A 114,498-nucleotide genomic window follows, 5' to 3' on the forward strand; every position below is an offset into this window, starting at 1 on the left:
ATCGTCCCCCAAGGGGAAACTTCGCTGCCTTGCAGCGTGCATCAAATATAGTCTTGAATTCTACCTGATTGAGACTACTAAAAACTAAAAACTTTTTGATAAAAAAAGACGAGCATTAAAAAGCTCGCCTTGTAAATAACCTGATGTAATTTTATTTAGCCTGGTTCTTCCTCATATTCAGGAGCTTTTTCTTTTTTGGGAATATTTATTGCTGGAGGATTATAGGGTTCAGGTTTGATATCATCATCCCAAACATCTTCATTTGTTACTTCTTCATATTCGTATTCCTTAACTGGTGGCGCATCATACACTGGTGCATCATAAATTTCAGGTTCTGCATCTTCCCAATTATTTTCTTCATATTCTTCTTCATAGGGAATTGCTTGTGCCTGCTGTCTAATTGGCTGTTGAGCAACACGATTTTCTTGCCATTCGTCTTCATCCCATCTTTCTTCCATTACGGGTTCTCTAGAATCTACAGGTGTAGAAATCGGTGTACGAATTGGAGTTCCTGTACCTAGCTGGTTTTCCGCATTGATAGTTTGAGGATAATAGTCTTCGCGATCTTTTTCCCAAGGAGGACGACCAATACCCAAACGCTCCAAAAGACCGACTGAAATTTGTTCAATCCGTTCTTCTGAGCCTTCAAAAACAATTAAGCGATTAGGACCACTGCTAACCACCTCTTCGATAGATAGTTCGTAGGTACTAATAAACTGTTCGGGGATCTGCGGTAGTCCCAGTGAAGCAATCACAATCGAGTTTACTGCTCCATTTTCTGCATCAAACTGAAAATCTCTAACCTTACCTAGAGGTTCGCCAGCTTCAGTAATCACTTCGCAACTAATTAGCTTACTGTAAGCCTCAATATCTATATCTTCTATTGCACTTTCATCGTCGACCAAAATCACGTCTCCAGTCTGACGAATACTGTCAAGGTACATATACTTTGGTATTCCAGAAACCGAAAGTAAATTATCTCGCAGTCCTAAAGCCACTATTTCTCTGCGATCTATATCGACCAAAACCTCTTTTACCACTCCTAATCGTTTACCGCTATTACGGGCGATAACCTGAGTGTTGATAAATTCAGAGCGCAGATGTATGTTTTCGGTTGTCATTTTATTGTTTGGTTAATGTAAGCTATTGCTTGCACTTGCTATCTATATAGTAATTTTTTTAAATCGAGACAGTGTAAGTATTTATTTTAAGATAACGTCACAAAAGTCACTAGACTAAAATATTCTATAGGTATCTAAAGACTATTTTAGCTAATCGTGATGCGTTTGCCTCATTGGAGCATGAATAATACCTTTTGGCAAGACGGTTTAGACGTGATTGGCGGTAGAACAGATAGGAATACATTTAAAATTAAGAATTAAACTTTAGATTCAAATTGCCGTGTGTATTACCCTCAAACTGAGCTAAAACGGGTATGTATAAAAAAACCCAAGCAGTTTTTATCTATTTGAGGTGTTAATCTCCAGATATAAAATGGATATTTTAAGATTGTGCCGTAGCTATTGGCGACCTAACAACCCAACAAAATCAAGCTATCTACAAGTTATTAACAGGATTAAATTTTCGCCAAACCAGTGCAGTGCTAAATTTAGATAATAAGGCGATCGCCTTATTATCTCCCTCGATCCTAGATCGGGATATTATTGTCCGAGATCCCAATCCTCCATTTGACAAATTACCTAGACTGCCTCAGCAAGAAAGCGACAAAGCATCAAAGCATCATTAAATCCTAGTTGGTCAGATGATAATAACAATAGTGGGTTTGATACTAATGTTCATAGCCAAGGTACGCCTTCAGTTACTCAGTGTAATTCGACAATATCTTCAATAAAATAATTTCTTTACCAAAAATTGCGATCGCGGAGCTAGCCGTAGGCATCGCTTTATTAATAATTCGCAGAATTTAAATAATAAATCTCAATTAAAATTACATTCTTTCCAAGACATTGATACCCAACAATGACAATCCTAATTTAATCGTACGTGCTGTTAAATTAGCCAAGATTAGGCGAGATGTGCGCTGGGGTTCATCTGCTTGAAGAACAGGACATTGATCGTAAAATTGATTAAACTTTTGACTTAGTTCAAACAAATACAAGCAAATACGGTTGGGTAATAAATCTTTTTCTACATCTTTAAGAACTTCTTCAAACTGTAAAATATGTTTGGCTAAAGTTAATTCGCTGGCTTCTGCTAATGTAATCTTGGCATCAGATAATTTTTTTAAATCAACATTGCCTTTGCGACTAATTCCCTGTACTCTTACGTAAGCGTAAAGTAAATATGGTGCAGTATTTCCCTTAAGATCTAGCATTTTATCGTAGCTAAATCTATAGTCAGAGGTGCGATTTTGGCTCAAATCTGCATATTTAACTGCACTGATGCCGATGACTTCAGCAGACTCGTTGATAAATTCTGGGGTTTCGGTTCGTTTTTCGGCGATAAACCTTGCTTTTAAATCAGCGCGCACTCTTTCAATTGCTTCGTTTAGTAAATCTTTGAGCTTAATAGCTTCCCCTGAACGAGTTTTCAGCTTCTTACCATCTTCGCCTAAAATCAGACCAAATTCTGCATGAACAAAGTTATGCCCATCTGTAATCCATCCTGCACGTTTGCCTACCTGAAAAATTTGGGCGAAATGATTATTTTGTTCTGAACCAACGGGATAAATGACTCGTTGTGCCTTGTCTTCTCTAACTCGATGACGAATAGCTGCTAAATCTGTAGTAGCATAATTGTAGCCACCATCTGACTTTTTAACAATCAAAGGCAAAGGATTCCCCTCGCGATTGGTAAAACCTTCTAAGAAAACGCACATCGCACCTTCGCTTGCTTCTAAAAGACCGAGTCGATCTAGTTCTTGCAAAGTTTGGGAGAGAAAAGGATTATAGAAAGATTCTCCTCGTTCGATAATAGAAGACAGTCCCATTAAATCGTAGATCTGACGATAAGAACGACTAGACAATTCACAAACAATTTTCCAGGCTTTAATTGTTTTTTCATCTCCTGCCTGTAATTCCACAACTGCTTGGCGAGAAGCATCCCGAAAGGTTTCGTCTTCGTCAAATCTTTTCTTTGCCTGACGATAAAAAGTAGACAACTCTCCCAAATTCATTTCTTGCTCAGATGCTAATGCTTCAGGATAAGCTTCTCTTAGATAAGCAATCAACATTCCAAAAGGTGTACCCCAATCGCCTATATGACTTATACGTAGAACATCATGACCAATAAATTCTAAAATCCTACTCAGACATTCACCAATAATCGCCGATCGCAAATGTCCCACGTGCATTTCTTTGGCAACATTAGGACTGGGGTAATCAACTATGACTCGTTGAGGATTTTGAGTCGGTTCAATACCTAATCTTTTGTCGGCCTGGATTTTACGTAGCAATTCCCCAATGTAATTAGATTTTAGCGTAAAGTTGATAAAACCTGATCCTGCGATTATGGGAGTTTCGCACATATCTGCTAGCTGAAGCCGATCGATGAGCGATTGGGCGATCGCTCTAGGATTTTGCTTGAGAGGTTTAGCTAAGGATAGAGCAACGTTAGACTGATAGTCACCAAACTTAGGATTATTTGTCGGCGCAATCAAAGGATCTGTATCTGCCAATTCTGCACCAAAGGCAGCAACCAGAGCTTGGCTAACAGAATCTTGAAGCTGTTTTAGTATAGAAGTCATGATAATAGCTGGAAACCTTAAATTTGATGTGTATAAATGTCTGTATGTAGCTCTAAGCCTTAAGCTCCTGGCTCTAAGCTTTCTTTTGTAAATTATTAAATCAACTAACAGAAAAAATACTTAAAGTAGATGAGCCGTTATTATCCAGAATAATTAATTTATCATCAATCTAGCTAGTAGAATGTCGATCTTCCATAATTATCAGTAACTGTGTTTACTACTCCCTACTTTCTATCTCCCTAATTATTTTGTGTAGACATCAAGATTGAACCCTGATGGGCTTGAGGAGCAGATACATCTTCAACAGTTATAGCAACTATCTTAATTGTTTTGGGTTCAAGATAGGGTTGTGGAACAGCAATTTCCTGAGCAAAATAGCCTGAATCGTTGACTTGAAATACCGCAGTTAAAATAGCTCCTTTCTCATCTGTGGTATAGGGAACATCTTTACCTACCACTGTCCATAGAGCATAAGCTTTTTCTGGAGGTAAAGGCGGTAAATTATTAACGTTGAGGGTAGCATTTAGCCGATCTGGGGAGACAACTAACTTAGCTGTTGATTTTTTAGCTGCATCTTCGCTCTTTAATAAATAGGTAAGTTGATCGCTCTGTGTATCTGTCTGCGTATCTGTTGTTTGTGCGGTTTGAATAGATTCCCATAAACGATAGTTAGCAATACCTAATGTCGTAATTGCAGCTATGGCGATCACACCTAAAATTTTGTTCCAGGGTAATTTAGACTTTGAAGTTACAGTACTTTCTGAGTTGCTAGCGGTCGAAAGTGCTGCTTGTGTATTTGCTGTCTGAGAACTAGCTGCTATTAAAATACGATCGCGAAGGGTCGCCGTCGGCGTTACTTCTGGAGGAGCGTAAGCCAAATCTAAAGCTTCTTGCATAGCTGTAACCTGCTCTATTAAATCAGGATTTTCGGTTAGCATTTCTTTAAATAGTAAAGCTTCGGCAGGACTTAAGTTGCCTAATACATAGCCCGAAACTAATAATTGTTCGCATTCTGGAGGTAGTGTTGACATGATGTTATGACTGCCTCCTAGGATTTGTCAGAGCCAGACGTAATTTAAGTAAGCCACGACGGGTTCTCGACTTCACCGTTCCTAATGCAGTACTTAGTCTCGTAGCAATTTCTGACTGGCTTAATCCTTGATAGTACGCCATTCTTAATACTTCTCTTTCTTCGGTTGATAGCTGTTCTAAAGCCTTTAAGACTTCTTGCGATCGCTCTAGTTGAGCAACCTCTTCCATGGGACTTCCAGACAACAATTGCTCATTTTGATTTGCTGCTTGATGGCGAAGTTTTTGTTGTCTTCTAGTGCGGGTTCTGAGGCGATCTAAGGCACGCGATCGCGTTAAGATTCTTAAGTATGTGCGTAAACTCCCTCGCTGAGGATCGTAAGCAGAATTCTTAGTCAGACTTAGAAAAACATCTTGAGTCAAGTCTTCTGCTTCGGCTGTATTAGCTAGTAAATGCAACGCTATCCCATAAACCAAGGTGGCATGGCGATCGTACAAAGTAGCTAGAGCATCGGTTTCTCCATTTTGCAGCCGCAAAAACAAGTCTGCATCAGTCTGATTGGGATTCTCATCCTCAAAATAATGACTGGAGGGTTCAGGAGACATATGTAACGATTAAGAAATATGGCATTGTTACATAATATCTTTTCTTGGCGTTGCACAGTTAAAATATGATAAATGCTATTAACTATGCAGTGTCCTAAATGCGAATCAAAGAAAACAGTCAAAAATGGTCGGCGCAAAAGTAAGCACCCTCGACACTTCCTTCAAGTCGGTGAAAGCCAAGGCGCGTTTTGGGGTGAATATTCACACACGGCGCGTTTGGCGAGACAGCCTTGCAGGAACGGCGGCTTATGAAACTTCATACTCAACAGGCGAGTGGAATAGCGCTTGGGTCTGTTGCGCGGCTTCCCCGCGTTGAAGAACTGAACAAAGACAGCTTGGGTTTCCCAAGCATTTCCTCGCCTCAAAACGCGCCTTGGCTTTCCCTCCGCAGACGAACGAAGGACTTGTACGCACGTACTTGTACGCACGTACTGTCGAGGGCGGCTCAGAGTATTCTGTCCCAACAGGCGAGTGGAACAAGCGGTCAGACCCCCTTCGGGTTCGTGCCTTTGCTCAAGTCGGGGAACCCTTTCAGCATTTGCTCATGGGGGAAACCCCCAAGACCGCAATGCTTCACCGCGTCGCCGTCACAAAGGCTTTAGCCGCATGTAGTCAGACCCCGCCTCGGCGTAAGACGCAAGGGAATGCTGACTTAGCAAGGGAACGCTGACCAAGACAGCCCCCGTTTAGGGGGCGTTTCCTCGCCTCAAAAACTGCCGTTTGCAACGCAAGTGTCTCACCAACGCAACTGCTTCACCGCAACGGTTTGGTCTCGCCAAACGCGCCGTACAAAGAGGAGACACGGACTCGGATGCAAGCTCCGAGTAGTAAGTGCCGTCGACTGTCGAGGGCGAGTTTAAGACTCCGACCTCGACAGTCGTCACGGGGCGATCGCCCCATCGTCTGCGAAGCAGACTTGTGAAGCTTCGCTTCAGGTATTAAGTAGAGTTCAAGACTCTATTTAATTGGTACTAGCAAGCGTGGTACCCAGCGCACCAGACTAATTACTTATTTATTATCCTTTATTTTGACTGTACGGGGCTTGAATTCGATACCAATATCGTAACTTCTTTTGAATTTGGAAAACTTAGATTGCCCTGAAAAGAAACGACGAAAAGCATTATCTTGATGTCTAATTGATTGCTGTAAAACATCTGAGCTTACATCAGCATACCAAGCTTTAGTTTGTCGCCAAGACGTTGCCAAAGAAGAATGTATTTCAACTGCTGAACGACGAGGGTTAAAAGGTTTGTTTTTTTTGCCTCGCCTTTTACTGGGGTTATCTTCTTTATACAGAAAGAAGGTGATCGATGCAGTTATGTTGAAGCGATTAGAAGAAATATTTGCTGATACCTGCAAGAAGTGGGGCTGTGAATTAAAAGAATTTAACGGGGAAAATAATCATTGTCATCTATTGATAGCAATCAATCCCAAAGCTCAGATAAGTGCTTTTGCTAATAATCTCAAAACAGTCTCATCTCGGCGTATCAGGAAAGAATTTTCCACTAGATGCGGTCAGTTCTATCACCAGCCTGTATTTTGGAAGATAGGCTACTTTGTTTCCTCTATTGGCGGTGCTAATCTAGAGACAGTAAAAAAGTATATCCAACAACAAGATTCCCCTACTCAAAGAGTCGATCGTTCGCGATTCCCCTACACCTAAGCCCTACATCCTTATCGGCGGCTTTTTTAAGGCGGCTTTTCTGTGACCAAGGACTTGTCCGCAGGTAGCTTCCCACCCAACCTCGACAGTTCTTACGAAAGTTGCTCGCCCTCGACAGTACATGCGGCTTAAGCCTTTATAAGCCCCGAACCGAACCCGCGCAACGGACTCAGATGCGGACGAAGCGTCCTTTCTCACCGCTTTCCGATTTAAAGTTTTCTAAAATAGCTCGATAATTTGAGCGATTCTTTCGATGGAGATCGCCTGTCTTTCTTTGATATTCCGAAGTGCTTCAGTTTGCTCTGGAGTCATTACTTTCTTAATACTCCTTCTACAATTGCAGATTCAATTCCACTTCTAGACTGATGTTTATACATCAGAGCGATAAATTGGTCTGGGGTAAATTCAACGCAAAAACTGACAGATTCAACTGGCTTAATATCTTGAGGGGAGACTACATAAGAGCCATACCCCAGAATTGAAACATTGAAGTTGCATCCAGTTTCAGTTAGCGCGGTAATAGTTCCAAAACTATGATTGGCTAACTTCAATTTTTCTGATACGCCATCAAAGTTAGATAGCTGCAATTTAATTAGCTGCCCTACCTTGAATTGCTCGATCAATTTCTTATTAGACGTAGTAACTTGATGCACAGCTTCTTTAACTAATGCTGCAGAAGGATTATTGCCCTTGGCTAATTCCACAGCCTTTTTCCATGCTTCAGGTTGTTTTTCTGAAGATACTTTAGCTAATTCTCTGGTAACTCTTCCTGATTAAGGTATAGGCAAAACTGATGTATAGTCAGTTGATTGATAGGCGATTGGCAAAAAGTGTCCCCTATGGGGGACACTTCTTGGAACAGTTTCTTTAACGGAGACAAAGGCGTGAGCCGCATGTGCTCCGCAACGAACTGTTCCGCTTTTTTTTGCTTCAATTATGTTGTTAACTACTTCTGCCGAATCAATTAATCGATAAGCTTGCGACTTGCCCATATTCCAACGCTCCTTTAAATACTGATTGAAATTTGAGTATCCCACATCTTTATAAAGTTGGCGATCGCGTATCTTCGCCAAAGCTTCCCCCACTCGGTAAAAAATTTCTAGTCCCTGCTTAACAATGTGTTCGAGTTTATCTAGGTCTTGTTTATCAAAAAGCTTTAAGCTCTAGGCTCTAAGCCTTTTAGTTGACTACCTGCGTAGTAGCTTTAAACTGCACAAAGCAAAGCTTTGAGTCGCGCCTAGCGACGCAAGGCGGCTGTACCAAGCCCTGCGCTTCGTGGGTTTAAGACCCCCTTCAAGCAACCGCTTGGTGGTCTTCAATCAGGCGGGGTTTAATACCTTGTCTGATACAGCCCCAAGAGCGAAGCGCGCTTCGCTCTTGGGGCGTAAGCCCCGTGCTTATAGCTTAAGGCTTAAAGCTTATAGCTGGGGCTTCGCCCCTTTATTAACCCAGATAATTCTTTTGCGTAGGTAGTAAATAAAAATCTCCAGACTCGGCTACAACATCAGGAGTACCATCGACTGCATATTGCGATCGCCATTTAGCTTCCGCGCGCTCGGCGGTAAAGTTAGTATCGTAATTGGAGTTGATATTTTTATAAATACCAACTCCAAAACGATCACTCATAACTAGGTAGTGAGTAGTGGGTAAATTATTTTTCTTTTAGTTTTTTTGTTATTGAAACTAATATTTTTATTATTACTTCTATCTCAGAAAACATCTCGGTAAATTTAGCTCCAGAAGCTAAATTATTTTCAACAATTAATTCAATCCAATGAACGCGCTATGCCGATTGTTTCATTTGCCTCTTTTAAAGCTATTATATATTTTGATAAAAAGTCTTTGTTTGACTGTGCGAATTCTGCCTCGGAACAATTTGCACCTATTGAAGTACCAAAGCGTAAAAACTGTTTTAATAATATTTTACTTGCGTCATTGTAATGTTTTTTATTTAACTCTGTGTAAGCGTTAATTACTCTGTTAGCAAAATTTCTAGTTCTATTTTAAATTGAAATACTATTATTAATCATGAAAAAAATTGAACGTCGTAACTCAATTTTACCAGTGGCAAGTAGTATTTTTTGCTACTTACTTTGTCGGTGTTTCAATCGCTAAATCTGTAGTTGGAATATCAGGTTCACCATCAAAATAATAAAAGTTTTGAAACTTAGTTATACAGGCTAACTTGGTTTTATTGCATCCTGCGAGCGCCGTCAAGTTATCGCCTACGGCAATGTTAAATGGTGCTTGTTCAAACAGGATTATTTGTGAACCGACATAAAAGTCAATATCCAGGTGTACACCATTATTTGCCCCACTGGTAAAATATAAGCGTCCCCGATCCAAGTGTTTATCAGGTAGTCCACCATTAACTGAAAACACGCGCCGATTAACTACGTTAGTTACAGCTAAAAGGTGCGTGAAGTTGGTTAAATCTTTGGTACAGACATCATCACCTAGGTGCGCCCTACAGGTCTTACCAGTAGTTGTGCCGACATTATTCTCTAGTAAAGATAAGTTGCTTTTGACTTTGATTTCGTAACCTAAATTATTGCTCGTAAAATCAGCTAAATATCCCGTGGGTAACTCTATATGCTTGGGGGGATTTAAACTAAAAGAAGAAGGTAAATTTGTATAGTCCACAATAAAACGCCGTACTTGAGCCTTGGCATAGATACCACTTTGTAAGTCAACTTTAGATATCACCGCCACATCTAAAATACCTTTTAAATTCTGACTGTCCAATCTTTCTAACCCCTCACTTACCTGGTCTGCGGTAGAGTCAAAACCTGTAAAACTTTGGTAAGTTACCCCGCCGATCGCGATCATTTGGTCAAAACCCGTAAAGCCAAGCTGCGCTCCATCGGTGCGCGTAATTAACCAGCACCAGCAAAGAGTTAGAGTTTTTTTAGTTATCGCACTGGTTGAGACAGGATCTAGAATTAGCATTTAGAAGCATGAGGTGCGGTCTGGAGCGTGTGTATGAGGTATGAAGTAATGTTTTTCTTCAAACTTCGCGCCTTCAAACTTCGTACTTAAAGAGCGAAGCTCTGTCAAAGATTCTGGCAAATTATTAAAACTTTGCTTAGTCGCTACTAAAAATCTACGCATCTGAGCGACAGTCATTGTCGGTTCAGCCTGTCCTTTTTCCCAGTGCCTAATAGTAGAAACCGCCACCCCTATTCTTCTAGCTAAATTCTCTTGAGACAGTCCTACAGATAGTCTTAATTTTTTAAACGGGATATCAGTTATTTGAACCTTATCTCTAGCAGGGCGCATATTAACTTTAAGTAAACGCTTCAACTAAGTTGGCATTAATTGAGCGATCTTACCTGGGGGAAAACTCGTAACCTATAACCTATAACCTATAACTTAAATAGTTAACTTGACTGCTGTTAAATTAACCACAGGGCTATCGCCCAGAGCGCGCAGATCGTCGTAAGACAACTTCAAAGCTTTGCTTTGTGCGGTTATAGCTTGTAGGTTATAGGTTAATCACTTGGGACATCATCCCAAACCCGCACCCGCTCAAAAGTCGAGATCTCCCCAAGCAGACTGGTTAGCCGATTGATTATTTCCTGCCTAGTTGTCATTGGGATTGGGTACTGGGTAGCTTCAATTCAAAATCAGAGTCGGCAACAGCAAGTTCTTTCCAGTACCCAGGAAAAAATAAGTTAGGTATGATTTTTTTTCCTTTGTTTTGGGCGATCGCTATTTTTATAGTCTCTAAATCGTTATTGTCGATTATGCCCGCCTCTCTAAATGGTTTGAGAGCATTGACCAGTTTAACAGTACTAGCTTTTTTGCTAATCGGAAATTCATCGTCGTCTGGCATTCTTAAGTACCAATACCCACTCACAGGATGCTGTTCTACGGGGCAATAATATCTAGATACGTCATTTGGATCGGGATTAGGTCTTGATAACTGATAAAACAAAGCAGAAATTTGATAACCAAACTCCTCAGACAACACAGGGATATTAATCATCACAAATAGTAATCAATTAAATTTTGGTTGATATTAGATGTAGTTAAATTATCTATGACATCTGAAAATATTAATAACTCCGAATAAGTACCTTGCCATCCACGGTCTGGAAAATATCTGTCTTTACTAATTCGATCTGCCAACAAATTACCTGTTGTGTTAATTGAAAATACAAATGAGTTTTCAGGTATTTTTGTGTTGGCAGCCACATTAGAATTGTTAAGTTTTATAGTTCCATTTGTTATAAAAGGAGAACAATATTGTGTGTTAAAAAATACACCAGAACTTCCAGCATGAAAATCATAGTTTGTGTCACTACCCAATAAATAAGCCAAAACTTGGTTAGCCGTGCTGGAATATTCAAGTTTAAAAAAAAGAGTTCTAATATTACTTATGTCATTAAATTCAAAAGAGTTAGAACCATTGTCATCAAATAATAAAGCAGGTTTATTACTACTTAAATCAAGTTTGGGTTGATACTGAATATTAGGCTGAATAGCATGATTATTATTATCAGATTGGTCATACCATTTGACGACATAACCAGTACTAGCGCCTAAAAAAGCATCAATGCTCTCGCTATCTAAGTATCCGTTCAAAAAGCCAAAATCTTGCTCTAAATTATCGCTCTCACGCCTCAGCCTAAGACAGAAACCAGTATAAGCCGTGCTTAATTTGCGTATAGAGTACGCAATTGAAGCTATGGGAACTTCATCTAAAAGTAATTTAATAGAATCTGCTACGGAATAAACTAAATCATTACCTAAATGTATCTTTTTTATCGTCTCAGAACCTAGACAAAGCTTGTAGTTGTTATTTAGCAAAACCATACGCGCGAAAAACAACTTCCGTTTACTCGTTAATAACGTAGAGCGTAGTAGCACTCTTGGGGGTTATGGCATTATAGTCAGCTTGTGTTAAAACAATCACGTCAGTAACGGTGCTGTTACTAGAGCCAACTTTACCGTTTACGCTCTCAAAAACTATTGGTGTAACCGTCAATTTAGTTCCTTCTAACTTATGCTTGTGTCGCTCAAACTCAATATTAGTCAAATCTATTTGTTCTCCTGCGCCATAAACAACGCCTTGCTTAACAATCGTAAAAGCTGTATTTGCTCTAATTGTGTAAATAGCCATTAAAAGTCTTCTTTGAGAATTAAATTTGTCAACTTGCCATCTTCAATCGGCTGAATACCTTTAATTAAATAGTTCTTGCCTTTGATAATTAAGCGATCGCCCGATCGCAAGTCGTGAACGGAGACGGTTTCTACCAAAAAAGTAATTTGCTTTCCTTCGGACACGCCTTGCCCATTAAATATCGGGTCATAGTTGAGGTCAAGTATGCCCGATAGCTCTATTAGGGACGAGTTAGTACTGACCACAGTAGCCAAGGTACTAAATTCGTTGTCTATGAAGATAGACAAGTCTTCAGATTCAGAGATCCAGCCCATTGTTTATTTTCTTTTTGCCGAAGGTTGGACTGAGGGGTTGGGGGACTAGGGGGCTGGGGGGCAAGGGAGCAACAGGGGCAAGCTCCTCCACTCCTCTGCTCCCCTGCTCCTCCTCTCCACTGCTCTCCATCTCCTGTTGAGCCTGCCACTCGGCAAACTCAGCAGCCACAGCAGATTCGTTTTTCTCAACAGGAGCGTCACTTTTTTCTACCTTTTCGCCGTGCAGGGAAGCCTGTTCCTCGCTTAACAATATTTTCTTACCTTCGGGGATGTCCACGCCACAATGATTTAACGCGCCAGCCTCTCTGTTTATGTACCAGTTTTTCATTTACTTCTCCTTTTTGACGGTGACTGTAGTAATTTTTGGTTGTCGAGACTGATATTGTTCTTCAGTCTCAATTAAATGCTGATATTTAATTGCTTCAAATACATCTAATTCAACGGTTTCACCCATTTGAAATATTTGTCTTGACTTTTTGCCGTTGACAATTTTTTCATGGTGCAATGGCAGCGATCGCACGTAATATTTTGTTTTCATTTTTTGTAGTATTTAAGTATTTATAATGTCGGTTGCCACCACAAAATATTCGCCTCTCGTTAGATTCAAGTCCAGCATTTGCATAGCGCGAATTGAAATAATCGCTTGGTCAAATTGAGAGTAGGGATTAGCCATGAGGTCTAAACCGCTCCAGATACCCAAAAGGACATTACTAAAGTCGCCAAAGAAGGCAGCCGATAAATTGCTGGCTGTACCTTTAACTAAATTATTAGGAATTTGATTTGAGCATCTAGCACGGTAACCAGCAATCATGCCCTCGGCACTGTTGTTGCCCATTTGCCAGATCCAAGTTCCCGCACCCGTATCCTGATTTAGTTTGGTTTGCAGCTTGCCTCTGGTTCTGGCATTAACTACATAGCCAAACGTGCCTTGATTCATGGCGTTGGTCACAGCTAATTCGCTCTGCATAGCAATCACAGCAGCCCAGTCAAGCTCACCGCCGTTTGCTCCCAGGACAATACTGTTTACCTCTGGGTGGGAAATAATTCCCAATGGTTCTTCACCAGTACCAGAGCCAAAGCCGATGGTGCGGTCAATCTCCAAAGCGATCGCGCGCATGATCCGATTGCGAGTTAACTGCTCTAGGTCAATAGAACTTTGGACAGTCATCTCGTAAGTCATCTTAGAAATAACGGCAATCTTTTTAGGCGAGAGAGTAATCTTATCGAAAGTTCCCTCGTCTTCGGTGATGGTTTGTCCTTCACCAATCCAGTAGGCATTTTGATAGGTAGCTTCTCTGGGGATTTCAATGTTGCCTTGCAAATCGCGCAGGTAAGTTACCCCCATCGGTAAAAAAGCCGACATATTATATAGCTGCTCGATAAAGCGATCGCTAAGTAAGTCAGTGCTAATTAAATTACCAGCAGCAACAGGTACACCTGTTTCATAAGGAGCGCGATGAGACAGTCCGTTGCGGAGGTTCCCTCCGTTATAGGAACTGTCGAACCCGTTAGGGTAAGACACTAACTGAGACTGATCTAGGTAAAGCTTGCCCTGTGGGGGCTTGCCTATCCTTTGCTCTAAAGCCCTACTAACCTCAAGCTCTAGCCCACATTTATCGGCAGGAATCAACCCTGCTGCATAACCTACGGCACGGTTAAAGCTGTAGCTTCTGCGTTCGGGGTCGCTCATGCCTAGGGGCTTTACCCCTGTTGCCACGGGTTCTTGTTTTTGGACTGTTACTTCATCTAAATATTTAGACCTAGCAGCTTCGATTGATAAACCTGCACCTATGCTGTGTTTTGCTAGTTCAGGATTACCGTATTTTTGAGCTAGGGCATAAATCCCCTGTACTCGTTCGCGTTCGGTTTTTATTAAGTCGGTTTCGTTTATTTCAATTTCGGGCATACGGGTCGCCTCTTTTATCTCTTGGTCTTCCTTACTTGAACGGGGGAGTGGAGCCGTTTCCTCCCCCCAGTTTTCCCTCGAAGTAGATACAAAGTAACTTCGACCCACCCCCACACTTTGATCGGCTGGCACGGTAACAATAGAAGTCTCAAAAGGAGTCCATTTCTTAACGCGATAGCGATCGTAATCATCTGCCGATTCAATCAAAACTAATTCCTTGATTTCGTAGCCAATTGAGACGTTGCGAATAATCCCAGATTTAATACTTTGGTAAATCTTTTCTGCTAAAGCATGAGTATCAAAGGATATTCTGTTGTAAAGCTTTTCCCCTTCAATCCAGGCGTTTTTGATTACGCCAATATAATCATCTCGATTGTGATTAAACAATACATTTGCTCCATCGTTAAAGCGAGATAGGTCAATAGAATCACTGCTATGCTCTAACTCTTCGTAGCCAAACCAGCGCAGGTAAGGCGTACTGCTGCTTACAGATAGTTCAATGGTTCTTTCTTCTGTTACCTCAGCCTTTTGCAGAGGAATAAATCTAGTTTGGTGCTTATTTATGTGTCTATATAATTTATTAGGCTCTGGATCTATCGGGAAAAAAGCATCTCCTAGATCTTCCATTAATATATTTTTCATAAAGTGCGATCGCGGTTTTAGCTCATCACAATCTAAAGTTCCCGAAAGCCAAAACCTAAGCTTATTTTTAGAGGCTTTTCTCCGTTCTTGCCAAAAACCCAAATAAATTGCATCTTTTCCGCCGAAGAGGCTATAAGCCATACAGGACAAATAATACAAGGCGCATAAGCATTTATGCTTAGTGTTCCCAGTTAGTGTTCCCAGGTTTTTGCTCTTCTGACACTGGGTTTATAGCTATCCCATCAAAATTAACGGCAATACCGTTTTCTTCCAAAATTTCTCGTTCGCGGGCGATGGTTTTAATGCTCTCTTCAAAATCCTCTCCTTGTTCTGCATAAACTTTAGTCAGGCTAGTCATGCCCCCAGCCAAGCTTGCCAAAGTAGCCTGTACTTCTTTGTTGGGGTCAACCCAACTCCAACCGCGACACTGCCACTTGATAGCTGCGTAGCGTTTGGGGCGTAGTTCGTAGTCAGCAAAGTTTAAGACCCCTGAGAGTACTGCCATATCTAGCCAGCCATCAGATTCTGGATTGCCTAATAGGATTTCGCGGTTGAAGTTACATACAAACCAAGCCTGCAAAACCTTATAGCGATCGCGTGCGGTGATTAGAGATAACCTGCTGCTTGAATAGTTAGATTTAGAGTAGTCATTAGATATAGTCTCGTAGCTTGCGCCAATCCCCGCGCCACTGGCTCTTAGCTGTGCTTCGATAAATGCTACTAGGTTAGGATTTGGTCTAGTGGGGTCAAGTAGGTTGAACTGTTCTCCCTGTGCCTGATAGCGGATTATCCCAGGTTCAAATCTTTCATCGGCGGGCAAAGAACTATTGTCACCTTCTGTTGGTTCACCCAATAGGTCAGAATCAGGAGTAGTTACAATACCCATTACGCAGGTAGCCAGCTTGGCTGCAAGCTGCTCTGATTCCTCGTAGTCCCCCACGTTTTTCATCCTGCAAAGAGTGCTATACAGAATCGGCAAGCCTCGAAGCTGGTTAGGGCGATCGCTAAAGTACAGGTGGATAATTTCTGATGCTGGTATACGCTCTAATTCTCTTGAAATTACTCCACCCCGCCCCTGCCATAAATCCCCTGGATGCTCCTTGTAAAACCAATAGGCTACAGGACGCTGCCAACGGTTGACCTCGACTCCCATGACTATCTGATTACCTGCCCAAGATTGGTTGTGGTCTTCGGCACACTGATCGGCTTCAATTATCTCTAAAGTAAAGGGAACGGGGGAATTAGAAAAGCTCTGCTTGACCTTGCGGATAAAAACTTCTCCCGACTCCAAAACCGACCTGAAGGCAAGCTGCTGTATCTCAGGGAAAGTAAGCTGACCTGCGGTATGACACCACATCTTTTCAGATGCCCAGTCATTCCATGCAGATTCAATCAGATCGTTAACGCGATCGTCATTCAACCCCCCTTCGTCCCCCCTAATAGGGGGGATGCCTTCGGCAGGGGGGTTCTGTCTTACCTGTGCCTGAAAACCGATACCCTGATAAACAACGTTATCAACTAGCCTGCCAATTACGCCTCTAGCATAATCATTATTGCGACACAGATCGCGACTGCGACCCCGCAGGGTAGTTAGGTCACGCCAAATATCGGCGTTAGCAGAGTTTTGGGTAGACAGCCAGTCGCCATAGTTACGTCCCCGTCTTGCTCCGTCGTATCTACGTTTACTTTGAGTACGATGTTCGATTGAATGCCTTGGGGGAGTGTTCCATAGTTTCAGAGCGAAGTTGAGCAAACCCATATATAACTACCGTTGATAACTGTAGTTAGAGTTCCCCCAATCCCCCCTTATTAAGGGGGGCTAGGGGGGATTGAGAATAGGATAGTTGAATTGGTTTTTTGTCTTTGGTCTGAATTACCAACAGGTTTTAAAAAACTTGGTCTACAGGTCAACGTAACGGAAAATGGCGAATCAATAATAATTTACAACGGTCACCAACAATATGGGTTAACCGATATCGATCCACCTACAAAAGCCGTCATGATTTGTGCTGCTCTCTCTGGCTCATTCAGAATTGGCTTTTATTTTCCTCCGCGAAGTGGAAAGAATTATCTAAGAGCGGAAACTGACCCCAACATTCCGTCCGCCAATAGAAGATTTGTTTTTAAGTTTAGCTATGCGATTTCTCAAATATTTCTGACGCTCGTAAAGGCTGGCTAAATCGTTATAGCGAACTTTTCGAGTACCGATATAGTATTCGGCTACATTTTTGCTAGATAGTTCGGCGATCGCTTTGGTTAATAGTTCTAGTTCAATCTCATCACTGAATCTAGCCTCAAACCCAGTAGAAGCTCTGGCTAAATCTTGAATAACCATTATTGACCCAGTAGCAATGGTTGTCCTCTCGTTGCCACGAGTTACCATTGCCTGCCAAGAGTAAGTTCCAGGAAGTAAATTAGCACTCTGGGTTGAGGAGATTTGAGTTTGGTAGTTTCCATCATAGGGGCTAGCGACAAGATCTAAGACAGATTCTCCACGTATAGCCCAGGATAATTGCCATTCGGTCGGGGGATACTCTGGTAAGGTACTAATCCATTTTTTGAAGTCGCCAGATACGATTGATTTGGGTGGGTTTAGGAGCATTTTTTAACAACAATAGACACAACCCTTATTTTTTCCCTATCAACTCAGCTATGTATCGATTTTTTTAATTTTTGTTTTCTAACCTCGCCTTCTTTTTCTTGTCCTGCTCCGATTAACGTTCGCGCCCTCTTTTTTTGGTTCGGAGCTTTTGCCATTAACATCTGCGTTATTTTGAGGCGCGGAAATATTCTCAGGCTGTTGAGTCTCTAAATTCTTTTTGATCGTATTCCAGTTTACTCGACTAACTCCGCAAAGGTGAGCAGCAGCTAAAGCGTAAACGGAACAATCTAACGCCTCGTTACGAACTCCTGCTAGTACTTGCCAAACTAGATAAGGTCTGCCATTTTTATGCTTTGTTACCTGCACCTCGCTACAAAATCCCTCGTACCAGTTTGTATCTAAGTTATTGGCAAAGTTTAAATACTTAGCTCCTGGTGTTTCTATTTGCGACCTGCTGTATAGGGTTTCTTTAGCCAAATCCACGCCGATTTTATAGAGCTTGATAGCCGCCTTTATCTTCTCCCCGCGATAGTTCACCTGCTGAAGCGTGGGAATTGACACCAGTGGTTTGTCTCCAGATACACCTTTAATGGCAAACCAATGAGATGCCTTAAACTTACGTACCCAGTGATAGACTTCTTGAGTTAAATATCCAGAGTCAACGCAAGTGGCTCTAACCCTTAATTCGCCACCCAATACGTGAGCATAGTTTTGAGAAGTCAGATGATAAAGCTGTTCCCACACATCGCTAGAGAGCGGATCGCCCATTATTTTCTCATAGCGAACTACATAAGCCTCCTCCCCGCGTCCCCAACCCCAAATGGCAACCTCAAGGCGATCGGCTTGTACATCTACTCCAGCAGTTAGCATCAAGCATCCATTTGGTACAGTACCAGTAGAATAATTTGATTGTAGCCCGCGATCGCGTAACTTCTGCCAGTTTAATCTTTCCCCTGCCACGCGTTCAAAAGGCAGTCCTAGAGTGGCGTTCCAGAATACCTGTAGCTTTTGGTGGTCATCTTTACTGCTCTCGTAATCTAGGCATAAATCAATCCAGCCGTTCCAGGGAGAATAAAAGCGATTGATATGAAAACCAATATGCCTGGGGTCTTTTGCTTTGGCTGTGGCTTGCCATTGCCCACTACGCAACATTTGTGCCTTGTCTTTTTCGGCTATGGGAGCATTACAGCTTTGACAGATATAGTAGACTCCTCCTAAAGGGTCAGCATCACTCGTGTCTTTACCCGCATACTGAAACCTGTCCCAAATCAAATGCTGACGATGCCCACAGTGAGGGCAGGGGACAAAATATCTGCGTTTATCCGATACGTTCCACTCATCCTCAATTCGCGAATTCTCTTTGATACTGGGAGTGCTTACTAGAAATACCAGCCAGTTCCAGAATGTCTCTGTCCGTTGAATCGCTAGCTTAACTGGGTCGCCTTCTTTTCCTGCCGATGCTGGATACTTATCAATCTCATCGCCAAAATAAGCACGGATGCTCATTGATGCCAGGGAGCTAGGAGAATTAGCACCAGCCAAGCGTAGAAATCCTCCTGCAAACATCTTCATCAAAATGGTGGAAGTGGCATTTCTTGACTTTTGAACTACCTTTTTAGCGACTGGCTTAACGTTAACTATCGCACTAGCTAACTTCTCCTTGCTAAACATCTCCGTCATAGCCGTAGTCGGGTGAGTCATCATCATCGAGCAAGGGTCGAGGTCAATCAGATAGCAGATAATCATCAGCAAAATGATTGTCTTGCCTATCTGTGCGCTACACATCAAAGTTACCTTTTGTACGCGGGGTTCACAGACGGCATCTAAGATACCCTCTTGATATGGCGCACGGGTTACACTCCACTTCCCAGGCTCTGCGGATGTTTCGGGCAATTCAAAATTCTCGACCCCCCATTGGGAAATTAACTGTCTTTTAGGTGGAGTAAATTCTGTAAAGGCACGATATAAAAGAGATGTAGCTTTCATCCCTTAAATTTACTCTGTTTATTTACCTGGGCGGTGCGATCGCGATCGCGGATAAATATGTGGCTGTCCAATAATTTGAATGCTATCATTATCGGCGCAAGGCAGAACGTAGCTGAGCGTATCGAGTCTAAGCAATTAATAATAGTGTATGGGTAAATGGCAAAAAAAATTGAGTTAGAAATTGAATCGTTGGGTACTTACTCTCAAAATAAGCCAGTTAGCGTCGAAAAGAACAAAAAAGAATCGCACGATGACTATGAACAGAGAACCTGGATGTACAGAATGCACTGGGACGATGACGACCGCGTTTTTATTCCCCCAATGGCATTTAAGAACTGTATCTCCGAAGCAGCTAAATATCTGAGCATAAAAACTTCAGGTAAAGCCACTTTTACCAAGCATTTTAAAGCTGGTGTCTTGATTGTCGATCCTTCAGTTCTTAAAAATCCGCAAAAAGAACAACCAATTCTCAAAGACTCAGTTAGAGGCGACAGAGTTTTTGTTCCCAGCAACGGCATAGCTGGTGGAGGATCGAGAGTCTGGAAAACTTTTCCCTGTATCGATGCCTGGAAAACCAGTTTAACGGTGCTAATACTAGACGACATTATTACAGAATCAGTCTTTTTAGAACATATTAATCAGGCTGGTCATTTAATCGGTGTCGGTCGCTTTAGACCAATTAACAACGGCTACTATGGCAGGTTTAAGGTCAATAACCACAGTTGGTATGATAGCTTAACTGCTTCTTAGCAAAGCAAAGCCCAGCCTAGCCGAATCCAGCACAGTGAAGCGAAATTTAGCAAAGCGTAGCGAAATTTAGCGAAGCGGAGCGTAGCAGAGTACAGCCAATCAGATCTGAACAAGTCGAAGCAATTATTTCAATCTTTTTTGTCTTAGCATAGCAAAGCAAAACTCAGCCAAGCGTGGCAAAACGTAGCATATCCCATCCCATCAAACTAATTCAAAGCGATGAATCCTCTTAAAGTCCTTCCAGAGACATCTTTGCTGGTCAACAAGTTCAAGCAAACTAAAGCAGGAGAAATATTGACCTACGAAGAGATGAGCAAATGCTTAAACTTTGATATCAAAGATAAAAGGCACATATTTTATTCGGCAGCCAATATAGCCAGAAAAGAGGCAAATATCGAACTTGTTAACATATCTGGAATTGGCTACAAAAGATTGCCCAACAATCAAATTGCCAAAACTACCCAAGAAAAGTACCAAGAAAAACTTAGAAACGACAACCTAAGCTACTGTAGCAAACTCCAAAGCATACAGGTAAAAGATTTAGGCAAGGCAGAATATACTCAATACCTATCTGCTCAAGCTATTTTAGTTGTCAGACAGGCAATCTCTGATGATTTTGTTAATAAAAAAATCGAGGCAGCGATCGCCAACGATCCTAATAAAATACTTAAAAGTGCTACTCAAGCAGTAATTGATAATTTGCCTAGCTTTTATTAGTCTTCTCCCCCCAATTCAACCAACGCCTCATTAATGACTTGTGCAAGCCTTGCCTGTATATCTTCGGGCTTATCCATACCAGACAATTCTAAGGCTAATTTAGCAGGAAGATTTATAAACTTTGCCTTAGTATTAGCGATCGCATTTTTCCACAAGTCCAGCACTTCTCCTGCATCTACCAACTTACCTTCTAGCAGATCGGCTTTCATGTTTTTAATTCTGGCGATCGCCCTACGTTCGGCGACCTCCTCTTTTAGTTTCTGCAACTGTAACTCTGCTTTGGGATTATCCTTTAATCCCATCACCTCATCTTCTAATTGAGCAATACGATGTCTCAGAGCCGAAATTAACCCATATTTGCCCTCATCTCGCTCCAAATACTCTTGGGCTGCCCAATTCTCAATCGTGCGGTAGTGTACGCCTACTGCCTTTGCCACTTCTGCTGCCGACAAATATTGCTCCATGAACACAATATGCCCAAGGTGCGTTTTGAGTAACAAAGGACTTGTCCGCATGTAGCTTCATACTCAATCATTCACCGCACCACCACAACCCCTCTCAAAATTTTTTGCACCTAAAAACGTACCGCGGATTTCCCAACTGCATATGTTTAGGTTCAGTAAGTACCTTTTTAATTAGATCGAATATAGATCGCACTCTTTTAATCAATCTTTCAAACTAGTGTCAGAGGGGAGACTTGAACTCCCGACCCCCGGCTTATGAGTCCGATGCTCTAACCAACTGAGCTACTCTGACTAACGGATTACTAAAATATATAGTAGCAAAAAAAGTCACAAGATAAAAAGTATTTATCTAAAATTTTTGCTTGTGGTAATTTGATTTCTAATTTTTGCTCGTTGAAAGATTCGACAAATTGTCAAAATCATTGCTGTTTATCTATAGATAATTACAGCACTTTTCTCTTTATTTTTGTACAAAAAACTTGTTGTCAAACTTACAATTTTAACAATAGGTGTTACAAGCAAAACGTTGCAGTTATTCTCAGCTATGAGTCTTATTATGATCTTTTATGGTGCGATTACTTTGTGATTTGGTATGGCTCAAATGGAGTAAATACTGGCTGATAGAAATAAGTAAAATTGCCAAAGCAACATAAATTACATCACTCAGTTTGCCGAGTTCGATACTCAGCATTTGCTTAAATAGGCTGACAATTAGAGCAACGACAATTACATTAACTAATTTGCCTTTTAGTTCTTCTAGGCTGGCGCTTTGCAGAATACTAGAATCATCTTGATGCTTGATTTCTATTTCTGAAATAAATAACTCGTAAATACCAAAAGCGAAAATTAACAAAACAATGCCGATGAGATAATAATCTACACCCCCAATGATGTAGGTAACTGTCTTAATCGTCATTTCCGCCTCTGGATGTTGAGGATCTAATGTCAGAGTTAATCCTGCCCAGATATCTACAGTGCCGATCAAGATCAAGCGTAAAGCACTGAGTAAACTAAAAATAACTGGAATTAGAATGAAAAAACGAAAGTTCCAAATCAAGCTTTCAAAAGTTAACTCAAGCTTTCTAAATTTTCCTGTTGTCTTGTTTTTCATTAATGCCCATTATGATTAGCAATCATTAAATTTATACTGAATCTTTAACCCATTGTAGATGTTGAGGTAATAGTTTAGCTAAATCATAGTTTTCTAAGATAGTTTCTCTAGCCTTGATGCGAATGACTGCCATCTGATCGCGATGATCTAAAGCTTCTATAATGCGATCGCTCGTCTGCTCGGGAGAGAAGAAATCAACCAGTAAGCCATTGACCCCATCTTCAATTACTTCGGTTACAGGGGCGGTATCAGAAGCTACAATCAAACAACCCGTAGATAAAGCTTCTAACATCGACCAAGAAAGCACAAAGGGACGGGTAAGATATATATGCGCTGAAGAGGCTTGTAACACCTGAAGATATTCGTTATAAGGTAATAAATCTGTAAAGTGTACTCGCGACTTATCTAAAGAAAATTGCTCTAACATTACCTTTTTATAGGTTTTACCATCAGGTAGGCTTTTGCCATAAGCAACGCGATCTTTGCCCACAATGACAAAGTGACATTGTGGTCGTTTCTTTTGCAGGATGGATATAGTTTCAATTAACTGGGGAAAACCGCGATAAGGCTCCATTCCTCTGGCGACATAAGTAATAATTTCTTTTGCGCCCGTAAGGTCAAGATCAATACGAGGTAAAAATAACTTAGCATTTAATATGGGTTGAAAATATTCTGTATCTATACCGTCGTGATGAACTTTGATTTTGCTGTGAAACTCTGGGGGAAATTGCGATCGCTGCCACTTTGTCGGGGATAAACCGCGATCGCAAGTTGCTAGATCTAGTAATATTGGCGCATTTTTAATTCTGATTCTCGCTTCATCATCAGCGTTAATTGGATCGCTGGGGTCAAAGCTAGCATCTGAGCCATAAGACTTATAAAACCATTCAAAATAGCAAAGCAAAGTCGCTTTTGGGAAAATGTCCTTCATAAATAAAGTGGGTCCCCAGCCAGAATGTCCGTAAACAACATCAGGATAAAAACCCCGATCTTTTAATTTTTGAGCAACACGATATGCTCCTTGAGCTTCTAAGACTGCATTTTCTAATGGTCGGACATAATGATGAGTCTCAGGGTGAGCAGTGCGTGATTTCTCGTAAACTACTTTAGTAACTCCCGCTATCTGACCTTCATGGCGATTTGTGGCGTATACAACCGTATTTCGTGGATCTTGTCCCAAAACTGTAGCTAAATGACGGAATTGAGCAGGAAAATTAGGATGTAAAAATAAAATTTTCATGACTAAACTACTCGGCTGATCTAAAAGCTTTTTAATTCGCCTTAATTCTATCCTTTGTCCAACAGACTGCAATGAATAAGTCCTTATCCTTTGTTATTTACCCTTTAATTTATGACTCTGCGCGATCGCATTTCTAACTTGAATTGATTTCACTATCAAGAAAATTAAGTTTATTATTTAAATAATAAAATTTTCATCTTATTTTCTCTTGATTTTATTATTTAATTTGATTCTAATTTTTACCATAAGTTCTTTGAGTATTTGTTTTCCAGCGACGGCATTACTCAGACAACATCACGAAATGCCAAATGTTTTACGTTATCATGCTCAAGATTCTTTAAAGGATCGCGATGGCAACACATGGCAGGTGATATTATTTCCTGACAGCCTCAAGACTTCTGAAACAAAGTATTATTTACGTTTGGTAGGATTTCCTGGCATCAAATCTTTTAATCATCCTCAGTCTTTAGAAATTATTACCTCTCAAGGAAATGTCCTTACCGCAGCAGATGCTTATCCTCAGTCTGCTCCTGCCCCTAACGTTGGTCAATATGATTTCACTCCCATAATGCTTGATTTGCCATCAAAAGGGAGTTTGAAATTAGCAGTTGTCCTCAAGGAAAATAACGAATTATCTCTAAAAATTCCTAACCAAGTCCTAACTGAATGGCAGCTATTAAGCAAAGAAATTGAAGTTCAATAGTTTAATTATTTCCTCATCGCTTTGAAAATTCCTTTAAAATTCTCCTGTTATTTTAGGGCGGCGATCGGGAATTATAAATTTATCCCCATCGCCAGTTGTTAAGATAGCAATCTAAATTTAATGAATGGAGAAGAGTTATTATTACTTTACAAACAGGGTAATAAAGATTTTAGCCGTGCCGATCTGAGTCAAATACAGATTATGCAGGTGGAATTGATTGATATCGATCTAAGTCGAACGGAATTGGACTGGGCAAACTTCAGTGGTGCTAATCTATCTAGAGGTAATTTCAATCGCGCTAATCTAGCAAATGCTCGCCTGATCAAGGTAAATTTAGCAGGAGCAAGCTTAAACAGTGCTGATTTAACTAATGCCGATCTTAGCTGGGCTAATTTAGAAAATACTTCTTTAATTAGAGCCGATTTAAGCAACGCTAATCTTAGTCAATCTTTTTTTCGGGATGCTAATCTTGCCGATGCAAACTTTAGCAATGCTAATCTCAGCCGAGCTAATCTTGCGGGTGCTAATCTTGCGGGTGCTAATCTTGCGGGTGCAGACCTTACAGGAATAGACTTAAACGGTGCAAATTTGACTCGTGCAGATTTGAGTGAAGCTAATTTAACCAATGCAGATTTAAGTTATGCCAACTTTAATCGAGCCGACTTAAGCGGTAGCAACTTAAGACAGTCAAGTTTACAGCAAGCAATCTTAAAGGGAGCGAATTTAAGCTCAACTAACTTACGTAGTGCCATACTTGCTGGGGCAATATTAAAAGATACTGATGCAAGTAATAGTAGTCTGGCTAGTTTATCTCAATTGAGTTTGGCTACTCTTGAACCAGGCAATAAGACTGATTTAAGTAATGCTAATCTCACTGGAGCTAATTTACAAGGCGTAAATCTGCAAAATGCTAACTTTAGATTTGCCTTATTGTTTAAAACTAATTTAGAAAAAGCCAATTTAGAGAATGCTAGTTTAATCGACGTATATTTACGTGGAGCTAATCTTAGAGGTGCTAACCTAAAAAATAGTGTCCTAAGTGGCATTAATTGGACGGGAACAACTATGCCTGATGGTACGATTCATCCTTAAATCAACGATAGATAGCTACAAGCCTAAAATAGTTTTGGCGATATAAAAGTAAATTAATACTCCTAAGACATCAACGGCAGTAGTAATAAAAGGTGCAGACATCAGGGCTGGATCTAAGCCAAAAGAGCGGAATAGAAAAGGTAAAGCCGAACCCGCAACGGAAGCTAAAAGTGCGATCGCAACAAGGCTAATGCCTACAGACACGGCTACTTCTATACTCCCCTGAAGAAAATAAGCCCAAACCGTTGCCAATGTGCCTAAGATTAAACCTAATAATATTCCCGCAGCCGCCTCGCGAAAAATAACCTTTCCTGCCCCCATGTTTTGAATTTCTTCTGTATTTAAACCACGAATTACTACTGTAGAAGACTGTGCGCCCACGTTTCCTCCCGTCCCCGTTAACAAAGGGATAAAAGCAGCTAAAATAACTACCTGCTTTAAAAGCTCTTCATTATAGCGAATAATTGCCCCAGTAACAGTATTGGTAAGTAAAAGTACAAATAACCAAACTACTCGGCGACGAGCCACTGTAAGTAAATTGGTTTGAAAATAGTTGTCTTTATCAGACTGTACGCCACCTAAGGCATAGATATCTTCTGTGGCTTCCCGTTCAATAATATCAATCACATCATCAACGGTGACAACTCCTACTAACCTTTCCTCGCTGTCAACGACGGGCAACGCCAGAATATCATAGCGTTGAATAGTTCTTGCCACTTCTTCTTGATCTGTATCGGTATGAACAAAAACCACGTCACGAGTCATAATTTCTGCCAAAGTTGTTTCGGGGCTGGCGATCACTAAATCTCTCAAGGAAACAATTCCTGTTAGCTGTCGCGATGTATCGCTTACGTAGAGATAGTAAACCACCTCTGAGGCATTAGATAAGCTGCGAATTCGCTCTAAAGTCTGGCTAACGGTCAAATTCTCTTTTAAAGAGATATATTCGGGGGTCATGATGCGCCCCGCGGTGTCTTCCTCGTAACCGAGTAAAATAGCTGTAGCTTGTCTTTCTCCTGGGCTTAACTGTGACAATAGACGACGGACGATTTTAGCGGGTAGTTCATCAAACATTCTAGCGCGATCGTCAGGAGACATTTTATCTACAATGTCTAAAACTTCTTGGCGTTTGAATTCTTGAATTAGTGCTTGTTGGACATCAGTATTTAGATATTCATAGACTTCGATCGCCTCGGCTTTTGATAGTAGGCGAAAAGCAATTAATTGGCTTGATTCGGGTAAACCTTCAATTGCTTCGGCGATGTCTACTGGCTGTACAGGAATTAAAAGAGATTTTGCTCCTTGCAGGTTGCCACTTTCTAGTAATAATTCTAGTTGCGATCGAACTAACTGTCGTAATTCGTTGTGTTTAACTCCATTTGGTATCATACATTACGTCCAATAATACAAACTTATTATTTTTTGATTTTTACTATTCTTTTAAACCAATAAAATTTAGTTATTCAGTTGTTCAAAGTATTTATAATCAAATCCTCTACATTTTGGTATTTTTTAAGATTGTTTTCCATCTTGAGATGAATCCTTTTATTTTGGCTGTGTTAACCTACTAAAAAGTAGAGATTTCGATTCGGTAAGCCTGTTTATTTTAATTTGTTATAACCTCTCGGCTGCATATAGATTGACAAGCTTTCTGCCGAAATATCTATCCCAAAATAATTTCGTTAATCAGGAGACAATCAATGTCAATCTATGTAGGTAATCTTTCTTATGAGGTCACTAAAGAAGATCTTACGACTGTTTTTGAAGAATATGGTACTGTATCTAGAGTATCTCTTCCTTCGGATCGTGAAACAGGTCGTCCTAGAGGATTTGGATTTGTAGAAATGGGCAGCGAGGACGAAGAAACAAAAGCAATTGAAAGTTTGGATGGTGCAGAATGGATGGGAAGAGAACTGAAGGTTAATAAAGCAAGACCTCGCGAAAATAGCAAAGGTGGTGGGGGTAGTCGTCGTTTTGAAAGCTCTCCTAGTAACTACTAAATTCTAGTTTCAGAAAATCATTGTTTTGAGAAATCATTGTTTTAAGACAATGATTTTCCAAGTCAACAGTATCTGAGTTTAACTGATATGACTCAGAACTGTTGATTTTCTGTTCAAAATTGTTTATTGTCTACGATGTTTTAAATTAAAGCTTTTGCATAAATATTAGGCAAAGCGATCGCCTTATTTAAAAATTCTTGATTTATAGGTTTTATTTACAATTATAAAAGTGAATCCATCAAATTCATTATTTCAATACTAGCTTGAGATATTTCTGAGCTATCATGTTGTAAATCAGCTTCAAGCAATCCTTTTAAAGCAATCAGCTTCATACTGTTTTCAGCTAAGGTATTGGCGATCGCTTTTCCTGCCTTAATGTATCCCACTGCACCCAAATCCATTAAAGCAGAACGTCGTAATTGTAAATCGTTCCCTTCTAAAGCTGCGATTAAAATTGCACCATATCGATCTTCTTTGGTTAACTGATACATCGCTCTTGCAGCAGCATACTTTACCTTGTCCGTTGTATGACCTGTAAACGGCTCAATTAGCGCAATGGCTTCCGTAGCCCCTAATGTTCCTAATGCCTCAATTACTGCTTCGTAAGGCTGCACCAAATGGGGTTTTCCAGCTACTCTAGTAGCTGCTGCTACTCCTCCCCTTAATAGCTTCATCAAACCCCGAATACAACTTTTGTCACCCAACATTTCTAAAGCTTGAGCAGCAGCTTCTCTAACGTAAAAATCAGGAAACTCCAAACAGCGAGTTAATGGCTCGACTGCCCTGCGATCGCCTAATTTTCCTAATGCTCTAGCAGCATTACGGCGCAAAGGGTAGCCTCCGTCTGGAGCGCGATCTTGTTCATCCTCTAATGCCATCAATAAAGTGGCGATCGCTTCTGACTCTTTAATGCGAAATTTTCCTAACCACCATGCAGCATAATAGCGTGCGCCTAAATCTTCTTTTTGCTTCAAGTTGGCGATCGCTTTTTCTACCGTTAACTGCTCTGCCTCATTTCTTTCCTCATCCTTCATCCTTTGTCCTTCATCCTTTAACATGACAATACTCAGAGAAGTAAACAAATACTAGCTATGGTGCTGGCATTCGCATACTCTTCTGAGTAATGCTTTGTTAATCAAGTATCTTGATTTTATATATTACCTATCTTTCTTAGATAGATTGTACGACCCGTAACTAAAAACAACCAGGAGTTATTCTAGCTAAGTGCGTTGATTGCATAGTCTAAGTAGCTGTTGGCTTCAGTAGCTGGATCGCCACTTAAACCGTGATTGCTCTTGATATATTTTAGAGCTTCGATATACCAGCTAGGAGATAGTTCGTAAGCGCGGTTAATTTCATCCAAACCAGCTACCAAATACTCATCCATAGGACCTGTGCCACCAGAAACCAAACAGTAAGTTACCATTCTTAAGTAGTAGCCAATGTCACGAGAACATTTGGCTTTACCAGTAGGAGTAGAAGCGTAGTTAGGTCCTTGAGTGCTAGTAGTGTAAGGAAATTTAGAATACACTGCGTTAGCTGCACCGTCGATTAAACTTTGAGAATTGCTAGTTAAAGCTTTAGCAGCTTCTAGTGAAGCACTAGCTTGGTTAAAACGACCAAAAGCAGTCTGAATTTCAGTGCTGCTCAAGAAACGACCCTGGGAATCAGCAGAGGATACTGCTTCAGTTAGAGGAGTTTTCATGATTGTGATGATTCTCTATAATTTTACTAATTTTTTCTAAACAACCAAAGCTTTGGTTGGGGTTGTTTAAATTGCTCTGCTGAAATTAACCTACTGAGGAAGCAGCGCGATCGAAGTAGCCAGCAATTTCAGAAGTAATTGCGCTACAGTCACCAGGAGTGATGCCGTTAGTGTCTTTAACGATCGCCAAAGCAGCTTCCTTCATTTTTTGAACGCCAACAGCTACAGAAGCACCAGGAGTACCAAGAGCTAGATAAGTTTCACGTAATCCATTAAGACAACGATCTTCTAGAACACTTGCGTCACCAGTGAAGATAGCGTAAGTGATGTAGCGTAAGATAATTTCCATATCGCGCAAGCAAGCTGCGTTGCGACGACTTGTATAAGCATTTCCACCAGGTGCAATTAATTGAGGCTGCTCGGCAAACAAAGCACGAGCTGCATTAGTAACAATAGCGGAAGCACTTCCAGTAATGCGGTTTACAGAGTCCATGCGTTTGTTGCTGGCAGAAACCATGGCGCTGAGAGCGTCTAATTGGCTAGTGGATAGGAATTCACCACGAGCATCAGCTTGAGACACGACTCTAGTAAATGCGTCGAACATTATAATTAATCTCCTACTCGATTTAAATTTGGTTTAGTTGAACTTCAAAAAGAAATTTTAACTTAAAACTACTTTCAGCTACTGACCGAAATCAGCTAGAAAAAAGTTTTTTTATCGCTGAAGGTGCTAAGTTACTATTCTCTACGTGCTTAGTAAAAGTTTCTTAAGCCACTAAATAAAACTTTACACTCTTAATAAAAAATTCTAAGAGAGATAGCTTGACAACGATTGCTCTTTAAGCTCTCGTTCATAAAGCATTTACCCCTCAGGTAACTTTTATACAACGATGACGAACCTTTATTTGTTACATCTTGTTAATTTTCCCTAATTCGGCTACTTATGCTCAATAAAAATTTATACTTATTAAGTTTTGTTCAGCCTTTTACCTTAATTACTGATTTTAGTAATTCAGCATTGAATTTTAAATCTAAAAAAAATGACTTTTTCTTTGATTGTGGTCAGCGTTGCAATATTAAGGACTTTTTGAAAACAACTTTTCTTATACCTTATTATCTTATTTTTCTGTAACTTAAAGCAATTTTCTGTAACTTTTATCAACAATTGCCCAATTGACAACCAAAACTAACTCATAGTCTTTAGCTGGCCAATGACAGTTGGCGATCAAGATCAAAAAGAAAGCCATGAATATATTCTTCTGTCCACTCAGAGCCATATAGACGAGTCAGCATTCCTCTAGCGGGGTCTTTTTCGGCTCGATAGTCAGCATAGCTTTTTTGAGCTTTTAAAATTGCTGCTAGCTTTTGTGGATCGCTTACCTCTTCGGCTTGTTCAACAAAGTTAAGATAAGCATCAAGATAATCACAAAAAGCTTGAAATACTTTAGTTTTGACTACTTCTGTCTCTGTCGGACGAGTCCACAAAAAGGCGGGAGAAAAGTATTGCTGTGCTTCGGCGGGAAAGTCTCCACCCCAAGGTAAATCTTTTTGATAACCCTGGAACATCGGCATGATCGGTTCAGTATATTTAGCCTGATAAGATTTATCTTGACTAAATAAAGGCTGCATATCGATCGCAATTAAATGTCCTCCAGGCAAAGTAACTAAATCTGCACCAAAAAACGGCAAATCATAGTTAAGCTTCGGAAAGATAACAAAATTAAGTACCTGTAAAGAGTTTCCTCCCTGAACATGAGCGGCTCTGATCTGTCTGAGTTTATCAGATTGAAAACCATAGCTGGTCGTTAAGACTGGTTCTTGTTTTTTCCCTTTACCCATCACGCCTTCCTTACTTTCAAAGGCAGAAGGTATAGGATAGGTTTCTAAGTTCAATTTTGCTTGTAAAGTGGCGATCGCCTGCTCGATAAAAGGCTGATATAAAGTCATATTTTTGAAGCTGTTAGCTGTTAGCCATTAGCTTTTAGCTTATTGTTAACTGTATTAAATGTTGATATTTATGAAGCAATCATTTTCTAGGAGATGATATTGCTAAAGGAGAGGCATCTTCAAACAAAAACTCATATAAGAATTTCTCTGACCATTCTGCACCAAAGTAACTGCTAAATAAGCCATGAGCAGGATCGCGCTCGGCACTGTACTGATCGTAGTGCTTTTGAGCTTCGACGATGCGCTGAATGTCTTCTGGGTTAGTCAGAGGTTCAGCATTAGCTAGCATCTGCCAATATAAGTCGAGATATTCTTGAAAAGCAGGAAAGAGTCGATTGACTACGGTTTCTGAGTCGAGTTTAGCAAATAGTAAGTATTTAGAAAAATATTGATTAGCATCATAGAACTTCATTTCTAAATCCTGTGCTAATTCATTGTATTTATCTCGGATCTCGCACATCGGTTCGATGTATTTGTCAATGTAGGCGCGATCGCGAAATAATGGTTGAAAGTCCATTACTACCAATATTTTTTTCTTGCCAAAAGAAAGAAAATCGACTCCCAACAAAGGAATATCATAATGATGAGCAGGGTAAACAACGCTATTGAATACCTGAGCAGTTTCGCCTGCATCTATATAGGAATAGCGGATCTTCCTTAATTGTTCAGATTGATAACACCAACTTTGAATGGTGGCGGGGTTTTTGCCTCTTTCACTGACGTTAGATTCCAATCCTGCGGGAATAGGACGACTACGTAAATCGAAGCGTTTAAAAAGTTCTTCTTCTAAATATTCTTTAAAGGGCGCGAACATATAATTATTGCTATATACAGTATGCCTCGTTACCAGAATAAAAAAGCTTTTGGATGTAAGTCTCTTTTTCTGAGAACAATGCAACAAAGCTTAATGAATATACGAGTTAATCATTTTGTATTTCATATTGAGGCTAACTACACTAGCACTATTCAATCATTTAAAATATCTTCTAGGCCGTATTTTCTATCCAGAGGAAAGCGGTCGTCTTTGATGCTACTTTTAGTTTTTTTGATTGCAGCTTTACGTGATTTATCGTATAAAAAATCTAGGCGTTTCTGAAGATGATTAAGTAAATTAGTTGTTAATTTGTTATTTAACTGTAGACGAAATCCTGTAATTTCTGATTCCCAATGATCTCGCGTCCATTCAGCCTGTTCGTGCCAATAATCGACTAGTAAAAGATGAAACATAATTAGGTATGCAAACTGTTCTACCGATGATTTTTCACCCCTTACCAACGCTTCTAACTCTCCAATTAAGTTATTCACATCCAAATTATCAAAATCTCTTTGGCGCAGTATTTCCGCTTGTTCTAGCAACCATGAATCATATTCTTGCTCAATATCACTTTTTTGTAACATTTTGAGGATATTTATTTTTGAGAAATTTAATAGATATAAATATTTTAATAGCAACCTTGTTTAGATTAGCTTTAGTTCTTTTTGTATCCAAAATCATCAGTTATCAGTGCAAAACTATTTCTGATTGTTATAGGATCGCTAATCGCTTTATTGATAATTTTTAATTCTGTAAAAGCTATCTTAATTGACACTACAACTATAACTATCCATGATAGAAGTTCAAGGTCGAATCAACAACTTAGGTTTGATTGCTTGTTAAATTGTAGAAAGATAATAGCTTCATGAAACAGCCTATAAATATTTCAGGGCTACAAGGAGTATCTGAAACCCTTTTGCTGACGCTTTACATGAGAAATTTGGAGACTAAGCGCAAAAACGGCATCATCAAAGATAAAAAATCTGTCGAGATTGTAGATCGAATCAACTATAATTTTTCGCGTCATGATTCGGATTTTAGTCAAGCTCTGATTGCCATTCGTACCGAAGCTATAGACAAGCTGGTTTATAATTTTATCAATCAATATCCTAATTCTACAGTTGTTAATTTGGGAGCAGGTTTATGTACCAGATTTTTTCGTCTAGATAACGGCTTAGTCCGTTGGATTGATATAGATTTACCCAAAGTCAAGCCAGTTTGGGATAGTTTGATTGGTGCATCAGAGCGATCGCAATATCTTGCCTACTCAATTTTAGACTTTGATTGGCTGGGGAAGATAAAAAAAATATCATCAGACAAGATACTGTTTATTGCCGAAGGAGTGATGATGTTTTTTTCAGAATCAGAAGTTAAGCAATTAATTCTTAATATCAAAGATAATTTTGCTGAATCAGAAATTATTTTTGACTCATTAGGCATATTTCTGGCTCACAATAGCAATCTTAATTCTGGCAAATTGGGCATCAAAGCAGCTTATAAATGGGGAATTAAGGATCTAAAGGAAATAGAAACCTGGAATCATCGAATCAAGTTGGTTAATCAATATTATTATTTAGATCGACACAAACATCGCCTAGGATGGATTGGATTACTGAGCTACCTTCCCATGTTGAGAAGGCAAGTTAAAATAGGTCATTTTCGATTTATTTGCTAGAACATTAATCTAAACAAGGAGATCGTAGAATCGACAATTTTTAAGAGCCTAAAAGTACTTTTTGGTAAGCAAAGCCAATTTTTCTTTAGTTGCAGCAGGTATCTTATCAGGAGGAGTCAAGATGGCATATTTTAAAGCTGAATGAGCCATTGATTCTGGCGGTTTGGCGTTTAACCTTTTGACTGTTTCTTTAATTACTAATTGAGCATTGATAGCATTTTTCTGTAGATTATCAATAATCATTTCCACCGTAACGCTGTCATGATCGTCATGCCAACAGTCGTAATCTGTAACTAAAGCAAGAGTGGCATAGGCAATTTCCGCTTCTCTGGCTAACTTAGCTTCAGTCAAATTGGTCATGCCAATCACAGTTGCCCCCCAACTACGATAAAGATAAGACTCGGCTTTAGTAGAAAATGCGGGACCTTCCATACAAACATAAGTGCCACCACGATGCAGATTTAACTCAGATAAATCTAAAGACTCCACAGCATTAGCCAAGACACTAGCCAGGTTGGGGCAAACAGGATCGCCAAAAGCAATGTGAGCTACCAAACCTTCGCCAAAAAAAGTAGATTCGCGATTCTTGGTGCGATCGATAAACTGATCGGGTATTACCATATCTAAGGGTCTAGCTTCTTCTTTTAAAGAGCCAACGGCAGAAGCAGAAATGATATATTCCACTCCCAGTTGTTTCATGGCATGAATATTGGCACAAAAAGGTAGCTCAGAGGGGAGCAAATGATGACCACGCCCATGCCGAGCTAAGAAAGCTACTGTTGCGCCTTCAATTTCTCCAACTATTAAGACATCAGAGGGATCGCCAAAAGGAGTAGATAATTTTATCTCCTGAACATCTTTCAGAGCGTCCATTTTATACAAACCACTACCGCCAATGATACCAATCTTTGCTTCTACCATAAAAATTAAGCCTGCCGTATTATATTTAGTTGAACTTGATTATTTTAGCGATTTAAGCAAATACCTACTGATATCTCTAACCGCACTAATTGTTGATTTAAAGCGATTGCATTTTAAATCGGTGGGCAAATTCTAGAAATTTAGATAGTACTATTCAATAAAATAATTTTGCCCACTCTACAAAACTGTCCTAATTGTCAACTTCCGTTGCTAATACTAAGGGCATTATTTCTGTAGCAGGAGAAAAGGTAATATTGTTAGTAATGCGATCGCGAATCAATTGAGCAATCATCTGGTTGAGACGATACATTTCTGGACAAGGATTATAGCGATACTTAACGTCGATAATGCGCTGTTTTTTACGTGTGATTATAGAAGAATTTTTCTTCTTCTCCTCTACTTGTTTACTACGGTTACGCAGAAAAATATCGGGTTTCTCACTACTGTTTTTTACATCGGGTAAAGTTTCTAGTACGGGATTTTGCCAATAGCCCTTATAATTTTCACTTTTAGGATTCTTGTACAGCTTGAAACTGTCTATACTCGGAATATACAGGGCATAAAATTCCCCTTCTTTGACCACATGAAAACATCCCCAGTCTTTTTCTTGTCGATTGAGTAAAATATCAAGAGTCAGCCCTAAGGACGGGAGATTATCAAGGTTAGTAGGATAATTGTGATGGCTGTTCATAAACTTCAAAAAGGTTGTAGTATTGCCAATCAAACCAAGATATGGTCAATTGATTAAAGGCATAGTTTTATAAATTTTTTACAGGTATTAGCAAAACACCGTAATCATGGAGCTAAAGAAATTTCTAGATTTAAGTGAGGGAAGATGGTTTAGTCAGCGTACTAATTATCTCTTAGGCGGGGACAAAGCAGACAATAGTAAAGCAGATATTACTATTGAAACCATTTCTGCTGATGATTCACGAGCCGTTGAGCTATGCCAGAAGCATCATTTAGACCCTAATCTCATTATTGGTGGTACGGTGCAAAGCTGGGATAATTCTGTAGACTGGGGTAAAGACAAGCAGGTAGGCTCGGCAACTATAGTTTTAGTTAGTAACCCTGATAGCGATCGCACTGGCAAAATAATTCGCCCCCAGGATGCTAAAGTATGCGGTCATTATGCTTTAGGCGTAGACGAAGCTTTAACCTTAACTATTGAGAATGATCGAATGTACGCCGAAGAGCGTCAATGGTTTGCCAGCGATAACTTTAAAATGCGTACCACAGTTGTCAAATACCACGATGGCAGAAAACAAACCTCTTTCTATTCAGAAATTCGCAAAGCAGCACCAAAAGACAATGAACAGTAGGGGCGAACAACTGTTCTCCCCTACATTAGTAATTAAATCATCTTCTAGACTGTAGTTGACGATAGACATCACGAATATCAACGTTATGATAAGCCAGGGCAACTAGGGTATGATAGAGCAAATCTGCTACTTCAGAAGCGATCGCTTTTGAGTCATCATCTTTACAAGCCATGACTACTTCGGCTGATTCTTCGCCAATTTTCTTGAGAATCTTATTGTCTCCTCCTGCAAGCAAACTACAGGTATAAGAAGTCTCGCTGGGATAAGCTTGGCGATCGCGAATGACTCGGTATACTTCAGTTAGAGTATCGGCTGGAGGAGCTTTTTTATTTTTGCTTTCGTCTACCTGATGAAAACAGCTTCGCTCTCCAGTGTGACAAGCAATATCGCCTATCTGCTCAATAGTAACCAACAGAGCATCACTATCACAGTCGTAGCGTAAAGATTGTACTTTTTGAATATGCCCCGAAGTTGCCCCTTTGTGCCACAATTGTTGACGCGATCGACTCCAATACCAAGCTTCTCCTGTCTCGATGGTTTTTTGTAGTGAATCTTTATTCATCCACGCCATCATCAAAACTGTACCGTCAAGATAATCTTGAGCGATCGCAGGTACTAATCCCTGTTCGTTATAGCAAATTTCATTTAAAGGAATATTGTAATTTTTGATTGTGCTTGAGGACATTATTTATGTGCAAAATTTATATTGTGCAGTTAGAAAAGTATAGAGTATTGGAAAGAACCATACACAAACTATAGATCTTTCCTCAGTCCTTTTTTAATCCTGTTACAATGTTCGTCAAACATACCAGATCATGAATACATCAATACATTACCTATATTAAACATCAGTTGGTTACTGCTGGTACACCAATAGCCGTTGAAGACTTTTATATTGGCGCGATCGCACTACATCATGATTTTACCGTAATCACAAGTAACACCAAGCATTTTGAGAAAATTCAGGAATTAGAAGTTATAAATTGGAAAGTAGGCAATAGACAGAAGTAATTATTTAAAGATTGTCATGCAAAAAAGCACAAATTCTAAATGGATTCTATAAGGACAGCCTTTATTCTAAAATCACCTTGAATCAATCTGTTGCTTCAAATCTAACTAAACTATACATTCTGAGAGGACTAGCTTTTGCTTGGTTTCCTATCCCAACTATTGTTTTATTTTACGAGAGTCACGGACTGGATTTACAACAGGTAGTTTTACTCAAAACCATTTTATCTCTATCAGTTTTGGTGCTAGAAGTGCCATCGGGATACTTAGCTGATGTTTGGGGCAGAAAAGCCTGTCTGGTAGTGGGTAGTGGAGTTTGGGTTGGTAGCTGGTTAATTTATTGTGTTGGCAGTTCTTTTACAGAATTTGCGATCGCCGAAATATTAGCAGGAGTAGCAGGAAGTCTAATTTCGGGGGCGGACACTGCCCTAAGTTTTGATAGCTTATTACAATTAGGCAGAGAAAAATATTATCAAATTTGGGAAGGAAGACTAGTTGCGATCGCTGGCATTAGTGAGGCGGTATGTGGCATTATCGGTGCTGCGATCGCTTCTGTTAATTTAGTCTATCCTTTTTATCTTCAAACTGTTTGTTTAGTTATCTATTTCTGTTTAGCATTAACTTTAGTTGAGCCTGAGTGTCATCAACCCATTGCTAAAAACCAAAAGTTAGGACAGCTTAAAAGCATTATGGTTGATGTATTTAAACGTCCTCGTCTGCGGTGGCTGATTTTGTTGAGCGGTACTTTTTCTAGTGCTAGCTTTTTAATTGTTTGGTTATCTCAAGACTATTTAAAACTATTAAATATTCCAATTCAGGCTTTCGGTTGGGCGTGGGCAATATTTCATCTGGGTATGAGTTTGGCTTCGGTTAATACTCATCACTTTGAACGTATTTTGGGCATCAAAAAAGCTACTTTGAGTTTGGTTTTATTACTAGCTGTTGCTTATGTTGGTTTGGGCAGCATTAAGCAAGTCTGGGGAATAGCTTTTATTATGATTATCTATTTAGTTAGAGGTTTTTCTTCCCCGCTAATTCTCAACGCTATTAACCAGCAAATTTCCTCTTCTGTGCGTGCTACTATTCTTTCAATCAATAGCTTAGTATTTCGCATTGGTTTTGCTGTCGTTGCGCCTATAGTTGGCGCGATCGCATCTCGCTACGATTTATTTACAGGCTTGATTACCGCTGGTTGCTTGTTTTTAATTTCAGGCTTATTTTGTTGGTGGCAATTGGTTCAAAATAAAGCATTTTATCGTTGATAACCAAGAGTAACTAAAAAGTCTTCTACTTTTTTGATAACTTGCTTAAGATCTAACACTGTACTTGTAGTATGACACTGCTGACTCATGGTAAAGGTTGTAGTCAGAAGTATCTATGTTTGCGATCGCATTTTCAGAGCGATCTGAATCTAAAATCGATCCTTAAAAAATATTTTTAAGGATCGATTTTGTTGGTGGCAATTAGTCACAGATTACTCTGTTGTTATACGGCAGAGTAATCTGTGACCATTGGTCAAAAAGTAATTCACATTAAACGTTACGCAGAATAACGAAAAATCAATACTTTCATCAAGCGCGTAGAAGCAGAAAAATAAAATCTACTACCTACTACCTACTTTTCACAGATTAATTAGTGCTTAACATCAGCTATTTAACCAACAGACACCTCAAGATAGCCATTTATAAATTTCGCCCCTGTTACAGAATTACCACGCCAGGCAGGAGGAAGAGTAATATTACGTCGCTGATCTCCAGCCTCAATCGTAATCTCTGGACCATATTGGGTCAGCTTGACATCTTTTTTCTCAAATCCTGGCAAGAATACCTTAATTTTGCGTTCTGCCATGACAACTTCTGTAGGCTTGGGTACGTCAAGCTTCTCATCCATGGCAGGTAATTTGTCAATTATTGCCTGCCAGTTGTCACCATCAAATTTAGGTACAGAAGCAACGCTTAAGGGAGCAAAATCAGCAGATACATCGTCAGCAATAGTTCCCTGGTTAACTATTAATCCTCCTACACCTAAACCAATTTGTTGTGAACTACCCCAAAGATATTTTGCCGTCGCTACTGCTGCGGGGTCGGGAGTGGTAACCAAATAAGCCATTACTTTTCCCTGATTTAAAGCTGCCGTACCGTTTTCTAACATTTGGCTGGCAGGATTATCGGTACTGCTAGTAATGTCGTTGGCTGACCAGGTTGTATTGAGGATGGCACCGGTAACGGGTTGAACAAAAGGAGAGAGGGTTTTGACAATATCTGATTCAGAAAATACGCCTCGAAAACGGCGAACATACCAGCTTAAAATTTCTGGCAGCCCAAACATTCTCAGAGTGTCTATGCCCCCTGTACCGTCGTAAACAATTACGTCATATTTATTACCTTGATAATATTCGCGGATAGCATTAAGAGCCAAGGCTCGATCCATACCAGGCAAAATGCCCAACTCCTGACCATATACCTGTTTAAGAATTGGCGATCGCAAATATTGGGATTCCAGTTGCTTAACCTGCTCCCAGCTATTTTCTAGCAATACAGCCGAATTTAATTGCATTGCAGCAAAGTTAAGGCTAATCTCTTGAGGTTCAGTGGCAGGAGTTGTACCTAGTGCCATTCCCCAAGCAGGACTAGAATCTTGTCCGATTAAAAGAACTTTTTTTCCTTCTGTAGCTAGCTTTTTAGCAGTTGCGATCGCGCTAATAGTGCGACCCGTACCGCCTTTACCTAAAAAGGTGACGATCAAGGACATACGTTAAAAATTTTAGTCTGTTATCTATTTATCTTATTATGACTGACCAACGGTCACAGCAGCGCGAAAAGCCGTTGCGGGGGTTCCCCCCGTTGAGGCTATTGAGTAAGCAGGCTTCGTCCGTTTAGGGCGAAGTAATCTGTGACTATACGGGCTTAATTTCATCCTCAAAAAACCAGGTCGATGAGCGATCGTCAAACTGAACAACTACGCCAACACCACTGCCATCAGTCATTCTATATTCTTTAATAGTACCGACTTTGCCGAGTGTTCCAGCAACGTTTCTGTTTACTCTGTCTCTAATTCTATAAACTTTTACTTTTTGCCCGATTTCCATTGCTGTTTATTTATTCTGAATTTGTAATGAGCCATTTCACAGTTTAAAGCAAAACCAGCCCTCTTTGAAGTTGTACAGCCTCAGTTATTTGTTATAGCAAAGCGATTTCTAAGCAAAAAATAAAATTGATTATCATATTTTTAGCCACTTTTCATTACAATATTGACCAACGGTCACAAATTACGGCAGAGTAAAATCTGTGACCATACGTAATATTTGTAAAAACTACTGTATGTTTACATCCATTCTCAAAAATAAGGGTAGTCAAAACCTATCCTGGTATCGTGAACTGTTAATGGTTTTAATTAAACGTAATCTCAAAAGGAGATATCGTGGCTCTTTTTTGGGTATTTATTGGTCTTTGTTGAATCCTATAGCAATGACAGGTTTGTATGCAGCAATTTTTGGAGCAGCCTTTGCCCAGTATTACGATAATTCTGCCTTAAATTATATCTTGGCAGCTTTTACAGGTTTAGTAGTAATTAATTTTTTCTGTGCATCTACGGCACAGGCTTTACCTAGCGTGGTAGAGAATGGCGGAATGGTCAATAAAATACGTTTGCCTTTATTTGTTTTTCCTTTATCTACTATCGGAGCCAATGTTTTTCAACTGTTGATGGGAGCTTTTCCCCTATTGGCTGTCGTTACTTTTATTCTTTCTCAAAGTTTGATCAACGTTATTGCTTTAACCCTACCAATTACAGGTTTAATTTTGGTTTGTACGGGAATTGGTATGTTGATGAGCGCACTATACGTATTCTTTCGCGATCTATCCTATTTTTATGAGCTATTAACTTTTTTACTGTGGATTAGCTCGCCTATTTTTTATCCCAAGGATATTGTCCCCGAAAATGTAGCCAAATTCTTAGTTTTAAATCCGATTTATCCCATTATTGAGAGTATTCGTCAGATTTCATTATCAGGAGATCTTCCTGACTTAGTGTTAATTTCTCACAGTTTAATTAGCGGTCTAATAGTCTTGACTATTGGCGTGGTGGGATTTTCAATTTGGCGTTCTCAATTTATGGATCTACTATAAAAAATAAACTATATGATGCAAGAATCGATTAGATTAGACGGAGTTTCTTTGTGGCGCAGGACTCAAGAGGAGTTTTCTTACGATCTTAAACGAACTATTCTTTCTTTTTTAGAAGGCAAATATCGTCATCCTGCCAAAAAAATAGTCTTAGATAATATTGACCTAACCATTGCCCGCGGGGAAAAAATTGGTATTATTGGCGCGAATGGTTCTGGTAAATCTACTATTCTCAAGGTAATTTCTGGTATTCTGAACCCTACTACTGGTAAAGTCAGGGTTAAAGGCAAAATTGCGCCTTTAATTGAGCTTGGTGCAGGATTTGACCCCGATTTAGCGGTAATAGATAATATTATTCTCTATGGAGTAATGTTGGGCTACACTCAAGACCAGATGCGAGGCAGGTCTAAGGCGATTTTAGCGTTTGCTGAACTGGAAGATTATGCTATAGCCCCCGTCAAAAGTCTGTCTTCTGGGATGACAGCCCGTTTAGGATTTGCAGTTGCCACTGATGTTAAGCCAGACATATTAATCTTGGACGAAGTGCTTTCTGTAGGCGATGCTAGCTTCAAAGAGAAATCTAGTAAGAAAATGGAAGAGTTTTGGCAGGATCATGTCACCGTATTGTTAGTTTCTCACTCAATGGAAATGATTCGTCAAAACTGCCACAAAGCTATCTGGTTGGAGAAAGGGCGGATTAGAATGATTGGTAGTACCAATGATGTGGTAGATCAATATTTAGGTTGCGTTACTACTCCCCACACAGAGGTTTCTCATCCTATAGCAACTCAATTTAGCAAACACTTAAGATCTATCTAAGCCTGAACTTACTACAATATATTGTAGGTGAAAGTATTTTTTAACTAGATAATGATATTATGGCTGCTGCCGTTTCGATCAAAAACTTACGGAAAAGCTATGGTGATGTCCAGGCGGTAAAGGATATATCTTTTACTGTGCAACCAGGAGAAATATTTGGTTTACTTGGTCCTAATGGTGCAGGAAAAACCACTACCATCCGCTGTTTGTGTACCCTAGCCAAGCCCGATGGCGGAAAAATAGAGGTTGGGGGCATATCGGCGATCGCCTCACCTAAAGCAGCAAGACAAAGATTAGGTTATGTTGCTCAAGAAGTCGCTATTGACAAGGTTTTAACTGGTAGAGAATTGTTAAGGCTACAGGCAGCACTCTACCACTTACCTAAAAAACTGATTGGCGATCGCATTGACCAGCTTTTGACAGTCTTGGGCTTGAGCGAATATGCCGATAAGAAAACAGGCACTTATTCAGGAGGCATTCGTAAACGTCTCGACTTGGCAGCAGGACTTTTGCATCAGCCTGAAGTGTTGGTTTTAGATGAGCCGACAGTAGGCTTAGATATTGAAAGCCGTAGGGTAGTTTGGGAATTTTTACGAGAGTTGCGATCGGCAGGGACAACTGTTTTAATTACTAGTCATTACTTAGAAGAAATCGATGCTTTAGCCGATCGCCTGGCAATCATAGGCAAAGGAGTCGTGATTGCTGAAGGCACACCCTCAGAGTTAAAAAACAAGCTGGGAGGCGATCGCGTTACCTTAAGAATTAGAGAGTTTACTGCCCAAGAAGAAGCAGAAAAAGCAAAGCATATTTTAGAATCTTTGCCTTTCGTCGAAGAAATAATTATCAATACTACCCAGGGTAATTCTTTAAATTTAATTGTTAAATCTGGTCAGAGTTCTTTAAGTAAAATAGAACAATCCTTATCAGAAATAGATTTACCTACCTTTAGTCTGGCACAGTCTCGCCCTAGCCTTGACGATGTATACCTCGCTGCTACTGGTCAAACCATTATGGATGCCGAAGTGTCCGCATCCAGCACCAGGGATCTTAAAAAAGAGAAAAAACAGCAAATGAAATGACTACTGCAATTCCATCATCAGCCAAACCCAAACTTCCTCCTGGTTCAAAAGCTCCTGCGATCGTCGGTATGGTTCAAGCTTTACTCGATCAGTTTGGCACACTAGAAAGATATAACCAAAAATATGGAGAAATATTTTATGGTCCAAAATCTTCTTTAATGCCTCCTTATGTAATTTTTAGTAGTCCTCAAGCAATTGAAAAAGTTTTTACCGCCGATCCTAGTTTATTTGAAATTGGTCAACAGTCCACCGCACCAGTAAGGGTTTTGCTAGGAGATAAATCTTTAGTGTTGCTAGACGGCAGCGAACACAAACAACATCGTAAGTTACTGATGCCACCTTTTCACGGGGAGAGGATGAAAAGCTATGGTCAAACTATGGTTAGTGTGACTAAAGAAGTAATATCTCAATGGCAGGTTGGTCAAACTATTTGTATTCGAGACTATACTCAAGAGATTTCTCTGCAAATTATTTTAAGAACTATTTTTGGTTTAGAAGAAGGACAAAGATACGATCGCCTCAAAGCAATTTTGGTAGATTGGTTAGATACCTTTAACTCGCCACTGCGTTCTTTTTTCTTATTTTTTCCCGCCTTACAAAAAGACTTGGGTAGATTAACTCCCTGGGGTAAGTTTCTCCAACAACAAGGTCAAATTAAACAGATTTTACAAGAAGAATGCGATCTCCGTCGTCAAAATCCCGATACTATGGGCGAAGATATCCTCAGCTTATTGTTAACAGCTAGATATGAAGATGGTCAACCAATGAGTGATGAATCGATCAAAGATGAATTGATGACCATGTTGTTCGCAGGACATGAAACTACTGCAAGTTCTTTGGCTTGGTCATTCTATTGGCTACATCGTTTGCCCCAAGTCGGTCAAAAGTGCCGACAAGAATTAAATTCTCTGGCTAAAAATGCCGAATTTACCAATATTGCTAAACTTCCCTATCTTAGTGCGGTAGTATCAGAAACCCTCAGATTAAATCCCGTGGTGGTATTTGTTGGTCGTCAATTAAAGCAACCCTTTGAATTGATGGGATATCAGCTTGAGGCGGGAACATCTTTGTTTCCTTCTATTTATTTGACTCATCAACGAGAAGATCTTTATCCCGAACCCAAAAAATTTAAACCAGAAAGATTTATTGAAAGACAGTTTTCTGCCTATGAATATTTGCCTTTCGGCGGGGGAAATCGTCGTTGCTTGGGCTATGCTTTTGCCTTATTTGAAATGAAACTAGTTTTAGCGACTATTATGTCCCAGATAAAATTGGAATTGCTCGATAATCGCCCCTTAAAATTTGGTCGTCGCGGTTTTACTTTTACCCCTGAAGGCGGAGTTAAGATGAAGGTAATAAGTATAAGTAATGGGCAATCGTGACAAGTTAGGCTGATTAATTTTAAATTAAATAAGCTCTGAGGGCGATCGCTCTATTTTGATGATGAGTTTGGATAGTGCGATCGCATTTAGCCACATTGCCATAAAAAAGTAACTTGCTTTTTATGCTCAGGGCATTGTAAAAAATATCCAGTGCCAACATCACCCCAAAGATAAGGAATATTATCGTCAGAGGCAAATTCAAAAATCAATCGATCCATAGAATGATCGCAGATGGGACAATTAGGATACTCAGGATCTTGAACCCATCGAGGATATCCTGATAACTTATCTCTTTCAAGGGGCAACATACTTGCTTCATCCATAATATGGTGAACTATTTCGCTTCTTTGAGAACGCAAACTATATTCCTTTTGAAAATCGCTAAGATGGCTGAAATCTTCCAATTCTTCTTGGTTGCCACCAGACAAAAAAGTTTTAAACTGTTCATCGTTTAAAGTAACTCCTGTTGATTCCGCATCTATCCAATCAGGATAATCGGTTGTCTCTTTCCAATTGACAATAATTCTGGCGGGAAATTTTCCGTTACTTTTTTTAACTAAAGAATCATCACTCCAATTATCTTGAAAGTGAGGTAATTCATATTCTGCTGTTTCGCCTTGAGGTTCGATTATTCTTACTAAATGAGATTCCGAAAATGGTTGCCAATCATCACAATCAACGCAATAAAAAAACTGTAAAAGTCCTTTGCCAAATTCACCTTTGATATTATTAGGAACTTGTTCTAAATTTAACTGAAAAAAGAAGCGCATCCAATTATTACAGCAACCACAGCAAGGAAATGATTCATCTGCGTTTAACCAAGGTTTTCCTGCGAATTTTGAGGTTGTTAAATCTCCATCCTGTTTAACCGTAATAGGAAACCAAGCTTTTCTTTGTAGAGGATTTATCTTGGAATTAATCAGTTCTAGGGCAGGATTGCCATGTAAGCTACCATCAGGCATAATTGTCCAATTTAATAGAGCGTTTTTAAGACTACCCCGATCTATTTTTGCGCCAGTGAGATTAGTTTGACTTAGATTAACGCGACCAAATTTTACTCCAGTCAGATTCGCATTGCTTAAATTTGCATTCCGTAAATCTGCTTCGCTGAGATTAGCATTAGTTAAATCTGTACCCTGTAAGTTAGCATCATTTAAGTATGTTCTTCTTAAGTCTGCCTGGGTAAGATTAGCTCTTTCTAAATTAGCTCTTTTTAGAGATACGGGAAACAGAAATTCTGGTAATTGCTGAGACATTTGAGCATACATTTGCTCCTTTGCTTGAGTTGCAGTCTCTGTAGGTAAATTTTTCCAAATTCCAGTCCAACTATTCTCAATACTTGTCATTATCTGAGCATAATCTTTACTTTCCCCTACACAAAAATTAGTTTGGCTCATATCTGCATCACTCAGATTTACACCTTCCAAATTTGATCCAGGAAGATTAGCCTTACTTAAATTTGCATTACTCAAATTGCAGCCAACTAAACTGACCTGACTTAAGCTGGCATCACTCAAATTAATATTAGATAAGTCTTGATTAGCTAATTCTCCTAGGCGAATCTTAATCTGACTAAAGTTCCTTTCCCCTGCAAGATAGCGATTTAAAATTTCTTCTAAAGTAATCATAGTAAATAAATAATATTAATATAGTGTCAGTATGTCTTGATCGCAACAAAAAACGTCTCAATAGACAGTTTGGCGATCATGTAGTCAGAAATCAAACTCGTAGCTTAAAGCGATCGCTTGCCCTGAGAGAATTTGCTCTCGGTATTGAAGCTTTAGAGCGTTTTGTTGGTAATGCAGCTTTGAGGCAGACTCATGAGTGTATATTTGGCGTTTTAGCATTAAAAAGCGAACCAGTCGAGCCGAGATTGTGATTATTATTTTCAAAAAAAATTCTGGATGACATTCAAACCACTACTTTGTGTCGTTTTCCGCCCATGTGTTTTAATCGAGATTGGTTTTGTTATCGCAGAGCAAGTTAACATTATTCATGGGGGTTTCATGCTTAAAACTTTTTTTTCAATACTTTTTAAACTTTTGTCTACTTAGATAAATTTCAGATAAAACGGAAAAATTAAACTTTTTAGTTTATATCAAACACCAATAAATAATCATGAGTCAGTCAATATCTAGTCAAAATATCAAGTCTGCTTTAGCACCAAATCCAGGTATTAGTGGACAAAGCAATCAGCAAAATAGTTCTTTAGCTGATTTTATTCAGGAAACATTAGCTCTTACCAAACGTCTATTTATTCAACTGCAACGTCGTCCTTCGACATTGGTTGCGGGAATTATTCAGCCGTTTATGTGGTTAGTCCTTTTTGGCGCACTGTTTAGCAAAGCTCCTTCTGGATTATTTGGTAGTGACATAAGTTACGCCAAATTTCTCGCACCAGGAGTAATTGTCTTTACTGCCTTTTCTGGAGCATTAAACGCGGGATTACCAATCATGTTCGATCGCGAGTTTGGTTTTCTCAACCGTTTATTGGTTGCGCCCTTGTCCTCCCGCTATTCTATTGTGGCAGCTTCTACCGTTTATATTATTGCCTTGAGCTTTATTCAAACAGCAGTAATTATCTTTGCTAGTGCCATTCTAGGTGCAGGATTGCCAGGAATTGCAGGATTAAGCGCGATCGCCTTAATCGTCTTTCTGATTGTTCTAGGGGTAACAGCTTTGAGCTTGGGTTTAGCTTTTGCTTTACCTGGTCATATTGAACTTTTAGCAGTGATATTTGTAACTAACTTACCGTTGTTGTTTGCTAGTACTGCCCTTGCACCCTTAAGCTTTATGGCTGGGTGGCTACAGGTAATTGCTAGTCTTAATCCCTTGACCTATGCCATTGAGCCTATTCGTTATATTTATGGTCATGGAGAATGGGCAATCAACAGCGTCGTCATGAATACACCCTGGATAGGATTTAGTTTTGGTAGTGTTATTTTGGTATTGTTAGTTTTTGACGCGCTAATTCTTTTATCAATTCAACCTTTGTTACGTCGTCGTTTTGCTTAGAAAAAGATTTTATTTATATAAAGGTGTGATTATGTTTAAACAAAACAAACTAAGTATAGGTCTATGTTTGGGAATTTCCTTGGCTTTAGTAGCTGGATTAAATTCATCTGCCACTGCCCAAACTCAATCTGATTACAATGGCTATCAATCTAACGAGAAAGATGCAACCTATGGCGATGCACCTGGGGGTTTAAACCCTTTAGATTTGATGCACCGCGCTCAACAACTAAATAGACGTAGCTCAGCAGAATTTAACGCCGAATCTCAAGTACAAATTCAGAATTCTGTGTCTAATTATAAGCAGCTTCAGCAGCAAAGAATATTAGAACAACAGAAGTCAAATGCAACACCTACGGATACGGAAGCCCAAGCAGAATCAAGCACAGATGCACAATAATTGCTCTTGCTAGCCTCCGAATAATGCGCCGATCGCTTTGCCCATATTTTCAGGCTGCATAGCTGCTGTAGCTGCGGTTGGTTCATAGCCGCAATGCACCATACAGTCTTGGCATTGAGGATTACCGCTTTTTTTGCCGTAATTACTCCACTGAGTCTGTTCAATTAGCTCTTTATAGCTGGAAAAATGACCTTCATTCAGGAGGTAACAGGGTTTTTGCCAGCCCAAAACGCTGTAGCTAGGACTACCCCAAGGAGTACAGTCAAAGTCTTGGTCGCCCATCAAAAACTCTAGAAACAAAGGATTGTGGTTAAAATTCCATTTCTTTTTGCCAGATTTCCAGGGAGATAAAATTTCTTTGAATAAGGCTTTAGTTTGCTCTCGTTTTAAGAAGTTTTCCTGATCTGGCGCCCACTCGTAGCTATAGCCAGGAGAAACCATTATCCCATCGAGATTTAGAGTATCTAGATAATCAAAAAACTTCTGCATCTCTTGTGGATCGGCACCTTCAAAAACCGTGGTGTTGGTAGTAACTCGAAAACCTTGTTGTTTAGCAGCTTTGATAGCAGCGATCGCTTTGACAAATACTCCCTGGCGATCGACACACTTGTCATGTTGTTCTTCTAACCCATCTAAATGCACGCTGAAAGTCAGGTAAGGCGAAGGTTTAAATTTGCTCAAGCTTTTTTCTAGCAAAATGCCGTTGGTGCAAAGATAAACAAATTTCTTACGTTGGACTAAACCTCTAACGATCTCATCAATTTGAGGGTGCAGTAAAGGCTCTCCTCCAGGAATAGAAACTACTGGCGCACCACATTCTTCTGCCGCAGCAAAACATTGTTCTGGAGTTAGATTTTGCTTCAATATTTCCGTAGGATGCTGAATCTTACCACAGCCTGAGCAAGCCAAATTGCAGCGAAATAAAGGCTCTAGCATTAATACCAAAGGAAAGTGTTTACGTCCCCTTAGACGTTGGGTAACTAAATACTTTCCCACCGTCATTGCCTGTTGTAATTGAATTGCCATTACTTTATCTCCTCAAGAACACCTAAATTTCTTTCTATCTAATGTACCAACTTGCGAGCAAGTTCATACATTAACATCCGAGTTTTAAATAAAATTCTGCCCAAAAACTATCCGCCCCCACAGGTCGATAGCGGTTAACAACAAATGTTGCTATGGCTATTTACCTGTAGGGGCGGTCTAGAGGGTCTCTTAGTCGAAACCTAACTGCTGGAAGGAACTCCAACAATGTCTACCTAGCTGTTTCCGAAGAAACTAAAGATGCGACTGTTTAGAGAACAGCCCCAGCGCGCAGCTGGCTATCATCAACTAGAAGACCCATGTTACTACTGTGTTCTGTCATGGGCATCACCTCCTATATCCCTAAATGGTTATTAATAAATTTCGTATCTCCAATTAATATAGCTAATTTTTATAGTTTCGGCAACGTTGGCTAAATCTTTGCGCCAAAAATTTGTATTCACCCCAATGAAGATGTAAATAAGAAGCGTGTAGCTGCTTGATATTCCAACCTTCTGTAAGCTGAAGACTAGAGTTGTGAAAACCTTTTAACTGCCATTGAGGAGTGGGGGAAACAGCAGTAAGTTGAGAGTGATGAAATTCATGCCCTCTAACGGTTTGTTGAGCGGTAACCAAAGAACTAGTTTGTAACGCCATTGCCCGTCGATAGCCCAAAGTCAATTTTGCTTTCATGGTGACACAACTAGGAATTACGCCTACCATTGACCAAGTTTTTTGATTTAAATCGATTAACTGTTGGCAAAGATACATTAAGCCTCCACACTCAGCATAAGTAGGTATACCAGCTTGAATTATCTGTTTTAACTCTTGTCTTACTGTCTTGTTTTCTGCTAGCTGCTGGGCAAAAATCTCTGGAAATCCACCGCCAAAGTATAATCCCTGAACGTTTCTGGGAATCTGCCGATCTTCTAAAGGACTCCAAAAGATTAATTCTGCACCTAGTTCTTTTAGAAGATCCAAATTGTCTTGGTAATAAAAATTGAAAGCTTTATCTTTAGCGATCGCAATTCTTACAGGACTTGGCGAGGTGGCGAGGTGACGAGGTGGCGAGGTGACGAGGTGGCGAGGTGACGAGGTGAGTAAAGGTAATAGTTTATCCCAGTCTAGAGTTTTGGCTAGTTCTGCTAATTGAGAGAAAACGCTTTTAAGATTAGGTATTTCTGAGGAGGGAATAAGACCTAAATGACGATCGCCAAGGGTAATTTCTTGGTTACGTCTAATAACTCCCAAAATTGGCATCTCAATTGTTTCTAGGGCCGTTTCTAGTAGCTCTAAATGGCGATCGCTTGCCACCTTATTGAGAATTACTCCTGCAATAGTTACTTTTGGATCTAAATTAGCATAGCCCAAAGCGATCGCTGCAATCGAACCAGATAAGCGAGAACAGTCTAAAACCAAAGCTACAGGCAGATTGAGTATTCTGGCAATATGAGCAGTACTGCCATAGTCATTCAAGGAATTAGTATTAGTAACCTCTGGGTTACGGATACCATCAAATAACCCCATCACCCCTTCTATCACTACACAATCAGCATTTTGAGTATTGCGCTTGAAACAATTCTGAACATAATTAGGGGAAGTCAAAACAGGATCTAAGTTACGACAGGGTATCCCCGTAGCCGAGAAGTGAAACATCGGATCTATATAATCTGGTCCTACCTTAAATGACTGAACTCTATTTCCCTGTTGGGTAAGAAAGGCAAGTATGGCAAGGGTTACCGTCGTTTTGCCTACTCCAGAGCGATCGCCAGCAATAATTAAAGCCATGTAGTTTTATCTCGATCCCAAATTCAAATCATTAAAACATGAATTTTCCTAAAGTTTTTGGGAACTATAAAAAAAGTACAACCAGACCATCTACTTTTAATTTTTTTTTAGCTAGCTTCCCTTAACAGTTAATTTTTAGCAAGATTATGAACAACCATCTTCAAAGTCCTCTACAAGTTATCAATGCCAAATCAAAAGAAACTTGGTCTGGTTGTGTTGAAGTAACAGAACCAAAGGATGCTTCTGTTTGTTGGCATATATATCTGCTACAGGGAAAAATTCAATATATAAGTACAAATGTCGAACAGCAAACTCGCTTAAATTATCTGTGGCAAAACTTAAAGCTTGATTCGATATCTCCTGATTTATCGGGAGAAAAAGTTTCCGAGTATTCTTTATTATGCCAGCATTTAATCGATAAACAACTATCAGAAGTAGATATCAAAAAGCTGCTTTTTATGTTCGCTAAAGAGGGATTAATTAATGTTTTAAGTATCGAAAAAACTAGTATCGAATTAAAGCCAGCTAAACGAATCAACAAATCAATTATTAGTTTTGAACTAAAAAAGCTATACTTCCACGAACAGGTAAAAGAGCAGATACAAGCTTGGCAACAGGTAAGAAAATATTTTTATTCTCCTATTAGCAGGCTATATCTAGATCAGAAAAACGCCTTGAGGTTCTACAAAATCTGGAAAGTGCTGTTCACCAAACCTGAATTTGAGATTTTGGCAAACTCTCAAAAACTTTCTTCTTTTGTCAGCTTATTCGTTGCCAAAAGCAATCTATACGAAATAGCAATAAAAGCCAAAGTTGATACTTATTTCTTAGCTAAAAATCTCGAAGAATCTATTGAAGAAAAAATTGTTGATTTGTTACCTTTTGATGAAGCTGCTGCTAACGAAATGCAAAAGCAAAATACTAGCCAACAAGATAGTGTTAATCAATCACCCCCTGCTGATAGTAATGCTGCTCAAACTTTGATTGTCTGTATTGATGATAGTAAAACAGTACAAAGACAGGTAAAAATGACTTTAGAAGCAGCTAATTATCGAGTTATCAGTATCCACGATCCGACTACCGCCTTAAAAGAATTATCTCTTCATCAACCTGCGGTAATTTTTATGGATATCAATATGCCAAATATGAATGGCTATGACTTGTGTAGTCTCTTGAGAAAATCACAAAAATTCAAAGAAATTCCTATAGTTATGTTAACTGGTAGGGACGGAATGATCGATCGAGTTAGGGCTAAGTTAGCTGGAGCTACCGATTATTTAACCAAGCCTTGTGACCCCAACAAATTAATTCAGTTAGCTAAAGTTTTAGAAAAATCCGTTGTGTTTACTACTCAATAAACCGTGTCAAATTTGAAACTTTGTTCCAAAAAAAGCTGGAATATAGTTGTTTTTAATCCACATATATTTTTGTCTCAATCCTGCTATTACTCTTATAAGTGATGATAGTTCAAGCATCATTTTGGGAATTATAGTATTAGCCCAATTACCGATCTTTTACATAACCTGAAAAAACATCATCTAAATATTATGAAAACTATATTAATTGTTGAAGATACCCACGCTGAAAGACAAATGAGTTCTGCTCTATTGTCTCATGCTGGTTTTAATGTTGCTGTTGCCGCGAGTGCCGAAGCAGCTTGGGAATGGCTTAATAATAACCCTAGTCCTAATTTGATTTTGTTGGATATTGTTATGCCAGGAGAAAGTGGTTTAGATCTCTGTCGCAAAATTAGAGAACGTGATGAATGGAAAGAGATTCCTATCTTGTTTTGTAGCTCTAAAGCTGAAGAATTTGATCGCTTTTGGGCAATGCGTCAAGGTGGAAATGAATATATTACCAAACCTTATGTTCCCCAAAATCTGGTTGATAAAGTGAATCAGTTTGCTAGCTAAAGCAAATTAACTTAAAGCAAACTAGTTTTACTTTGTGTACCTGTAGATAGATTTAAATTTACTTTGTGTTAATGAATCAAGAATATTTTAGCGTTCAATTAGCTCCAGAAATAAACTTAGGAATTCCCTTAGCAAATATGGGCGCGGTAATACAGTTAGAAGTAAATAATATCTGCCCAGTTCCAGGGGTAGCTGCTTTTTGGTATGGGGTAGTAAATTTTAAAGGTTCTTTGCTTTGGGTTTTAGATAGCGATCGCTATTTTCATTTAGTTAGTAAGCAAAAGTTGAAAAGAAAGCTAACGGCTGTAGTTCTCAAGTACGATCCAGCCAAAAGCTCAAGACAGATAGCATTAGTAACGCAGCAGCTAATCGGCATTACCACCTTAAAAGCTCAACATGAAGAAATCTCCGAGAACATATCATCTAACCTAAAAAACTGTTGTTCTGCCAGTGCCGTCACAGAAGCTAAAAATACTTATATTTTAAACCCTGCCAATCTATCACAGCAGCTACATCAACAATCAAGTTTAATATCTGCCTAATCACAGTAAAGCTGTAAACGTTGGTCGAACTTTATATTTTAATTACCAGGAAAAATACTATGTCTGATTCGGAATTAAAACCCTTTGAAAACATTAGCGATGATATCGTCGGTAAAATTGTTGAGGCAAACACCTTAGAAAGTAAGGGAGAAATAGAAAAAGCGATCGCGGTTTATCAAGAAATTGTAGTCCTAGATCCTGATGGCAACTACGGTAATGTCGCCAGGGAAGCGTTAGCCAATCTACAAAAATCCCAACCATCTTTGCTAACAAAAGAATTTCAGGTTATTCCAACTGATTCTCAAGGTTGGTTTGGGCAGAATTTGAGTTTAAAACTTAAAGTCCCGTTAATGGTATTCTTCCTGAGTATAATACCAACTATTACTATTGGTTCAACAGCCTATTTCTATGTTAATCAGGTACTGCAAGTAGAAATGTCTGAACAGCAAAAGTCTGCAATTCAAAAAAATTTAGGCTTGACTTTGGGACTAAGTAGTGCTGTCTTGATAGCTTTAGTCGGTCTAGCAGCCTCAGCCCTAGCAACTAAAATCACTAAACCTCTTCTAGAAGCTAGTAATGCCATTGACGAAATAGGAAAAGGAAAGTTTGATGTTCGCATACCTATTACTGGACAAGATGAATTAGCTCATTTAAGTTCTAACATCAACAAAATGGCAGGGCAAATTCAAGATCTGCTCTACACTCAAGAGCGAGAAGCTAAAAATCAGCAGCAACAAAGAGAAACTCTACAGCGAGGGGTAATGAGTCTGCTGATGGACGTAGAGGGAGCGCAAAAAGGAGATTTAACCGTTAGAGCAGCTATAAGTGATGGTGCAGTCGGCTCAATTGCTGATGCCTTTAACTCGACTCTCAAAAAATTACAGGGATTACTGCAAAAAGTCCAAACTGTATCTGCCGATGTCGGTCAATTGTCTTTAGCTGGGGAAGGTTCGGTACGACAGCTTTCAGAATCTGCCTTGATTCAAGCAGCAGAAATCGAGCAGGCGTTAGGCAGTATTGACCAAATTAATCAATCGGTAAAAACTATAGCTGATTATGCTCAAGAGGCTGCTAAAATTGCCCGTAATGGTTCAATTCAAGCCAAAGAAGGGGATTTAGCGATGGATGCAACGGTTTATAGTATTGAAAAAATTCGGACTACCGTTGCTAACACCTCAAAAAAAGTAAAACAGCTTGCAGAATCTTCCCAAGAAATTGCCAAAATTGTGGAAATCATTTCGGGTATTTCCGAGAAAACAAACTTACTGGCTTTTAACGCTTCAGTTGAAGCAGCGCGGGCAGGGGAACATGGAGAAGGATTTAGAATTGTTGCCGAAGAAGTCCGTCGTTTAGCAGATCGAATTACCGAATCAACCAAGGATATTCAACAACTAGTAACGGCAATTCAGCAAGACACCACTTCGGTACTGCAAGGGATGGAAACTAGCACCTCAGAAGTAGTAAATGGTAGTGAACTAGTACGCATGACTAAACTTAACCTTCAAAGTTTAGCAAACACTAGTCAACAAATTGATGAATATTTAAAATCAATTTCTACCAATACTACAAAGCAAACCGATAATTCCAAGCAGGTTAACGAACAAATTAATGGTATTGCTCTAGTTGCAAAAACTAATTCTACTGAAGCCCAAAACGTGGTGAAATCACTGAAAACTTTGGTTCAAGAAGCAGAAACTCTTCAATCATCGGTATCGCAATTTAAACTCTAAGCTTAAAAAGAGCTTCATAGTTTTAAACCAACTTTTTATTACCTAACTAATCTTACCAAGGCGCAGTCTTATTCAACATGAGTTCCCAGTTAGACCCTGAAATTCTCGCTGCTATTACCGCCGAAGCTCGTCAGTGTTTTTTAGATGAAGATGCTCCAGAATATCTTCAGATGCTCGAACAAGGCTTGCAAGATCGTGCCGATCCTAATTTTACTGATTTATTGCGGGCTGCTCACTCCCTAAAAGGGGGAGCGGGTTTAGCTTGTTTGACTAGCCTGCAAAACTTGGCTCATAAACTAGAAGATGTGATGGTGGGCATTCAGGAGAAAAAAATTGACGAACTAGATTTGGCTTGGGCGTTAGTAGAAAAAAGTATTGACGAGGTAGGGTATATTTTAAGTCAGGCTCGCACAGTAGATAATGCGATCGCCAATCCTGAATTAATTACGGCTCTAGAGTCTTTGGTCGGCTTTAGTTCAGATACCCAGGAATATTCAGAATATTCAACTGGAGAAAGTGATGACAATAGTAGCCAAGACGCTCTAGTTTACAGTACCTTAACCGTAGACTTAGAAAATAGCTTTGTGGTTATTGAAGAATTAGAGCTAGATACCCCTGAAGAAGTTATTGAGCCTCTTTTGTCAGGATTTGCTGATGAATGTACCTTTTTGGCAGAAACTCTGGATTTACCCTGGTTAGGGGAAGTTGCTGCACCAATTACCGAGACTTTACAGGGATCTGATGCGGTTGAAGCATTGTTACTAACTAAAGAGATTATTACTCAGCTACGAACTGAGATTGCAGATTACCTTGGCAATATTACTCTTAATCAAAAGTCTGAACCTGAGATAGCAAGTAACTACGAATTTGTCGCTAGTACTCTCAATCAGGATTTAGAAGACTTATGCCAAGGTATTTTAGGCTTAGCTTTAGATACGCCAGAAGAAGTTATTAATGAGGCTTTAACTGGCTTTGGGGATGAATGTACTTTTTTGGGAGAAACTTTGTCCTTGCCTTGGTTAATTGAAGCGGTATCAGAAATCGGCACGCTGATAGCTGAAGCCGATCCCCTAGAAGCTTTATTAACGGTACAGGAATTAGCCGAGCAGATTCGTCAACAGCGAGATTCTTATTTAGATTTGACAAAGGTTGATGAGCAGACATTTATTGACAGCGAAGAAGATGCAGAAGAATTATCTAGCGAAGATGTAGAGCAGGGACTAAATGAAAATGAGGAAATAGATGAAGCAGGGTTTTTTGGCTCTGAAGATGAAGACGAGGAAGCAGTACCAGCTACCATAATGTTTGCCCCTGCTGCGGTGTCGGCTGCTAAAGTAGCAGAAGAATCTAAAAAACCTGCCCCTGCTGCAAATCAGCTAAAAATCCCCTTAGAAAGACTACAGGATATGACTAGCAACGTAGAGGAGTTGATTTTAACCTACTCTCGTTTTGGTCGCCAACAAAAACAGTTAAACCAAGCAAATCGTCGTTTGCGATCGCTTACTCGTCAGTTTGAACCGATTCGAGAGCAAATTCAGAATCTATACGATCGCCTAGCAATTGGTTCTAGTGATGTATCCCCAACCATAGGTAATGCTCAAAAAGTTAATGAAGGCTTCGATTCTTTGGAAATGGATCGCTACACAGATTTACACAGTAGCTTGCAATTGTTCCAAGAATTAATGCTTCAGATCCAAGAAACTCGCACTGACATTGATTTTGTCGAGCGAGAGTTTGCCGAAGATATTGAACAAACTCGGAATAATCTAGATAACTTATATTCTGAAGTTACTGATTCACGACTAGTTCCCTTTGATTTGTTGGCTAAAAGATTCGTTCCCCAAATTATTGGCTTAAGTCAACGATTTGATAAGCTAGTTGACCTAAAAATTGAAGGAAAAAATACTCCTGTCGATCAAATATTACTTGAACAGCTACAAACTCCCTTAACTCATCTGCTCAACAATGCTTTCGATCATGGTATTGAATCAAAATACGAACGTATTACTGCTGGCAAGCCAGAAACGGCAACTATACAGTTAACTTCCAAGCTTCAAAGAAATAGCTTAGTAATCACGATTAAAGATGATGGGGGGGGAATTAGTATTGAAAAAGTCTACAATCGTGCAGTAGAAAGAGGAATTTGTCCTCCCGAAAAATCAATTAAAGACTTTCAGCCAGGAGAAATTTTAAACTGGATTTTTAAACCTGATTTTTCTACCGCAGCCAAAGTTAGTGATATTTCTGGTCGAGGTATGGGGCTAGATATTGTCCTCAACTTAATTCGCAAATTGAAAGGTCAATTACAGGTACAAACTGATGCTGGTTTAGGCACAACTTTTACCATCACCTTGCCTTTAAACCTCAGCCTACAATCTTTGTTACTGGTTCAGCTACAGAATCAAATTATAGCTTTCCCTCACACTAGCGTTTTAGAAATATTGCCCTATCGGGAATTGGATTTTACCAATGAGCGAAAACAACATATTAATTGGCACAATCAGGTTATCACCTTAACTTCTGTTTCTAATCTGTTTCCCTGTCCTAGAGAACCTTTTCAACTGAGTTTAGAGAAAGTTGCGATCGTTTTAGAAACAGCCTTTGAACCTGTGACAATTGTGGTAGATGCTATTGTCAAAGAAGAAAAATTGATTATTAAACCTTTTGATGAAACTATTCCTGTACCAGCTTACATGGCAGGCTGTACTGTATTAGGCTCAGGGGAAGTAATTCCCGTGATTCTGCCTCAAGGTTTGGAACAAAATGCTGTGACCAAAGGTTCACTCAAAGCAAAATCCGTTGCTCAAGCCAACAACACTTCTACCATCTTAATTGCTGAGGATTCTATTGCTACAAGAAAAATGCTGGATAAAATATTAACTGCTGTTGGTTATAAAGTAATTGTTTGCCGTGATGGACAAGAAGCTTTGGAGCAAACAGAACAATATACAGGCAGAATCGATCTGATAGTTTCCGATGTGGAAATGCCTCGACTTAATGGTTTTGAACTATTAGCAAAAGTCCGCGCCCAACCCGCATTTAAAAACACGCCAGTAATTATGGCAACTTCGCGTACAGGCGATCGCCATAAGCAAGAAGCTAAACGATTAGGCGCAACAGACTATTTAGGAAAACCCGTTCAGCCACAAGAATTAATTGATACCGTAGCAGCCTTATTAGCACGAAGATAGTGCCATTTTCGGCTAGGTTAAATCATGGTTTTAGCGATTCTCAACGTAACTATAAATTCTATTTTCTCAATATTGCTAACTCGCTTGGTTAAAGCGATCGCCATTCCTAGTTACTCTAGCCTGTCTAAAATGACTATTTTACTCTGCATATATGGTCTAGTGGCTATTCCTTGGGGCTTAAAAACTAATTTTTTGCGCTGGGATATATGCAAATCTAAGCAATTAATATTCAAAATTACAGCAACTTCGTTGATTGCACCTGCCTTAATTGAAGAGATATTTTTCCGCGTCTCGCTTTTGCCTTATCCTCTAGAGCAAATTCAACCTAATTCTTGGTTTGCATGGTCACTATTAAGTTTATTTTGCTTCATCATTTATCATCCCCTTAATGCTTTTACTTTTTTTCCTCAAGGAAAAGAAACCTTTAGTAATCCAGTTTTTCTTTGTTTAGCAACTGGGTTGGGGATTATCTACACTTTAACGTATTGGCAAAGTGGTTCTCTTTGGCTACCAGTATTTGTGCATTGGTTAGTGGTAGTTATTTGGTTACTTTGCTGGGGCGGGTTAAGTAAACTAAATTTCAAATAGCGATCGCTCTAGAGAAAATTTGAAACTTAGACGATAATCAGACATTATGCTTGGTGTTCTAAATTATATTTCTAATTACCTATGCCAGATTAATTCCATTAGAAAATTATTGTGAATTGATGGTTAATATTTCTGCTACTTTGATATCAATTGTGGGAAAGGCTAAGGGCTTAACAATACCTGTAGTAATTTCTTTTTTACTTGAATAACCATCCTGCTTTGGACTAGTAAATACCCAAAGTTTATTATCAGGTAAATCAACTACCCAATATTCAGGAATGCTATTACGAGCATAAGTAACAGATTTTTCTTCAAGATCCCTTGTCAAAGTAGTATTAGATACTTCGACTAGCCAATAAATATTTTGAGGATCAGGATGGCGATCGCGATAATTATTATCCTCAAACTGAACTATGGCAATATCAGGTTCAGGTTCAGAGTTATCTAGGGTAATTGGATGAGCTTCTCTTACCTTAGCTTTTCCTCGTAATACATCTCTTAAGTAATCAGCTACGGTATCAATCCGAGAGCTATGAATAGGCTTTTCTGGACTCATAGCAATAATTTCCCCTTCCAAAAGTTCGACAGATTTGCCTTCCAAAACTCCAGATTCAATTATTCGGTGATAATCCTCAACTGACCATTTATAAAGTGCTTTCATAACTATATTTTTATAATTTTACCTGCATTTATTTCTACTTTAATAATATCTCCGTCCTTTAATTCAAACTCATTTCGTATCTAATTTATCCTCCTAATTGCCTAATTTCTTAGATTAAAATGTGGTAAAGCGATCGCTTTTAAAATATCGCTTTTAAAATTTAGTCAGTTCGGGTTTTTATAACCAAAAATAAATCTTAAGTAAAATTTTGCTGAATTAGATACCCTAATCTATAAAGGTATACTGCAATTATTCACATAATCCATGTCTCATTTTTATTTTGATGCTGAAGATCAACGCAAGTCTTTTGAGCTTCCAGGGGCGAAACCCCATTACAATCCAGATCGCCCAGGACAGGTAGATCATATATTTCTTGATTTAATTCTCGATATCCCTAATCAAAGTTTCCAAGGGACTTGTACTACTACTATTACTCCTGTACGTCCAGGTATTCAGCAACTGACGATGGATGCAGTAGATTTAACCATTGAATCCGTATTAGTTGATGGTGTTAGTCAAAATTTTGACTATGACGGGGAACAAATTGAAATTCGTCTACAGCAAGCCACTACAACAGAAGCAGTTAAAGTTGCGATCGCCTATTCGGTGGATCATCCTCAACGAGGACTATATTTTATCGCTCCTACAGAATATTATCCTGATAAACCGACTCAGGTTTGGACACAAGGGGAGGATGAAGATTCTCGCTTTTGGTTTCCCTGCTTTGATTATCCTGGGCAATTAGCCACTTCAGAAATTCGAGTCCAAATACCAGCAGGATTTAAGGCAGTTTCTAACGGGGAATTGATTAATACTGAAAAAGCAGATGATGGCGAGATATACCATTGGTCACAGCAGCAGGTACATCCTACTTACCTAATGACTTTGGCGGTAGGAGACTTTGCCGAGATTGCTGATGAATGGAAAGGCAAACCGATTACCTATTATGTAGAGAAAGGAAGAGAAGCAGACGGTAAGCGCAGTATGGGTAAAACACCCCGTATGGTAGAGTTTTTGTCTCAGAAATATGGCTATGACTATCCCTATCCTAAATACGCCCAGGTGTGTGTAGACGACTTTATCTTTGGCGGGATGGAAAATACTTCTACTACCTTATTAACAGATCGTTGTTTGCTAGATGAACGAGCAGCGACTGATAACATGAGGACAGAGAGTTTAGTGCTACACGAGCTAGCTCATCAGTGGTTTGGAGATTTGGTGGTAATTAAACACTGGTCACACGCCTGGATTAAAGAAGGGATGGCTTCTTATGCAGAGGTGTTTTGGACAGAGGAAGAATATGGTAAAGATGATGCTGCTTATTATCTGTTAAATGAAGCCCGTACCTATATCGATGAAGATAGTACTCGTTATCGCCGTCCAATTGTGACGAATGTTTACCGTGAAGCGATCGAGCTTTATGACCGCCATCTTTATGAAAAGGGTGCTTGTGTTTATCACATGATTCGGGCAATTTTAGGGGATGAACTGTTTGATAAGGCAATTCAAACCTTTGTCCAGGATAATGCCCACCAGACAGTAGAGACAGTAGATTTGCTGCGGGCGATCGATAAAGCTACTGGTTATAACCTGATGTTTTTGTTCGATCAGTATGTTTTTCGTGGTGGTCATCCTGATTTTCAGGTAGCTTATGCTTGGGATGGCGATAGCAATCTGGCTAAGTTGACCGTTACTCAAAAACAGGCGCAGAAAGATAGTGAGAGTAAGGAATTATTCGATCTCAAGATTCCCGTTGCTTTTGGCTATGTAGCTGAAAAATCTGATGCTACAGAATTTAAAACTTTTTCGCTTCGTACCTATCAAGCTGAACAAAGCTTTTATTTTCCCTTAGAAAGTAAGCCTGATTTTATTAGCTTTGATGTGGGCAACAATTTCCTCAAAACAGTTACCTTACAGTATCCTGTTGCCCAACTTAAAAAACAGTTAAAATACGATCGCGATCCTATTTCCCGTATTTATGCTGTTGCTGCTTTAGCTAAAAAAGGTGGACTGGAAACAGTTAAAGCCTTAGCTGAATCTTTAACTGGCGATCGCTTTTGGGGAGTACGGGTAGAGGTAGCTAAAAAGCTAGGCAAAATCAAGCTCAATCAGGCTATGGATGCTTTACAGTCTGGCTTGAAAGATGAAGATGCCAGAGTACGTAGGACTATAGTTACTGCCCTGAGTAACTTTAAAAATGCTGCTAGCTATCAAGTTATTGCTGATTCTCTTAATCAAGGTGATCCTAGCTACTATAATGAAGCTGCTGCTGCGCGTAGTTTGGGTGGTATGGTAGGGGGAAATCTCAAGGCGAAACAGCCAGAGGCTATCGCTTTACTCAAGACTATCTTAGAACAGCGTGCGGGTTGGAATGAAGTTGTGCGTGGTGGTGCGATTTCAGGCTTGAGCAGAATGAAAACTTCTGCTGATGCGGTGGATATTATCATGGAATATACTAAGCTAGGTACTCCCCAAGCTCTAAGACTTACCGCCATTCGCTGTTTGGGAGAGATATCTACTGGTCAAACTCCTGAGAAACTGGGAGAGATTTTAGAACAGTTAGAAGCGATCGCAGGGGAATCTTTTTTCTTAACTCAGGTGGCAGTCGTCGGTGCTTTAGGTCAAATGCAAACAGCCCAAGCAATTAATATTCTCAATGGGCTGGCAGAGCAAACTCCTGATGGCAGAGTGCGTCGTCGTGCAGAAGAAGCTGTAAATAAGGTGCAGAAAAACTTGGGTGCGGACAAGGCGGTGAAAGAATTACGTCAAGAGGTTGATAAATTAAAACAAACTAATCAGGATCTTGTTAGTCGTTTGGCTAAATTGGAAGCACAAAGTGATAAAGGTGTTACTGATTTAAAGTATCAAACCGAGAAGTAATCTGTTCGTAGCTATCAGCTCTTAGCTCTTAGCTCTTAGCTTTTTAGTTGATTTGCTGGATCGTGAAAATTATATAATCATACCTCGATCCAGCAACGCCGTGATAAATAACTATTAGCGTCTAAATTCTGCTAAATAACCGAAAAAACCCTGTTAAAAAACAGGGTTTGAACTTAAAATATTGAATATTTAGAAACTATTTACACAATGCCAAGCCAGTGGAAGAACCCTTGTCCAGTAGTTAATTCCACCGCTAATGCTCCCAAAAATCCAATCATAGCTAATCTACCATTCCAAATTTCAGCACTAGGATTAGAACCGAATTGAAACTTGGTAGCGAATTCGCCATACTTGCGGCTGGATTGAACATCATAATGTTCTGTTGGTGTTTTATTTTCCATATTTGCCATGATTTTTAATTCCTTTGTTGAGTTTTGTAACTAGTTATTATTAAGATAAATAAAAAATTTTTGTTTGTTCTCTATCTTTGGTTAGAGATAAAAATAAAAAGTTAAAGATCGAAACAAAGATATATGAGTTTGGTGACTTTAGCAATAATTGGTTAACAACTATTAATGGATAGTTATTTCTGTTGATTGCCAAAGCGATCGCTTTTTAAACCCCGTCCATATTCAAAACTCGTTACTCGTTACTTAAAACAGTTAACTGAAAAACTACAGGTTTCAACAAGTGCGTGGAATAGCGCAACAGCCTTGCAGGAGGGAAACCCTCCGCAGACGAAGGACTTGTCCGCACGTACTGTTGCAAGACAGCTTGTGAAACCCAAGCATTTCCGCACTTCAAACTAGATGAGGTTTATTATCTATCTTCCCTCAAACAAAAACGCGGTGTTGCAAGGAAGGCATTTGTTGGCGTACTTGCTGTAAACGATCAGGATTTATTTCGGCTATAGCTACTCCTGGGGCATTGCCTGCATCAGCTAGGATTACTCCCCAAGGGTCGATAATCATGGCATGACCATGAGTGTAGCGACGTTCGTAATGGTTGCCTGTTTGGGCAGGAGCGATAACATAACAGGTGTTTTCAATCGCTCTTGCCTGTAATAATACTTGCCAGTGATCTTTACCTGTAAAAGCGGTAAAGGCAGCCGGAATAAATAGTACATCTGCTCCCAAATGAGATAGATAACGGTAAAATTCTGGAAAGCGAACATCATAACAGATAGATAAACCCAATTTACCTAATTTTTCAGAGTCATAGATAGGAGGAATTCTCTCGCCAGCCATGACGGTGCTAGATTCTTGATAGGTATTGCCATCAGGGACGTTGACATCAAACAAATGAACTTTTTGATAGTGAACAGCCTGTTGACCATCGGGGGTAACTAAAACCGCTGTATTATAGGCTTTCTCTGGGTTATCTGCTACAGGAACAGGAAAGCCACCACCTAAAATTGTGATTTGAAACCTCTGCGCCATTTTTTTGAGAAACTGCTCGGATTTGTCCGCAATTTCCCTTGCTTGAGCAATTTTGTCTACTTCTTGACCTAAAAAAGCAAAATTTTCTGGCAGACTAACTAATTCTGCGCCTTTGTGAACTGCTAGCTCGATTAATTCTTCTGCCTCGACCAAGTTTTTTCCTAGGTCAGGTTTACTGGTCATTTGAACAGCGGCGGCAAGATATGACTTCATGGAGAAACTTAATTTTTAGATAGTTAATTCTGGGATATGGCTCAAAGATTAAATTTAGGAACCGTATTTAACCCTATTTATAAAGCAAATTCAGTAAATCCTTCTGGAAGCAATTCTTTAATAGTTAAATTTTGCCAACCCTGGCTTCCTAGGAAAATAATCTGAGTCTGTTTTCCAAACTCCCAGATTACTTGGCGACAAGCTCCACAAGGAGAGCAGGGTACATTTTGACTATTAGTTACGGCGATCGCTTTTATCTCGATTGTATAGCCTCCTTCGGCGATCATGGCATTAGCGATCGCATTTCTTTCGGCACACACGCCCAATCCATAGGAAACGTTTTCTATATTGCAACCAGCATATATTTTGCCCGTAGTTGTTAGGAGTGCTGCCCCAACTCGAAACTGCGAATAAGGCGCATAGGCTTTAGTTAGTGCTTGAGTCGCCACTTCGAGCAACTGTTGTTCTGATTCACTTAAAGAAGATTTGTTCATTAAGTAATTTTTTATTTCCCTACAGCAGAAGCAAGGTTTTGTTTAACATCTGGTCTACCATCAGCAACCGCAGCAGCCAGAGAATGAAGCATGGTTTGGGTTGTTTCCCAGTTGACGCAGGCATCAGTAATGCTCTGACCATGAACTAGAGATGAGCGATCTTTAGATATGGACTGACTACCTTCTACTAGATGGCTTTCAATCATGACCCCCACAACTTGAAGTGAGCTAGTTTTAATTTGTTGAACAATATTATCCAAAACCGTAACCTGTTTGGTAAAATCTTTGCTGCTGTTGCCATGACTACAGTCAATCATCAAACGCGAATTCATTGCTTTCTGTTTTAAAGCATTACAGGCTGCCTCAATATCGCTGGCTTCATAGTTGGGTTTTTTGGCACCACCTCTTAAGACTAGGTGTCCATCGGGGTTACCTGTGGTTTTGACTATACTAGCTAGACCATCTTGGTTGATGCCTAAAAAATGGTGAGATATTCTGGCAGTGAGCATGGCGTTAATGGCAGCGGTAAAGCTGCCGTCTGTACCGTTTTTATAGCCGACGGGCATTGATAAGCCAGAAGCCATTTGACGATGAATTTGACTTTCGGTAGTTCTCGCACCAATAGCCGTCCAGCAAATTAAGTCAGCAATATACTGAGGCGTAATCGGATCTAATAGCTCTGTAGCAGCAGGTAAACCTATATCTGCTAAATCGATTAATAGTTTTCTGGCGGCTCGTAAACCTGTATTAATATCGTAGCTGTTATTTAAATCAGGGTCGTTAATTAATCCTTTCCAGCCTACGGTAGTGCGAGGTTTTTCAAAATAAACTCGCATTACAATTTCTAGCCGATCTTGGAGTTGCGATCGCAATTTGACCAACTTCTCGCCATATTCTTTGGCTGCTGCAACATCATGAATAGAACAAGGGCCGACTACAACTAAAATTCTTTGGTCTTTGCCTTCCAATATATTACGAATACTGTTTCGGGTTTGGGTTACTAGCTTGGCAGCTTTTGGTTGTAAAGGTAATTCGCTTTTAACGAAAGCTGGGCTTAACAAAGGTCTGGTTTCAATAACGTGTAGATCGCTGGTAATATTCATATTTTTAAGATTACTGGTTTTTTTAGAACTTCTTGAGGGAATAAACTGATAATTGATTAAATGGTTATCAGTTGGGAGCGATTGGCGAATTGCCCCTAACTATTTTGACATCTTTCTAGTTTCTGATGATTTCGGCTATAGTTTACAGTTTTTTTGGACTAAGTCTTGCTGCAAATCAAGAAACAACAGTTATCCTGTTAAAGATATAAATTAATCATATTTACCTTAAGTTGACTTTCATGGGCATTCATATTGTTACTGGTGTTGCAGGATTTATTGGTTCTCACTTAGCCGAAGCTTTATTGCAAAAAGGTTCAGAAGTGATTGGCATCGATCAGTTTAATGATTACTATGATTGCCAGCTAAAACAGGACAATATAGTTAATCTTAGACAAAATTCTCGTTTTAAGCTAATTAGAGCTAATATTCAAGAGTTAGATTGGCAGCAGCTTTTAAAGCAAGTAGACGTAGTTTACCATCAGGCAGCCCAAGCAGGAGTTAGAGCTAGTTGGGGAGAGGGATTTGGGCAATATACAGCCAGAAACATTAACGCCACTCAGGTAATTTTAGAAGCAGCTAAACAAGCAAAATCATTAAAGAGATTTGTTTATGCTTCTAGCTCGTCAATTTATGGCGATGCAGCAACTATGCCTACTCCTGAGACTCTCTGTCCTCAACCAGTATCTCCCTATGGCATTACCAAGCTAGCAGGAGAACGTCTATGTTGGCTCTATCAAAAGAACTTTGGTGTCCCTGTTACTTCTTTGCGTTACTTTACTGTATACGGACCTCGGCAGCGTCCTGATATGGCTTTTCACAAGTTTTTTAAAGCAGCAATCAACGATCGGACTATTTCTATTTATGGTGATGGACAACAAACCAGAGACTATACCTATGTAAGTGATATTGTGGCAGCTAATCTGGCTGCGGGAGAAATGCCAGAAGCTATAGGGGAAGTGTTTAATATTGGTGGCGGTAGCCGAGTGACTTTGATTGAGCTACTAACTATGATGGAACAAGTTATAGGACAGCCAATTCGTAAAAAATATATTGAGCAAGCAGCAGGGGATGCCCGCCATACCAGTGCTGACATTACCAAAGCTAAAGAAATATTGGTTTACCAGCCTCAAGTTTCGTTGATGGCAGGTTTAACCCAAGAATGGCAATGGATTCAATCTCTGTACCAACCTTCAGATCTCAAATCAGAAAGACTTGCGTCTACAAATAATTAAATCACCAACGCCATCTTTAATTAGACTTCGCAGACAGTGCTGCTGTAGTAGAGAATGTATTGACTATTTGTACTCCTAATGGAGACTTAGTGTTTGAAGCTAATAGCTAGGGCGAAGCTCTTTATATCTCTACTCTAGTTAGAGATTGCGAAAGTGGGAGTTGATAGCTCCAGTTGTTGTAAACCATGTCTCGGCACCCGCCCGATCTTTTATGTAACGTAGAGCGCGTTCTAAATGAGCGAACCGATGTGCTTGTCCCATCAGATAAGGATGCAGCGCAATTCCCATAACGACTGGGCGAGTGGCGCATTCTCGCTGATGCAAATCGAATGCAGACACAATCATCTCGGCAAATTCGGAGGCTTCGCGATGGCGACCCATAATATGTGGTACGTCGTTTAATTCCTGCGGATAAGGAACTGAGAGAATACGCCCTGTTCCTTTCTTTGCTTCCGTGTCGAACCAAACTGGCTGCTCGTCGTGCGCCCAATCCAAAAGGTACTCATAACCAGCTTCGTCTAAAATATCTGGGGTATGAACGGACTCGGAAATAAGTGGTGCAAGGTAGCCCTTCGGTGCTGTACCAGTCGCCTCGGTCAAAAGCTCTTTCACTTTCTCAATCATTGCCTGCTCGTCCGAACGGCTGAGTTGCCCTGGCTGAGTCGAGTTTGTGAGACCGTGAGCCACAATCTCATCCCCCCGTAATCGAAAAGCCCGAACAATTTGGGGAGCGCGATCGCAGAGCGCAGCGTTCAGCAATGCTACTACAGGTAGTTCGAGTTCATCGAATAGATCGAGCATACGCCAGATGCCAACCCTGTTACCGTAGTCGCGCCAAGCATAGTTCAGCACATCTGGAGTTGGGTTAGGGGAGGCGAGCGTCGCACCACACTCCTCGTTGAAAGCAAACCATTCAACGTTAACGCCAATATAGACTGCAAGCCGCTTACCATCTTGCCAAGAAAAGTCTGGGCGATCGACGATTGGCGAGAAATTGTAGCGATTATGGTGGACTATCTCTAGCATATTAGTCTCGGATCGTTTTATAAATAAATTAGTACATTCAAATTAGCACTTTTCAAACCTCTAATTTGTGGCCTATGGCGATCGCTTTAGATGTATAATTAGAGCCTATGGCGATCGCTATATTAAACCTATAATCGAGTGAATTCGTTTGATTATTGTTTGAGTAAGTTAACTGCGGAATCTCAGTTCTAAATATCCAAGCTTAATTGGAGATAGTTGTGTTTTGCCTCAGCAACTTTTGATCTAGAAAGATTAAGAGTTTGCTCGGCAGACCAAAACAAGGAATTGCCAGGACGTTGGCGGTCTACGTTTAACCAGTGGCTAAATACTTGTTCTCGTCGATCTGTGGGGGACAGTATTTGATAGACTCTAACTCTCTTTTTGTTGATGCTTTCATAACACATACATTTAAGTTTGCAGCCGATTTTAGCGAGAAGACGACTAACTATGGTTACGGGAGTAAAATTTTTAGCGATGCCAATGTTGAGGATTGTTTTGATTTCTGAACGATTATTATGAGCGATCGCACTGAGGGACTGTAAGTCAGCATCGGTATTGCGTAATTCTCGATTGGTATCTTGTAATAAAACGGGAATTCCCATTAGCTCTAAAGTGCCAACAATCGCTCCAAGCTGAGAGTTATTGAAATCAGGTAAGAATAAACTACCGTTTCCCTGTTCAATTAGCTTACGGGCAACCTGAGTATCCCGATCTGCTAGGTAAGGACGACCAACTGTTAGAAAGTAATGCAGCCTAATTTTTTCATACCATCCTTGATCATTTAAAGATACCAACTCTGGGGTGATCGGTAAATTGTAGCGTTGGTGTAGCTCATGTTTTTTAAGTTGACGGCGATCGCTTAAGGACTTAATTAAGCGTTTTTTGAGAGCCAAATACTGATGAGTATTAAGATCGGTAGAACAGGCGATCGCCTTACATTCTGCTAAATAGTTTTGGGTGCTGATTTCGGTGATCGCTGCGACTAAACTATTATCGGCTTGAGATTCTCCTTGGCTTTCTAACTCTTCAAATTTAACCGTGGCTGCATCTATTATTTGATGTCCTTCGGCTTTTAACCCCGCCAAAATAGAGTTACCATAATTGCTTGCGCTTGCATTAAAGCGTACCGCCATTTTTGCCCAACACAGCAGAGATTCTGCTTGAAAACCTGTGTCTAAATCATCGAGATAGGCAAAGTCCGACTGCTGTAACAGGCGGATATTTAGCTGGGTAAAACGCTGACTAGAGCTAAGTAAAGCAGGAATGGAAGTTGAACCGTTACCGATTTTATTAAAACTATAGTTGGCGCACCATAGATGTCGGGGGACATTTTGCCGTAAGCGAGATAGAGTCTGACGGACGGCGTTTTCTGCCTGGATGCCTTGAGCGATCGCCCAAACAGAGGTAAAGTGATTTTTTAGTTCAATGGATATGCCCGTTTCAATTGAAGGACTAGCCACCAGAATATCGTACTGCCATAAAACTTTTTCTAGCTGAGAGATACAGCCATAAGCAACGTGGCTAAAATCGGCAAGGGACTCGGAATCTATACGCAGAATTTTTTTAGCAGGAAACTTCTGTTTTAAATAAGCTTCTAGGGTTTGAGTACTCCATTTACTAGTCAGCTTTTGTGCCGAGAGACAAATAAATGGTTTGCCTCCTTGTTGGATGTGGGTTTCTAGATTACCGACTAGTTTTTTTGGACTTTTCCCCTCATAGTTATATACCTGCCATGAGGTTTGGTCGTCATGTTGCCAAATATTATGGACAATATAGGGTTTAATTTCCATTCCTGATAAAGCAATCAAATAATCTAAGGCAATATTGCTCAAGTCCGCATCCGCTATGTATACCTGTCCGCGATCGCCTAAAACATTCTGCATCAGAGTTTTAAATGACTTTAAAATCTCAACCCGTCTGTCTTTACAGGTATTTGAATTTAAACCATGCCATAATACCTGCTCTACTTCATCAATAATTACTAGGCTATTTGACCAGTGAGCGGGGTTAAATTTTGCTTGAGAAGAGCCATGGAGAGAATCAATACAAAGACCATAACCTAAAGCTGTCTGCTCAGGACAGTCTTTGTCGGTGACGTAATTAAGTCCAAACCTGCTACATAATTCTTTGACTAACTGCACTCGATGCCCAATGACTAAAACTTTCTGCCCACGAGCGATCGCTTGGGCGACAATTTTCTCAATAAATCTGGTTTTACCAGTGCCTTTGGGTGATTTAATACCGACTAACTTGGTTCTGGGTGGTATATTTAACTCTGGCAAATAACGGCTATTTAGCTCAACATCCGTAGGATGAGTTAAATTTGTCCAAGATTTTGCTTTCCAGGTTTCTAGATCTACCGCCTCATCAAAAGCCTGTGCAAAATGTGTCTGACCATGATTGATAATTAAATCGTCTACACCTTTGCCTAGCTGACTATTCCAGGTAACAACTTTGACTTGACAACCAGCTTGCTGTAACAAATAGCCCGTTTTTCTGATTGCTGCATTGACTGCCTGAACTGTTTTTGGTTTAGAATCTCGATCAAAGACAATGTATATTTGTCGTCCAGGGGTAGCCAGGGTAGTTAACTGAGGAATCAAATGAGATTTAGCGATCCGTTTACCATCAGCATCTTTAGGAGTCCGATAGCCATTATTAATGCCAGGTAAAGCGATCGCACTATAGCCAGCAGACAATAACGCTCCTGCTTTTTTTGCCCCTTCAGTAATACAAAGGGGAACTTGGGGATTATTTTTTAACCACTGCCAAAATCCCAAGTCAGCACTGTTTTGAGCAATATCCTGAAGAGTAATTTTGACTTGAGCGCGATCGGCAATTTTTTGCCACAAACTAAGAGGAACTTTAAGCGCAAATAAACCTGTGGCGGTTTTAGGGGGATGCTCATACTTGATAATCTTATCAGCATCTTGGCGAGGGCGATCGGGCTTAAAACAACCCCAGATATCTTCTTCACCGCTCAAAATATCTATGCCAGAACACCACCATCCTCCAGCATCAAGATGAGCATAACGTTGAAGAAATCTTGCATTAATTCTGCCGTCATTTCTTCTAGGGATAGAATTTGAGTATAGTAAATATTCCCCAGGGGACTCTCCCTCAAGGTTAACTACGTTTAAGCGGGTTAACTCTTCGTCTACGCCACTTGCTTTCCATTCCCGTAAATGATCCATTAACACTTATTCCTTGCTCTTTAGGAATAAGAATCATACCACTATATATAGCGTAAATATAAAAACAAACCGTAAATATACGCCAGATATAGAGTAAAACTGGAGAAATAAGCAGACCCAGCTTAAATTTTGGGTAGTCGTTTTAGATCAGTATGAGTAAAAATCTTGATGAAATTAAGAATTCAAACATCGTGAAACTATATCATCAAATTCCCATTCAGGAGTGTAACGAACGTCTAATTGCTATACCTTTAGAGAACTTTGCAGTTGAACTTCCTCATCATTACATGAATTTAGGGGCAGAGTATGGCGACAAATCACCATACTGTTTGCGCCAAGGAGTTGTTCGAGCTTTATTAGAAGCGCAATTTCTATTGGAGAAACGTTATCTTAATTGGAAAATTAAGATATTCGATGCCTATCGTCCTGTGGGGGTGCAGCAGTTTATGGTCAACTATACCTATAATTCACTGCTAAAAAAATATAATCTAAGGGAACAACAGTTAACGGCACACCAATGTCAAGACCTATGGAGTCAGGTATATAGAATTTGGGCTGCACCTAGCTTAGATAAAAAGATGCCACCTCCTCATAGTACAGGGGCAGCAGTTGATGTGACTTTAGTTAACGATCGCGGCGAAACTCTAGATATGGGCGGGGAAATTGATGAGCTTTCAGAGCGATCGCAACCAGACTATTATTTAAGCCATCAAGACGGAGAAAATCAGCAGTATCATTTTCATCGTCAATTACTAAATCGGGTAATGACCAATGCTGGCTTTCAAAGACATCCTGGAGAGTGGTGGCATTTTTCTTGTGGCGATCAGATGTGGGCTTGGATTTATAACCAGAATAATCCCACCGAGCCAATGGTGGCACGCTACGGCAGAGTTTAACTAGATTTAGTAATTGACTTTTGCAGATAATTATTTATTAACGCTAATAAATTTGAATGATTTAGAGAAAGACTAGCAAGGTTAAGAAAGTATCTTTCTCTATTTACAATTTATCACCTTGATTTAAACGTTAACTTCACGTTCAGACTGCTTGGAATAAATCCAGAGTGCATGAATAATGCCTGGAACATAACCCAAAAGTGTCAAGAGAATATTAATTAGCAAAGCTGAACTAACGCCAACTGTTAAGAAGACACCTAAAGGAGGCAAAGCAATACTAGCAATAATCTTTAAAAGTTTCATGATTTCCAAAAGGTAATTTTATTCAGATAAATTCATTCTCACTAATTAGATTTGCAGATATTTCTCTGTATATCTTCTATCCAAAGATAGAAGTGTTGTGATTGGGTCTTAATTGCAAAAATCTATCTTTTAAGAGATACAGAAACATCCATAAATTTTGAATAATAAATAAGCATAAGAACATACACTTAAAGACAATTAAATAACAGTAGCATTACTAGATCAGGAGAAAATAAATATGTTAGGAACGCTTTTAACGCTTTTAGCCACAGCCTTGAGTCTTTTAGTGGTTGATATCATTTTTGCTGGAGTCAATTTAGCCAACTTTCCTGCTGCAATGGTAGCCGCGTTAGTTATTGGTGGAGTTAACAGTGGTGTCAGACCAGTCTTATCAGTATTATCTTTGCCAATTAATCTTTTGAGCTTGGGCGCATTTACTTTTGTAATCAACGGCTTGTGTTTCTGGTTGGCTTCTCTTTTCGTACCAGGATTTCAAGTGTCAGGCTTGCTAGCTTTCTTGATTGCCCCTGTAGTACTATCCTTTGTCAACACCTTTATCAGTAACTACTTCTCCGAAAAATTCCCCAAGTTAAAGAGCAACTAAAAGTTTTGTAAGCAAGCTGAAATTAACATCGGTTTGCTTTTATAAAATATAAATACTAATGATTAACTCTTTTAAAGGCTGTCTTATGTCTAAGAAAGAGTTTTGCTTTTTATAGCTACACGTTGTTTCTGATTTGTGTACCTTACAACACTTTTTGATAGTGTTAGAGTAATTTGTCTTACCGCTTATACTTTTTTTCCATCCTGAAGCATGACGATGATTTTCAGTAATGTTGAAATTGAAAATACGCCTATAAATAGGTTAAAGATGACCTACAAGTAATCCACGAGACCAAAAACTCTGTAAATAAACTATCATGTAAGGCGTAAAAATCACGCTTGTTAGCAATGGATTATAAGCACAAAATCACAACAGAAATTGAAGTTCTTCCTGAATCCTTGTTGCCTGATGTTTTGAACTATATCAAATCTCTTCAACCCCAAACTGTAAAAACTTCTAAGCTGACTATAAATCTCAAACCAAAATCATCTAGATCTACTTCCCAAGAAACCATCATAATTTACACCGATGGAGCTTGTACTGGCAATCCTGGTGCGGGAGGATATGGCGCGGTAATTATAGATGGCGATCGCCGTAAAGAACTCTCTGGAGGCTACAAACTGACTACCAATAACCGTATGGAAATGATGGGCGCGATCGCAGCTTTGAGATCTCTTCAACCCAACTCTAAAGTCAAGCTGCATAGTGACTCCAAATATATTGTTGATGCCGTAATCAAAGGCTGGGCAAAAAAATGGCAGGCTAACGGCTGGCGCAGAAATGCTAAAGAAATGGCGAAAAATCCCGATTTGTGGCAGGAATTACTCGATCTCTGCCAAATACACGATGTTCAATTTGTCTGGGTCAAAGCTCATGCGGGCATAACCGAAAACGAAAGATGCGATCGTCTCGCTGTCGATGCTGCACATGGAAGTAATTTAGAAATTGATGAGGGGTATGCTGGCTATTGATGATAAATTCAGCTTCGCTAACTTAATCAATGTAAGAAAACAATCCACATCAAGCGTAATATATAAAATTAAATTATTTAGTTTATTGCTAAAAATTTAAGAGCTTTTTTTAATCAAAGATACATCGATTTTGGATTCTTCCCCTTCGGTAATTTCTAAATTAATATCGGGACCAAAAAACTTTTCTATTTTTTCATGTCTTTTCTGCCATTCTTCTAAGGAGAAAAAAGGCGAGTAAAATTCCATCACCAAGGTATAAGCACCATCTCTTGATTGTTCTTGGAGACCGACCAATATTGGTCTTTCTTCATCCGTAGGACTTAAACCAAACTTACCTAAAGATTCATCTAAATGAGCTTCTTGTCCGTAGCGATAACGAGTCACGTCTTTGCGTAACTGTTCTTGAGTTATGGTTGCTTGCGATCGCAATTCTTGGACTTTAGGACTAGTTTCAACGGTGTAAGGAACTGGTTTTAGTTCCGATGCTTTGAGAGCCAAACCACCTAATAGCAAAGGAATACCATAAAAGAACCCCGCTAAATTAAGAGTATTCATGCCCACGGCATAGGCATAAAAACCAACAACAGTTAAAATCCCTCCTACAGTTAAACCTACAGCAGCCAAGGGTATTTTTCGCAACATGATTAAAAATTTGTTTATATTTATCAATATTTATCAATATTGTCTATTCTAAAGCTATTAGATACTTACGAAAAAAAAATTATGGAAAAAACTGATATCAAAGCTAAGATTACTCAAATGGCTGCAAAACGAGATTCTTTGGTAGAACTGCTAGAAAGACCAAGTTTGGGAACTCTTCGCATAGACGTAGATCAAGCACTAGAAGAACTAGACGAGTTAATTGAAGAATTCAACGAAACTTTTCCTGAAGAGAAAGTGTAAACTACTGCGACTGATAAGTAGCTTCGTATTTGATTTGCCGGTTAATAGCTATTAGCCATCAGCTTCTTGCGTATGAAGCCTCAAGGAGAAAAACCCTCGCTACGCTATCGGAAAGCATTCCGATGTCGAACCATGCGCGGGGGTGGGGGTCTTTCCTCTTTTGGCGCTATCAGCTATTAGCTTTTCTCATTTGTTTCACTTTATGGATAATGTATTACATTTACATTTTTTTTGCGTACATTGATCGAGATTAAGTGCAGATATTCTAAGCCGTGATCAAAAAGCTATTTGCACTTCCTTAGTATAGAAAACAAGGCATTGCCAAGGCTTTGATGAATGCTGCGAAAGATTATGCTATTGCCACGAACGCAATTCGTATTATCCTGGCTACAGAAGTAACTAATAAAACTGCTCAAAATCTCTATGAGTCAATGGAGTATCGTCAATTTGATGAATTTTATCATTATGTAATGGCGATTTGCGGAGCATAGCCGTAGGCATCGCTATGTAATTATTTTATTAAGCAAATAACTATCTATTGGCACTGTGAAATATTTTTTTCTGAGTGAGGGGTGGACTTATGATCGAGTCTGGGAATTTGGTGGACTGTGGGATCAATATAGCTGGGGACGCAAGCCCGAAATCAAACGTCTTGACTGTGGTATTCTTCAGCAAGATGAAGTTCTCTGGCTTTACGCAGTTGAAGATGCTGTACTAATGATTGAGGTCAAACCTCAGGCAAATACCCAAACTGCATCCATCATTGGACAAGTTGTACTTAGACGTTTGATCGCTGCTGAACAGGTAATCGAGATGTTGGCTAGTTCTGAATCTATCTTTAATTCATCTACCGATAATTAAAGATAGATTCATTAAAAACAAATTTGTTATCAGTTTTGTAATATAAATTTACATTTGTCGGTAACAGTAGATATATCTTGCAATAGGTTCTAACAATAGTTACACTTCTTTAAATAAGATAGTATTTTCAAGTCATCTTTGCCTAAGCTTATTTTTTGTCGGTAAAAGTCCGAGTTTTCTGAGCAGTCGCAAGGTTTGAGCCATAAATACAGATTACAAAATAACAGTCAACTATTAACGCCATTAAATAATGATGGTTTATTAGTTAACCAAAACATTTGGTCACACTAAACAAATTATTTAAATAATAGGAGGAGCGTAGTCTATGGGACTACCTTGGTATCGAGTTCATACAGTCGTTCTGAATGATCCAGGAAGGCTAATCTCTGTTCATCTAATGCACACTGCGTTAGTAGCAGGTTGGGCAGGTTCTATGGCTCTGTTTGAGCTAGCAACTTTTGATCCTAGTGATGCTGTATTAAACCCAATGTGGCGACAAGGTATGTATGTATTACCTTTTATGGCTCGTTTGGGTGTTGACACATCTTGGGGTGGTTGGAGTGTCACTGGTGAAACTGGTGCAAGTGCTGGAATTTGGTCTTTTGAAGGAGTAGCGATCGCTCATATCATTTTATCTGGCTTACTGTTTTTAGCAGCAGTATGGCATTGGGTTTATTGGGATTTGGAGCTATTCGTAGACCAGCGTACTGGTCAACCAGCTTTGGATTTACCAAAAATGTTTGGTATTCATTTATTTTTATCTGGTCTACTCTGCTTTGGTTTTGGTGCATTCCACCTTACAGGTTTATGGGGTCCAGGAATGTGGGTTTCAGATGCTTTTGGGGTAACTGGTCATGTTCAACCAGTAGCACCCGAATGGGGACCAGGAGGATTCAACCCCTTCAATCCTGGTGGTGTGGTAGCTCACCACATTGCAGCGGGCATTGTGGGTATTATTGCTGGACTTTTCCACCTCAGCGTTCGACCTCCCGAAAGACTTTATAAAGCTTTGCGGATGGGGAATATCGAAACTGTACTTTCTAGCAGTATTGCAGCGGTATTTTTTGCAGCTTTCGTGGTTACAGGCACAATGTGGTATGGAAACGCCACAACCCCCATTGAATTATTCGGACCTACTCGTTATCAGTGGGATCAGGGATATTTCCAACAAGAAATACAACGTCGAGTAGAAACTAGCTTAGATGATGGTTTAACTCGTTCGGAAGCATGGTCTAAAATTCCTGAGAAATTAGCATTTTATGACTATGTAGGCAATAGTCCTGCTAAAGGTGGTTTGTTTCGTACAGGCTCCATGGATAGTGGAGACGGTATTGCTCAAGAATGGTTGGGACACGCTGTCTTTACTGATAGCGAAGGTCGTGAGCTAAGCGTTCGTCGTATGCCTAACTTCTTTGAAACATTCCCTGTTGTCTTGACTGACGCTGATGGCGTTGTCAGAGCAGATATTCCTTTCCGTCGTGCAGAGTCTAAACTCAGCGTTGAGCAAAGTGGCGTTAGCATTGCTTTCTACGGTGGTGCTTTAGATGGTCAAACTTTTGATGATCCTGCAACCGTTAAGAAATATGCCCGCAGAGCACAGCTAGGTGAAGCTTTTGTCTTTGATACTGAAAGCTTAGGCTCAGACGGTGTATTCCGTACTAGTCCTCGTGGTTGGTTTACTTTCGGACACGCTGTGTTTGCTTTATTCTTCTTCTTTGGTCACATTTGGCATGGTTCTCGTACACTGTACAGAGACGTATTTGCTGGTGTTGACCCTGAGCTTGAAGAAGAACAGGTAGAATGGGGTTTCTATCAAAAAGTGGGTGATAAATCTACTCGCAGCAAACAGGAAGCTTAGATTTAGCTAATAATTCAGAACTTTAAACTTTAATTTGTGTTAGAGAGAGGTTTCTTAAAAGCTGTTTCTCTAACACAATTTGTCATAAGAATCTTAAAGAATTCTGAACTTCAGTTGAATTTGTTGGTAAAATATTAGTAAATAAACTTTGGGAAATTATAAAGATGGAAGCTGTTGCATATATTCTAGTTTTGGCTATGGGGATCTCAGTTCTCTTTTTTGCGATCGCTTTTCGTGAACCACCCCGTATCGAAAAATAAATTGCTTAAGGTAGGTTAAATACTTTTAAGATTTTTCTATTTCTGAGTCTTTTTTTGTTAATGTCTGTTGTGAGACAGACTATGATATAAGAAACGGCTCAGATTTGCTGTTTATATTTAGTAATTGATCGTAAATATAATTTAATTCTTTATTTCTCCATGCATTGTCCTAACTGCCAACATACAGAAAGCCGAGTCTTAGAATCTCGTTCTACCGAAAGTGGACAAAGCATTCGCCGTCGCCGAGAATGCTTAGACTGTAAACAGCGGTTTACAACTTATGAAAGAATTGAGTTAGTACCGATTACGGTCATCAAAAGGGATAGTAGTCGTGAATCTTTTGACCGTGCTAAGTTGCTACGAGGCATATTAAGAGCCTGTGAAAAAACCACTATATCCTACCAAAAAGTGGAGGCGATTGTTGACAATATCGAAGCTAAACTTCAGCAAAATTCAGCCAAAGAATTTAGCAGTAGTGAAATAGGAGAATTAGTTTTAGAAAATTTGCGCTACGAAAATGAAGTAGCCTATATACGCTTTGCCTCAGTGTATAGGAAGTTTCAAGGGATCAAAGATTTTATCAAAACATTAAATCATCTTCAAAGTGAAAACTTACAAAATGTAGACTTTAATCACTGGCAAGACTCAAATACACCTTCTTCTTCAACTTCAATTATTGACCAACGGTCACAGCAGCGGACAGACCCCCTAAAGGGTGAAACAGTTTACTCAACGGGGGGAACCTCGGCATAAGCAAACTGTTTCACCGCGTCGCCGTCATAGGTCAGACCCCCCTAAAGGGTGAGACAGTTTGCTTATGCCGACGGGGCTTATAAAGGGCAAGACAAAGGCGCACTTCCGCATGTACGCTGTCCAAGACAGGCTCCGTTCGTTTAGGAGTCAGGGTCGCTGGGGGTTTCGCGCCCGCGTTCATGAGCGTGAACTAGGCGGAATTTGGTTTCGCATCCAGAACCACGCTGTTGTCTGACGTGGCGGAGTAATCTGTGACTTCTGAGTTTTTGTGGCGACAACAGTACAAAGCTAATAGTAAAAACAAACCTATCCCTGTTAAATATTTAATTGGACTGGGAATTAGAGGACTAGGCGAGAAAAAACCTTCAATTGTTCCTGCAATAATTAGCATGGGAATAATACCAAAAAGTAGCTGTGCAGCTTTAGTACTGTTTGACTTGAGAGCATCAATACGGCGATATTTACCAGGGAAAATCATGGCTTTGCCGATTAGTAATCCTGCACCCCCTGCAAAAAAGATAGCAGGTAATTCTAATGAGCCGTGAGGAAAAACAAACGCCCAAAAAGGGTATGCTAAATTATTTTTGCTTACCAAAGTCGTGATCGTACCAATAGATAAGCCGTTGCTTGCCATCAAAAAAAGGGTGTATAGTCCTGCGGTAATTCCGCCAGCGATCGCTGCAAAGCAAACGGAAAGATTATTAATAGCAATGCTGCTAGAGGCTAAAGGTTCAACTCCTACAATCGAACCCATCCAGAGTTCGCCATCTTCTTGCACTTTTTTAATTAAATGCTCAGGTACGGTAATTGTAATAAAGGTTGGATCGTTCCAGGCATACCACCAAGCAATTATACCTGTGAGGAAAAATATGCCAGTGGCGATCGCTATATACTGCCAAGTTTCTTGTACAATCTGGGGAAATCCCCAAAGATAAAATTCTTTTACCTGTTGCCATTCCTGACGTTTTGACCCCTGATAAACTTGGTTATAGCCGCGAGACGTTAATTTTTGTAAGTCTTGGGTAAGGATCTTACCGACTTTATTTGTCCTTGCTCTGGCTAAATCTGCCGACAAAGAACGATAAAGGCTGGCTAAATCTTTAATTTGTGATGCTGATAGAGTCTTTATGCCTTTAGTTTCTGCTAGCTGCAATAAATTATCTAAACGCTTCCAGTTTGGTTCTCTCCTGGCAATCCAACGTTGAACATTCATTCTGCGCCTCTGCTACGTCAGCATTCCCTTGCGCCTTCGGACGACGCGGGGTCTGACCTCTCTGCGCGAGATAATTATTTATAGTTTCAACCTTTACTTTGAGTATCACAAAGCGGATAGAAGTTGCTTTTGAAATTAACTCTTTTATAGCTCAAGTTTACCAAAAAAAAGAGGGTGACGTTGAGATTGTTCTCTTTAATCATCCTCAGAAATATTTATCATAAATTTGGACTGAGCAAATGCCACCGTCCAAAATTGCCAACTAAGCTTTTTAATACTTAGAAACGGCCACGGCTGTTTTGACTATTAGGTTTGTAAACGATGAAGCTTACAGTTTGACACTGTTTGATATTGTCAAAACCAACTACGCGAATAAAACAGTCGGAGTATTCAGAACGACACTCTCGTACTTCGTTTAATACATCTTGAGAACTACGAGCATCAAATAAAGGTAATTTCCACAAAGTCCAGTGGTGTAGCGTAGGAGCAGGATCTTTTTCAAATTCTACACCAGGAATATAACCTTGATCGATCATGTGATCGATTTGTTTAGCAATTTGCTGATCGGTTAAAGGAGGTAAAAAAGAAAGGGTTTCGTAACGACGCTCTTTAGGTAAAGTTTTCATAGCTTATCTTTGCGTATATTTGTTTTAATCAGAATCTTCAGTTTCTCCAGTCGCCTGGGTCGCATCTAGGTTAGATGTATCTTCAGGCGATCGGGTAAGACGTTCCAAAAGATGACGACGATGAGCCAAATTATCTTGCTTTACCTTTGAAGTAACCATTTCAGGAATAAATTCTAAAGTTTGCTCTGCCATAGTGGCGCGAACGGTCATTATCCGCAGGGCAAGCTCTTTTCCTCGTGGCTCTGACATTATTTCTTCGATGTAAGCTTCAGCATCTCTCAGCTTGCCCCCCGAAGAGTATTGTCTCAACCAAATGGCTTCGCCTGGATTGGTTTCTGCCAATTGTTCAATAATTAGCATTACCGCTTTGTAAGTAAGATAATTTTGAACTATCTTTGCCGTATCTTTTGCAATTTCTTTTGGTTGCATTTATTTCAGGACAGTTATTCTGAGATATAAAGACAAGAGATTGTTATCAATTCCTTATTTTTAACCCCAGATCTAACTGCTAGCTGTTCATAAAAAACTATTCGCGCTTTTTAGAGAGTATCTACAGCGTCAAACTCGAACTTGATTTCTTTCCAAAGTTCACAAGCTGCTGCAAGTTCAGGACTCCAACGGCAAGCTTCACGGATAACGTCGTTACCTTCGCGAGCTAGGTTACGTCCCTCGTTACGAGCTTGAACACAAGCTTCTAGAGCAACACGGTTAGCAGTTGCACCAGGAGCATTACCCCAAGGGTGTCCTAAAGTACCACCACCAAACTGTAGACAAGAATCATCACCAAAGATTTCTACTAGTGCAGGCATATGCCATACATGAATACCACCAGACGCTACAGGCATTGTACCAGGCATGGAAGCCCAATCTTGGGTAAAGAAGTTACCGCGAGAGCGGTCTTCTTCTACATAGTCTTCACGCATTTGGTCAACAAAACCTAACGTGATGTCGCGTTCACCCTCCAGTTTACCGACAACAGTACCTGAGTGAAGGTGGTCACCACCAGACATACGTAGACACTTAGCAAGTACGCGGAAGTGAATACCATGATTTCTCTGACGGTCAATTACAGCGTGCATTGCACGGTGAATGTGCAGTAGCACACCGTTTTTACGACACCACTTAGCTAAGGTAGTGTTAGCGGTAAAACCACCTGTAAGGAAATCATGCATAACGATAGGACTACCAATTTCTTTGGCAAACTCAGCACGTTCCATCATGTCTTCGCAGGTAGCAGCGGTTACGTTTAGGTAGTGACCTTTAACTTCGTTAGTTTCTGCTTGAGATTTTTCAATTGCTTCTTGGACAAACAGAAAGCGATCGCGCCAGCGCATGAAAGGCTGAGAGTTAATATTTTCGTCATCTTTGGTGAAATCTAGACCACCGCGAAGACACTCATAAACTGCACGACCGTAGTTTTTAGCAGATAGACCTAATTTAGGTTTGATTGTGCAACCTAGTAAAGGACGACCATACTTGTTTAACAAGTCTCTTTCCACGGTGATACCGTGAGGAGGTCCTTGGAATGTTTTCATCAAGGCTACAGGAATCCGCAGATCCTCTAGGCGCAATGCCCGCAGGGCTTTGAAACCAAATACGTTACCTACCAAAGAAGTAAGAATGTTGGTTACAGAACCTTCTTCAAACAAGTCCATCGGATAAGCGACAAAACAGAAATACTGATTGTCTTCACCAGGAACTGGTTCAACTTCATAACAACGACCTTTATAGCGATCGAGATCTGTTAAACCATCTGTCCATACTGTTGTCCAAGTACCAGTGGAAGATTCAGCAGCTACTGCAGCAGCACATTCTTCTGCTGGTACACCAGGTTGAGGGGTCATACGGAAACAAGCCAAAAGGTCTGTATCCTTGGGAGTGTAGTCTGGGGTGTAATAGGTTAGGCGATAGTCTTGTACACCAGCCTTAAATCCAGCACCTGTCTTAGTTGCCATGTTTTGTCATTCCTCCATAAATAAAACGCTTAATTTTTACTTTCATTTAGAGTCACTTGTCTTACAGACTCTATTACCGTTAAAAAAAATCAGTAGAAAGATATCTCGCGGTCTTAAAAAACTTTTGCTCAAGATAGCATAGTTAGCTGCTTCTTTTCGCAATTTCTTATGTTATCAGAATATCACGGATATTAATTTTTTCTGTGTATTTTACTCTTGTTTCTAATTTGATTATTTTTTCAATTAGATTAATTAAACTAATGAGTTTTTAAAAGCAATCTAAGAATGTTAAGAATTATTAATATTTTCTTTATTAACTTAGCTTATTGCTTTTTCTTCACACATCAAATCAATTTTTTGCTAAGCATTTTTACTTATTATTACTGTTAGATTAGATTTTTCGTGCCTTAAAAACTGCTGTTTAGGGCTATTTTCATAAAACAATAGTCATCTTTAATAACAACAGTAAATAATACCTAAAGTATAAAATCGACATCAACTAAAAGTTGTGTCGATCTAGTTAAATTTAAATACTACGTACTGTCTTAAAGCTAAGAGCTACGAAACTACAAATTTTTAACAAAGCCAATTTACGTTAAGCGTATTTTATTAACTTGAATTACCAGAATTTGAATTCAAACCTTTACTGTGAGGAAATAAGGTTACTAAAAGTTCGTTAACATAAACTTGCCCAACTACAGGAACTTTATTTGGCTTGGCAACAAGTTCAACAGATGTTTCTGCTCGATTTTCTTCTTGAGTAGATGAAGCAGAAGGACTATCTTGCCAAAAATCTTGGCTTATTGTCTGGTTGGGTTGAGTTTTAGGTTTATAACCATTTACTCCATGGCTATTGTTGTTATACTTTTGAGAATTAGATTGTTTTTGATTCTCACTTAAGCTCACTTTACGAGACAGATCACCAATAATTGAACCAGGCTCAATTACCTTCATTGCCTCGACATTTTCTTGAAAAATTGTGCTAGAAGTACCAATACAAGCATTATTACCAATTTTGCTGGCACCAATTATTAAAACCCCAGAACCTAAAATAGCACCATTCCCAATTTCAATTGAACCCTGACAAGCATTGATAATTGCCCCCATACCAACACAAGCATCTGCACCAATAACAATTCGGCGCTCAGGAGCAGCTTGCAAGATAACTCCTGGTGCCAAAGAAGCAGTAGGGTGAATTTCAACATCACCGCTAATACGTATGTCTTTATTTAATACAGGTTGCGGTGGTGGTAAATAAATCATTGGGTAGTATTTTGATCGTGGGCGCAAGAACAGCTATTTTTTCTCCAGCGTATAAGACAAATAACTGCTCTTTTGTCCAACAGAGTAATGAATGCAACCTCTATAGTAGTAATTTAGGGACGTTGAATAATAGTTTCTACCACTCTTTTTTTGCTTTTGGGATCGATTCCTAACAAACGGACGTACTCACCATTGTGTTCTGCCAAATAAACATTTAAAGAAGCAACTACATCCAACTCATTGCGACTGTCTATAGGAGCGCAGCTTTTCCAAGATTTGGTTTTAAAACGCCTTTTATCTGCGTATTCTGTACTAATTTTGTAGCCAGCAGCTAATAAAGAACGTACTTCTTGAACAGCTTCATTACTAAGAAGTTTTTGGCTGAAATCGTTATAGTGAGCAGGACGACCATTTTTACTATTGTCGTTGGTGTAGTTAGCTACAAAGTAGCCTCGATCCTTGACGTTACTATTACCGTTTCTATTGCCATTAACTTTGTCTTTGGCTGGAGGATTATCCTCAGGTCTTTGGATGATAGTTTCTGCCACTCTACGCCTAGCTTGAGAATCAATGCCCAGCATACGGACATATTCCCCTGAATGTTCTGCCAAACAGTGTTCTAAAGCTGCAACAACTTCTGATTCGCGATCGCTATCAATGGGAGAACAGCTTTTCCAAGATTTAGTTTTAAAACGTCGTTTGTCGGCGTGTTCTGAACCAATTTGATAACCAGCAGCCAACAAAGAGCGAATTTCCTGAACTACCTCTGAATCTAAACTGCTGCTGCTGCTACCACCGTTACTGCTGTAACTAGCTCTAGCACCATTACCATTACTGTAGTTAGAACCAGAAGAACTTCTAGAAGACTGCACAGGAGCTTCTCCAGGACGCTGCACAATTATTTCCGCCATTCTTCTTTTAACATGGTTATCAGCAGCAACAATGCGGACATATTCGTTTGGATATTCCGCGATAGTTTTCTCAATAGCATCAAATACCTTGTTGCTACCACCTTGAACTTGCCCAACCGTTAGCCAAGATTTGGTTTTAAAGCGACGTTTGCTGGCACGTTCGATACCAATGCTACAGCCTTGAGAAACCAAGCTATTGATCTGTTGAGAAGCATCGGCGTTGACGCTGCCACTACCGTTAGTGCTATGGCTAGAGCGATCTCTGCCACTGCGGTTGTGACCTCGATTATGATTGGCAACATTTCTAATTTTTCCTTCACCTGGAGTATCTTCGGGTCGTTGAACAACCATCTCTACCACTCTTCTATTGGCTTTGGGGTCTACGCCAATTACTCTGACGTATTCTCCCTGGTACTCCGTGAGTACCGACTCCAATTCAGCCATTACATGACCTTGATTACGGCTTTCAATTTTCTCACCAGTTAGCCATGATTTAGTTTTAAAACGACGGCTGTTGGCGTGTTCAGTGCTGATGATACAGCCTTGCGCCAGTAGCGATCGCACTTGATTACTAATATCTGAACTTAAATTCATATTCCCTACTGATTTTATATAATCATTTTCATTATTAACATTAGAAGTCAGATTTTTATCTGTCCTTCTACGTTTGCCAGCCTGTTTCATTTTGGGGTTGATACAGGCATCATCATCGGCACACTGATAGCCAGCTAAAAGTGCTTCGTTAACTTCGACAACATGGTTGGCAAAAGAGCGATCGCTATCTATGACATTTGGTAAGCGTTCAGCCTGCTGCTGATTGACAATTACCGCGCCAGAAGGAATATATTTGCCTGGAGGAATTTCCACATCCTGAATCAAAGCGTGCATCATGATAATGCAGCCATCTCCAACCTTGGCATTAAATACCGTCGAGCGAAAGCCAATAAAGCACTCGTCACCGATATAGGCTGGACCATGAATTAACGCCATATGAGTGATACAGGTATTCTTACCAATCCAAACGGAATAATCATTGCCATCATCACCAGCTACCCGACCTTTCTCCAAGCCATGAATTACAACACCGTCTTGAATATTAGTGCTTGCACCAATATAAAAAGGCGTTCCTTCGTCGGCTCTGATTGAACTTCCTGGGGCAACAAATACGTTTGCTCCTATCCTCACATCTCCGATCAACCTGGAGAAAGAGTGTACGTAAGCACTTTTATCTACTTGTGGTGTTGCCAGGTCATCCGACCAGGGGGTGGGGGGAGCCGCTTTAGTGCGGACTGCCATTACTTTTATTCCTCCTAAACTAACTTCGCCATCTTCTCTAATAGTCAAAAGTCAGCGGTACATCGCCTTAAAAAGGCGGTGTCTTCTTGCGTATGGAGCCTCAACGGGGGAAACCCCCGCAACGGCTTTTCGCGCTGCGCTGACTGCCTTCTACGGTCACTTCCTGCTGTGAATTTTAATCTTACAACAGGCGTTCAGCCTCTTTTTTACTGTAAAGAGCATTGCGGTCTACATTGACCGTATCTATGATGCCGACAATTGTGGCATCAAGTGGTTTGGATTCTTGACCAGCCTCAATACGAGCCGCGCTACCTCGACTTACTAGAACCCATTCATCCACACCAGCACCGATCAAGTCTCCTGCCACTTCGTATTCAGGTAAAAGCTGCCCTTCTTCATCTATATATTGAACCAGAAGCAACTTAATCCCTCTCATGCTAGGAGCTTTATGAGTGCTAACTACTGTGCCACGAACTTGGGCTATCTGCATACCATACTGCCTAAATTAATTTATGGTCTTCTCAGAGGACGAGGATTTACACTTTCACGAAACTGTTCTACAGCCTCTGTATAGCGAATAGGTAGAACATACTCTAAGTTTTCGTGAGGACGGGCAATGATGTGGGTAGAAAGAACTTGTCCACCATTGACTCTGGCAACATTTTCTGTACCCGCAGAAACAGAAGCCTGAACTTCCGATACGTCTCCTCGTACAATTACGGTTACACGACCTGTACCAATTTTTTCGTAGCCGACTAAAGTGACACGGGCTGCTTTGACCATGGCATCTGCTGCTTCTACTACCGCGGGGAAACCTAGTGTTTCGATCATTCCGACTGCAATTGACATATTTTTACTCCTGAATTGTATTGGTTGGCGACTTAGTAAACTATGGATAAGCTCGATCGCCTTGGTTAACTACATAGATCACCAGCCAGGGCTGGTGGTTACTATTTAATAGGTGCGAAACTGTTCTACTTCTTCTGTATAACGAATAGGGAGAACATACTCTAGGTTTTCGTGAGGACGAGCAATGATATGGGTAGAAAGAACCTGTCCACCATTGACTCTAGTTACGTTTTCTGTACCCGCGGCAACAGAAGCCTGAACTTCCGATACGTCTCCTCGTACAATTACGGTTACACGACCTGTACCAATTTTTTCGTAGCCGACTAAAGTGACACGGGCTGCTTTTACCATAGCGTCTGCTGCTTCTACTACCGCAGGAAAGCCTAGTGTTTCAATCATTCCAACTGCAATTGACATATTTTTACTCCTTTATAGTTTGGGATTGACCTTAGTGTTTTTGCCAAGGAATCGCCAATTGTGTTTAATTAACTGTTTTTGGATTGAGACTGAAAAAAGTTTCAACCATTCCTACTGCGATCGGCATTTTCTATCTTTCTCTCTTCAAACCAAATATAAAAAGTGGGTGAACACAAAAACAAGAGATAACGACCTATTCCTATAGCTTTTGTTGCTATTACAGGCTTGGTGGCAATTATTAAACTTATTTTCTAGTTCATATTGAATATGAATTTCTGAAATTTCTCTAAATTTATGCTTCATAACTGTTTACACAGCTCTGACTAAGTAGGCACATTTAGAAAAACTTGTGTTGATTAATTTACCCATCCATAAACAAGCATAAATAACCGTGACTCCTTTGACAACATAAAACATGATTATATTTTTTAATTTGATTGTTCATGATAATTAATGCTTGTTTTAAAAACGGCTGTCAGAAATTGCCAACAGTCCTTTGTCATGCTAGGCAACTTACTTTTTATAATTTATTTATAATATCTGTTATTAGACCGTTTAAAACCTGTGTACAAATGTAACTTCAAGAAATATAAAGCAAACTCTAGCGTAAAGAATATAGTCGTCAAAACATAATCAGGCAGGCTTTTACCATCAGACGACTAAAATTAGGGTATAAATACTCAGTAAATAGGTAGTCTGAATTATTCCTGACAAAGATTTGGCACAAACAAACTGTTTAATCTAAATAAGCCTCATTTGCCAAAAAAGTTAGCCCACGAATAGGGAATAAATTATTTTATTATTTTGACAGTTATCTCGCCAACGCTAGACAGATGGTTGTAAAACTCGAAGAGTTTGAGAGTTTGCTAAACCCGCCCTAACTTAATTGCTCTCACTAAAGTATTTGAATAAGCCCATAGCAAATTTAAATAGTATTTGGGAGCATAATAGCTGGTAAGATTAAAGTTTGACAAAAGTATTGAATCACCGTTGATGCAGCTAACTTGTTAGCTAATAAAAAATACTTAATAACTATAAATTTTGGCGTTGTCTAATATTCCTAGACAGTTTTGATGACTGACTTTTTATTTGAAAATTCCTGGATAATTCCCTTGTATAGCCTAGCGGGGGCGGTTTTAACCCTACCTTGGTCTTTAGGAATTATTCGCAAAACAGGGCCACGTCCAGCAGCCTACTTCAATATCTTGATGACTTTGGTGGGATTTATTCATGGCTCATTAATTTTTAACCTTATATGGAAAACAGAAGCTCAGCAGTTTGTTTTTCATTGGTTACAGGTTGCTGATTTGGATTTAACCTTATCAATTGAAATATCTCCCGTTAGTTTTGGAGCTTTAGAACTGGTAACTGGTATTAGTCTCTTAGTACAGATTTATGCCTTGGGCTATATGGAGAAAGACTGGTCTTTAGCACGCTTCTTTGCCCTTATGGGATTTTTTGAAACGTCATTAGCGGGCTTAGCTATTAGTGATGGTTTGCTGTTGAGCTATTGTCTTTTGGAAGCTTTGACCCTTTCTACCTATCTTTTAGTCGGTTTTTGGTATGCCCAGCCTTTAGTGGTGACTGCTGCTAGGGATGCCTTTTTGACTAAGAGAGTAGGAGATATTGTCCTGTTGATGGGCATAGTAGCTCTCTCTACTTACGGACAAGGACTAAGTTTTTCTCAGTTGGATACATGGGTAGAAGTAAATCAGCTAGATTCTACCGTGGCAGCCTTTCTAGGTTTGGCTTTGATTGCAGGACCCATTGGTAAGTGCGCTCAGTTTCCCCTCAATCTTTGGCTAGATGAAGCGATGGAAGGACCAAATCCTGCGGGTATAATCCGTAACTCCATTGTAGTTTCAGCTGGAGCTTATGTCTTAATCAAATTAGAACCAGCAACAACCCTTTCACCAGTTTCTGCTTCTGCCTTAATTCTGATTGGTACGGTTACTGCCATTGGCACATCTTTGATGGCGATCGCTCAAATTGATATTAAAAGAGCTTTATCTCATTCTACTAGTGCCTATATGGGTCTGGTCTTTATTGCGGTGGGCTTAAGACAGGTTGATATTGCTTTTTTGCTCTTGTTTTGCCATGCGGTTTCCAAAGCTTTGCTGTTTATGAGTGCGGGGTCAGTCATTCTGACTACTAGCAATCAAAACGTGACCGAGATGGGGGGCTTATGGTCGAGAATGCCTGCAACTAGCTTATCTTTTTTAGCAGGAGCAGCAGGATTAATTGGTTTTGCCCCCTTAGGTATGTTCTGGACTTATCAACGCTGGTTTAGTGGAGCTTGGGATGTAGACTGGTGGTTACTGCTGATAGTAATGTTTGTTAATACCTTTTCAGCTATTAATCTAACCCGTTTGTTCCGAGTTATTTTTCTCGGCAAACCAAAGGTTAAAACTCGTCGCGCACCTGAAGTTCCCTGGCAAATGGCGGTACCGATGGTGGCTTTGATGGTGGTTACTATTCTGACTACTTTTGCGCCCCTAAAGTGGTCTTTGTGGTTAAGTCCCAATACACCTTTAGCTCTCGAACAGCCAGAATTAATCAATCAATATGCCGTACCGTTGCTCATTGCCTCTGGGGTATTAGGCTGTGTAATTGCTTCAACCATGAAAGTGCGTAAAGCTTGGGCAAGATCTAGCAACCTTACCCTGCGATTTTTCCAAGATCTGCTGGCATATGATTTTTATATAGATAAACTTTACGAAGTGACGGTAATCGCAGCCGTTTCTACTGTGGCTAAATTTACCTCCTGGGTTGATCGCTACATAGTTGATGGTGCAGTTAATTTAGTCAGTATCGCCACGATTTTTAGCAGTAATGCCCTAAAATACAACACTACTGGACAATCTCAGTTTTATCTTGCCACGATTGTGATCGGCATTGGGCTGATGTTGTGGTCAATGCTAAATGGTCAGTGGTCAATAGTGACTAATTACTGGTCGTCTATGTAGTGATAAAGTCGCTGTGACCGTTAGTCAATTTTTTAAAACATTTAGATTAATCGGTTTTTCCGAAAATCATCAAAATTATGCTCAGTGCCTTAATCCTCATTCCTTTTTTGAGCGCAGCCATAATTGGCTTTACTCCAATTAAAGATAAAAATATCCGTAGCGTCGCCGTAATTACGGCAGTCAGTATTTTAAGCGTAAATTTAGTCCTGGGTCTTCAGTTCGACTTTCAGCAGTCTGGTTTACAGTTCGCCGAAGACATTCCCTGGATTGAATGGATTGGTTTAAATTATCATCTGGGAATTGACGGTCTTTCTTTTCCTTTGGTGCTGCTTAATAGCCTTTTGACTTTGATCGCTATTTTTATTACTAGCCCCGCCATTCAAAGACCCAAGTTATATTATGCAATGCTGTTTCTGCTTAGTGGTGGGGCAACAGGTGCATTCTTGGCTCAAGATTTACTGCTGTTTTTCTTGTTTTATGAGTTAGAAATTGTACCCCTCTACTTCCTAATTGCTATTTGGGGTGGGGCGAGAAGGGGTTATGCAGCCATGAAGTTTTTGCTTTACACTGCCTTATCGGGGATTTTAGTGCTGGCTTCGTTTTTGGGTTTGGTATGGTTGACTGGCGAAACCAGCTTTGATTATTTAATCTTGCGATCGCATACTTTACCTTTAAACAGCCAATTACTATTGCTGGCACCGCTTTTAATTGGCGTATTTATTAAAATTCCGATTTTTCCTTTTCATACCTGGTTACCTGATGCCCACGTAGAAGCATCAACTCCCATATCTGTGCTGCTGGCTGGAGTACTGCTAAAGCTCGGTACTTATGCCCTATTGCGTTTTGGAATTGGTTTATTCCTAGAAGGTTGGGTTTATCTTGCTCCTTGGCTAGCTTATTTAGCGGGGATTAGTGCCTTATATGGAGCTTCTTGTGCGATCGCTCAAAAAGATATGAAAAAAGTGGTCGCGTATTCTTCGATTGCTCATATGGCATATATTCTCTTGGCAGCAACCGCTACGACCCGCTTGAGCATGAGCGCAGCAGTATTTCAGATGGTAAGTCATGGATTAATTTCTGCTTTTCTTTTCCTGCTTGTGGGCATGGTTTACAAAAAAACTGGTTCACGGGATGTGGATGTCTTACAAGGTTTACTAAACCCCGAAAAAGGACTGCCTGTTACTGGCGGATTAATGATCCTAGGAGTGATGGCAAGCTCTGGTTTACCTGGAATGGTGGGCTTTATCTCAGAATTTCTCGTGTTTAGAGGCAGTTTTCCTATTTTCCCCATTCCCACCCTTCTATGCTTAGTGGGGACAGGCTTAACGGCAGTTTACTTTTTATTAGTAATTAACAAAGTCTTTTTTGGTCGCCTTACCGTTGGGTTAGCAAATCTACCTCCCGTGCAATGGAAAGAACACGTTCCTGCTTTTGTTTTACTCTTGCTAATTATTGCTTTTGGTATCAAGCCAGATTGGGTAACTCACTGGAGCGAAGTACAGGCGGTTGCTCTATTAACAGGCGGTTAAGCTTCATCTTTGAAACTCAATCACTGATTTAAACAAAACAATTTATAAGATAGTTATGGTTAGTACTTCTGTTAGACGCTCCAAGTCTCGTTTAGTAGACGAGTATATTACTAGATTAGAAACAGGAAATGCTTTGCTTGATGATTCTCCCCAAAATTTAGTGGAGGTTGTCGGTATCCTCAAAAGTTACGGCATAGTTCTTGATGCTTATTCCATTAATCTTTGCTATATCGCTAATACTCAATTTTTGAAGTTGTTTCCCCTATTTAAATATTTCAATGGGGAAGTTAATGCTGAAAAGGTTGCTAAATTTCTTTGGCACAGGCGCATCAATTATGAGTATGCAGAATATTGTATGAAGTCTATGTTTTGGCATGGTGGCGGTGGTTTAGATGCCTATCTTGATACTCCAGAATTTACGGCTCAAGCTGAAAAATTGATCGAAGCCTATTACAAATACAATCCTTTAATGCTAATTCTCCATCAAGCATTTAAAGACTTTTTGCCTGAGCAAATGCGCCAGATGGCTTATTACAGTGGATTAGGGCAATTTTGGCGAGTAATGAGCGATATTTTCTTAGAATTATCTGATAGCTACGATCGCGGTGAGATCAAATCCATTCCTGATGTGGTGAAATTTATTCTTGATGGTTTGGTTGCCGATGCCACCCGACCAATTACTTACACGGTAAAGCTTCGTAACCAGAAATACGACATTATTCCCAAATCAGCAGGATTGACTTTTTTAGCTGATACCGCAGTCCCTTATGTAGAGGCGATTTTCTTTAGAGGCACTCCCTTTACAGGTACAGTATCCTACAATGCTCAGGCGTACGAAATTCCCTACGATCTTGGTATGTTTAACTATGGAGCATTATTTGCAGATCCTTTGCCAATTGGCGGTGCAGGAATTCCTCCAACTTTGCTGATGCAGGACATGAGACATTTTCTACCTGACTATTTACGTCAAATTTATCGTCAAAGTCCCCGTGGAGAAGGAGATATTAGAGTGCAAATCTGTCAGAGCTTCCAGAAATCAATGTTTTGTGTTACCACCGCTGCAATTCAAGGGCTAGCACCTCATCCTTTAGATACGAAAGATCCAGAACAACAAATTGCCAATCGTCAATATCTTAAAGGTTGGCTAAATCGCATCATAGAAACTCAACTTACTAAAGTAAACACTTAGGCGGTATCTCAGACCTGAGAGCAATTTTGTTTAAAAAGTATTTTAAACAAATCACTCCTTAAAATCTATTCCCTGTCTTGACCAACAACAATCATTATGATTTGGTATTAGAATATCGACAAACCAACAAGCAGAATGAGATAATTGCCCATAACTGTTTATCAACAAAACATTAAAATATTTTACAAGTTCGCTTTTTATAGTGTGAGCAGTTTCAAGTACACAAAAATATATAGCTTTAATAAATGACAAAAACAGCATGGGTATTTCCAGGACAAGGTTCTCAGTCAGTAGGAATGGGCGCAGATTTCCAAGATCTTCCAGGTGCAAAATATAAGTTTAAGATTGCAGAAAAAATATTAGGTTGGTCTGTATTAGATATTTGTCAGGGAGACGAATCTACTCTGGCTAGGACTCTTTATACTCAGCCATGCCTATACGTTGTTGAATCAATCTTAGTAGATCTATTAGCGAAGAAAACTGGTCTACCTCAATTAGTTGCGGGTCACAGCCTTGGTGAATATGTGGCTTTATATGCAGCCAAGGTGTTTGATTTTGAATCAGGATTAAGATTAGTAAAAAAAAGAGCGGAATTGATGGACAGTTCTGCTGGTGGAAAAATGGCTGCATTAATGAAGTTCGATCGTTCGCAATTAAATGCTGCTTTGGCTGAAACTGATAATGTTGTCCTGGCTAACGATAACAGCGAAGGACAAGTAGTCATATCTGGTACACCAGAAGCAGTGAAAAAAATTGTGGACAAGGTTAAAGCAAAACGGATTATGTCTTTAAATGTTTCTGGTGCTTTTCACTCGCCTTTAATGTATGAGGCTTCAGCGCAATTTCTCAGAGTATTAGATTCAGTCAGCTTCAACGATGCAAAAGTTCCTGTAATATCAAACGTTCAACCTACTCCAGCTTTTGGCAAGGAAGAATTAAAACAAAGATTAGCGCAACAAATGACTGGTTCAGTTCGCTGGCGAGAAATTATGCTGCAATTTACTCAAGCAGAAATTACCCATATTATTGAAGTTGGTCCAGGAAAAGCTTTACGAGGTTTGCTCAAGAGAACCTGTCGTGAAATAAATTTAAGAGGAGTTGATACATTAGAACAGCTAAATACATTAGAACAATTTTATTCTAAAGGATTAGTTTTAAGTTCTTGAGAAAAGGTTTTAATTGTCAGCTTTATGGTCTTTCAGTGATAAATAGCTAATATTGGCTATTTATTACTGAACATTATTTTCTCGACTCCATAATGCTAAACCGCCACCTTTTCCCCTAGCAGCAATTAGATTTTTTTCAATTAAAAAATAGTGAAAAAATACCTGTTGAGGGATCTTCTTATGATAAAATTGTGCTTCTTTTGTCGCCCCATTCCTAATATAACCGTCATAAACTTTCCATCCAAAAACAGAAAAGGTCATAGTGGTAAAATCAAAAGCTAAAATATTATTTTTAATAAGCTTCATAGGACCTGTTAAAGATAAATTTAAAAAAGCTAGACTGACAGAGTTGCGAACCCTTCCCGTATTTAGGGTTTCTCGATCGCCTTCATATTCAATTTTTATTTTAACTAGCTGAGGGATGTATTTTCCTGCGCCTAAGACAATACCAGCTTTTTTTCTTGTTTTCTTTGTTCCAGTAACAAAGCGTAAATTCCACTCTCCAATTAAATCAGATAAAGAATAGTTTTCCTCGCCTTTTTTGGCTTTTTCAGCTTCTAGTAAGCTTTTTACCACTAAGGATGGTGTGGGTAAATCTGAGCTTTTATTTGTTACATTGGCTGCGTCATGAAGCACTAATTTATTATTGAACATAGTTGTCATTTTTATCGAAAAACAAATCTAATCTTTAATCGAACATTTTTATCCAAAATATTGCTATTGTTTTTAAAATATATTTATCTAATATTAAATTTAAGTATTTCTTACATTTATTTAGGTAGTCATCGAGCATAAATATACAATTTATTAATGTTTGTATTCACTCAAAAATATGTATACTTAAGCAACTTTGGGCTAATATATAATTATTTTGAACTGATACCAAAAAATATTAATTGTCCCTATAATACATCTATTTGTAAAATCTATAAGAAAAACGCAGTTTACTTATGTCTTTTGCTACAAAATTGTTCGAGATACTTGGTTTAAGAAAAGAAAATAAGCTTCCTTACTGGCTACAAATAAGTACTAAAGTACCAAATTGCGTTTACTATTTTGGTCCTTTCGATAGCTCTATAGAAGCAAAAGCATCGCAAGTTGGCTATATTGAGGATTTAATGGCAGAAAATGCTCAAGGAATACATATAGAACTTAAACAATGTCTACAACCCTTAAAGCTAACTATATGTGAAAGCGAAGAGATTTTTTAGGCTGATAATCATCTAAGTAGTTGGACAAAATTAAATTCAACGTTGATGCTTAAAGTCAGAGGTCAGTAATAATTATCCTAACTTAAACTGAATTTAAAACAGTACTAATTTACTACTAATTAGCCATAAAGCCCAGCCTGTAACAGTCAGACATAAAATACCTGCAACCCCTGCTAATGGTTGCTGATTAATTCCTGTCAGCCAGTGGTTTTTGTAACTGTAAGTTAATAGTTGCGCTGAGTCTATGCAGGTTAAACCCCAAATCCAACCTGCATGAAGCCCAACGGCAAGATAAATGTCATGATTATTTATCAGTCTTGCTTCGACTAAAATCATTCCCATCAGCCACAAGCCAGGAATTTGAGGTGCTGTTGCTCTTCTTTCCCAAAGCAGGTGTAATAAGGCAAAAATAAGACTAGAAAATGTGGCTGCTAACCAATACGAGCCATTAGTTGATAGAGTACTGTAAACATATCCACGAAAAACTAATTCTTCACTCAAACTAATTAGTAAACTTAAAATCAGAATAGGCAGTAGTAAAGGCAGTAAGCTTTTAATGTTTTCTCTATGCCAACTGACAAATTTAAAAGCCGACTCGAAGCTAAATACAATAGCTAAGCTGATAACGCTTAAAATCAAGCCTAATAGTATAGAAGCTAATATATAAGAATCTAAACTCAAGCCAAGATCGGCTAATAGCAAATTTTCTGCTTTAATTTTCCAGCCTAAAATTAGAGGAACAAAAGCATAAAGAGATAGCAGTAAGATTATTTTTTGTCTTGGTATTAAGGGTTGATTTGGCTGCCAGTTAATTAATCGAGATATAATAAAAGCGATCGGCAGCCAAAGAATTGCCCACGCTCCAAAAAAAGTTACTACGTTTAACCATGATGTATCAAACATCTTGCATATTCTAAATAGGAGTCGATCGCCCTCGTTTACGAAGACGATTATGATCGCTAAATTCGTTAAAAAAATTAGTTATCTAATGCGCCATTTTCTTCACCATCAATCTGCTTGAGGTGAATATGTTTATAACCTAATTTTATTTCAAACTTGTCTCCTTCCTTTAATCCCATTGCCTGAGTATAGGTAGATCCAATGACAATTTGACCATTTTTGTGAACACTTACTCGATAAGTAGGCTCTCTTCCACGACCATCTTTTGTTCCTTCTGGATCTAGAGGAACTCCCTTAGCAGCAAGCACTGCATCATAAAAATCTGTTAGATTTACGCGCGTTTGTTTCTCTTTTGTAATGGTAAAATATCCACATTTTTTAGCTGTTTCACGTCTTGGTAAATGGGATAGCTCTTTTACTTTTTGAAGTAAAGCTTTTCCTGTTAGCGGGGCTGTTGCCATTTCACTCATAATTAATTTGGATTCTCTCTAACTCTACTCAAGTTTAAATTGTTGCTTTTAAGTCATATTTGACATTATAAGAAATATACCGTTAATTTACTCTTTTGTCACAACTTTTTTTTGATAATTAGCTTTTTTTTGATAATCTTCTATAATTAATTTTTAGTTATTTAGTCTGATATTACAAATCATCGATTTTACTATGAATTATATTATTGCTAAATATCCCTTTAAATATTAGTCATCAGTTATTTTAAATAACAAGTATAAATTAAAATACCTGGGTATTAATCTTGACTTTCGCTGCTTAAAAGTGTTATCAGCAAATCATAACGTCTTCAAATATTAATTATTGATGAATTGTCAGGAGTTAGATTTGGGAAAAACTATTTTAGTTACTGGTGCATCTAGCTCAGGAAAAAGTGAATTTGCCGAAATGCTAGCGACTAAAACTAACAAATCTGTTATTTATCTAGCTACAGCAAAAGTCGATCCAAGCGATCGCGAATGGCAAGCCAAAATAATTAAGCATCAGCAGAGAAGACCAAAGGATTGGCAAACATTAGCAGCGTGTGAAGAATTGCCATTATGTATTGAACAGGCTGCTGAATCTGAATGTTTGCTGATTGATTCTCTAGGTACTTGGATCGCTAATTTTTTGGAACTAGACCAGATAGACTGGAAGAAAAGGTGCGATCGCCTTTTGAACAGCATCCAAAATACTCAAGCACACATCATCTTGGTAGGAGAAGAAACAGGATGGGGTATCGTCCCTGCTTATCCTTTGGGAAGGCTTTTTCGCGATCGCCTGGGATATTTGTCTCGACAAGTGGGTAATGTGGTGGATACCACCTATCTTGTTGCAGGCGGTCATGTGCTTAATTTAAGCGTGTTGGGAGAACCTTTAAGCAATTATAAAATCTAGTTGATAAATCTTGGCCGTTATTTTGTTTGCTCTTATGATTATAGATATATAACTCTTGTGATTATAGATATATAAGACTACAGTTTATTTATGGCATCAGCAACGCAAGTTAGAACTTATCTCGCTCACTGGTTTCAATTGGGCAAAAAGCTAATCTGGCTTAACGGGGAAGCAGAATTATTACCCCAGCCAGTTATACGAGGCGAGAAATTTTCACCTCAGTTTGAAGACTGCTGGCAAAAAATAATGAGCGTCGATGGAAAAAACTGTTACTTAGAAGGAAGCAGCGAAACTATCAAAGATCTACTTTCTTCTAATTGGGATATAAACAATTGTGCTAGATGCAATATGCCTGTACCAATTGTTGAGATGGGTACACAATCCTTAGACTGTGTATGTAGCGATCTGCAAAACTGGCCTAATACCGAACTACCAGCACCGCGATCGCCCGTTAGTAATTCTATACAATTAAATAGTATTAGATCTCGTTTGGACGCTAAATAATCAATAGACTTCTTGCACGAATCAAAAATATTGGTTGAGAATGAGGTCAGAGGTCAGAGGTCAGAAGTCAGCAAGGTGTAACCACCGCAGCTAGTCAGAGGTCAGGAATTTAAAACTGGTATTGAACGAGAGGGGTGCGCCTTGCAAGGCGCATACCCGCCCTCGACAATAACCTCAACGGGGGAAACCCCCGCAACGGTTTTGTCTCGCAATCGAGTTGTTGAAAAAATATATTTATGCAAGAGGTCTAATTATCAATTATCGGTTATCACAGTCAAGTTAGCTTGAGGGTACGAAACATTGAAAAGTATTTTCCTGTAATGTTCTTTGAACTAGTAGACATGGGCGTAAAGAAAGTAACTATTTATTTAATTAGAAATCCCGGTCTTATCTAACTTCCTACTTCCTACTTCCTATTCCCTACAAAGAGCGAAGCGATACTAATAGCCTTTCTGTATTAACCAATTAACCTATTGCTAATCATTTTGCCTAACTATGACAGCCTGTCTTTTGACTAGGTTGGCAACTTTTCGCTATTATTGCTCCGCAGTGAATCCACAAACTACCCGTAAAGATAAATGGCTATTGGCGAACAAGAACATTCGAGCGAAAAAAGGAAAGGAAAAAGGCAGCTGATTAAGATTGGTTATGCACCACACAATGGCATTATTACTATTGGCGTTTCTCCTCATGGCTTAATCTCGATTGGTGCAGTTCCTCACGGCTTCATTTCGATTGGACTTGTACCAATGGGTGTAGTTTCTATTGGTTTGGTTTCGATGGGTTTGCTGAGTGTAGGAAGCGTTTCGATGGGTTTGCTGAGTTTTGGCAAAAATACTATGAGTATCGTACAGCCACATGAAGGACATAATATGATGATGCCTGGCGAAGATTCCGATTCAAAAATGAAAATGCCTGCATTAAAAGAAAATTAGGCGTTGTATTCTTCAAAAGTTTTCTATGAAATGATTAAAGTATTGAGCAATGCTTTTGCCTGTAATATTTTAAAAGGCTTTGACTATCGGACGTGGCGAAGTAATTGACTTGTCCACAATAAATTCAGCCTTGGTTCATGCTGTTTATCTACTGGCAATATGAGATGATAATAGTCCTTGCAACTTTTAAATACTTATAAAGCCGATCAATGGAATGTGCAATTATCAGCCGTGCAGGACAAGTACTGGCTAGGGGAAAATTAATCTTGAAAGAAGAGGATGGCAAAACACGTCTAAACTTGGAAACCAGAGGTGGCAAGCTAATTGAGGGTGGATATGTTGGCGAGGATGGCGATTTGGGCGCAGCTAGTGAAGTACTATTTGAGAATTGCTTTGCTACCTGGCGGATGACAGGACTTACTCTAACTGTCACTATCAGTTCTTGATATGTAGATAAAAATTAAAGGTAGAAGTTGCGATAAAATACAAGTCGCCTAAACATTAGAGCAACATTTATGGGTAACACATTCGGACATCTATTTCGCATTACAACTTATGGTGAATCTCACGGCGGAGGTGTCGGTGTGGTTATTGATGGTTGTCCTCCACTGCTAGAAATTAGTGAAGCGGAAATACAGGTAGATTTAGATCGTCGAAGACCTGGACAAAGCAAAATTACAACGCCTAGAAAAGAAAGTGATACCTGTGAAATAATATCAGGGGTGTTTGAAGGTAAGACTACAGGAACACCAATATCGATCCTGGTGCGGAATAAAGATGCGCGATCGCAAGACTATAACGAGATGGCGGTAAAATATCGTCCTTCCCACGCAGATGCTACCTATGATGCTAAGTATGGCATCCGTAACTATCAAGGTGGTGGGCGTTCTTCAGCCAGAGAAACCATTGGTCGAGTTGCAGCAGGTGCGATCGCTAAAAAGATTCTCCAGCAGGTTGCAGGAGTAGAAATTGTCGCCTATGTTAAGCGCATTAAAGACATAGAGGCAGAAGTAGACAGCAACACCGTAACTTTAGAACAGGTAGAAAGTAATATTGTTCGTTGTCCTAATACTGAGTGCGCGGAGATGATGATCGAGCGCATTGATTTAGCCAGAAAAGAGCAAGATTCTTTGGGTGGGGTAGTAGAATGTGTAGCGCGTCATGTACCCAAAGGTTTAGGCGATCCTGTCTTCGATAAACTAGAGGCGGATTTAGCCAAAGGTGTTATGTCTCTTCCTGCTACTAAAGGCTTTGAAATTGGTTCGGGTTTTGCAGGCACAAACATGACGGGAAGTGAACATAATGATGAGTTTTATATCGATGAAAATGGTGCAACTCGTACCGTTTCCAATCGTTCTGGAGGAGTTCAAGGAGGCATCTCTAACGGCGAAAATATCGTAATTAGAGTAGCTTTTAAACCGACTGCAACTATTGGTAAAGAACAAAAAACAGTTACCAAAGGTGGTGAAGAAACCCTCTTGGCAGCTAAAGGAAGACACGATCCTTGCGTGTTACCAAGAGCAGTGCCGATGGTAGAGGCAATGGTAGCTTTAGTATTATGCGATCGCCTTTTATCTAATCAGGCGCAGTGTAAAACTTTAACTTCTAATTGATTTTAAATCCATTCACTAAAGCGATCGCTTTGTTTACAAGGCGATCGCTCAAATATTTACTAATTAGTTGCGCTACCTACTGCACCTTTAAGGGCAGCAATACCTTGTTCTACACTAGCCCAAAGACCCATATCAGGTTCTTGTCCAGCTAGTTCTCGTGTGCCAACAAAATAAAGCACACCTTTGAGTACTTCTTGATGAGCGCGATTTTCAAAGTTAACTTTATTTAATGGTTCTACCGCGTCTTGTAGTTCATCATCTAAAGACTGAGCAACTTTATGTATTACTAAACCAGTCATTGTTTGCTGATGTTTTAACAATTCAAACTGAAAAAATTTATCATATGTTGTCAACTCAGATCCATCCATCATCTGACCGACTTTTTCGGCGTGTTTTTGGGTAATATCGCGAGATTCTGCGGTACTACCTACTTGAGAAATAGCCTTTTCAATCGAGCTTAAGTTATCGCGATCGCTTTTCAAGATTTTTTCTAATCGTTCGCGGATAGTACTATCATCTGTAGCTGCCATTAGCTTTTGAGCGCAATCAATAAGAACGTTTTGAAATAGTTTAAGGTCTGCAAGTTTTGTTTCTAGATTTGTTTTATCAGTCATGGTTTTATAAATATTAATGTTGTTAGCTCTTGCAAGAACGAGAAAGCTCTTATTTCATGATCTCGTGAGATCTTAAAATTACCCTCCGTCTTTCGAGAGATTCATCCAAAAACTTCTATTTTCAGCTAAACTCAGCGTTCGATATAATTAGGTAAAATTAATTAGAGGAAATTGCCAATATTTAGATCGTGACGCGAGTAGAGGCAATCGCTTCTACTATGCAATAGGAAGACAGAAACGAAAAGTACTGCCTTTGCCCACTTCGCTTTCTACTTCAATATTACCCCCCTGTAATTCTACTAAGCGACGAGCGATCGCCAGACCAATGCCTGTTCCGCCTGAATGACTAGCACGAGAGGGATCGGCACGCCAAAAGCGTTCAAATACGTAGGGTAAATCCTCTGAAGCAATACCCACTCCTGTATCAATCACCGAAATCCACACATAACGGTTTATTCTTTCTGCCTTGACTACAATTGAGCCTGTTTGTGTATAGCGAATGGCATTGCCTAATAAGTTGACTAAAATTTGTTCAGTGCGATCGCGATCGGCTAAAACATTAGGTATGTCTCTAGCACAATCTAGCTTTAAAGTTGGTCCTTCTTCTAATAATTGATCGGCAAAACGCTCCACTAAAGAAGTAATTAATGGGAGCAAACTAACGGATTGGGAGTCAATCGATAGGTAACCTGCTTCTGCTTTTGAAAGCTCCTGTAAATCGTGAATTAGTCTTTCTAAACGCCTAGTTTCCCTAATTAAACGTAAATAAAGTTCTGGAGTACCCTCGATTGTGCCATCGGCTAATTCTTCTAAATAACCCCGCATAACAGTTAAAGGGGTACGTAGTTCATGGGTTAAATCGCCGATCAGTTCTCGTCGTCTCTGTTCTACATCCCCTAAGCTACTTGCCATAGAGTTAAAGCTGAGGCTTAGTTGATTTAGTTCAGGTATGGAACTTTCAGGGACTCTTTCGGCTAAATCTCCTGCTGCAAATTTTTGACTAATCTGCTTCATTTGCTTTACAGGCTGAGTAATGCGCTTAGAAAATATGTAACTTACTCCCCCAGCAGCACTTGTACCGACAATCATCGATAAAATAGCACTACGATTCCAGGCGTTTTGAAATCCTTCCACTAAATAGGTGCGAGCCGAACGAACGGTAAATATTCCTCTTTTTTCCAGTTGCTCTAAGCGTACAACAAACATTCTGGGAGAAGAAACTTTAGCAATAATAATAAAGCTACCTAATCCCACCATCATTACCAATAAATGAGAAATAAATAAACGCGTACCTAAACTCAATTTGGGCATTGCTGTTTTGTTTTATTGTTTTGTTTTGTTTTGTTCATGTTAATGTTTTTTAGCTCTTGGATTGTCGGTCAACAATATCTTTCTTCTGCCTAGAGTGAAAGAGAGATATGATACTAAATCCGATTTATAAAACCTACTTTTAAAATTAAGTATCAATCAACTGTATTTAAGACTTGAAATCAAAACACAAAAGCGATCGCACTTAATTTTTTCCTAGTAAAATGCGAAGGAATGACTTTAATTTGTCCGCACTTTTTTAGCACGACATTATGACAGAATCAATTGAGAAGACTCGCCTTTTAGATATTGCTATTATTGGCGGAGGTCCTGGAGGTTTAAGTGCAGCTCACGCTCTAGTTAACCAAGGTTTATCCGTTGGAATCTTTGAGAGGGCAAGAGCTTTGCGTCCGATTGGGGCTGCTCTTGGATTAGCCCAACAGGGCTATCAGGCTCTATCAGATATCAATCCTCAACTTTCCACACGAGTTCGCTCCTTATCTGCTAATCCACAAAGACAACTGTTAATGCGTCCAAATGGCGAGGTTTTATTTTTAGATGAATCGCCGATGGCGGGTACTAGCTTTACTTGGGTTGGCTGGCATACCCTTCAAACCTGTTTGCGCGACTGCTTACCCGATTCAGTCCACTTGTATCTTAACCACAAGTTGATCCATTTCACTACCAGCGATGGCGCTGATAGGCTTGTCCGTCTGAAATTTCAAAACCAAAGCGAATATCTAGCCAAGGTTTTAGTCGGAGCAGATGGTTATAATTCTGCTGTACGTAATGCAACCGTACAAGATGGTAAACCATTATATACCGGCACGATGACTTGGCGAGGTATAGTGCCACGTCAAGCTATGATGCCTCTCAATACTTCTCGGTTAAGCATTAAACAGAGTTAAAAATCGCCAAACTAGGTTTTTTTGAGATAACGGAGGTTTCTTGATGAATCGGTTTTTTGTTCGGAAATTTAGAACGAGTTTTCTTGACCACTCTGGGATTATTTCTGCCTTGTCTGGGAGGAATTTGTTCAGCCAGAATATCCTGAATCAACCGCGAGAAAAAAAGGGCAACTGCTCGTTTTTGAGGTCTTGAAAATCGGGAATGGCTCGTCGGATAACTTTGAGAGTACCAGTGAAACCCAAGCGTAACGGAGAAATATTTGCTTGCTCGGAAGCTTGAAACATTAAAGAGCGAATCGCATAGTGACCCAAAAGCCAGCCATAAACTTCTTGTATCACTTCACGGGGTTTTAGAGAGCGAATCGGGGTTTTACGTCCCAAAAGATGAGTTTTTAGCTCATCAATCGTATTCTCGATTTCCCACCGTTGATGATATTGCTGTGCCAACAATAAGGCAGGAAACAAAGCCAAGTCCATCAAGCTAGTAACCAAGCGATATGTTTTCAGTTCTCCTTCAGTCTCAATACTGTACTCAATAACCCGAACTTGAATCTTACCGAATCCTTTTTTCTTTGATTTGCAATCGGGATTAATCCAACTCAAATAAGAACCATCATCTAATACTTCCTGGTTCGGGAACTTAACGTTCTTCGGAACTCTGCCTAAATATTGACACCATATTCGCTAATGTAGCGTTGACCATTCGATAAGAATCAAATCCTCTATCCCACATTAAGAGCATCGATTTGTTGACCGAACGCAGTAATTTTAAAGCTCTGACTCTTTCTGCGATACGATAAGGACACATCAAAGCATCAGTGATTAAGTGTGTTCCTGTTTCAATAAGTAAGACTACGCGAACTTTGGGGAAACCTGCCTTTGTTCCTTTTCGGCTCCCTGGATAACCAAACACTTTGGCATTAGCTTGGCTATCTGGCACATCCAGTAATGTCCCATCTACTGCCATCACTCTAAGTCCACCCAGAAATGCCCCTGGTGTTGCCGAATTTGCCAATGGTTTGGCAATTGAATTAAATAGCTGACTCATTGCTTGACATCCTAATCTTTGTCTAGCTTCCGTAATTGATCAGGAGACAGGTGTTTTCCAAGATTGTCCTAATTTTGTCCATTGTTTATTTAATCCATTAACTAAGTTCTTCAAAACTGTCGTCATTGAATCTGATGACCAGTAACTCATGGCAATTACTAAGCAAACTACTAAACTTGATGTCAGCTTTCTTTGACGTGACTCCAAGCTATTGGTCTTCTTCAAAGCTGCTTCAATCATTTCTGGTTGAATGACTGTTTCTATTGCCTGAAATACTGATGAAGCTTCTAACTTCGGATTAATCAAAGAAAATTCTTTGAGCTGCAACGCCTAATACCTAATTTTGCTAGCGATTAACTTTACTTTAGAACATTTTTGGCTTAACCGAGAAGTATTGTGATGCCTCTAGCAGAACCTTTTGATCGAGATGCGGGATTTCAAATGATAGTCGGACAGCAGAAAAACTTCTGGATTATGGATTCAGGCTCTGAACAAATCGCCTGGGGTGGTACAGCTTTACAGCCAAACTCTAATAAAAGTAAATCGGTTCTAAGCAAGGTACTTTAAGTTTTCGAGGGATGGACTCCTATTGTAGAGCAGACCATTAATGCCACCGATCCTACAAGCATTATCGAGACTGGGGTTTTTGACAGAGAACCCGTTTCTCAATGGGGAGATGGTAAAAAAGTAACTTTATTAGGAGACGCAGCCCATCCTATTCGACCATCTCTAGGTCTTGGTACTACATTAGCCTTACAAGACGCAGTGGCTTTAGCTCAAGCTTTAAAGAAAATAGATCTTAATAACTCCACAGCCGTTGCAGCAACTTACAAGCTACGAACGGGAAAGAATTGCCCTCACCGCTCCCCTACAAAGTAAAGCTCGCCAACAAGGTGAAGCTTCTCATGCCGATAACCAAGCCGACCTTTTGAAAGCTGGATTTGAGGCAGCACTAGCTAATCGTCGGCAACAACATTAAAATCTCCATCTTATAAATGGGTTTTTACAATCGGATTTGGTATTACCCCGTATTATAAGAAGTACAATGAAGATGGAGGCTTTAAGGTAGCCCAATCTCCGTAAGCGTCGATTGAACTAGCTTCTTTCTAATAGGTCTGGAAATTATTGCCCGTAATTGGCACTAGCCGATGAACCGATAGAAGGAAAAGCCGAACTTGCTTTCAAAATAAAAAATAACGCTGTGCCATTGGTAAAACTGATGCAGGTTCGCAGGTTAATAGTTCGCCATCTGCTTTTACCTCATAGGTTTCGGGATTTACTTCTATTTCGGGGGTAGCTTCATTAAGTTTCATGTCTGCTTTAGAGATCTTGCGGGTATTGCTAACAGCTACCGCAGGAGTTTTGATGCCAATTTGTTCGGGTATACCTGCATCTAATGCTGCTTGAGAAACAAAGGTTAAAGAAGTCGCAGCAGTTGCCCCACCAAAGCTTCCAAACATGGGACGCATATATACGGGTTGGGGAGTGGGAATACTGGCATTGGGATCGCCCATCTGCGCCCAAGCGATCGCGCCACCTTTAATGACAATTTGCGGTTTAACCCCAAACATAGCTGGTTTCCAGAGACAAATATCTGCCAGCTTACCCTCTTCAATCGAACCGACATGATTGGCGATGCCGTGCATGATTGCAGGATTGATCGTGTATTTAGCAATGTAGCGTTTAGCGCGAAAATTATCGGCTACTTCCTCTGTGGGGGAAGATAAAACACCTCGTTGTACCTTCATTTTGTGTGCCGTCTGCCAAGTACGAATAATGGTTTCTCCGACTCTACCCATTGCTTGAGAATCAGAGGCAATCGCGCTAAATGCACCCAAATCGTGCAGAATATCTTCGGCTGCAATTGTTTCTTTACGTATTCTTGATTCGGCAAATGCCACATCTTCGGGAATACTTTTATCCAGGTGGTGACAGACCATCAACATATCTAGATGTTCTTCTAAGGTGTTGACGGTAAAGGGTCGAGTAGGATTGGTCGAAGAGGGTAAAACATTATTAAGGGCGCAGACTTTAATAATGTCTGGGGCGTGTCCCCCTCCTGCACCTTCGGTATGGTAAGTATGAATAACTCGGTCTTTAAATGCTGCAATGGTATTTTCGACAAAACCTGCTTCGTTAAGGGTGTCGGTATGAATTGCTACCTGGACATCATATTCATCTGCCACACCCAAACAAGTATCGATCGCAGCGGGAGTTGTTCCCCAGTCTTCGTGGAGTTTTAATCCCATTGCACCTGCTTTAACTTGTTCTGCTAACCCTTCTGGTTTAGCACTGTTTCCTTTACCTAAAAAGCCCAAATTCATTGGGAAAGCATCGGCAGCCTGTAGCATCATGGCGATATTCCACGCGCCAGGAGTACAGGTAGTCGCATTAGTCCCAGTAGCCGGTCCCGTACCGCCACCGATCATTGTGGTTATACCAGAGGCGATCGCCGTTTCGATTTGTTGGGGACAGATAAAGTGAATGTGGCTATCTATACCCCCTGCCGTAACAATATGTCCTTCTCCTGCAACCACTTCGGTAGCTGGACCAATAATAATATCAACGTTATCTTGAATATAGGGATTACCCGCTTTGCCAATTTTATGTATTTTGCCGTCTTTGATACCAATGTCGGCTTTAACAATACCCCACCAGTCGAGAATTAAGGCGTTAGTAATTACCATGTCTACCGCACCATCTTCACGGGAAATTGGCGATTGCCCCATACCGTCGCGGATTACCTTACCACCACCAAACTTAACTTCGTCGCCGTAGGTAGTGTAATCTCGTTCGACTTCGATAAATAATTCTGTATCTGCCAGTCTAATGCGATCGCCTACTGTGGGGCCAAAGGTATCGGCATAAGCCCGTCGATCCATACGATAACTCATAGTTTTAATTCTTCTTTATGTTTTAATTTGTTTTGGACTAGAGCTTTGCCCTTCGGGTATGAAGTATGAGATATGAAGAAAGGCATTACTTCTGCCTTCTGCCTTCATACTTCTGCCTTCATACTTCGTTGACTAATTAGCAAATAATCTTTGAGCTAATTTTGAATGCTGCATTTGAGCGATGTCGATCGACGGAGTACAAGACCACATTTGCTCTAGCTTCATCGATGCAGCAGTTGACCAAACTGCCTCAATATCTGGTGCTAGCTGAAGTAAAACTTGCTGTGTTTGGATGTGTCCTACAAGACTCAAACGAATAGCTGCGCTCAAAATACTGGTAACCAAACCATGCAAAAAAGCCAATACCGCATCTCGTTCGCTCAAACTGGCGATCGCAGCAACTGCGCCAAACACAACTGGATGCAAACAGTGTATTTTCCCCGCAGCAGCCTCTCTATTGAGAATTTCTAATCGTTTATCTTGCCAAGTAGAACTAGCCACCATTAGCAAAGCTCGTCCGCTTTGACGCTGAGTTTCTCTATTTTTGGCAATCGCAGTTTGCACGAATAGTTGCCTATCGGCTTGTCTTACTGCCTCCATGTTGCCGTCTTTACTCCCGCGATGACCGTAAATGAGTGCTACTATATCAGTCATTCCTACCTTGTTACGTAACAATAGCTGCAAAAAAATCTGCAATTCTCGTACTGACTGAATTTTGCCAGTTTGAACTAGGGTTTCTAGTCCGTGAGAGAGGGTAAAAGAACCCGTTGGGAAAAAAGAATCAGATAACTGCATCAAAGCAAGTTGTTGGGAGATCTGAGATTGAATCATTGGCTGTGATGGCGATGGGTATGGTGGGAAAAATGGAGATGCTGTTGGGGCGATCGCGATTCATAATTTATTCTCAAGCCAGGAATTTGAAAATCTTTAATAGTTGCTTCAATTACGGCTGGATCTACTACTGGTTGAAGATAGATTTTGTTCTTGCCGATTATGATTGGCCAGTGATGATTGCCCAAAACGTGACCTAGATGCACCAGTTTTATAGCGCGATCTGCTACAGGTTCGGTAAAACTGAGTACCATTAATCTTTGCTCTTGCAGGTGAATCACTAATAAGTTACCAGATTCAGTGACAAATACATCTTCTTGACGCAGCGACCAATCTCGACTTTTAATAATACCTACAGTTATACCAGAGGTAGATTGAGCCTGAATTCTGCCTTTTGGGCTATCGGTTTGACTCAAATATACTTCCAAACACTGATTTAGATCGCGAACCGATTTCACCCTTTGGGCTAGGTTAGTATCTTCTGTGAGATTACCTAAATAAGTTTGTGCTATTTCGGTAGTTTTATTGATCATTTATTACTTGGGAATATAAGGTAAGCTAGAGCGATCGCCCGAATAGCGAACACAGTTTAAAGCATATTTAATGTACTTTTTGATGACTAAAGTTTTACTAGCCAAAGCGCGAACCAGTAAACCTTTATTTTCAGGTAAGACAGAACTAGCTACAACCAAGTCGGGATTAGCGGCTTCGATATCTTCAAGATTTTTACTAAGTAGCTCAAGATCTGCGTGTGGTTGGACTATGATTAAATTAGCCAGTACGGGCTTAGAGGCAAATAGATCGCTATGCTTAAAAAGATTATGCTTTCCTTCTAGGTGGATAGTATCTCTAAACCCTAGTTCTCCTACGGCGGTGGTAATCTCTAAACGGCTGAAATAGTGGCGGAATTGATAACACTCTCCTCTAGCCAGCCGTCCTGGAAGAACAATCTCGCTCCAAAAAAGTTCTGCGCCCTCGTGAAGTTGAATGCGAGTAGTTTGTTCCAATGCAGCATCGGCAAACAAAATTAGTGGTTCTGGTACGAACTCTAAACTTGCTCCCGCTTCCACTGCCATGTTTAAGTCAACTGTCGCCTTCGTACCCGCTATGGGCATAGGGTGAACCTTAGTAGCAGCTTGATCGGTAAGATAGAGACTAGCCCCCGCTTCTAGCTGTAAAGATAAACCCAAGTTGTCTCCAGCCAGTAACCCAGGCGATGTGTTGGTAATATAAAGATAAGCGCGTTGCTCCTCAGCAGCATCCAAACGAAATACACCAGACAAACGCCAAGGATAAGTCATATACTGATGAGTAACTACAGTTTTACCCAGGCGATCGCATTTCAGTCTTATTTCTAAATTATCTCTCCCCATCTTTTTATCAGTTGGCAATACTTATTACCGACGATGGGCTACGAAATAGCACCGCCTCTTCAATAAAACCAATTACCTGATCCAATCCCTCACCAGTTTTACAATTGGTATATGCAATCGCTTTACCTCGGCGGTGTACTGGGGCTTGCTGGCGAATTAAATTCAAGTCTGCACCTACATAAGGGGCAATATCGATTTTATTAATTACCACTAAGTCAGCCTGAACGAAACCAGGGCCATTCTTACGCGGAATATCATCTCCTGCCCCTACATCAATTACAAAAATATAAGCATCTACTAAATCGTAGCTAAAAGTAGAAGCAAGATTATCGCCCCCACTCTCAATCAGAATCAAATCCAAATTAGGATAGAGTATTTCCAAATCCTGCACTGCTAAAAGATTCATGGTGGGGTCTTCTCTGATCGCCGTGTGGGGACAGCTACCAGTTTCTACGCCGATTATGCGATCGCTTGGTAAAATTCCTCCGCTTTTAAGACGGTCTGCATCTTCAGTGGTTAGCAAGTCGTTGGTGACGATCGCTACCTCGATACCTTGCTTCTTTAACAGGGGAACAATACTCTCTACTAAAGCAGTTTTACCACTACCTACAGGGCCACCTATTCCCAGTCTTGCTGCTGTTGGCATAGTTTAATCTCCCGATTTCGGTTTTTGTTTAATCTAATTTTTGCTCGACTAAGGCATTAAAACCGTATATTTCCCGACTACCTGCAATCGCTACCAACTCGACTTCTTTTTCATCCCCTGGTTCAAATCTCACCGCCGTACCTGCGGGAATATTTAAACGCATCCCTTTAGTTGGTTCGCGGTCGAATTGCAAAGCTTCATTTACTTCATAAAAATGAAAATGAGAACCTATTTGAATCGGGCGATCGCCTGTATTGGCTACCTGAACCTGCATCGTTTCTCGTCCTGCGTTTAATTCAATTTCCCCTGATTGGGTAATTATTTCTCCTGGAATCATAAGTATCGCTGTTAGTTAAACGTTTAAAATAGTCAATAATACTGTTCGGGCTATTAGCTATCGGCTATCAGCTTTCTCATTTATTGTGTTTATGTTGCAAGGCAGAAATTTTAGTAATTGATAATTGTTCATTGAATAGGATTGTGTACCGTAACCAATTTAGTACCATCAGGAAAGGTTGCTTCTACCTGCACTTCATCAACCATTTCTGGTATCCCTTCCATTACCTCGTCCTGTTTTAAAAGAGTTTTACCGTAACTCATCAATTCAGCCACCGCCCTACCTTCTCTAGCACCTTCTAAAATAGCAGCAGAAATGTACGCTACTGCTTCGGGATAATTTAGTTTAAGCCCTTTTTCCTTACGCTGTTGAGCAAGTAAACCAGCCGTAAAAATCATTAGTTTGTCTTTTTCTTGTGGCGATAATTGCATAGATATTTTATATTTAACAATTGATTGCCATAGTAGCAGAGGATAGCCCACCAGACACCAAAATCGATCGTAACTGTAGTTAGGGCAGAGAAAATAATAATAGCGATCGCCCACCAGATATTCCAGCCGATTTTACCCGAAAGTCCAAAAGTAGCTAATAGACCTCTTGCATAAGTCCCATAAATTTCGGTTTGGTTTAGGGAAAGGGGAAAGGGGAAAGGGGTTAATTTTAATTCCTAATTTATTTTTGCAAGAGATTTAATGCTGCCCCTACTAAAATACCGTTGTGGTCAAAAATACCACCGCGAATCGTGTCTCGGTTTAACTTCAAAGCGATCGCAAAACGATTAAATCAGCTTTAGAGGATTAATAAAATACATCTTGGGGTCTGGCCAGCTTTTGACAAGTGCGACACATTCCCTTCTTTCTGAGGCGTTGGTGAATTAGGGTATAATTTTCAAAATTATTGGTTTTGTATTTAATTGAAATGAATATCTTCAAAAAAAGCTGCATATTTTGTCTAAGTATTTTGTTTATCTGCTTTAGTTGGTCAATTCCTGTTGAGGGAGGAGTATTAGGAGTATTAAGCAATAAAGAATGGACGATTTCAGTAGGCAATGAACAGTCTTTTACTGGCAGAAATGGGACAGGAAACCTTAGCTATTATGGATGCGATCAAAAGTGTAACTGTATTAATTTGACTGGAGGCAAAATGATCTGTCGCAATGGAATATGTGAGACTGGTTGGCAAAATAAAAACTTTACTTATGTCTATTCTTTTCCTATCACCACATCGGATGATTCTAGCCCAACCCCCCCTACTTTAAAGATTTTATCTAATTATAAGATTATTTACCAAGGCCAACTATATCCTAAAGCTTTTGATAATGTCGACTCTGGAAATTAATTAGGTATTGTCGATCGCTAATAAAGTATATATGAATATTGAAATTATAAAACTCCATCCAGCAGCAATTATTCCTTATTATGCTTATCCAGGGGATGCAGGATTAGATTTATTTTCTATTGAAGAAGTAGAAATATTACCAGCAGAAGCTCAATTAATTAATACAGGAATTGCGATCGCTCTACCTCCCAATACTGAAGCACAAATACGTCCTCGTAGTGGATTAGCACTCAAACATTCAATTACGGTCTTAAATTCTCCTGGCACAATTGATGCAGGATATAGAGGGGAAATTGGCATTGTTTTAATTAATCATGGAAAAAACAGATTTAAAGTAGTTCCAGGTATGAAAATCGCACAAATGGTCATTTCTTCATTTATTCAAGCAAAATTAATGATAGCTAATCACCTAAACGTGACTACCAGAGGCAATAATGGTTTTGGCTCAACTGGAGGAATGGAATAATAAAATATATTCACTGTTGAAAAATTTATTTATGCTTGTCTAGCCTAAATGGTGCAAAAAGGCTTGCATTGCATATAAACAACTAACAAAGCTTATCTAAAGGTTTTTTTCTTAGTATTTGTAAGGCAATTGCCTAAGGTAAAAAAAGATAGATAGTGAAGTTTTTCGGCTATTTTTTATAATTCTTAAAAAATAATTAAGATAAACCTGAAAACTATATCTAGGGATTTATAACGTAGGAGAGATGCCTGATAAAAAGTATCTTTATAAAATGGGCTAGTTAACACAAACTATACTTTTTGATTAAGAAAAATAACTCCACGGTTATGTTACCCAAAAATAGAGGAAAAGTTGCTCTGGTTTCTGTTCACGGCGATCCTGCCATAGACATTGGCAAAGAAGAAGCTGGCGGACAAAATGTTTACGTTAGAGAAGTGGGAGAAGCCTTAGCTCGTCAGGGTTGGCAGGTAGATATGTTCACTCGTCGCAGCGATGAGTCTCAGGCAGAAATTGTCGATCATAGTCCTAATTGTCGTACGATACGTTTGACGGCAGGACCTCAAGAATTTGTACCCAGACAAAAAATATTTGATTACTTACCTGAATTCGTTACTGCATTTTTTGATTTTCAGCATCAACATCAAACTATTTACCCCCTTATTCACACTAACTATTGGCTCTCTGCTTGGGTGGGAATGGAGATTAAAAAACTTCAAACCGTTAGACATTTACATACATACCATTCTTTGGGAGCAGTAAAATATCGCTCAATTAAGACCATTCCTTTAATTGCCAAGACCCGTCTGCGCGTTGAAAAGCAATGTTTAGAGACAGCAGATACGATCATTGCTACTTCTCCCCAAGAACAAAAACATATGCAAACATTAGTATCTCAACAAGGTAACATCACAGTTATTCCTTGTGGTACTAACATAGATTGCTTTGGTAGTATTGATTGCGACAACGGCAGAGCTAAACTTGGCATTAACCCAGATGATAAGGTGGTAATGTATGCAGGACGCTTTGACCAACGTAAAGGCATAGAAACTTTAGTTAGAGCAGTTGCCAAAGATGAGGTTAAACGTCACAAAAATCTTAAGTTAATGATCGTTGGCGGTTTTACTCCAGGAGAAAGTGATGGTCTAGAAAAAGAGCGTATTGCCAATATCGTTCATGAATTGGACATTGAAGACATAACTACATTTGTTGGTCGAGTTCAGCACGAAGACTTAGCAGCTTATTATGCTGCTGCGGATATTTGCGTTGTTCCTAGTCATTACGAACCTTTTGGCTTGGTAGCAATTGAAGCTATGGCTTCGCGGACTCCTGTAGTTGCTTCCAAGGTAGGTGGCTTGAAGTTTTCTGTAGCTGATGAAGTTACAGGATTACTTGTACCTCCCCAAGATGAAGCAGCATTTGCTCAAGCGATCGACTCTATTCTTGCTAATCCTCAATGGCATAAACAATTAGGAACTAATGCCAGAGAAAGAGTTGAAGCTAAATTTAGTTGGGATGGTGTTGCTAACCAGTTGGATCAGCAGTACCTATCGGAATTGAATAAGCTGTACGAAGAACTAGGATTATTCAATCCCGCAGTGTAGTTAAATAGCAGTGTAGTTCAATGAAGGTCATAGATTACTCCGCCCGTTTAGGGTAAAGCAATCTGTGACCTTTATCAACGTATTTATAAACTATAAGATATCACATAGTATTTCTTTAAAAACGAGTTACATAACGGCATTAAAGGTAAGATACCTGTGTCGCCGATGATAATTATTAAGCTGTTCCTATAATATTTTTTCTGATTTAGCACAGGGATCGAGAAAACCTGAGCGAACCTTATAAGTGTAGCCAAGCTCTGGATGAAACCAAGGAGTATAAGCAAAAGCATAAGGATATAGTTTTGGTAGACAAATTTTATCTCCTGGCTCGATTTGAGCCATGATTTCAGGGATGATTTTTTTTTCTTTGAATGCAGCCAGTGTATTAAAGTTGGGGTAAAGATAGACAAAACTTGTCTTGATACCAACAATAATTAGGGCAATTAAAGAGATCGATCCTAGACGACGAAGATTAATTAATCGATCTTGATAATTAGTAACTAAGTATAAATTAAGAGAAATTAAAACTATCATCCAGTACATAAAGTACCTTAATTCATGGGACTGAGGGAAATTGGCAGCAACCAGAGACATTACTCCTACTACTATTCCTGCCGTGTAATTATTGCGGTTGCGATTTCTGGCAATTAGATAAATCAATAATAAGACTTGGAACAATACATAAGCACCAAAGAAACCTCCCATACGGTTGCGGTCTGGATTTTGACTGTATTGATCGTGATTCCAGTAAGCAGGTTTTACTTCAATAATAGAATAAAGCCACCGTTGCGCCCTTGGTGCATTAGCTAAATAGCCTGGGGCATCATCATACATCGGTAAGGCATGATTGAGTACTTTGCCTGCAAGTTCGATTCTGACGGGGTAAAAAGGATTACCGTGAATTAGGGTATTTTT

120 protein-coding genes, 1 tRNA gene and 3 pseudogenes (1 of these 124 only partly in view) are annotated in these 114,498 nt (G+C 39.7%); 52 read left to right on the forward strand and 72 right to left on the reverse strand.

Annotated elements, in window-relative coordinates; all coding sequences use genetic code 11:
* Positions 1-155: 155 nt before the first annotated feature.
* Positions 156-1,121, reverse strand: coding sequence for a PRC-barrel domain-containing protein (locus SLP02_RS04510; RefSeq protein WP_319419458.1), 966 nt, complete (start codon positions 1,119-1,121; stop codon positions 156-158).
* A gap of 479 nt (positions 1,122-1,600) precedes the next feature.
* Between SLP02_RS04510 and SLP02_RS04515 the strand changes: the two genes are divergently transcribed.
* Entirely contained in the window at positions 1,601-1,747 is a 147-nt protein-coding gene (locus SLP02_RS04515; RefSeq protein WP_319419459.1) for a hypothetical protein, read from the forward strand.
* A gap of 201 nt (positions 1,748-1,948) precedes the next feature.
* Here the strand turns inward: SLP02_RS04515 and argS are convergent, their stop codons facing one another.
* The 4 genes from argS to SLP02_RS04535 all read right to left on the reverse strand — a co-directional run bounded on the left by argS (position 1,949) and on the right by SLP02_RS04535 (position 6,700).
* Positions 1,949-3,706, reverse strand: coding sequence for an arginine--tRNA ligase (gene argS / locus SLP02_RS04520; protein WP_319419460.1), 1,758 nt, complete (start codon positions 3,704-3,706; stop codon positions 1,949-1,951).
* A gap of 239 nt (positions 3,707-3,945) precedes the next feature.
* Entirely contained in the window at positions 3,946-4,737 is a 792-nt protein-coding gene (locus SLP02_RS04525; protein ID WP_319419461.1) for an anti-sigma factor, read from the reverse strand.
* Between the two features lie 4 nt (positions 4,738-4,741).
* A complete protein-coding gene (locus tag SLP02_RS04530) occupies positions 4,742-5,341 on the reverse strand; it encodes a sigma-70 family RNA polymerase sigma factor (RefSeq protein ID WP_319419462.1) in 600 nt (199 codons plus the stop codon).
* 1,008 nt (positions 5,342-6,349) lie between these two features.
* Positions 6,350-6,700, reverse strand: a complete 351-nt coding sequence (locus tag SLP02_RS04535) for a hypothetical protein (RefSeq protein WP_319423739.1) — start codon at positions 6,698-6,700, stop codon at positions 6,350-6,352.
* Here SLP02_RS04535 and tnpA point away from each other — a divergent pair.
* Positions 6,660-7,004: an IS200/IS605 family transposase gene (gene tnpA, locus SLP02_RS04540; protein WP_319419463.1), complete on the forward strand. Its 345-nt coding sequence runs from the start codon at positions 6,660-6,662 to the stop codon at positions 7,002-7,004. The genes SLP02_RS04535 and tnpA overlap by 41 nt on opposite strands.
* A gap of 311 nt (positions 7,005-7,315) precedes the next feature.
* Here tnpA and SLP02_RS04545 read toward each other — a convergent pair whose 3' ends face one another.
* The 16 genes from SLP02_RS04545 to SLP02_RS04620 all read right to left on the reverse strand — a co-directional run bounded on the left by SLP02_RS04545 (position 7,316) and on the right by SLP02_RS04620 (position 19,579).
* Entirely contained in the window at positions 7,316-7,708 is a 393-nt protein-coding gene (locus SLP02_RS04545; protein ID WP_319419464.1) for a hypothetical protein, read from the reverse strand.
* Between the two features lie 69 nt (positions 7,709-7,777).
* Entirely contained in the window at positions 7,778-8,089 is a 312-nt protein-coding gene (locus SLP02_RS04550; protein WP_319419465.1) for a hypothetical protein, read from the reverse strand.
* Between the two features lie 358 nt (positions 8,090-8,447).
* The gene (locus tag SLP02_RS04555) at positions 8,448-8,630 is read right to left on the reverse strand and encodes a hypothetical protein (RefSeq protein WP_319419466.1); all 183 of its coding nucleotides are present in this window, start codon (positions 8,628-8,630) and stop codon (positions 8,448-8,450) included.
* 140 nt (positions 8,631-8,770) lie between these two features.
* Complete coding sequence (locus SLP02_RS04560; RefSeq protein ID WP_319423653.1) at positions 8,771-8,977, reverse strand: four helix bundle protein; 207 nt, start codon at positions 8,975-8,977, stop codon at positions 8,771-8,773.
* 115 nt (positions 8,978-9,092) lie between these two features.
* On the reverse strand, positions 9,093-9,953 hold the full coding sequence (locus SLP02_RS04565; RefSeq protein WP_319419467.1) for a DUF2163 domain-containing protein: 861 nt from the start codon (positions 9,951-9,953) through the stop codon (positions 9,093-9,095).
* Entirely contained in the window at positions 9,954-10,307 is a 354-nt protein-coding gene (locus SLP02_RS04570; RefSeq protein ID WP_319419468.1) for a helix-turn-helix domain-containing protein, read from the reverse strand.
* A gap of 286 nt (positions 10,308-10,593) precedes the next feature.
* On the reverse strand, positions 10,594-10,995 hold the full coding sequence (locus SLP02_RS04575) for a hypothetical protein (protein WP_319419469.1): 402 nt from the start codon (positions 10,993-10,995) through the stop codon (positions 10,594-10,596).
* On the reverse strand, positions 10,992-11,822 hold the full coding sequence (locus tag SLP02_RS04580) for an arabinofuranosidase catalytic domain-containing protein (RefSeq protein ID WP_319419470.1): 831 nt from the start codon (positions 11,820-11,822) through the stop codon (positions 10,992-10,994). Before SLP02_RS04580 ends, SLP02_RS04575 begins: the two co-directional genes overlap by 4 nt.
* 22 nt (positions 11,823-11,844) lie before the next feature.
* Positions 11,845-12,129, reverse strand: a complete 285-nt coding sequence (locus tag SLP02_RS04585; RefSeq protein WP_319419471.1) for a phage upper tail fiber protein — start codon at positions 12,127-12,129, stop codon at positions 11,845-11,847.
* Complete coding sequence (locus SLP02_RS04590) at positions 12,129-12,443, reverse strand: head-tail joining protein (RefSeq protein ID WP_319419472.1); 315 nt, start codon at positions 12,441-12,443, stop codon at positions 12,129-12,131. The genes SLP02_RS04585 and SLP02_RS04590 overlap by 1 nt, the downstream gene beginning before the upstream one ends.
* Positions 12,427-12,771, reverse strand: coding sequence for a hypothetical protein (locus SLP02_RS04595; protein ID WP_319419473.1), 345 nt, complete (start codon positions 12,769-12,771; stop codon positions 12,427-12,429). Before SLP02_RS04595 ends, SLP02_RS04590 begins: the two co-directional genes overlap by 17 nt.
* Positions 12,772-12,981, reverse strand: coding sequence for a hypothetical protein (locus tag SLP02_RS04600; RefSeq protein WP_319419474.1), 210 nt, complete (start codon positions 12,979-12,981; stop codon positions 12,772-12,774). It lies immediately after the preceding gene.
* A 12-nt stretch (positions 12,982-12,993) separates the two neighbouring features.
* Complete coding sequence (locus tag SLP02_RS04605; RefSeq protein ID WP_319419475.1) at positions 12,994-15,132, reverse strand: phage major capsid protein; 2,139 nt, start codon at positions 15,130-15,132, stop codon at positions 12,994-12,996.
* A 37-nt stretch (positions 15,133-15,169) separates the two neighbouring features.
* Positions 15,170-16,750 (reverse strand): phage portal protein, encoded by a 1,581-nt coding sequence (locus SLP02_RS04610; RefSeq protein WP_319419476.1) that lies wholly within the window; start codon positions 16,748-16,750, stop codon positions 15,170-15,172.
* Positions 16,751-17,062: 312 nt separating this feature from the next.
* Complete coding sequence (locus tag SLP02_RS04615; RefSeq protein WP_319419477.1) at positions 17,063-17,593, reverse strand: hypothetical protein; 531 nt, start codon at positions 17,591-17,593, stop codon at positions 17,063-17,065.
* A gap of 78 nt (positions 17,594-17,671) precedes the next feature.
* Entirely contained in the window at positions 17,672-19,579 is a 1,908-nt protein-coding gene (locus tag SLP02_RS04620) for a phage terminase large subunit family protein (protein ID WP_319419478.1), read from the reverse strand.
* A gap of 156 nt (positions 19,580-19,735) precedes the next feature.
* On the opposite strand from SLP02_RS04620, the gene SLP02_RS04625 reads away from it, so the two are divergent.
* Both SLP02_RS04625 and SLP02_RS04630 read left to right on the forward strand, forming a co-directional pair.
* Positions 19,736-20,329 (forward strand): hypothetical protein, encoded by a 594-nt coding sequence (locus SLP02_RS04625; RefSeq protein ID WP_319419479.1) that lies wholly within the window; start codon positions 19,736-19,738, stop codon positions 20,327-20,329.
* Positions 20,330-20,548: 219 nt separating this feature from the next.
* Positions 20,549-21,046 carry a hypothetical protein gene (locus tag SLP02_RS04630; RefSeq protein ID WP_319419480.1) on the forward strand — a complete coding sequence of 166 codons (498 nt, stop codon included), beginning with the start codon at positions 20,549-20,551 and terminating at the stop codon, positions 21,044-21,046.
* On the opposite strand, the gene SLP02_RS04635 is transcribed toward SLP02_RS04630, so the two are convergent.
* The 4 genes from SLP02_RS04635 to SLP02_RS04650 all read right to left on the reverse strand — a co-directional run bounded on the left by SLP02_RS04635 (position 21,043) and on the right by SLP02_RS04650 (position 23,861).
* Positions 21,043-21,510 (reverse strand): hypothetical protein, encoded by a 468-nt coding sequence (locus SLP02_RS04635; RefSeq protein WP_319419481.1) that lies wholly within the window; start codon positions 21,508-21,510, stop codon positions 21,043-21,045. The two genes, SLP02_RS04630 and SLP02_RS04635, sit on opposite strands and share 4 nt — an antisense overlap.
* A gap of 218 nt (positions 21,511-21,728) precedes the next feature.
* A tRNA-Met gene (locus SLP02_RS04640) sits at positions 21,729-21,802 on the reverse strand.
* A 246-nt stretch (positions 21,803-22,048) separates the two neighbouring features.
* Positions 22,049-22,621 (reverse strand): YqhA family protein, encoded by a 573-nt coding sequence (locus SLP02_RS04645; RefSeq protein ID WP_319419482.1) that lies wholly within the window; start codon positions 22,619-22,621, stop codon positions 22,049-22,051.
* Positions 22,622-22,652: 31 nt separating this feature from the next.
* A complete protein-coding gene (locus SLP02_RS04650; RefSeq protein WP_319419483.1) occupies positions 22,653-23,861 on the reverse strand; it encodes a glycosyltransferase family 4 protein in 1,209 nt (402 codons plus the stop codon).
* 253 nt (positions 23,862-24,114) lie between these two features.
* On the opposite strand from SLP02_RS04650, the gene SLP02_RS04655 reads away from it, so the two are divergent.
* Complete coding sequence (locus SLP02_RS04655; protein WP_319419484.1) at positions 24,115-24,564, forward strand: DUF3122 domain-containing protein; 450 nt, start codon at positions 24,115-24,117, stop codon at positions 24,562-24,564.
* Positions 24,565-24,684: 120 nt separating this feature from the next.
* Positions 24,685-25,656 carry a pentapeptide repeat-containing protein gene (locus tag SLP02_RS04660; protein WP_319419485.1) on the forward strand — a complete coding sequence of 324 codons (972 nt, stop codon included), beginning with the start codon at positions 24,685-24,687 and terminating at the stop codon, positions 25,654-25,656.
* 15 nt (positions 25,657-25,671) lie between these two features.
* Here the strand turns inward: SLP02_RS04660 and mgtE are convergent, their stop codons facing one another.
* A complete protein-coding gene (gene mgtE / locus SLP02_RS04665) occupies positions 25,672-27,045 on the reverse strand; it encodes a magnesium transporter (protein ID WP_319419486.1) in 1,374 nt (457 codons plus the stop codon).
* A 311-nt stretch (positions 27,046-27,356) separates the two neighbouring features.
* Between mgtE and SLP02_RS04670 the strand changes: the two genes are divergently transcribed.
* A complete protein-coding gene (locus SLP02_RS04670; RefSeq protein ID WP_319419487.1) occupies positions 27,357-27,656 on the forward strand; it encodes an RNA recognition motif domain-containing protein in 300 nt (99 codons plus the stop codon).
* A gap of 221 nt (positions 27,657-27,877) precedes the next feature.
* Here the strand turns inward: SLP02_RS04670 and SLP02_RS04675 are convergent, their stop codons facing one another.
* The 6 genes from SLP02_RS04675 to SLP02_RS04700 form a co-directional block, all read right to left on the reverse strand.
* Positions 27,878-28,690 carry a HEAT repeat domain-containing protein gene (locus SLP02_RS04675; protein WP_413467329.1) on the reverse strand — a complete coding sequence of 271 codons (813 nt, stop codon included), beginning with the start codon at positions 28,688-28,690 and terminating at the stop codon, positions 27,878-27,880.
* Between the two features lie 182 nt (positions 28,691-28,872).
* Positions 28,873-29,361: a phycocyanin subunit alpha gene (cpcA, locus tag SLP02_RS04680; protein WP_319419489.1), complete on the reverse strand. Its 489-nt coding sequence runs from the start codon at positions 29,359-29,361 to the stop codon at positions 28,873-28,875.
* Between the two features lie 85 nt (positions 29,362-29,446).
* Complete coding sequence (locus SLP02_RS04685) at positions 29,447-29,965, reverse strand: phycocyanin subunit beta (protein ID WP_319419490.1); 519 nt, start codon at positions 29,963-29,965, stop codon at positions 29,447-29,449.
* 596 nt (positions 29,966-30,561) lie between these two features.
* Positions 30,562-31,308: a phycoerythrobilin:ferredoxin oxidoreductase gene (locus SLP02_RS04690; RefSeq protein WP_319419491.1), complete on the reverse strand. Its 747-nt coding sequence runs from the start codon at positions 31,306-31,308 to the stop codon at positions 30,562-30,564.
* A 79-nt stretch (positions 31,309-31,387) separates the two neighbouring features.
* Positions 31,388-32,122, reverse strand: coding sequence for a 15,16-dihydrobiliverdin:ferredoxin oxidoreductase (locus tag SLP02_RS04695; protein WP_319419492.1), 735 nt, complete (start codon positions 32,120-32,122; stop codon positions 31,388-31,390).
* A 152-nt stretch (positions 32,123-32,274) separates the two neighbouring features.
* The gene (locus SLP02_RS04700) at positions 32,275-32,706 is read right to left on the reverse strand and encodes a DUF29 domain-containing protein (RefSeq protein WP_319419493.1); all 432 of its coding nucleotides are present in this window, start codon (positions 32,704-32,706) and stop codon (positions 32,275-32,277) included.
* A 281-nt stretch (positions 32,707-32,987) separates the two neighbouring features.
* Here SLP02_RS04700 and SLP02_RS04705 point away from each other — a divergent pair, with 281 nt between their 5' ends.
* A complete protein-coding gene (locus SLP02_RS04705) occupies positions 32,988-33,797 on the forward strand; it encodes a class I SAM-dependent methyltransferase (RefSeq protein ID WP_319419494.1) in 810 nt (269 codons plus the stop codon).
* A 48-nt stretch (positions 33,798-33,845) separates the two neighbouring features.
* On the opposite strand, the gene SLP02_RS04710 is transcribed toward SLP02_RS04705, so the two are convergent.
* Positions 33,846-34,718: an S-methyl-5'-thioadenosine phosphorylase gene (locus SLP02_RS04710; RefSeq protein ID WP_319419495.1), complete on the reverse strand. Its 873-nt coding sequence runs from the start codon at positions 34,716-34,718 to the stop codon at positions 33,846-33,848.
* A gap of 190 nt (positions 34,719-34,908) precedes the next feature.
* Complete coding sequence (locus tag SLP02_RS04715; RefSeq protein WP_319419496.1) at positions 34,909-35,409, reverse strand: hypothetical protein; 501 nt, start codon at positions 35,407-35,409, stop codon at positions 34,909-34,911.
* A 106-nt stretch (positions 35,410-35,515) separates the two neighbouring features.
* Here SLP02_RS04715 and SLP02_RS04720 point away from each other — a divergent pair, with 106 nt between their 5' ends.
* Complete coding sequence (locus tag SLP02_RS04720; RefSeq protein ID WP_319419497.1) at positions 35,516-36,040, forward strand: phycobiliprotein lyase; 525 nt, start codon at positions 35,516-35,518, stop codon at positions 36,038-36,040.
* A gap of 37 nt (positions 36,041-36,077) precedes the next feature.
* Here the strand turns inward: SLP02_RS04720 and hisIE are convergent, their stop codons facing one another.
* Positions 36,078-36,725 carry a bifunctional phosphoribosyl-AMP cyclohydrolase/phosphoribosyl-ATP diphosphatase HisIE gene (gene hisIE / locus SLP02_RS04725; protein ID WP_319419498.1) on the reverse strand — a complete coding sequence of 216 codons (648 nt, stop codon included), beginning with the start codon at positions 36,723-36,725 and terminating at the stop codon, positions 36,078-36,080.
* Between the two features lie 167 nt (positions 36,726-36,892).
* Here hisIE and SLP02_RS04730 point away from each other — a divergent pair, with 167 nt between their 5' ends.
* Together SLP02_RS04730 and SLP02_RS04735 are read left to right on the forward strand one after the other, a co-directional pair.
* Complete coding sequence (locus SLP02_RS04730) at positions 36,893-37,051, forward strand: type II toxin-antitoxin system VapC family toxin (protein WP_319419499.1); 159 nt, start codon at positions 36,893-36,895, stop codon at positions 37,049-37,051.
* 77 nt (positions 37,052-37,128) lie between these two features.
* Positions 37,129-38,310, forward strand: coding sequence for an MFS transporter (locus SLP02_RS04735; RefSeq protein ID WP_319419500.1), 1,182 nt, complete (start codon positions 37,129-37,131; stop codon positions 38,308-38,310).
* Between the two features lie 391 nt (positions 38,311-38,701).
* Here SLP02_RS04735 and SLP02_RS04740 read toward each other — a convergent pair whose 3' ends face one another.
* Both SLP02_RS04740 and SLP02_RS04745 read right to left on the reverse strand, forming a co-directional pair.
* The gene (locus SLP02_RS04740) at positions 38,702-39,799 is read right to left on the reverse strand and encodes a Get3/ArsA fold putative tail anchor-mediating ATPase NosAFP (protein ID WP_319419501.1); all 1,098 of its coding nucleotides are present in this window, start codon (positions 39,797-39,799) and stop codon (positions 38,702-38,704) included.
* Positions 39,800-39,944: 145 nt separating this feature from the next.
* The gene (locus SLP02_RS04745; RefSeq protein ID WP_319419502.1) at positions 39,945-40,136 is read right to left on the reverse strand and encodes a cytochrome b6f subunit PetP; all 192 of its coding nucleotides are present in this window, start codon (positions 40,134-40,136) and stop codon (positions 39,945-39,947) included.
* A gap of 232 nt (positions 40,137-40,368) precedes the next feature.
* Between SLP02_RS04745 and SLP02_RS04750 the strand changes: the two genes are divergently transcribed.
* From SLP02_RS04750 to SLP02_RS04765, 4 genes are read left to right on the forward strand one after another with little or no spacing between them, the layout of a single operon-like run.
* A complete protein-coding gene (locus tag SLP02_RS04750; protein WP_319419503.1) occupies positions 40,369-41,175 on the forward strand; it encodes an ABC transporter permease in 807 nt (268 codons plus the stop codon).
* Positions 41,176-41,190: 15 nt separating this feature from the next.
* The gene (locus tag SLP02_RS04755) at positions 41,191-41,991 is read left to right on the forward strand and encodes an ABC transporter ATP-binding protein (protein WP_413467330.1); all 801 of its coding nucleotides are present in this window, start codon (positions 41,191-41,193) and stop codon (positions 41,989-41,991) included.
* A 59-nt stretch (positions 41,992-42,050) separates the two neighbouring features.
* Positions 42,051-43,070: an ABC transporter ATP-binding protein gene (locus SLP02_RS04760; protein WP_319419505.1), complete on the forward strand. Its 1,020-nt coding sequence runs from the start codon at positions 42,051-42,053 to the stop codon at positions 43,068-43,070.
* On the forward strand, positions 43,067-44,452 hold the full coding sequence (locus SLP02_RS04765) for a cytochrome P450 (RefSeq protein ID WP_319419506.1): 1,386 nt from the start codon (positions 43,067-43,069) through the stop codon (positions 44,450-44,452). Before SLP02_RS04760 ends, SLP02_RS04765 begins: the two co-directional genes overlap by 4 nt.
* Positions 44,453-44,538: 86 nt before the next feature.
* On the opposite strand, the gene SLP02_RS04770 is transcribed toward SLP02_RS04765, so the two are convergent.
* A complete protein-coding gene (locus SLP02_RS04770) occupies positions 44,539-46,080 on the reverse strand; it encodes a pentapeptide repeat-containing protein (protein ID WP_319419507.1) in 1,542 nt (513 codons plus the stop codon).
* 95 nt (positions 46,081-46,175) lie between these two features.
* Here SLP02_RS04770 and SLP02_RS04775 point away from each other — a divergent pair.
* From SLP02_RS04775 to SLP02_RS04785, 3 genes and pseudogenes are all read left to right on the forward strand, one after another.
* Positions 46,176-46,331: pseudogene (locus SLP02_RS04775) on the forward strand (hypothetical protein); the annotation flags it as partial.
* Positions 46,332-46,570: 239 nt separating this feature from the next.
* Complete coding sequence (locus SLP02_RS04780; protein ID WP_319419509.1) at positions 46,571-47,467, forward strand: ABC transporter permease; 897 nt, start codon at positions 46,571-46,573, stop codon at positions 47,465-47,467.
* Positions 47,468-47,498: 31 nt separating this feature from the next.
* Complete coding sequence (locus tag SLP02_RS04785; RefSeq protein ID WP_319419510.1) at positions 47,499-47,864, forward strand: hypothetical protein; 366 nt, start codon at positions 47,499-47,501, stop codon at positions 47,862-47,864.
* A 9-nt stretch (positions 47,865-47,873) separates the two neighbouring features.
* Here SLP02_RS04785 and hpnH read toward each other — a convergent pair whose 3' ends face one another.
* Together hpnH and SLP02_RS04795 are read right to left on the reverse strand one after the other, a co-directional pair.
* The gene (hpnH, locus tag SLP02_RS04790; protein ID WP_319419511.1) at positions 47,874-48,890 is read right to left on the reverse strand and encodes an adenosyl-hopene transferase HpnH; all 1,017 of its coding nucleotides are present in this window, start codon (positions 48,888-48,890) and stop codon (positions 47,874-47,876) included.
* A 402-nt stretch (positions 48,891-49,292) separates the two neighbouring features.
* A complete protein-coding gene (locus SLP02_RS04795; RefSeq protein WP_319419512.1) occupies positions 49,293-50,675 on the reverse strand; it encodes a cobyrinate a,c-diamide synthase in 1,383 nt (460 codons plus the stop codon).
* Between the two features lie 146 nt (positions 50,676-50,821).
* Between SLP02_RS04795 and SLP02_RS04800 the strand changes: the two genes are divergently transcribed.
* From SLP02_RS04800 to SLP02_RS04825, 6 genes are all read left to right on the forward strand, one after another.
* The gene (locus tag SLP02_RS04800; protein ID WP_319419513.1) at positions 50,822-52,033 is read left to right on the forward strand and encodes a response regulator; all 1,212 of its coding nucleotides are present in this window, start codon (positions 50,822-50,824) and stop codon (positions 52,031-52,033) included.
* Between the two features lie 189 nt (positions 52,034-52,222).
* On the forward strand, positions 52,223-52,588 hold the full coding sequence (locus SLP02_RS04805) for a response regulator (RefSeq protein WP_319419514.1): 366 nt from the start codon (positions 52,223-52,225) through the stop codon (positions 52,586-52,588).
* A gap of 71 nt (positions 52,589-52,659) precedes the next feature.
* Positions 52,660-53,130, forward strand: coding sequence for a chemotaxis protein CheW (locus tag SLP02_RS04810; protein WP_319419515.1), 471 nt, complete (start codon positions 52,660-52,662; stop codon positions 53,128-53,130).
* A gap of 59 nt (positions 53,131-53,189) precedes the next feature.
* Positions 53,190-54,860 (forward strand): methyl-accepting chemotaxis protein, encoded by a 1,671-nt coding sequence (locus tag SLP02_RS04815; RefSeq protein WP_319419516.1) that lies wholly within the window; start codon positions 53,190-53,192, stop codon positions 54,858-54,860.
* A gap of 77 nt (positions 54,861-54,937) precedes the next feature.
* Positions 54,938-58,051 carry a response regulator gene (locus tag SLP02_RS04820; RefSeq protein ID WP_319419517.1) on the forward strand — a complete coding sequence of 1,038 codons (3,114 nt, stop codon included), beginning with the start codon at positions 54,938-54,940 and terminating at the stop codon, positions 58,049-58,051.
* A 24-nt stretch (positions 58,052-58,075) separates the two neighbouring features.
* Positions 58,076-58,639: a CPBP family glutamic-type intramembrane protease gene (locus SLP02_RS04825; protein WP_319419518.1), complete on the forward strand. Its 564-nt coding sequence runs from the start codon at positions 58,076-58,078 to the stop codon at positions 58,637-58,639.
* A 106-nt stretch (positions 58,640-58,745) separates the two neighbouring features.
* On the opposite strand, the gene SLP02_RS04830 is transcribed toward SLP02_RS04825, so the two are convergent.
* Positions 58,746-59,300, reverse strand: coding sequence for a Uma2 family endonuclease (locus tag SLP02_RS04830; protein WP_319419519.1), 555 nt, complete (start codon positions 59,298-59,300; stop codon positions 58,746-58,748).
* A gap of 264 nt (positions 59,301-59,564) precedes the next feature.
* Between SLP02_RS04830 and SLP02_RS04835 the strand changes: the two genes are divergently transcribed.
* Positions 59,565-62,180 carry a M1 family metallopeptidase gene (locus tag SLP02_RS04835; RefSeq protein WP_319419520.1) on the forward strand — a complete coding sequence of 872 codons (2,616 nt, stop codon included), beginning with the start codon at positions 59,565-59,567 and terminating at the stop codon, positions 62,178-62,180.
* Between the two features lie 200 nt (positions 62,181-62,380).
* Here the strand turns inward: SLP02_RS04835 and SLP02_RS04840 are convergent, their stop codons facing one another.
* The 4 genes from SLP02_RS04840 to SLP02_RS04855 form a co-directional block, all read right to left on the reverse strand.
* On the reverse strand, positions 62,381-62,581 hold the full coding sequence (locus SLP02_RS04840) for a chlorophyll a/b-binding protein (RefSeq protein ID WP_319423654.1): 201 nt from the start codon (positions 62,579-62,581) through the stop codon (positions 62,381-62,383).
* Positions 62,582-63,013: 432 nt separating this feature from the next.
* Positions 63,014-63,832, reverse strand: a complete 819-nt coding sequence (locus SLP02_RS04845; RefSeq protein WP_319419521.1) for a carbon-nitrogen hydrolase family protein — start codon at positions 63,830-63,832, stop codon at positions 63,014-63,016.
* 77 nt (positions 63,833-63,909) lie between these two features.
* The gene (locus SLP02_RS04850) at positions 63,910-64,326 is read right to left on the reverse strand and encodes a cytidine deaminase (protein WP_319419522.1); all 417 of its coding nucleotides are present in this window, start codon (positions 64,324-64,326) and stop codon (positions 63,910-63,912) included.
* A gap of 11 nt (positions 64,327-64,337) precedes the next feature.
* Entirely contained in the window at positions 64,338-65,429 is a 1,092-nt protein-coding gene (locus tag SLP02_RS04855; RefSeq protein ID WP_319419523.1) for a 3-deoxy-7-phosphoheptulonate synthase, read from the reverse strand.
* Positions 65,430-65,668: 239 nt separating this feature from the next.
* On the opposite strand from SLP02_RS04855, the gene SLP02_RS04860 reads away from it, so the two are divergent.
* Positions 65,669-66,661 (forward strand): NAD-dependent epimerase/dehydratase family protein, encoded by a 993-nt coding sequence (locus tag SLP02_RS04860; RefSeq protein WP_319419524.1) that lies wholly within the window; start codon positions 65,669-65,671, stop codon positions 66,659-66,661.
* A 138-nt stretch (positions 66,662-66,799) separates the two neighbouring features.
* On the opposite strand, the gene SLP02_RS04865 is transcribed toward SLP02_RS04860, so the two are convergent.
* On the reverse strand, positions 66,800-67,687 hold the full coding sequence (locus tag SLP02_RS04865) for a polysaccharide deacetylase family protein (RefSeq protein WP_319419525.1): 888 nt from the start codon (positions 67,685-67,687) through the stop codon (positions 66,800-66,802).
* Between the two features lie 188 nt (positions 67,688-67,875).
* Positions 67,876-70,881: a plasmid replication protein, CyRepA1 family gene (locus SLP02_RS04870; RefSeq protein WP_319419526.1), complete on the reverse strand. Its 3,006-nt coding sequence runs from the start codon at positions 70,879-70,881 to the stop codon at positions 67,876-67,878.
* Between the two features lie 191 nt (positions 70,882-71,072).
* Between SLP02_RS04870 and SLP02_RS04875 the strand changes: the two genes are divergently transcribed.
* A complete protein-coding gene (locus tag SLP02_RS04875; protein WP_319419527.1) occupies positions 71,073-71,777 on the forward strand; it encodes a M15 family metallopeptidase in 705 nt (234 codons plus the stop codon).
* 123 nt (positions 71,778-71,900) lie between these two features.
* Here the strand turns inward: SLP02_RS04875 and SLP02_RS04880 are convergent, their stop codons facing one another.
* The gene (locus tag SLP02_RS04880; RefSeq protein ID WP_319419528.1) at positions 71,901-72,080 is read right to left on the reverse strand and encodes a YqaE/Pmp3 family membrane protein; all 180 of its coding nucleotides are present in this window, start codon (positions 72,078-72,080) and stop codon (positions 71,901-71,903) included.
* 238 nt (positions 72,081-72,318) lie between these two features.
* Here SLP02_RS04880 and SLP02_RS04885 point away from each other — a divergent pair, with 238 nt between their 5' ends.
* Positions 72,319-72,684, forward strand: a complete 366-nt coding sequence (locus SLP02_RS04885) for a phage holin family protein (protein ID WP_319419529.1) — start codon at positions 72,319-72,321, stop codon at positions 72,682-72,684.
* A gap of 467 nt (positions 72,685-73,151) precedes the next feature.
* Positions 73,152-73,655 carry a ribonuclease HI gene (gene rnhA, locus SLP02_RS04890; RefSeq protein ID WP_413467331.1) on the forward strand — a complete coding sequence of 168 codons (504 nt, stop codon included), beginning with the start codon at positions 73,152-73,154 and terminating at the stop codon, positions 73,653-73,655.
* 96 nt (positions 73,656-73,751) lie between these two features.
* Here rnhA and SLP02_RS04895 read toward each other — a convergent pair whose 3' ends face one another.
* Positions 73,752-74,297: a DUF2854 domain-containing protein gene (locus tag SLP02_RS04895; RefSeq protein WP_319419531.1), complete on the reverse strand. Its 546-nt coding sequence runs from the start codon at positions 74,295-74,297 to the stop codon at positions 73,752-73,754.
* A gap of 81 nt (positions 74,298-74,378) precedes the next feature.
* Between SLP02_RS04895 and SLP02_RS04900 the strand changes: the two genes are divergently transcribed.
* The 6 genes and pseudogenes from SLP02_RS04900 to nrdR all read left to right on the forward strand — a co-directional run bounded on the left by SLP02_RS04900 (position 74,379) and on the right by nrdR (position 78,290).
* On the forward strand, positions 74,379-74,558 hold the full coding sequence (locus SLP02_RS04900) for a hypothetical protein (RefSeq protein WP_413467332.1): 180 nt from the start codon (positions 74,379-74,381) through the stop codon (positions 74,556-74,558).
* Positions 74,559-74,872: 314 nt separating this feature from the next.
* Positions 74,873-75,049: pseudogene (locus tag SLP02_RS04905) on the forward strand (GNAT family N-acetyltransferase); the annotation flags it as partial.
* Positions 75,050-75,104: 55 nt separating this feature from the next.
* Positions 75,105-75,419: a hypothetical protein gene (locus tag SLP02_RS04910; RefSeq protein ID WP_319419533.1), complete on the forward strand. Its 315-nt coding sequence runs from the start codon at positions 75,105-75,107 to the stop codon at positions 75,417-75,419.
* Positions 75,420-75,744: 325 nt separating this feature from the next.
* Positions 75,745-77,277 (forward strand): photosystem II chlorophyll-binding protein CP47, encoded by a 1,533-nt coding sequence (gene psbB / locus SLP02_RS04915; RefSeq protein WP_319419534.1) that lies wholly within the window; start codon positions 75,745-75,747, stop codon positions 77,275-77,277.
* Between the two features lie 164 nt (positions 77,278-77,441).
* The gene (locus SLP02_RS04920; protein ID WP_319419535.1) at positions 77,442-77,537 is read left to right on the forward strand and encodes a photosystem II reaction center protein T; all 96 of its coding nucleotides are present in this window, start codon (positions 77,442-77,444) and stop codon (positions 77,535-77,537) included.
* Positions 77,538-77,696: 159 nt separating this feature from the next.
* Positions 77,697-78,290, forward strand: coding sequence for a transcriptional regulator NrdR (gene nrdR, locus SLP02_RS04925; RefSeq protein WP_319419536.1), 594 nt, complete (start codon positions 77,697-77,699; stop codon positions 78,288-78,290).
* Positions 78,291-78,480: 190 nt separating this feature from the next.
* On the opposite strand, the gene SLP02_RS04930 is transcribed toward nrdR, so the two are convergent.
* From SLP02_RS04930 to SLP02_RS04970, 9 genes are all read right to left on the reverse strand, one after another.
* The gene (locus tag SLP02_RS04930; RefSeq protein ID WP_319419537.1) at positions 78,481-79,503 is read right to left on the reverse strand and encodes a stage II sporulation protein M; all 1,023 of its coding nucleotides are present in this window, start codon (positions 79,501-79,503) and stop codon (positions 78,481-78,483) included.
* A gap of 278 nt (positions 79,504-79,781) precedes the next feature.
* Positions 79,782-80,129 (reverse strand): ribulose bisphosphate carboxylase small subunit, encoded by a 348-nt coding sequence (locus SLP02_RS04935; protein ID WP_319419538.1) that lies wholly within the window; start codon positions 80,127-80,129, stop codon positions 79,782-79,784.
* A 24-nt stretch (positions 80,130-80,153) separates the two neighbouring features.
* On the reverse strand, positions 80,154-80,558 hold the full coding sequence (locus tag SLP02_RS04940) for a chaperonin family protein RbcX (RefSeq protein ID WP_319419539.1): 405 nt from the start codon (positions 80,556-80,558) through the stop codon (positions 80,154-80,156).
* Positions 80,559-80,668: 110 nt separating this feature from the next.
* Positions 80,669-82,084: a form I ribulose bisphosphate carboxylase large subunit gene (locus SLP02_RS04945; RefSeq protein ID WP_319419540.1), complete on the reverse strand. Its 1,416-nt coding sequence runs from the start codon at positions 82,082-82,084 to the stop codon at positions 80,669-80,671.
* A 609-nt stretch (positions 82,085-82,693) separates the two neighbouring features.
* Positions 82,694-83,347, reverse strand: a complete 654-nt coding sequence (locus tag SLP02_RS04950) for an LbetaH domain-containing protein (protein ID WP_319419541.1) — start codon at positions 83,345-83,347, stop codon at positions 82,694-82,696.
* A gap of 113 nt (positions 83,348-83,460) precedes the next feature.
* Positions 83,461-85,554: a ribulose bisphosphate carboxylase small subunit gene (locus SLP02_RS04955; protein ID WP_413467333.1), complete on the reverse strand. Its 2,094-nt coding sequence runs from the start codon at positions 85,552-85,554 to the stop codon at positions 83,461-83,463.
* Positions 85,555-85,735: 181 nt separating this feature from the next.
* Positions 85,736-86,044: a EutN/CcmL family microcompartment protein gene (locus SLP02_RS04960; protein ID WP_319419543.1), complete on the reverse strand. Its 309-nt coding sequence runs from the start codon at positions 86,042-86,044 to the stop codon at positions 85,736-85,738.
* Between the two features lie 20 nt (positions 86,045-86,064).
* The gene (locus SLP02_RS04965) at positions 86,065-86,403 is read right to left on the reverse strand and encodes a carbon dioxide-concentrating mechanism protein CcmK (protein ID WP_319419544.1); all 339 of its coding nucleotides are present in this window, start codon (positions 86,401-86,403) and stop codon (positions 86,065-86,067) included.
* 105 nt (positions 86,404-86,508) lie between these two features.
* Positions 86,509-86,820 (reverse strand): carbon dioxide-concentrating mechanism protein CcmK, encoded by a 312-nt coding sequence (locus SLP02_RS04970; RefSeq protein WP_019504424.1) that lies wholly within the window; start codon positions 86,818-86,820, stop codon positions 86,509-86,511.
* Positions 86,821-87,893: 1,073 nt separating this feature from the next.
* Between SLP02_RS04970 and SLP02_RS04975 the strand changes: the two genes are divergently transcribed.
* The 4 genes from SLP02_RS04975 (at position 87,894) to fabD (ending at position 93,670) form a co-directional block, all read left to right on the forward strand.
* Positions 87,894-89,786, forward strand: a complete 1,893-nt coding sequence (locus SLP02_RS04975; RefSeq protein WP_319419545.1) for an NAD(P)H-quinone oxidoreductase subunit F — start codon at positions 87,894-87,896, stop codon at positions 89,784-89,786.
* 77 nt (positions 89,787-89,863) lie between these two features.
* A complete protein-coding gene (locus SLP02_RS04980) occupies positions 89,864-91,315 on the forward strand; it encodes an NADH-quinone oxidoreductase subunit M (protein WP_319419546.1) in 1,452 nt (483 codons plus the stop codon).
* Between the two features lie 55 nt (positions 91,316-91,370).
* On the forward strand, positions 91,371-92,504 hold the full coding sequence (locus SLP02_RS04985) for a CO2 hydration protein (protein WP_319419547.1): 1,134 nt from the start codon (positions 91,371-91,373) through the stop codon (positions 92,502-92,504).
* 245 nt (positions 92,505-92,749) lie between these two features.
* Positions 92,750-93,670, forward strand: a complete 921-nt coding sequence (gene fabD, locus SLP02_RS04990; protein WP_319419548.1) for an ACP S-malonyltransferase — start codon at positions 92,750-92,752, stop codon at positions 93,668-93,670.
* A 63-nt stretch (positions 93,671-93,733) separates the two neighbouring features.
* Here fabD and SLP02_RS04995 read toward each other — a convergent pair whose 3' ends face one another.
* Complete coding sequence (locus SLP02_RS04995) at positions 93,734-94,324, reverse strand: hypothetical protein (protein ID WP_319419549.1); 591 nt, start codon at positions 94,322-94,324, stop codon at positions 93,734-93,736.
* A 296-nt stretch (positions 94,325-94,620) separates the two neighbouring features.
* Here SLP02_RS04995 and SLP02_RS05000 point away from each other — a divergent pair, with 296 nt between their 5' ends.
* Entirely contained in the window at positions 94,621-94,881 is a 261-nt protein-coding gene (locus tag SLP02_RS05000) for a DUF1816 domain-containing protein (protein WP_319419550.1), read from the forward strand.
* A gap of 93 nt (positions 94,882-94,974) precedes the next feature.
* On the opposite strand, the gene SLP02_RS05005 is transcribed toward SLP02_RS05000, so the two are convergent.
* Positions 94,975-95,784 (reverse strand): CPBP family glutamic-type intramembrane protease, encoded by an 810-nt coding sequence (locus SLP02_RS05005; protein WP_319419551.1) that lies wholly within the window; start codon positions 95,782-95,784, stop codon positions 94,975-94,977.
* Positions 95,785-95,858: 74 nt separating this feature from the next.
* Positions 95,859-96,251, reverse strand: coding sequence for an AbrB family transcriptional regulator (locus SLP02_RS05010; RefSeq protein ID WP_319419552.1), 393 nt, complete (start codon positions 96,249-96,251; stop codon positions 95,859-95,861).
* Positions 96,252-96,597: 346 nt separating this feature from the next.
* Between SLP02_RS05010 and cobU the strand changes: the two genes are divergently transcribed.
* The 5 genes from cobU (at position 96,598) to aroC (ending at position 100,219) form a co-directional block, all read left to right on the forward strand.
* Positions 96,598-97,167 carry a bifunctional adenosylcobinamide kinase/adenosylcobinamide-phosphate guanylyltransferase gene (gene cobU, locus SLP02_RS05015; RefSeq protein WP_319419553.1) on the forward strand — a complete coding sequence of 190 codons (570 nt, stop codon included), beginning with the start codon at positions 96,598-96,600 and terminating at the stop codon, positions 97,165-97,167.
* A gap of 90 nt (positions 97,168-97,257) precedes the next feature.
* Positions 97,258-97,671, forward strand: coding sequence for a hypothetical protein (locus SLP02_RS05020; RefSeq protein ID WP_319419554.1), 414 nt, complete (start codon positions 97,258-97,260; stop codon positions 97,669-97,671).
* A 578-nt stretch (positions 97,672-98,249) separates the two neighbouring features.
* Positions 98,250-98,606 carry a hypothetical protein gene (locus SLP02_RS05025; protein ID WP_319419555.1) on the forward strand — a complete coding sequence of 119 codons (357 nt, stop codon included), beginning with the start codon at positions 98,250-98,252 and terminating at the stop codon, positions 98,604-98,606.
* Between the two features lie 209 nt (positions 98,607-98,815).
* A complete protein-coding gene (locus tag SLP02_RS05030; RefSeq protein WP_319419556.1) occupies positions 98,816-99,052 on the forward strand; it encodes a hypothetical protein in 237 nt (78 codons plus the stop codon).
* A 69-nt stretch (positions 99,053-99,121) separates the two neighbouring features.
* The gene (aroC, locus tag SLP02_RS05035; protein ID WP_319419557.1) at positions 99,122-100,219 is read left to right on the forward strand and encodes a chorismate synthase; all 1,098 of its coding nucleotides are present in this window, start codon (positions 99,122-99,124) and stop codon (positions 100,217-100,219) included.
* A gap of 59 nt (positions 100,220-100,278) precedes the next feature.
* Here aroC and SLP02_RS05040 read toward each other — a convergent pair whose 3' ends face one another.
* Positions 100,279-100,833: a hemerythrin HHE cation-binding protein gene (locus tag SLP02_RS05040; protein WP_319419558.1), complete on the reverse strand. Its 555-nt coding sequence runs from the start codon at positions 100,831-100,833 to the stop codon at positions 100,279-100,281.
* 216 nt (positions 100,834-101,049) lie between these two features.
* Complete coding sequence (locus SLP02_RS05045; RefSeq protein ID WP_319419559.1) at positions 101,050-102,144, reverse strand: sensor histidine kinase; 1,095 nt, start codon at positions 102,142-102,144, stop codon at positions 101,050-101,052.
* Between the two features lie 269 nt (positions 102,145-102,413).
* Here SLP02_RS05045 and SLP02_RS05050 point away from each other — a divergent pair, with 269 nt between their 5' ends.
* Positions 102,414-103,049: an FAD-dependent monooxygenase gene (locus SLP02_RS05050; protein WP_319419560.1), complete on the forward strand. Its 636-nt coding sequence runs from the start codon at positions 102,414-102,416 to the stop codon at positions 103,047-103,049.
* A 147-nt stretch (positions 103,050-103,196) separates the two neighbouring features.
* On the opposite strand, the pseudogene SLP02_RS05055 reads toward SLP02_RS05050, so the two are convergent.
* Positions 103,197-104,349: pseudogene (locus SLP02_RS05055) on the reverse strand (IS4 family transposase).
* Between the two features lie 147 nt (positions 104,350-104,496).
* Between SLP02_RS05055 and SLP02_RS05060 the strand changes: the two are divergent.
* The 3 genes from SLP02_RS05060 (at position 104,497) to SLP02_RS05065 (ending at position 105,076) form a co-directional block, all read left to right on the forward strand.
* Positions 104,497-104,664 carry a hypothetical protein gene (locus tag SLP02_RS05060; RefSeq protein ID WP_319419561.1) on the forward strand — a complete coding sequence of 56 codons (168 nt, stop codon included), beginning with the start codon at positions 104,497-104,499 and terminating at the stop codon, positions 104,662-104,664.
* A gap of 150 nt (positions 104,665-104,814) precedes the next feature.
* Entirely contained in the window at positions 104,815-104,976 is a 162-nt protein-coding gene (locus SLP02_RS26520; RefSeq protein ID WP_413467334.1) for a hypothetical protein, read from the forward strand.
* Positions 104,915-105,076 (forward strand): hypothetical protein, encoded by a 162-nt coding sequence (locus SLP02_RS05065; protein ID WP_319419562.1) that lies wholly within the window; start codon positions 104,915-104,917, stop codon positions 105,074-105,076. The genes SLP02_RS26520 and SLP02_RS05065 overlap by 62 nt, the downstream gene beginning before the upstream one ends.
* Before the next feature lie 202 nt (positions 105,077-105,278).
* On the opposite strand, the gene ureC is transcribed toward SLP02_RS05065, so the two are convergent.
* The 7 genes from ureC to ureA form a co-directional block, all read right to left on the reverse strand.
* Complete coding sequence (ureC, locus tag SLP02_RS05070; RefSeq protein WP_319419563.1) at positions 105,279-106,991, reverse strand: urease subunit alpha; 1,713 nt, start codon at positions 106,989-106,991, stop codon at positions 105,279-105,281.
* A gap of 132 nt (positions 106,992-107,123) precedes the next feature.
* On the reverse strand, positions 107,124-107,822 hold the full coding sequence (locus SLP02_RS05075) for an urease accessory protein UreF (RefSeq protein WP_319419564.1): 699 nt from the start codon (positions 107,820-107,822) through the stop codon (positions 107,124-107,126).
* Positions 107,819-108,355, reverse strand: coding sequence for an urease accessory protein UreE (locus SLP02_RS05080; protein ID WP_319419565.1), 537 nt, complete (start codon positions 108,353-108,355; stop codon positions 107,819-107,821). Before SLP02_RS05080 ends, SLP02_RS05075 begins: the two co-directional genes overlap by 4 nt.
* 3 nt (positions 108,356-108,358) lie before the next feature.
* A complete protein-coding gene (locus tag SLP02_RS05085; RefSeq protein WP_319419566.1) occupies positions 108,359-109,195 on the reverse strand; it encodes an urease accessory protein UreD in 837 nt (278 codons plus the stop codon).
* 7 nt (positions 109,196-109,202) lie between these two features.
* Positions 109,203-109,841, reverse strand: coding sequence for an urease accessory protein UreG (ureG, locus tag SLP02_RS05090; RefSeq protein WP_319419567.1), 639 nt, complete (start codon positions 109,839-109,841; stop codon positions 109,203-109,205).
* Between the two features lie 28 nt (positions 109,842-109,869).
* Entirely contained in the window at positions 109,870-110,178 is a 309-nt protein-coding gene (gene ureB, locus SLP02_RS05095) for an urease subunit beta (protein WP_319419568.1), read from the reverse strand.
* Positions 110,179-110,306: 128 nt separating this feature from the next.
* Positions 110,307-110,609, reverse strand: coding sequence for an urease subunit gamma (ureA, locus tag SLP02_RS05100; protein ID WP_319423655.1), 303 nt, complete (start codon positions 110,607-110,609; stop codon positions 110,307-110,309).
* 487 nt (positions 110,610-111,096) lie between these two features.
* Between ureA and SLP02_RS05105 the strand changes: the two genes are divergently transcribed.
* The 3 genes from SLP02_RS05105 (at position 111,097) to SLP02_RS05115 (ending at position 113,583) form a co-directional block, all read left to right on the forward strand.
* Positions 111,097-111,516: a hypothetical protein gene (locus SLP02_RS05105; protein ID WP_319419569.1), complete on the forward strand. Its 420-nt coding sequence runs from the start codon at positions 111,097-111,099 to the stop codon at positions 111,514-111,516.
* 31 nt (positions 111,517-111,547) lie between these two features.
* Positions 111,548-111,982: a dUTP diphosphatase gene (dut, locus tag SLP02_RS05110; protein WP_319419570.1), complete on the forward strand. Its 435-nt coding sequence runs from the start codon at positions 111,548-111,550 to the stop codon at positions 111,980-111,982.
* A gap of 326 nt (positions 111,983-112,308) precedes the next feature.
* Complete coding sequence (locus SLP02_RS05115; protein WP_413467335.1) at positions 112,309-113,583, forward strand: glycosyltransferase; 1,275 nt, start codon at positions 112,309-112,311, stop codon at positions 113,581-113,583.
* A gap of 186 nt (positions 113,584-113,769) precedes the next feature.
* Here SLP02_RS05115 and SLP02_RS05120 read toward each other — a convergent pair whose 3' ends face one another.
* On the reverse strand, positions 113,770-114,498 hold the final stretch of the coding sequence (locus tag SLP02_RS05120; RefSeq protein ID WP_319419572.1) for a hypothetical protein. 729 nt of this gene lie beyond the right edge of the window; only the last 729 of its 1,458 coding nucleotides appear in the window; its start codon lies beyond the right edge, outside the window; the stop codon is at positions 113,770-113,772.

The sequence above is a fragment of the Pleurocapsa sp. FMAR1 genome, assembly GCF_963665995.1.
Taxonomy (GTDB): Bacteria; Cyanobacteriota; Cyanobacteriia; order Cyanobacteriales; family Xenococcaceae; genus Waterburya.

Bases quoted from the DNA above. Each gene is read 5' to 3' on its own strand.
- SLP02_RS04510 (WP_319419458.1), bottom strand. From the start codon at position 1,121: ATGACAACCGAAAACATACATCTGCGCTCTGAATTTATCAACACTCAG.
- argS (WP_319419460.1), bottom strand. From the start codon at position 3,706: ATGACTTCTATACTAAAACAGCTTCAAGATTCTGTTAGCCAAGCTCTG.
- SLP02_RS04525 (WP_319419461.1), bottom strand. From the start codon at position 4,737: ATGTCAACACTACCTCCAGAATGCGAACAATTATTAGTTTCGGGCTAT.
- SLP02_RS04530 (WP_319419462.1), bottom strand. From the start codon at position 5,341: ATGTCTCCTGAACCCTCCAGTCATTATTTTGAGGATGAGAATCCCAAT.
- tnpA (WP_319419463.1), top strand. From the start codon at position 6,660: ATGTTGAAGCGATTAGAAGAAATATTTGCTGATACCTGCAAGAAGTGG.
- SLP02_RS04555 (WP_319419466.1), bottom strand. From the start codon at position 8,630: ATGAGTGATCGTTTTGGAGTTGGTATTTATAAAAATATCAACTCCAAT.
- SLP02_RS04565 (WP_319419467.1), bottom strand. From the start codon at position 9,953: ATGCTAATTCTAGATCCTGTCTCAACCAGTGCGATAACTAAAAAAACT.
- SLP02_RS04580 (WP_319419470.1), bottom strand. From the start codon at position 11,822: ATGGTTTTGCTAAATAACAACTACAAGCTTTGTCTAGGTTCTGAGACG.
- SLP02_RS04585 (WP_319419471.1), bottom strand. From the start codon at position 12,129: ATGGCTATTTACACAATTAGAGCAAATACAGCTTTTACGATTGTTAAG.
- SLP02_RS04590 (WP_319419472.1), bottom strand. From the start codon at position 12,443: ATGGGCTGGATCTCTGAATCTGAAGACTTGTCTATCTTCATAGACAAC.
- SLP02_RS04595 (WP_319419473.1), bottom strand. From the start codon at position 12,771: ATGAAAAACTGGTACATAAACAGAGAGGCTGGCGCGTTAAATCATTGT.
- SLP02_RS04600 (WP_319419474.1), bottom strand. From the start codon at position 12,981: ATGAAAACAAAATATTACGTGCGATCGCTGCCATTGCACCATGAAAAA.
- SLP02_RS04605 (WP_319419475.1), bottom strand. From the start codon at position 15,132: ATGGCTTATAGCCTCTTCGGCGGAAAAGATGCAATTTATTTGGGTTTT.
- SLP02_RS04610 (WP_319419476.1), bottom strand. From the start codon at position 16,750: ATGGGTTTGCTCAACTTCGCTCTGAAACTATGGAACACTCCCCCAAGG.
- SLP02_RS04615 (WP_319419477.1), bottom strand. From the start codon at position 17,593: ATGCTCCTAAACCCACCCAAATCAATCGTATCTGGCGACTTCAAAAAA.
- SLP02_RS04620 (WP_319419478.1), bottom strand. From the start codon at position 19,579: ATGAAAGCTACATCTCTTTTATATCGTGCCTTTACAGAATTTACTCCA.
- SLP02_RS04625 (WP_319419479.1), top strand. From the start codon at position 19,736: ATGGCAAAAAAAATTGAGTTAGAAATTGAATCGTTGGGTACTTACTCT.
- SLP02_RS04630 (WP_319419480.1), top strand. From the start codon at position 20,549: ATGAATCCTCTTAAAGTCCTTCCAGAGACATCTTTGCTGGTCAACAAG.
- SLP02_RS04635 (WP_319419481.1), bottom strand. From the start codon at position 21,510: ATGGAGCAATATTTGTCGGCAGCAGAAGTGGCAAAGGCAGTAGGCGTA.
- SLP02_RS04645 (WP_319419482.1), bottom strand. From the start codon at position 22,621: ATGAAAAACAAGACAACAGGAAAATTTAGAAAGCTTGAGTTAACTTTT.
- SLP02_RS04650 (WP_319419483.1), bottom strand. From the start codon at position 23,861: ATGAAAATTTTATTTTTACATCCTAATTTTCCTGCTCAATTCCGTCAT.
- SLP02_RS04660 (WP_319419485.1), top strand. From the start codon at position 24,685: ATGAATGGAGAAGAGTTATTATTACTTTACAAACAGGGTAATAAAGAT.
- mgtE (WP_319419486.1), bottom strand. From the start codon at position 27,045: ATGATACCAAATGGAGTTAAACACAACGAATTACGACAGTTAGTTCGA.
- SLP02_RS04670 (WP_319419487.1), top strand. From the start codon at position 27,357: ATGTCAATCTATGTAGGTAATCTTTCTTATGAGGTCACTAAAGAAGAT.
- SLP02_RS04675 (WP_413467329.1), bottom strand. From the start codon at position 28,690: ATGAAGGATGAGGAAAGAAATGAGGCAGAGCAGTTAACGGTAGAAAAA.
- cpcA (WP_319419489.1), bottom strand. From the start codon at position 29,361: ATGAAAACTCCTCTAACTGAAGCAGTATCCTCTGCTGATTCCCAGGGT.
- SLP02_RS04685 (WP_319419490.1), bottom strand. From the start codon at position 29,965: ATGTTCGACGCATTTACTAGAGTCGTGTCTCAAGCTGATGCTCGTGGT.
- SLP02_RS04690 (WP_319419491.1), bottom strand. From the start codon at position 31,308: ATGACTTTATATCAGCCTTTTATCGAGCAGGCGATCGCCACTTTACAA.
- SLP02_RS04695 (WP_319419492.1), bottom strand. From the start codon at position 32,122: ATGTTCGCGCCCTTTAAAGAATATTTAGAAGAAGAACTTTTTAAACGC.
- SLP02_RS04700 (WP_319419493.1), bottom strand. From the start codon at position 32,706: ATGTTACAAAAAAGTGATATTGAGCAAGAATATGATTCATGGTTGCTA.
- SLP02_RS04705 (WP_319419494.1), top strand. From the start codon at position 32,988: ATGAAACAGCCTATAAATATTTCAGGGCTACAAGGAGTATCTGAAACC.
- SLP02_RS04710 (WP_319419495.1), bottom strand. From the start codon at position 34,718: ATGGTAGAAGCAAAGATTGGTATCATTGGCGGTAGTGGTTTGTATAAA.
- SLP02_RS04715 (WP_319419496.1), bottom strand. From the start codon at position 35,409: ATGAACAGCCATCACAATTATCCTACTAACCTTGATAATCTCCCGTCC.
- SLP02_RS04720 (WP_319419497.1), top strand. From the start codon at position 35,516: ATGGAGCTAAAGAAATTTCTAGATTTAAGTGAGGGAAGATGGTTTAGT.
- hisIE (WP_319419498.1), bottom strand. From the start codon at position 36,725: ATGTCCTCAAGCACAATCAAAAATTACAATATTCCTTTAAATGAAATT.
- SLP02_RS04740 (WP_319419501.1), bottom strand. From the start codon at position 39,799: ATGTCCTTGATCGTCACCTTTTTAGGTAAAGGCGGTACGGGTCGCACT.
- SLP02_RS04745 (WP_319419502.1), bottom strand. From the start codon at position 40,136: ATGGAAATCGGGCAAAAAGTAAAAGTTTATAGAATTAGAGACAGAGTA.
- SLP02_RS04750 (WP_319419503.1), top strand. From the start codon at position 40,369: ATGTTTACATCCATTCTCAAAAATAAGGGTAGTCAAAACCTATCCTGG.
- SLP02_RS04755 (WP_413467330.1), top strand. From the start codon at position 41,191: ATGCAAGAATCGATTAGATTAGACGGAGTTTCTTTGTGGCGCAGGACT.
- SLP02_RS04760 (WP_319419505.1), top strand. From the start codon at position 42,051: ATGGCTGCTGCCGTTTCGATCAAAAACTTACGGAAAAGCTATGGTGAT.
- SLP02_RS04765 (WP_319419506.1), top strand. From the start codon at position 43,067: ATGACTACTGCAATTCCATCATCAGCCAAACCCAAACTTCCTCCTGGT.
- SLP02_RS04770 (WP_319419507.1), bottom strand. From the start codon at position 46,080: ATGATTACTTTAGAAGAAATTTTAAATCGCTATCTTGCAGGGGAAAGG.
- SLP02_RS04780 (WP_319419509.1), top strand. From the start codon at position 46,571: ATGAGTCAGTCAATATCTAGTCAAAATATCAAGTCTGCTTTAGCACCA.
- SLP02_RS04785 (WP_319419510.1), top strand. From the start codon at position 47,499: ATGTTTAAACAAAACAAACTAAGTATAGGTCTATGTTTGGGAATTTCC.
- hpnH (WP_319419511.1), bottom strand. From the start codon at position 48,890: ATGGCAATTCAATTACAACAGGCAATGACGGTGGGAAAGTATTTAGTT.
- SLP02_RS04795 (WP_319419512.1), bottom strand. From the start codon at position 50,675: ATGGCTTTAATTATTGCTGGCGATCGCTCTGGAGTAGGCAAAACGACG.
- SLP02_RS04800 (WP_319419513.1), top strand. From the start codon at position 50,822: ATGAACAACCATCTTCAAAGTCCTCTACAAGTTATCAATGCCAAATCA.
- SLP02_RS04805 (WP_319419514.1), top strand. From the start codon at position 52,223: ATGAAAACTATATTAATTGTTGAAGATACCCACGCTGAAAGACAAATG.
- SLP02_RS04810 (WP_319419515.1), top strand. From the start codon at position 52,660: ATGAATCAAGAATATTTTAGCGTTCAATTAGCTCCAGAAATAAACTTA.
- SLP02_RS04815 (WP_319419516.1), top strand. From the start codon at position 53,190: ATGTCTGATTCGGAATTAAAACCCTTTGAAAACATTAGCGATGATATC.
- SLP02_RS04820 (WP_319419517.1), top strand. From the start codon at position 54,938: ATGAGTTCCCAGTTAGACCCTGAAATTCTCGCTGCTATTACCGCCGAA.
- SLP02_RS04825 (WP_319419518.1), top strand. From the start codon at position 58,076: ATGGTTTTAGCGATTCTCAACGTAACTATAAATTCTATTTTCTCAATA.
- SLP02_RS04830 (WP_319419519.1), bottom strand. From the start codon at position 59,300: ATGAAAGCACTTTATAAATGGTCAGTTGAGGATTATCACCGAATAATT.
- SLP02_RS04835 (WP_319419520.1), top strand. From the start codon at position 59,565: ATGTCTCATTTTTATTTTGATGCTGAAGATCAACGCAAGTCTTTTGAG.
- SLP02_RS04840 (WP_319423654.1), bottom strand. From the start codon at position 62,581: ATGGAAAATAAAACACCAACAGAACATTATGATGTTCAATCCAGCCGC.
- SLP02_RS04845 (WP_319419521.1), bottom strand. From the start codon at position 63,832: ATGAAGTCATATCTTGCCGCCGCTGTTCAAATGACCAGTAAACCTGAC.
- SLP02_RS04850 (WP_319419522.1), bottom strand. From the start codon at position 64,326: ATGAACAAATCTTCTTTAAGTGAATCAGAACAACAGTTGCTCGAAGTG.
- SLP02_RS04855 (WP_319419523.1), bottom strand. From the start codon at position 65,429: ATGAATATTACCAGCGATCTACACGTTATTGAAACCAGACCTTTGTTA.
- SLP02_RS04860 (WP_319419524.1), top strand. From the start codon at position 65,669: ATGGGCATTCATATTGTTACTGGTGTTGCAGGATTTATTGGTTCTCAC.
- SLP02_RS04865 (WP_319419525.1), bottom strand. From the start codon at position 67,687: ATGCTAGAGATAGTCCACCATAATCGCTACAATTTCTCGCCAATCGTC.
- SLP02_RS04870 (WP_319419526.1), bottom strand. From the start codon at position 70,881: ATGGATCATTTACGGGAATGGAAAGCAAGTGGCGTAGACGAAGAGTTA.
- SLP02_RS04880 (WP_319419528.1), bottom strand. From the start codon at position 72,080: ATGAAACTTTTAAAGATTATTGCTAGTATTGCTTTGCCTCCTTTAGGT.
- SLP02_RS04885 (WP_319419529.1), top strand. From the start codon at position 72,319: ATGTTAGGAACGCTTTTAACGCTTTTAGCCACAGCCTTGAGTCTTTTA.
- SLP02_RS04895 (WP_319419531.1), bottom strand. From the start codon at position 74,297: ATGTTGCGAAAAATACCCTTGGCTGCTGTAGGTTTAACTGTAGGAGGG.
- SLP02_RS04900 (WP_413467332.1), top strand. From the start codon at position 74,379: ATGGAAAAAACTGATATCAAAGCTAAGATTACTCAAATGGCTGCAAAA.
- psbB (WP_319419534.1), top strand. From the start codon at position 75,745: ATGGGACTACCTTGGTATCGAGTTCATACAGTCGTTCTGAATGATCCA.
- SLP02_RS04920 (WP_319419535.1), top strand. From the start codon at position 77,442: ATGGAAGCTGTTGCATATATTCTAGTTTTGGCTATGGGGATCTCAGTT.
- nrdR (WP_319419536.1), top strand. From the start codon at position 77,697: ATGCATTGTCCTAACTGCCAACATACAGAAAGCCGAGTCTTAGAATCT.
- SLP02_RS04930 (WP_319419537.1), bottom strand. From the start codon at position 79,503: ATGAATGTTCAACGTTGGATTGCCAGGAGAGAACCAAACTGGAAGCGT.
- SLP02_RS04935 (WP_319419538.1), bottom strand. From the start codon at position 80,129: ATGAAAACTTTACCTAAAGAGCGTCGTTACGAAACCCTTTCTTTTTTA.
- SLP02_RS04940 (WP_319419539.1), bottom strand. From the start codon at position 80,558: ATGCAACCAAAAGAAATTGCAAAAGATACGGCAAAGATAGTTCAAAAT.
- SLP02_RS04945 (WP_319419540.1), bottom strand. From the start codon at position 82,084: ATGGCAACTAAGACAGGTGCTGGATTTAAGGCTGGTGTACAAGACTAT.
- SLP02_RS04950 (WP_319419541.1), bottom strand. From the start codon at position 83,347: ATGATTTATTTACCACCACCGCAACCTGTATTAAATAAAGACATACGT.
- SLP02_RS04955 (WP_413467333.1), bottom strand. From the start codon at position 85,554: ATGGCAGTCCGCACTAAAGCGGCTCCCCCCACCCCCTGGTCGGATGAC.
- SLP02_RS04960 (WP_319419543.1), bottom strand. From the start codon at position 86,044: ATGCAGATAGCCCAAGTTCGTGGCACAGTAGTTAGCACTCATAAAGCT.
- SLP02_RS04965 (WP_319419544.1), bottom strand. From the start codon at position 86,403: ATGTCAATTGCAGTCGGAATGATCGAAACACTAGGTTTCCCCGCGGTA.
- SLP02_RS04970 (WP_019504424.1), bottom strand. From the start codon at position 86,820: ATGTCAATTGCAGTTGGAATGATTGAAACACTAGGCTTTCCTGCGGTA.
- SLP02_RS04975 (WP_319419545.1), top strand. From the start codon at position 87,894: ATGACTGACTTTTTATTTGAAAATTCCTGGATAATTCCCTTGTATAGC.
- SLP02_RS04980 (WP_319419546.1), top strand. From the start codon at position 89,864: ATGCTCAGTGCCTTAATCCTCATTCCTTTTTTGAGCGCAGCCATAATT.
- SLP02_RS04985 (WP_319419547.1), top strand. From the start codon at position 91,371: ATGGTTAGTACTTCTGTTAGACGCTCCAAGTCTCGTTTAGTAGACGAG.
- fabD (WP_319419548.1), top strand. From the start codon at position 92,750: ATGACAAAAACAGCATGGGTATTTCCAGGACAAGGTTCTCAGTCAGTA.
- SLP02_RS04995 (WP_319419549.1), bottom strand. From the start codon at position 94,324: ATGTTCAATAATAAATTAGTGCTTCATGACGCAGCCAATGTAACAAAT.
- SLP02_RS05000 (WP_319419550.1), top strand. From the start codon at position 94,621: ATGTCTTTTGCTACAAAATTGTTCGAGATACTTGGTTTAAGAAAAGAA.
- SLP02_RS05005 (WP_319419551.1), bottom strand. From the start codon at position 95,784: ATGTTTGATACATCATGGTTAAACGTAGTAACTTTTTTTGGAGCGTGG.
- SLP02_RS05010 (WP_319419552.1), bottom strand. From the start codon at position 96,251: ATGAGTGAAATGGCAACAGCCCCGCTAACAGGAAAAGCTTTACTTCAA.
- cobU (WP_319419553.1), top strand. From the start codon at position 96,598: ATGAATTGTCAGGAGTTAGATTTGGGAAAAACTATTTTAGTTACTGGT.
- SLP02_RS05020 (WP_319419554.1), top strand. From the start codon at position 97,258: ATGGCATCAGCAACGCAAGTTAGAACTTATCTCGCTCACTGGTTTCAA.
- SLP02_RS05025 (WP_319419555.1), top strand. From the start codon at position 98,250: ATGGCTATTGGCGAACAAGAACATTCGAGCGAAAAAAGGAAAGGAAAA.
- SLP02_RS05030 (WP_319419556.1), top strand. From the start codon at position 98,816: ATGGAATGTGCAATTATCAGCCGTGCAGGACAAGTACTGGCTAGGGGA.
- aroC (WP_319419557.1), top strand. From the start codon at position 99,122: ATGGGTAACACATTCGGACATCTATTTCGCATTACAACTTATGGTGAA.
- SLP02_RS05040 (WP_319419558.1), bottom strand. From the start codon at position 100,833: ATGACTGATAAAACAAATCTAGAAACAAAACTTGCAGACCTTAAACTA.
- SLP02_RS05045 (WP_319419559.1), bottom strand. From the start codon at position 102,144: ATGCCCAAATTGAGTTTAGGTACGCGTTTATTTATTTCTCATTTATTG.
- SLP02_RS05050 (WP_319419560.1), top strand. From the start codon at position 102,414: ATGACAGAATCAATTGAGAAGACTCGCCTTTTAGATATTGCTATTATT.
- SLP02_RS05060 (WP_319419561.1), top strand. From the start codon at position 104,497: ATGCCTCTAGCAGAACCTTTTGATCGAGATGCGGGATTTCAAATGATA.
- ureC (WP_319419563.1), bottom strand. From the start codon at position 106,991: ATGAGTTATCGTATGGATCGACGGGCTTATGCCGATACCTTTGGCCCC.
- SLP02_RS05075 (WP_319419564.1), bottom strand. From the start codon at position 107,822: ATGATTCAATCTCAGATCTCCCAACAACTTGCTTTGATGCAGTTATCT.
- SLP02_RS05080 (WP_319419565.1), bottom strand. From the start codon at position 108,355: ATGATCAATAAAACTACCGAAATAGCACAAACTTATTTAGGTAATCTC.
- SLP02_RS05085 (WP_319419566.1), bottom strand. From the start codon at position 109,195: ATGGGGAGAGATAATTTAGAAATAAGACTGAAATGCGATCGCCTGGGT.
- ureG (WP_319419567.1), bottom strand. From the start codon at position 109,841: ATGCCAACAGCAGCAAGACTGGGAATAGGTGGCCCTGTAGGTAGTGGT.
- ureB (WP_319419568.1), bottom strand. From the start codon at position 110,178: ATGATTCCAGGAGAAATAATTACCCAATCAGGGGAAATTGAATTAAAC.
- ureA (WP_319423655.1), bottom strand. From the start codon at position 110,609: ATGCAATTATCGCCACAAGAAAAAGACAAACTAATGATTTTTACGGCT.
- SLP02_RS05105 (WP_319419569.1), top strand. From the start codon at position 111,097: ATGAATATCTTCAAAAAAAGCTGCATATTTTGTCTAAGTATTTTGTTT.
- dut (WP_319419570.1), top strand. From the start codon at position 111,548: ATGAATATTGAAATTATAAAACTCCATCCAGCAGCAATTATTCCTTAT.
- SLP02_RS05115 (WP_413467335.1), top strand. From the start codon at position 112,309: ATGTTACCCAAAAATAGAGGAAAAGTTGCTCTGGTTTCTGTTCACGGC.